Below are 115,343 nucleotides of genomic sequence, written 5' to 3'. Positions count from 1 at the left end.
CAGCAGTTGATAAAGAAAATAAAGTCGTCGGTGTTGTGCATCAAAGTCTAACCCGTGGGCAAAATATTGGTTACATGATTCCGGCGAATATTTTAAAACATTTTATTGAACAAGTTCGCACGAATAATATGGGATTTCCTTCGTTAAATTTAGATATTCAAAAAATGGAAAATCGATTCCTCAGAGAGAAATATGGCATGAAGGAACATCAAACTGGAATAGTTATTCGCAGCATCCCTCCTATGTCTTGTGTGAAAGATAAGTTGCAAGAAGATGACGTTATTTTAAAACTAAATGATCACTATGTTAACAATGATGGAACCGTCAATCTTGAATCGATTACACGCGTTGATTATCGCTATCTTATTAACAGTTCCAAGCTGGGTGATGAAATGGTGTTTACAGTATTACGGGAAGGCAAAAAATGCTGTGTTAAAGTTGATTTGACAGATACCTTTGATAGTACGCATACCATGATATCAAGAACACATGGTCAACCGCCTTCTTATTGCATCATTGCAGGCTCTGTGGTTGTGCAGCCAGTCTCAAAAAATTTACAAACAGACTGGGGCAGAAGTTATACCAATCAAGTCAAAAAACACAAAAATGAGCAAATATTGGTTATTAATACGCTATTAAAGAATCGATATTCACAAGGCTACGAAGGGCTTGCGGGTGAAATTATTGATTCCGTTAATGGTGTTGAAGTGCATACTATGCAGGAGCTGGTTAAGGCAGTAACAGAGAATACCCAAAAAAATCATCTTATTGAAACACGCTCAGGCAAACAATTGGTAATACCCAAACTCTCCATAGTAGAAGCTAATGAGTTGCTCAGAGCATATGATATTGAACATGATTGCTCTGCTGATTTAAAGACCACTTCGGAAGCTGACACGTTATTGGCAGAATTAACGCATCATTATATTCGGCCATTACAATTTTCAGAGTCAGGCGATTCTCAACTACCAATAGCCGCAAGCAGTACGGTCTCTATGCGAGAAAATAGTGGATATCGTTGTTTATGATTCGGTTTTTTTGGGGGGGAAGCATTTAGCAAGGAGTACCCCCCCTTCAAATAAACCAAGTAAAGGCACAGCAAGTAAAATTTGAGATACCACATCAGGTGGTGTTAATAACATGCCTATCACAAAGGCACCAACGATAATATAGGGCCGATGCTTTTTAAGCCCCTCAACAGAAGTGATGCCTGTTCTAATTAAGATAAAAGTCACAATAGGCACTTGGAATGAAGCACCAAAAGCAAAATACAATACCAGCACAAAATCCATATAGTGAGTCATATCGGTCATGACGGTAACGCCTTCGGGTGCGACCTGCATGAAGAACCCAAGGGCCATTGGTAAAACGAGAAAATGCGCAAATAGCATACCAATATAAAAAAGTGCCGCACTCATAAACACAATCGGAAATACCATGCGTTTTTCGTTAGGGTAAAGTCCAGGTGCAACAAAGCGCCATATTTGATAAAGAATAAAAGGAATGATCAACACCAGTGCCGTAAAAAAAGCTAATTTTAATGGCGCAGTGAAGGGAGTGATTACCTCGGTTGCAATGAGCATGCCGCCACTGGGTAATGATTTTAAAATAGGTTGAGCCAGCAGCGTGTATAAGTTGCTACAGTAGATTAACAAGGGGGTCAGAACCAAAGCATAGGCTAAGCAACAACGGATTAATCTTTGTCTTAATTCAATGAAGTGAGGTAAATATTTCTCCAGATTTTCCATATTTATCTCTACTGTTTGGTCGTTTTATTGAGTTCATCCTGAAACTCTTGCTTGATAGCCAGATAAGATTGCCTGGTCTTCCCCAGCCAACGTCCGCAAATTCTTGCAAGGGCTGGCAATCGTTCAGGACCAAAAACCCACAATGCCACGACTAAGACAACGACTAATTCACCAAATCCTACTTGAAACATTATTGTTCAATCGATTTTTTATCGGTATTGGTGTGGGGCACATTGGTTTCATCGGTAATGCCATGCAACCCTTTGCGAAAACCTTTAATCGCTTTGCCGAAATCTTCACCTAAGGTTTGCAATTTTTTGGTGCCAAATAAAAGAACGACAATCAGAAAAATTAAAATTAAAGAGCCTGGACTAATGCCGCCGATACCCATTGTTTTTCTCCACGTTAAAATTTAGGAATATTGCCACCACCAATGAGGTGTATGTGCAAATGAAAAATTTCTTGGCCCCCAGCTTTGCCGGTATTAATAATGGTTCTAAAACCACTTAAGCCTTGCTCTTTGGCAAAATTATTAAGAGAGGTCATCATATAACCCAGTAAAGGACTATGTTGCTCATTCACTTCAGCAAGACTATCAATATGGATTTTAGGGATCACCAGTAAATGAACTTTTGCTTTAGGGTGAATATCATGGATAACAAAAATATGATCATCTTCATAGATTTTATCCGTCGTGATTTTTCCTTGTACCATTTGACAGAAAATACAGTCAGACATATAACCTCCATGAAGAAAAAAGCAAACTCAATAAAGTATCCATGTAAACTGGAAAGAGTATACCTGTTTTACTTCAGCACACACCATAGTCCAATGACCGAACCTAGCCCTAATAACCACATTTTATAGGTTGTCATAAAGTGAGATATTTGTTCCAAAGAGGGATCGACATAAGCAATCGCTGCCATCATGGCAATCATCCCAACGCCAATAAGCTTTATCGTTTTGAGGGAGTGCCGTTTTTTCTTGAGTCCATGACGATGTAGGGGGGAATGGCGATAGCTAAGATAATGGGTTTCATTTTGCCAGAATCGCAAAATATCGTAGATAGCTTCGGGCAGCTCCGGCATTTTAGCGCTCCAAACCGGAAATTTATTCTTTAGCGTGTAATATAATGCTTTAGGACCAAAATGTTGAGTCATCCACTTTTCAAGATAAGGTTTAGCCGTGTGCCATAAATCAAGATCGGGATAGAGTTGGCGTCCTAAACCTTCAACGCTTAATAAGGTTTTTTGTAGTAGTACCAGTTGAGGTTGTACTTCCATTTCGAATTGTCTTGCTGTTTGGAATAAACGCAGCAGCGTTTGTCCAATTGAAATATCTTTTAATGGTCTTTCAAAAATAGGTTCACAAACCGTGCGAATCGCTGATTCAAAAGATTCAATGCGCGTATGGGGCGGGACCCAGCCAGATTGAACATGTAACTCTGCGACACGGCGATAATCTCGCTTAAAAAAAGCTAAGAAATTTTCACCCAGATAGCGCTGGTCTTCTGGACCTAACGTTCCCATAATCCCAAAATCAACAGCAATATAACGTGGATTATCGGGTTCTTCAGCGCCTACAAAAATATTACCCGGGTGCATATCCGCATGAAAAAAACAGTCGCGAAAAACTTGGGTGAAAAAGATCTCAACCCCGCGCTCTGCTAATCGTTTTAGATCGACTTGCTTAGCATTTAGAGATTTAATATCCGAAATAGGGATGCCATAAACTTGCTCGGTGACGAGAATATTTTTTCGGGAGTATTCCCAAAAAACTTGGGGTACATAAAGGCTTTGCGAATGAGCAAAGTTACGACGCAATTGTGAAGCATTGGCAGCTTCCCGTAAAAAATCTAATTCATCAAACAGGGTACATTTGATTTCTTCAACTACTTCAATGGGATGAAAACGTCTTAATCGAGGAATGGTTCGATGAATGATTTTTGCAAAAGATTGCAACAAAAGCACATCTTGATGAACTTGTTTGGTGACATTAGGGCGTAACACTTTGACAACCACTTTTGTGCCATCATGCAAAACAGCGGGATGGACCTGTGAAATGGAAGCGGAAGCAAGGGGTGTCATATTAAATTCAGCAAAAATAGCTTCAAGCGGTTGACCCAAGCTTTTTTCAATAATGTTTTTTGCTAATAAACCATCAAAGGGAGGAACGTTGTCTTGAAGTTTTGCAAGCTCATCTGCAATTTCGTCTGGGAGAAGATCTCGCCTTGTTGATAACAGTTGACCGAATTTAACGAAAATAGGTCCAAGCTCTTCCAGTGCTAAACGAATAGATTCTCCAGTGGGTTGTTGGCGAGCGCGAAACCAACGCCAAGGGAAAAAGATGATGAGCACTTTAAATGGACGAAACAGAGGGGTTGCCCAAACAATCCGGTCAAGCCCATGTTTGAGCAAAACAATGTTAATGTGAATGAGACGCAAGATCCGAGTGAAAAACATTTATTTTCCTTGAGTCGCTTTGGCGAGTAGATGGTCAATTCTTGCAGAGAGTCTTTCAACATCTAAACGCAGACTATCTACTTCGGAAAAGAAATCTTCAATTTCCATTCTCGTGGGGAGCCATTTTTTCTCATCTTGAAAATAAGCACCTAAATCTTGAGTTCTTGCATCAAATGTTTTTTTGAGCCAAGCATGACTTTGACTGAATCCTTCGCTTAACCCTCTGGCAATCTCACCACCCACCACATTGGCAATGGCGCCTTCAAAGTCCAAATCTAAATGTCGCCAGGTATCATAAAGTGCTTTGGCGCATTCTAAGTCGCCTCGAATATGTAGCCCATGCTGTACGCGATTTTTAGTAAAAATCATGCTGATAAACGCATTCAAAGGGCCGGAAAAAGTGGTATCACATTTCTCATCAGGTAAGGGTTCAATCACTTTTAAGCCATCGCGATGAATTTTGAAATACATGGCAGGAAATTGTTCGATCTGAAAACAGATCACTTTGCCTTCATGAGGCGCGAGAAATTGATAAGCTTCTTTATCCAGACGAGTGATAACGGCATTTAGCAAGGGCATAGTTCCTTGCGCAAAGCGGTTAAATAGATCCATTAGTATTTTATTCCTTGGTGAATTGCGACAATTCCGCCAGTTAAATTAAAATAGTGACAAGAATCAAAACCTGCCGCTAACATCATTGCCTTGAGTGATTCTTGGCAGGGATGCATGCGAATGGACTCTGCTAAATAGCGATAACTCTCGGAATCATTCGCAATGATTTTTCCTAAAAAAGGTAACATTTTAAAAGAATAAGCATCATACCAAGTCGATAGCAATGAAGAGGTAGGATGCGAGAATTCTAAAATAAGCGCACGCCCACCCGGTTTTAATACGCGTAAAATACTGGCTAAGGCTTTATCCTTATGGGTAACGTTGCGCAACCCAAATCCAATAATGATGCGATCGAAGCTATTATCTTGAAAGGGTAGACTCTCTGCATTAGCTAAAGCCAAATGGACATTACCAACCACACCACGGTCGATAAGACGGTTTTTGGCCACGGCTAACATATTGTCGTTAATATCAGAAAGCGTTAATTGTCCGCTTTTGAGTTTAGGTGCTATTAATAACGAGAGGTCCCCACTACCACAAGCCAAATCGAGCACATCGTGATGATCTCGAACTTGTAACAATGAAATGGCATGACGTTTCCAGAGGCGATGGATACCTAAAGACATCAGATCGTTCATAATGTCATAGCGGCTCGCAACGGAATCGAATACGCCAGCAACGAGCTTCTGTTTCTCGTCAACACGTACTTTTCTAAAACCAAAGTCGATGGTATCTTCTTTCATAATTATAAAATGAAACGGCTTAAATCTTGATCTTCAACTAAGGTAGTGAGTTGTTGTTCAACATATTGCTTATCGATCACAAATGTTTGATTGTTCATCTCACTGGCTTCAAATGAAATATTTTCCAATAAACGTTCTAAAACCGTATGTAACCTTCTCGCACCAATATTTTCAGTTCGTTCATTGACGTGCCATGCAAATTCAGCAATTCGTTCAATACCTTCTTGTTCAAATTGCACGTGAACCCCCTCTGTGCCTAATAATGCAATATATTGTTCCGTCAAAGAAGCATTGGGTTCCGTTAAAATACGGGTAAAATCTTTTGCATTTAATGCATCAAGTTCAACACGAATAGGTAAACGACCTTGTAATTCAGGAATTAAATCAGAAGGTTTCGCTAAATGAAAAGCGCCAGAAGCGATAAACAAAATATGATCCGTTTTAATGGTGCCATATTTTGTTGACACAGTGCAGCCTTCTACTAATGGCAATAAATCACGTTGAACACCTTCTCGTGATACATCCGGTCCGCCATGAGAGCTACGTTGAGTTACTTTATCGATTTCATCAATAAATACAATACCGTGTTGTTCTAAGCGTTCAACCGCCGTTGTTTTGATTTCTTCTTCGTTGATAAGTTTGGCTGCTTCTTCTTCTTGTAAGAGTTTGAGTGCTTCTTTAATTTTAAGCTTGCGAGCTTTGGCGCGATTCGGTGTTATATTTTGAAACATGCTTTGTAGCTGATTGGTCATTTCTTCCATACCAGGAGGCGCCATAATTTCTACGCCAACACTTGGCATTGCAACATCGATTTCAATCTCTTGCTCATCCAGTTTGCCAGCAAGTAGCTTTTCACGAAAAGACGCTCGGGCTGCACTGTCATCGCCAATCGTTTCAGAGGCGGGCGCTGATTTAAAACCGATTTTGGGTACTAATACATCTAAAACACGTTCATAAGCTGAGTCTTTAGCGCGTTCGGTTACTTGGGTTAGCGCTTGTTCACGCGTCATTTTATATGACATTTCTGCTAAATCTCGAATAATGGATTCAACATCGCGCCCGACATAACCGACTTCAGTAAATTTGGTTGCTTCTACCTTGATAAAAGGGGCCCTAGCCAATTTGGCAAGCCGTCTTGCAATCTCTGTTTTACCCACCCCTGTTGGGCCAATCATCAGGATATTTTTTGGGGTAATTTCATTACGTAAGCTAGGGGAAACCTGCATCCGTCGATAGCGATTGCGAAGTGCAATAGCAACCGCACGTTTGGCCGCCATTTGGCCAACAATGTGTTTATCAAGTTCATGAACAATTTCGCGGGGGGTCATAACAGAAGTACTCATAGATAACTGCTCGCAATTAAGTGTGAAGTGTTAGTGCTTCAATAGTGAGATGATTATTGGTATAGATACAAATATCGGCTGCAATCAGAAGTGATTTCTCTACAACCATTTTTGCATCTAAGGCGGTATTTTCTACGAGAGCGGTTGCTGCTGATTGAGCAAACGGACCACCAGAACCAATCGCAATAATGCCCTTCTCAGGCTCAATGACATCGCCGTTACCTGAAATAATCAATAAAGATTCTTTATTGGCAACCGCTAGCATTGCTTCTAATCGGCGTAACATCCGATCTGAGCGCCAGTCTTTAGCTAATTCAACCGCAGCACGTGTTAAGTGGCCTTGATACATTTCAAGTTTGCGTTCAAAACGTTCAAAGAGCGTAAAGGCGTCCGCGGTGCCACCAGCAAATCCAGCTAATACTTGGTTATTGTAAAGACGTCGTATTTTTTTGGCATTGGCTTTTAAAATTGTATTACCCAGGGAGACTTGACCGTCACCACCGAGTGCTACTTGGTTGTCTTTTCTAACGGCGACAATTGTTGTGCCTCTGAATTGTTCCAAGGTAGACTCCTAATATTCTATGAGTGGCCGGTAACTATCCAGCACCTTTTAAGAGCGTCCCTTTTTGGCCAATTTTGAACGAAAAAAGCTCTCAAATTGCTCACATGCTATGTATGCTGCGCATTTTCGACCCTCTTCTCATCCAAACTTGTCTCAAAAATGGAGGTTCCCCAAGGTTCATTTTTGGACTGAATAGATACGAATGGCCTTACATTATACGCGCATTTTTAAGACCAGGCCATTCAGAGCTTGAGTTTGTTGTAGGCGTTGTTGTAAGACGTGCGCTTCAGACTTGTTAGTAAATGGACCAACATATACTCGATGCCAGGTGTCACTAGGCGATCTCTCAAATGTTTGTATGCTAGCTTGCATTCCTGATAAGGTGAGTTGGGCTTTTAATTCTTCTGCTTGTTGTAAGGTTCGAAAAGCACCGACTTGCACAATAAATTTGGATTCAGTTTCAGCAGAGGGTGCAGGTGATGCTTGAGGAGTCGTTAATGCCGTGGTCTGCGGTTGCGTTTCTTGAGGCTGTGGTTTTGAAAGAGGCAAAGAGGGCTCTGCTTTCATTGCCAAATCAACAGTAGAAGTGGTGGAGTCGGGGGTATCCATCGTCATACTGGGTAATACGGTGTAAAAATCAAAGCGATGGCTCTTTTCTTCTTGTGATTGCGCACTCACACGCTGCTTTTGAGTTCCCTTTGAGCTGGTTTCTTCAATGGCAATAGTCGCTGTCTGTGGTAAGGCATGTTTGGCATTGAGCTTCCAATACAAGATTGCAGCGAGGGTGAGTCCCAATGTTAACCCCGTTATCATCCAAGCCCAAGTTGGCATGATGAGAGTCGAGCTGGCAGTATGCCCTCGTGATTTTACCGGAGCGTGCAGCCTGCGTTTTTTAGCGTAATCTTTTGTCATATTGGCTTGAGCTCATTAGCTATCTATATATTATATTATAGGTCGATATAGAAGAATTTTTCCTATTCTAAAACATTTCCAGCGGATCCACATCTAAAGACCATCTCACCCGTTTTGCTAATTTTGATTTTTCTAAGATAGATGTTGAATAACTTAAAACCTGATGGAGCGGTTTACGTTCTTTGGCCTGGATCAGCAGCTGATAACGATAATGACCTTGGCGCCGATGCATGGGAGCGGGTACGGGGCCCAAAATTTGGACGCCTTCTATCTTTAAGTGAACAAGAGATTGCTGTATTTGCGCTAATAATTGTTCTGGTAATTGCGGCGTCATGGCGTGTGCTCGAATTAAGGCAAGATGCGCAAAAGGGGGTAATTGGCAGTGCGAGCGTTCAGTTAATAAAGATTGTGCTAATTCTGGGTAGTTTTGACTACGGATTTGCTTTAAAAGTGGGTGATCGGGAAAGCAGGTTTGGATGACGACTTCGCCTGCTTGATGAACACGACCTGCGCGGCCTGCCACCTGAATCAGTAATTGTGCCATGCGTTCGACCGCACGAAAATCAACACTAAAGAGCCCGCCATCGGCATCTACAATCGCAACCAGGGATAGATGGGGGAAGTGATGGCCTTTAGCCAACATCTGTGTCCCAATCAGTAAAGGAACTTCTTTATGATGTGCTTTATGAAGTAATTCTTCTAGGCTGCCTTTTTTGCGCGTTGCATCACTATCGATTCTCGCTATGGCGATCTCTGGAAAACGTTTTGTTAAGACCGCTTCTAATTGTTCAGTACCTTGGCCGACCGGATGCAGATCTTCACTTTGGCAGTCGGGGCATTGTTGATTGACCGATGATTGATAGGTGCAATGATGGCAAATGAGCGCTGCCTTGCGTTGATGATAGGTAAGGCGTGCATCGCATCTTGGACACTGCGCCATCCAGTTGCAGCTGTAGCACAGGTAAGTGGGAGCAAAACCACGACGATTAATAAAGAGGAGCACTTGTCCTTCATTCTTGAGATGCTGCTCAATACGCTGAATTAATTGTGCCGATAATCCACCCTCTAATTTTTTATGACGGACATCCAAATGCGTCATGGTGGGTAATTGCACTTTGGTTGCACGAAGTGGCAAAGTGAGATGTTGATATTTACCACTTTGTGCATTATATAGCGTTTCAAAAGCTGGTGTTGCCGATCCTAATACAACGGGACACGATAATAATTTTGCGCGCAAAACGGCCATGTCGCGGGCAGAATAACGAAACCCTTCTTGTTGTTTGAAAGAAGAATCGTGCTCTTCATCCACCACGATTAAACCTAACTGGGTGAATGGTAAGAAAATACTGGATCGGGTGCCTATGACAATAACAGCATGCCCCTCTTTTACTTTAAGCCAAGCAATGAAACGTTCTTTGGGTGTCATGCGTGAATGATAGCAAATGACAGCTTGGCCAAATCTTTCAATAAAACGTTGTTGCGTTTGAGGTGTGAGTGAAATTTCGGGTACAAGAATTAATATTTGCTGGTTCTTTTGACTTGCAATTTGAGCAGCACGTAAATAGATTTCTGTTTTGCCGCTTCCTGTCACACCTTCGAGTAAAAAGGGCTGAAAGCTATGTTGGGCATCATGAATGGCTTGCAGGGCAAATTGTTGCTGTTCATTTAAAGCAATGTCAGACGCTTGTGTTGAGATTGCAATGTCATCAGGTAAAGAAGGGCAAGGTTTTCCTTCTCGCAATAAACTGGGGGTGCCACTAAAAGCCACCTCGCCCAGTGGATGATGGTAATAAGCGGCGGTTTTCTCAATAAAAGTACATAAAGATTCTGGGAATAATGGGGCAGGATCACAAACTTGACGAATCGCTTTTAATTGATCGTGAGAGAAGGCAGATTTTTCGGAATGGCCAAAAATGATCCCCACTAAGGTTTGCCGTCCAAAAGGAACCAATACTCGCGTACCACGTGCTAAAAGCGGGGTTTCATTTTCAGGCGGCAGATAATCAAACAAACGGCGAAGGGGTACATTCAATGCAACTTGATAGATGATTGTACCTGCTTTCATGAGTTAAATTTCCAACATTAGATCTACAGTAGATTATCGCCTATACGAGGCCGCTTTCCCATCTTTTGTTGAGGTTTGCGTTGTTCGGATTGTCGTTCTCTTTTTTTCAAAGGATATCGGATTGCCACGGGTGGGGGGGGCGCAGTAGGAGGGAGAAGGAGGGGGCCTGCCTTTGGGCACAAGGAGCGTTCTAATTCTTTAAGGCGCTGTCCAAGCTTGTGAAGTTGACGGCTATGTTTTTTATTTTGCTTGTCATTGATTTCAATTTGACCATCCAATTTAGCACGTAGTTCCAGCTCTTTAAATTTACTATAACCAGCATAAGCTGAAATACCCATCATAATAAAAAAGATCACAGTTGTATTAAATAGAAACTCAGGCAACAAGGCATTCAGCATCGGTGCTGCTGCAAGTATCGTCATCGCTGAGAGCACAATGGGTGTGATTTGCACGGATAATTGCAAGGTCGAAGTTGCGGTTGAAATAGCAAAGGATGTTTGGACTAAATTATCGAGTTTAGGTTGCAATTGTTTCCAGCGATTGTGAAGGAAATTAGTTGCAAACTGTAAAAAGGTTGAGATATTTCGTTGAACAAAAAGCCATTCAGTTTGCAAATTATGATAAGCAAACTCAATCATCTGATCTAAACGTTCTTGTTGAATTTTTCCCTGTATTTCAAAAAATTTCTGCAAATCTTGAGGGATATCGTGCATGAGAATATGTTGCACGGTATCCCATTGGCGAGCGAGCCGCTTCTTTACAATTGCTAAATCTTCTATTCGCTTGCTCACCATCTCCCAAAACTTATCCATTTTTTTGTTAGGGTTATTTGACTTTGTTGGGTTTGTTAAATGCCGCTTGTAGCGCAAGTCCTAAAGAACCTGTTTGTTCAACCGGCTTGGATTTGTGCTGGGTTTTAACTTTCGTGTTATGAGCAGGTTTTGCTTGAGTGCTACTGGGTTTATCTTCCATGCGCATTGTTAAACTAATACGTTGGCGTGGTTTATCAACTTCAAGTACTTTGACTTTAACAATTTGACCTGCTTTAACCACATCGCGCGGATCTTTGATAAATTCATTTGATAACGCTGAAATGTGCACTAAACCATCTTGATGGACACCGATATCAACAAATGCACCAAAATTGGCAACGTTGGTAATAATGCCTTCTAAAATCATCCCTGGTTTTAAATCATCTAAGGTTTCAACGCCTTCTTGGAACTGTGCGGTGCGAAAGCTTGCTCTGGGATCACGTCCTGGCTTTTCTAATTCTTTGAGAATATCGACAATCGTTGGCAGGCCGATTTGATCGTTAACAAATTCCTTAGGATTCACAGAGTGTAAGAAACTAGCGTTGCCAATAATATCTTTTAACTCACGTCCTGATTTATTCAGAATGCTCTGAACGATGGGATAAGATTCAGGATGTACGGCTGATGCATCCAATGGGTTATCACCATCCATAATGCGTAGGAAGCCTGCTGCTTGCTCGAAAGCTTTATCGCCAAGGCGAGGGACTTCTTTTAATTGGCTTCGATTTTTAAACGAGCCTTTTTGATCACGAAATTGAATAATGTTGCTAGCAATTTGCTGATTGAGCCCAGCAACGTGTGTCAACAAGGGTAATGAGGCGGTATTTAAATCAACGCCGACAGCATTCACCGCATCTTCAACCACGGTATCCAGTGTTCGTGCTAATTTGGTTTGATTGACATCATGTTGGTATTGTCCAACGCCAATCGCTTTAGGTTCAATTTTAACTAGCTCAGCTAAAGGATCTTGGATACGTCTTGCAATTGACACAGCACCACGTAACGAAACGTCTAAATCCGGAAATTCTTTAGCCGCTAATTCAGAAGCTGAGTAAACAGAAGCGCCCGCTTCAGAAGTAACCACCTTGGTTATTTTTTGATCAGGGAATAATTTGCAATAATCTTCAACCAGTTTTTCTGTTTCTCTTGATGCGGTTCCATTACCAATACTAACCAATTTGATTTGGTGTTCTGAAATCAATTTATGTAAGACCGCCAAAGATTGTTTCCACTCTTGGCGAGGAACATGAGGATAAATGGTTTCGGTTGCTAATAACTTACCATTGGCATCAACAACCGCAACTTTAACGCCAGTACGAATGCCTGGATCTAAACCTAACGTTGCTTGTGCGCCCGCAGGAGGAGCCATGAGCAGATCGTGTAAGTTGTGTTTAAAAACACCGATAGCTTCTTCTTCTGCTTTCTCTCGTAATGCAGTTAATAATTCTGTTTCTAAATGTGTTTGAATTTTGACACGCCAGGTGAATCTAACCACTTCTTGTAACCAAGCATCTGCAGCACGACCTTTCGCAGCGATTTGGAATTGATTCGCAACCATTTGTTGGGGTGCACAGATAGCTTGTGGATTTTCGATTTCTTCGGGTAGTATCAATGCAAGTTGAAGAAAGCCTTCTCGTTTTCCACGAAACATTGCTAGAGCACGATGTGAGGGTACTTTTTTCCACACTTCGCTGTGAGCGAAATAATCCAGGAATTTTTGTGCTTGCGTTTCTTTGCCTTCAATCACTTTACTTTGCAGTAACGCATGTTCTTCAATATAAGCCCGACATTTGCCGAGTAAGTCTGCATCATCAGCAAAACGTTCCATGAGAATATACCGAGCGCCTTCTAAAGCTTCTTTGGTATCTTTTACCCCTTTTTCCGCGTCAACATAGCTTAATGCGGTTTGTTCGGGCGATAAGCTAGGATCGTTAAACAGCCCATCAGCAAGTCCTTCAAGACCGGCTTCAATCGCAATTTGACCTTTGGTTCGGCGCTTGGGTTTATAAGGACGATAAAGATCTTCTAGACGAACTTTACTGTCGGCTTCTAGAATTTGTGCTTGTAGTTCGGGAGTCAGTTTATTCTGTTCGGTAATACTTTTTAAAATGGTTTCACGCCGTTCTTCTAATTCTCGTAAATAGAGCAAGCGTTCTTGCAAGTTACGTAATTGAGTATCATCCAAACCTTGGGTCACTTCCTTTCGATATCTTGCGATAAACGGGACGGTCGCGCCTTCATCTAAGAGTTGGATTGCTGCCTTTGTTTGTTCTGGGGCAACTGCTAATTCCACTGCAATGCGTTTTGCAATATCTTGCATTCTATATAATTCCTGATAACGGCTCATTTCGAACGCAAGAGTATACTACGCATGGTAAAAAAGGGTAGACCATGCGCGTACCTGCTTGGCAATGACCGCTGTGAGGCTTGATAAATCGGCGGGGTCAATGGTTAAGGATGGCGTGGTATAAACCACATCTTGTATGGGACGACACCAAATACCCTCATTGACGCATTGTTGCTTGAACCAAGACATTTCGGTTGATGTTAATGCGCGCTCTAATTGAATAACACCAATGGCACCCAATGTTCGTACATCTTTGACGCCTGGTATGTCGGCCAAGGGGGCAAATGCCTGTGAGAGAGCGGCATTAATCGTTGCCACTTGGGCTAATCGTGGTTCGCTTTCAAACAAATCTAAGGAGGCATTCGCGGCGGCACACCCTAAGGCATTGCCCATAAAAGTCGTGCCATGCATTAAGGCTTTATGAGAGTCATCTGATAAAAAGCCATCAAAAATGTGTTGACTTGCCACCGTCACAGCAAGTGGCAATGTGCCACCAGTCAGCGCTTTTGATAAACAAATAATATCAGGAACGATATTCGCTTGATCAATCGCAAATAAGGAACCGGTGCGACCAAATCCTGTGAAAATTTCATCGGCAATCACCAGCACATCATGTTGTTTACAAAGCGTTGCAATCGCATGCAAGGTTTCCGGGTGATGCATTTTCATGCCACCAGCACCTTGCACGAGCGGTTCGATTAATAAAGCAGCACATTCATGGGCATGTTTTTTCAGCCAATTTGCAAAGTTGTCTAATAAGGCGTCGGTGGTCGGTAAGGGTTGAAAGTGTTGGGTTGGTAGAACACGATGAAATAACCGATGCATCCCTTCATTGGGATCACACACTGACATCGTGAAGAAAGTATCACCATGATAACCATGTTCAAAATAGATAAAACGATGTTTTTGCTCTTGATGTTGATTCATCCAAAATTGCAGTGCCATTTTCATAGCAATTTCTACGGCAACTGAGCCTGATTCACTAAAGAAAACGGCATCCAATGTACCAGGTAATATTGCTGCTAAACGCTTTGCTAAGCGTGTCGCTTGTGGATGAATTAATCCTCCCATCATCACATGCGGCATAATAGCGGCTTGTTTTTGAATGGCGTTGATAATGTGTGGATGGTTGTAACCATGACAGGCTGTCCACCAGGAAGCAACGCCATCGATTAATTCTTTGCCATCAGCAAGGACCAGTCGTGATCCATGACTTGCTACCACTTCAAAAGGGGGCAATGTGGTTTGCATTTGCGCATAAGGGAGCCATACGGTAGCATTTGTCATATTTTTATCCATCCAAAGAAAAGCGCAAGAAGTATATGGCAGGCATCTTTATCGCTGCAACTGGTACAGAAATTGGTAAGACCTTTATCACCGCGCAGCTTTTACAATATGGTCAGCATCGAAGGCAGCCTTTTTGGGTAAGTAAGCCAGTTATTTCAGGTTGGCCACAAACAGCAGAAGCAATACCAGAAACAGACACAGCTATTTTATTAAAAGCGGCTGCTTTGCCGTTAGATGACGCGCATATACAAGCAATCTCACCGTGGCGTTTTACATTACCTTTGACACCAGATATGGCAGCAAAGGCCGAAGGCAGTCCCATTGATATTGATGAGCTGATTGCATTTTGCCAACATCGAAGCGAACTTGCTAAAGCGCAAGGTAAAATCCATCTGATTGAAGGGGTAGGAGGCTTAATGTCACCTATCAATGGACGTTTTACTAATTTAGAGTGGATTAAAGCTTTAAATAGCCGTTGTATTCTCGTCACCGGTTCTTATCTCGGGGCTTTAAGCCATACACTCACCGCTTTGCAGGTTTTATGGATGCAAAAAATAGAAGTGATTGCCGTTGTCGTTAATGCTTCATTTCAAAGTCGTGTTTCTTTGCAAGCAACGAGCGATTATCTAAAAGAGTATGTTGTGGATATTCCTGTCATCACCATTCCATGGCAACAAAATGCAGCATATGCCCATAATCTTCCCTTACTTTATGATGTTTTGTTGCAAGAAGCCGCAAACTAAAAATAAGTGGGACAAATCATTTTTTTTGGCTTAAAATGGGCCACTTTTGGTAACAATAGATATCTTATATGAATAACTTATATCGAAATTGTCCAAAAACCCGCGATTTTTTAACTATTTTGTTAAGTCTTTTCTTGATGGGCTGGTTTACGAGCGCGTATAGCCAAGGTTGTGGTTGTGCTAAGGCTGCGCTTTATTATCGCTTACAGCCTGCGATTGCAAATGATCTCAACGATGAGAAAACAGGCATTACTGATGTCGCATTGAATCAAGCAGCGCAATCAGTTTGGCAAGAAGTCATCGTGAATGGCTACGCAACTCGTGTTGGAAAAACCGATAAAGAAGTCCGCACTTTGTTTGCACCGATTCAATACCATATTGAAAGCCATATTGTTGAAGGCATGACGACTGCCGATCCCAAAGCGGTAATGCCGTTATGGGTTATCCATGCACCACAAATTGCAACGCCTTTAGTGACAGAGGGACGTTTAAATAATCAACTTGTTTCTGATGATGTTGCTAACGATAAAGATAAAACACGGCTGAATACTGCATTATTGCGTGCAAAAACGGTGCGCGATTATCTTGCCAAAGGGGGTATCTTGTTAGTGGTATATCAAGACACGCCTTCGAATGATGGTGGTCGAACCAAAGAACAAAAACGTATTTTTGATAAGCTTAAAAAACGTTATGCCTCACAAATCATTGATTTTCCTGTTGCGCAATTCCCGCAAGCCTTAACGGGGGCTACCTATTTGGTACCGCAAAAAAATGGTGTTTTCGAAATGACGAATCGTGGTGCACAAATTCAGCAAGATGGAAAAGAAATAACATGGGGACTGTGGTTACAAGAGCGTGAGCACCCCAAACCTGCAGTTAAAGAGCAGATCCACACATTATTTCAATTTTTGGAACAAGCTGGGTTGCAAGAAAAAATTGCAAGCCATGCTAAGCAACATGGAAGAGCACCTGAGACGTTTTTTGCATTGGGTAAACATTATCAATCCTGATGTCAATGTTTTATTTAACGTTTAACTAAAAAGGTGAACTTATGTTTAATTTTAGCTGGATGGCCCAGGCTACAACGAGTAAGCATCCCAGGCTTTATGGTTTGCTGCCCAATTTCAGTACGATGCTTGCATTGCTTGTCGCTTCGGCTGCGATTGCCGGTGGCTTGTGGGTATGGTCTTTTGGTTTAGCTTTCACTGCTGCCTTTTTACCGCTTTTTGCTAAAACGGTGGCAGCGGTTGTTGGGATGACTGCGCTCAATTTTTGGTTCAGCCGTGAAATAAACACGTTTATGTTCTCAACGCGAGAAGTCCGTGAAAATTTCAAATTTGATGAACATAATCCAACCGATCTGCGCAAACTAGTCAATCAAGTACGTTGTGAAGTGAACGCACATTTTAAAAAGGTTTATGGCGATAAGCATCAAGATATTCCGATGCCACGTTTGCTTACTTTCACCGATCATCACTTTAAGATGGTGACTGTTGAAGGGCGTAATCCAGGTAAAGCCGCGATTTTATTCTCCTCTGGTGCGTTAAATTCACATGATACTAATTTGAATCAACGTCACATGGCGGCGTTAGTGGCAATGCAATTAGTCAAAATTTACCATCGACGTAGTTTAGGCGGTACCCTGGTGGGTATGGGCCTTGATTTGGTTAATACCTTAGAAAATGCGCGTAGTGGTAATTTATTTTATCGTGTTATCGGCTTTTTAATTTGGCCATTACAGTTTTTCTTACTCCTGCAACGCGCTATCAAACGTTCTTATGAATACGATGCGGCTTTAACGGTTGTGGATATGGGACGCGGCATGGACTTGATTGATGCCATTGACTTTAAAGTCTGCCCCGTATTGTTTGAAAAGCCCACCTATCGCCGTCTTGCTGAAGATCAAGCGAGTAAAAAGCGCTCTGAATATAATGGCCCCTTTGCTTCTTGGGTGCGTTGGTTTACCAATTGGATAGATAAGCAAGAATACGCAGGCGATGATAAAACAGGCTGGAGAATTCTGAGTGCTATCGACGCAATTGTTCGAGAATTAGGATTTTTCATTAATGAATTGTTTGATCCCAATCCTCGCAGCACCAATTTAAAAACCCCAATGCGTCAAGCGATCCCTGGGTATGAGCAAGCCTCTAACCAAGCGGATTTGGATAGATTGTACGCGCGAGACAGAGAAATTAATCGTGATTTATACAAAGAAATTGCGAAAAAGGATCGTTATGAAGTCATTGGTCCTGATGGTAGCGGTGTGGTGAAATCTGCTCATGCACATGAGCATTCTCATAAACTAAAAGAGAAAATCACACGTTTAGAAAAAGCGATTGCACAATTATCAAAAGGACGAGTTGCTAGCAAACCGACTAAAGGTGGTGCACCGATTACGACCCAACATGCACGTGGTAAGGCTTCGACCAAAGTGCAACCGCATCAAGTGGCTGATTCAGCAAAGCGCGCGGCAAAACCCACCAGTAAACGTCATCACTAACATCCAGACAGGGAGCCTCTCTTAGCAGGGGCTCTTTCTTCCCCAAAGCATCCTCCTATGTTAATTTCTTGAGAACATGTGATTTTAATTAGCTCAAGGAGAGCGTCGATGATTTTTGCCCCTTATGGAACATGGGATTCGCCCATTAGTGCACAGATGGCTTCTAGTGCGATTGTTGCTTTCCAAGATGTGGTTATCGATGGTAACGATATTTATTGGTCAGAAATGCGTCCGAATGAAGGTGGGCGTTGTGTCATTGTGAAGCAATCCTCTTCGATTGCCCAAGATATTCTACCGAAAGAATTTAATGCTAGAACACGAGTACACGAATATGGAGGCGCTGCCTTTACGGTTGATAAAGGGATTATTTACTTCATTCATTTTGCCGATCAACGTTTATATCGCATGGCACCTGGGACAAAGCCACAACCGATAACGCAAACGGGAATTCGTTTTGCTGATCTGAAAGTAACCCCATTCGGTATTGTTGCTATCGCAGAGTCACACCTAGCGCAGACCCATGAGCCTGAAAATTTCTTAGCGTTGATTGATCCTGAAACGGGTCACATTCAACCTTTAGCAAAAGGTTATGATTTTTATTCCTCGCCAGCCTTAAGTAAAGATTTTAAACAAATCGCATGGATCTGCTGGAATCATCCCAATATGCCATGGGATAACACAGAGCTTTGGATCGCTGATTTTACGCAACAAGGCTTACAAAATCAGCAAAGAATTGATGAAAAAGAACCCGAACAAGCTTTTTTTCAACCACAATGGGGCCCTCATAATGAATTAGTGGTGGTCAGTGATAAAAATAATTGGTGGAATTTATATCAAGTCAAAGATAAACAATTAGAACTTTTATTTCAGGTAGATAGTGAGATAGGGCGACCTTTGTGGAATTTTGGTGCTTCAACCTGGGGATTCTATCGGGATGGCTTGTTATGCACTTATGCTGATCAAGGGAAAGGTCGTCTTTTCTTTGTCAAAAATAATAAGCCTGTGGCATTAGATTTGCCCTTTAACAATTTCTCACAATTACGTATCCAAAATGAAACCGTTGCTTTTATTGGTGGGCATCCACAAAAACCAACGGCGATGGTCGCATTGCTCGATTTAAAGACCCCCAGAATATTGCGCGAGAACTCACCCTTTGTTATCGATGAAGGTTATCTGAGTGCGCCATTACATATTACTTATGAAAGCACGAATAATCGTGTATCGCATGCCTATTTTTATGCGCCGCATAATCAAAATTTTGCCGCAAAAGAAGCATTACCTCCATTGATTGTCAAAAGTCATGGTGGTCCTACCGCTAATTGTGGTGCAGATTTTAATTTAGATATTCAATATTGGACAAGCCGTGGATTTGCGGTTGTTGATGTGAATTATGCAGGTAGTACAGGCTATGGTCGTACTTACCGCAAAAGCCTGGAGCAAAATTGGGGAATTTATGATGTGCAAGATTGTGAAAAGGCTGCACATTATTTAGTCTCACAAGGATTGGTGAATGCAAATCAATTGGCCATTACTGGAGGGAGTGCAGGTGGTTATACCACGCTTGCTGCTTTAGCTTTTACCAAATCATTTCAGGCGGGTGCCAGTCTTTATGGTGTGAGTGATTGCGAAGCTTTGGCAAAAGATACCCATAAATTTGAAGCCAGATATCTTGATCGCTTGATTGGACCTTATCCACAAATGAGAGAAACTTATTTAGAGCGTTCACCTTTATATCATGTTGATAAACTCTCTTCGCCAGTGATTTTTTTCCAAGGAGATGAAGATAAGGTGGTGCCTGTTGATCAAGCAGAGAAAATGTATTTTGCTTTGCAGGAAAAAGGAATTATGACAGAGCTTTATATTTTTAAAGGTGAACAGCACGGGTTTCGCAAAGCAGAGAATCGGATTACAGTACTAGAGAAAATGCGAGAATTTTTTCTAAAAGCTTGGAAATAGGACTGTTTGAAAATGACCGAGTTAGCCACATGGACTGATTATGCCTATCAGCTTGCAAAGCAAGCTGGTGAAAAGATTCTGACTTATTACCAAGATAGCGAATCAATTACCGCAGACTATAAAGCCGATCAATCGCCGATTACGGTAGCAGATCAAGCAGCACATGAGATTATTGCCAATGGGTTAGCAGAGTATGTCTTAGATCATCAAGGGGCTGCTCCCTTATTATCAGAGGAAGGTCGGCAAATCCCTTTTTTGGAGCGCCAACAATGGTCTCGCTATTGGTGTGTTGATCCATTAGATGGCACTAAAGAATTTCTCGCACGTAATGACGAATTTACCGTTAATATTGCACTGATTGTGAATCATCAACCTGTACTAGGTGTTGTTTATGTACCAGCACAAAGAGCTGGTTACTTAGCTTGGCGTGGGGGTGGGGCTTATGCTTGTGATCAACAAGGACAGCAAAAGCGTATTGTTTCCAAGATCCCGCCCGCGCAACCATTACGGGTATTGGTTAGTCGACATCATGGTCTTGACTATTTGCAGCCTTGGCTTGTACGTCTTGGCCCTACTGAACTTATCTCTCAAGGTAGTGCTCTCAAGTTTTGCACTATTGCCAGCGGCCAGGCAGATCTCTTGTTACGCCTTAGCCCGACTTCAGAATGGGATAATGCTGCAGGGCAATGCATTTTAGAAGAAGCTGGTGGAGAAGTCTTTTCATTCGAAGGGTTACCATTGACGTATAACCGAGCTGGGACCTTAGAGCAGCCACATTTTATTGCGGTTGGCGATAAAGATTCAGATTGGAAACGCTTTTTCCCCTCATCTTTTAGGTAGCACTGACTAAATTAATCTCTGGTTAAACCTGTGGATAACTGTGTGGATGAATTGTTGCATTAGAAATGTAATATACGGCTACGATTTTTTCTCAAGTTGGTCAAGCAGGTAATATCAAAATTAATTACTTAAAATTCAATAACATACAGAAGTCAAGAGGGTGGCAGTGACAAAAAAAAATTGCTTCCAAAATTTGGATTTTTAACTAAAAAACCTGTGTACAACTTTTTTTGTGATCCAAAAATTTTGCAAAAGTAAAGACTTGATTGTTAGTGAAAAGTTTGTCACAGCAGCTACCAGTGTATATTCTCAACTAGAACCCAGATGAATCATGGAGCCCTGCAATGACTATTGATTTAGCTATCATGTGTGCTTACTTTGCATTGATTTTAGGTGTTGGAATTTGGGTCAGTAAGTCGGTCAAAAGTTTAGATGACTTTTCGACAGGTAACCGAAGTTATGGGGCTGCAGTTATTTTTGCAACCTTGTCATCCTCTTTTATTGGAGGCGGGTTCACCACAGGATTAGCAGAAAAAGTTTTTACGATGGGGCTTGTTTATGTTGTTGCTCTATGGGGTTTTAGTGCCAAAGAAATTTTAGTCGCCACCTTTATTGCGCCACGAATGACGCCATTTAAAGATGCTATCTCTGTTGGGGACATCATGGGGCAGCTCTATGGCCGTAAAGCGAAGATTTTAACCGGGGTCGCTTCAGGCATTGTTTGTGCGGGAATTGCCGGTGCGCAATTTGCAGCTTTTGGCTATATTCTGAATGTCTTAACTGGTGCCGATGCCTCATTTGGTATCGTGCTGGGTACGGTGATTGTGGTGATCTATGCGGCATTAGGTGGCATGAAATCCGTTGTTGCAAATGATGTGATTCATTTTTGTGTCTTAATTGTTGCCTTACCCTTAGTATTATTATTTGGCGTAAAGCAGGCTGGAGGTTTTTCGCATATTATCAATACGGTTCCTGCCGATCACTTCTCCCTTTTGGGGTCGCTACCTCTATTAACGGTCATTGGTTTATTTTTAAATTTCTTTTTTGGTGAGACCTTGGTACCCCCTTATGTACAGCGCTTGTTAATTGGTAGAAACTTTAAAGAAACAGCGAAGGGCACTTTATGGAGTGGTTTGTTATCAATTCCTTTCTTCTTGCTCATCGGTGTTGTTGGCCTTACCGCATTAACGCTAAGCCCGCAATTAGATCCTAATTTGGCATTGCCTTATGTCATTAACCAAGTGATGCCAATAGGCCTTAAAGGCTTAGCCATCGCTGGTATGATGGCGGTTGTGATGTCATCAGCCGATTCTTTCTTGAATGCTGCTGCGATTTCAATCACCCATGATGTTTTAAAACCGATGAGCCGTGATGGTTTAGCGCCCAAAGTAGAATTATTTTGGTCAAGGATAGTGACATTAATTGTGGGCGCATTAGGGGCGATTTTTGCACTCTCAACCAAAAGTGCCTTAGATATTTTATTAGTCGCCTATAATTTCTGGACACCTTTTATTCTCGTGCCTTTGGTTGCGGGTATTTTTGGATTTCGTGCATCAAGTACGGCATTTTGGTGGGGCTGTGCCACAGGTATTGGAGCAACCTGTTGGTGGTTATTGGTAATGGGAGAGACAACGCTCAATGGTGCGATTATCGGCATTGCTTTGAATTTGGTGACTTTCTCGCTGGTATATTATGTTCAAGGAAGCAAAATGTCGTTAGCGAAGCAGCCCGTTTCTACCGATTAAAAATATCATTTTGCGTTGATCCTGCGTTGCAGGTTGTTTTGCGCTGCTCAAACAACCCGCGCCTTGGCTGAACGCAAAAATATTATTTTTAAAACAGAAGCAAAAGCCCGGTTAAACGACAGGGCTTAAGAACATTTGATAAAGATGTAGCAAAATCTCAATCCCAATCAGAATAATAATGTACCATTCTAGGCGATGACTTTGATGTTGCTGCAAGACTTCTAATGAGGTTTGTGCTGTGCGAGAAATCAGTTCTAATTTGCGTTCTAAAGTACTTTGACGTTCAATGATTTCTAAATCTTCAACCAATTGTGCATGTAATGGCTCTAATTCACCGTGTTCCCAGAGAATGAGCGGTTTTTCGGTGACTTCAATTTTACCAACCATTTCTTGTGCCATCACAAGACTGGCGCCAATATGTTTGAGCAAATCATTTGAACGATAACCGAGTTTGCCCCGTTCTTTTAAACTTTTAGCAATGGGCTCAATTTTGTCAAAAATGGAACCAATGCGATTCTCGTGATATTCAATGACAACGCTCTTTGCTAAAGCATCGGCAATAATTTCCAAATGTGCTTTGCTGATACGTTTAATCGATACTTTGTTTCGAACAATGCCTTCTGGTTGATCGGGTTGAATAATAACCGAAAATTGTTCTGTTTCTGGGGTAGAGATTAAATGGCTTGCAAAACGTTGGCAGCGGCTAATGAGTTCTACCGTTGCTGAGGTGGTTGCATTAAAGAAGACAATCGCACCAAAAGAGTAAATCAGTGCTGCACTTTGTTCTGCTAAACGAATTAATACCGATGATTCTTTGCGAGAAGATGCGCCTTTATTGGTTAAGGCTTTTAAATTGATCTCATTACCGATTAATACGGCATTGACTTCACAGCTTCCCAATTGGGCTAAGTTAGCAGATAGCTCTTCGGGGATGGAGGATAAAATATCTAAAGGGTGTATATCTTCTAGCTGCATATGTTCTTAAATGTGGAATAAATCGGTAATTATTCTATCTCTTCTTCTTAAGAGAAGGCAAATTCACCACTTTGTCATCCAATAAACTTGTATTGGTGATGTTGGAAGAACTTCCGCCTCTTCTTCCTAAATTGCCTATTTATCCCCGTTTTTTAGATATTCTATGCTTCGCATTTTAGAGTGTGAGCTATATTATTAGTAACTTAAATGAAGGATGCTTTAATGCTATGGAATGGATTAACCCGCTCATTGGGATATTGATTGGTGCGTTGCTTATCATCCCTGCTTTTTTTACAACCAAGAAATGGCTCAAAATATCCCTGGCATTAGTGGCAATTGTTGCAGCCCTTGGCACTGCTGAGCTTTCTAAACGATATTTTTATCCTCATGTATTAGGATGGCAATTTGAGCATGAGATTGTTAAGCATCCCCTTTTCAAGCTGATTGCCAAGCATCACCCCAACGAGTTTGCACTCTTTGTTAAACAAGTGAAACAAGGATTGGTTGATAAACAACCACAAGCCATATTGTCAGGGTATTCTAGCCAGCTATTAGGCAAAGTGTTTTATGAACATTTGCAGACGGCGCCCAATGAAGCGGTGATGCGTTATCTTGGCGCGGTTTTAGAGCTTTATCGTTATTTGTATAACCAAGATCCACAAGCCGTCTTGGCTATGGAATATGGGCAAGCTACCACGGGCAATTTTGGTGCTATTTGGAGTGATAATAATTTCCAAACCTTGTTGAATCATTTGCTGCAAGTGAAGACTAAAGTTATTGAAGCTTCTATCGATTCGCCAGTAGCGCCGCCATCGCAAACGCAAGCCGCGCTATTACTACAAGGCATCTTAAAAGAGATGTCAGAAAAATACGGTGAAGATTTAGTTAAGCAAATGTTTGCGAGAGGGCAAAGTGCTATCCCGGCCAATATTATTGCGCCCCTTATTATCGACTTTTACGCGAGGATTGGTATGCAAGGCCCGGAAAACGCGGGTGTGATGATGCGTTATATTGCGAGCTTGAAAGTGAAGGGAACAGCTGAAGAGCAAACGAAGGATAGTCAAAAAGATAAATAAATTTCCGTGGTGGCCAGAGCTGGAATCGAACCAGCGACACAAGGATTTTCAATCCTTTGCTCTACCGACTGAGCTATCTGGCCTCGGCGAGGGCTCATTAAACGTGAAGTACCCCCGAGGTGTCAAGGGTATATCGCAATTATCCTTTAGGACACCCAAAAACAGACATAGGACATCCAAGCTTTTAAAATTCCCCTTTCCAAAAAATTCAGAAAATTCAGGACATCTAAATTTAAAAAGTGTTTTCTCCATAAAATTAGTTGAATAACATTTTTTGCTGGAAAAATATTAGAGTGGCTTGTCTTTCGTTATTAATTTTTCACCTAACTAACTTCATAAATTGCTTGATGAATATAAATTTGGGTGTCCTGCGGGTTGACAGGAAGTGAATGTTTGTTCACAATGGATGCATATGTGAGTGATTGTTCACGTTTAAGAGGTAGTGACATGAGAGAATTAACACAAATTGAAATGAATACGATTCATGGCGGAGCAACCGATCTCGAAATTGGGTTACTCAGCGTTATCGGTGGGAGTGGTCTTGGTGCTATCGTCGGTGGCATTTTAATGACGGGGAATGCGGTTGGCGATTATGCCTTCATTGGAAATGCTATTGGTACCGGAATGGGGTTAATTAGTGGCGCAATGGTTGGCGCAGGCCTTGGTGTGGCTGTCGGTCTTACCTTGGTCGCGTATCACCGCTTTGCTTAATGATTGTTCAATTTAGGTTTTGATATGAGAGATTTAACACCTGTTGAAATCCATGCAATCAGTGGCAGTTTCGCGGATTCAGATATGAATTTTTTAAATAGCATTTTCGCTGGTGCTGGATTAGGAGGCGTGATAGGAACCATCTGGGTTACCTCCATTGCGACTGGCGGAGATTACATGATGCTAGGAAATGCTATCGTTATAGGAATAGGACTTTTTGGTGGGGCTATTGTTGGTGCAAGCATTGGTGCTTTTGTTGCTGGCGTAGGTACTTTAGCTGCCTATCATCACTACGCCTAATCATGCTTAATCTTTATTCAGAGGGAGGTTTAAACCCTGCAGGGGTTGCGCTTCCTTCTGCTTCAAAGAAATACTTTTGCATTTCACCCTCAATAAAAGTGCGTGCCTTAGGATCTAACACATTCAGTCGGTTCTCATTAATTAATAAGGTTTGATGTTTAAGCCAAGCTTGCCAAGCTTCTTGCGAAACTTCTTCAAAAATCCGTTTACCTAATGAGCCAGGATAGGGAATGCGCTCTAAACCTGGTAATTCTTTGTGTAATTTTGCACAAAATACGGTTCTTGACATGATTTTCTTACCTTATGGTCGCTATTAATTTTTGAATGGGGGCGGGTAAACCACGTTGGGCTAAAGCATCGTTGTTAAGCCAACTTAAATTGGACTGGCTTTTAATGGCTTTTTTTCTAATGGTAATTAAACGAGGTAAAATCGTTAAATGATAGTGGGTAAAAGTATGTAAAATGGGGGATAAAGCAGTTAGTTTTGCACCAGATGTTCCTAAAAATTCATTTAACCAAGGCACTATGGCACTTTCGTCTGTAAATTCGGGCAAGCTCCATAAACCAGCCCAGATCCCTTTTAAAGGACGTTGCTGTAATAAAAGCTCACCGTGCTGATTTTGAGCGCATAACATATAAAGCTGCTTGGTGGGTAACTTTTTCCGAGGCTTTTTCCCTGGGCATTGTGCTTGGCTTTGTTGCGAGAAGGCAGCACAATGTTTTTGTAATGGGCAAAGTTCACAACTAGGTTTAGTACGGGTGCAACAAGTCGCGCCTAAATCCATCGTTGCTTGGGTATAGTCAGCAGCTTGTTGTTTGGGAGTGTGATATTCAGCAAGTTCCCATAATTTATCATGAACTTTCTTTTCACCTGGCCAGCTTTTAATACCGTGAAAGCGACACAGCACACGTTTAACATTGCCATCAAGGATTGGGGCTCTAAGATTATAGGCTTGCGCTATAATAGCGCCCGCGGTTGATAATCCAATGCCTGGAAGGCTTGATAGCGTTGTGACATCTTTGGGAAAAATACCGGCAAAATCATTGACCAAACATTTCGCTGCTTTATGTAAATTCCGTGCCCTAGCATAGTACCCTAAGCCTGCCCAGTGCTGTAACACAGAATCTAGTGGCGCATTAGCAAGTGACTCTAAGGAAGGAAAGCTTGCCATAAAGCGTGCAAAATAAGGTATGACTGTTGAAACCTGAGTTTGTTGCAACATGATCTCTGATACCCACACACGATAAACGCTAAGTGGTTTTTTCCAAGGTAAGTCATGACGACCATGTTGGGCATACCATTTTAAAAGCGCTTTAGAAAACCAATCGCGCCTAATCGCAGAAATTGTCATACTGCACTCACATTATCTGAAGAGCTTTTTTAGCCCTTTCTCAATTTTATCTTCCAGTTTCTTTTTGGCTGCATCTTCAAGATTTTGCGATGATTCTTGGGAGCCTGCTGCCTCACCTTCTTTGGGAGCTCCTAACAATTTGCCTATTTGCTTGTTAAGCTCTCCTTTCATTTCTTGTTGCATAAGTTTTTTTAAATAAACATCATAATCGGGTTCGACTTTGGGGCTGCTTAATGAACCTTTGATTCGGATGGCTAGGGGGTAAGCATTTTTATGTTCTTTGCCATCTTGATAAGTTTTTAACGCTTGAATTTTATAAGCAATCGTTTGGCTGTTTAAGTTAATACTGCCTTCGCCTTTTGCCGTAAAATCATTTGATGTAACGATAAGGTCGTTATTATCCATCACATTATTATTGAACAATAAGGTGGCTTGTAATGAACCAAATGGGGTACGTTTATTATCGGTTTCTTTATTATCAACCTTTTTTAATAAAGATTGCGCAAGATTTAAGTAATACTTTACGTCAATCCCTTCAATCACTCCATCATTCATTTGTAATTTGAGCGTACCATTTAAGCCCGCATTTTCATGATGTGTCACATTAAAATCCACATTAGAAACACCACTAATACGAGTTTGTTGTTTCAGATCTTTTAATAAGGGTGCCAGTTGAATGTGGGACAATTTACCTTGCAAAGCAACGGGTGCTTGTGGATTTTGTAAATTTTTCGTTACATTCGTTTGCAGTTTTCCTTGATAAAGATTGGCTGTTAAATCACGCAAATGAAGCATAGAAGCATCTTTCTTAATTTTAGTATTGACGTTTTCTAAAACGATACCCTGTGCTAATACTTTGCCGATAGCAACTTCTCCAACCAAAGGCTGCGAGGATTGTTGTTTTGTCGTTTTAACTTCTTTGACAGGAACAATCGTTGGTGCTGTATTCGTGGTTGCTTGAGCTGGTGAGGTTGCTGCAAATCCTTGTAATGCTTGCAGATCAACTTGATTAATGTTGAGTTTAAATGTAATCGCCTGTTGTTTATCCATGGGAACAGTGAAACGTCCGTTCAAATCGATTGGACCTGATTTAATCAAAACATCGTTAAAAGTAATGCTTTTTGAAAAATCAGCTTTAATTTTACTGGATACCGTTGTTTGACGAAATTTCTCCGGGTTGTTTGGCATATCTAGAGAAAAATCGACTTTTAGATCAGCTAATAACCCTTGGGTTGCTTGTTGAACCAGCCCTTCGAATTTCCCTTGGCTTTTAAAAGAGAGCAACGGATCTTTATCTTTTACTTGTAAATGAATGGCACCTTCTATTGGAAACTGAGAAGGAGATGCACCCTGCTTCCCTTGAAGATCAAATTTTTCTAGGAGTAAAGTTTGTCCTGCTTGGCGGTCTTCATAAGAAATTTTCGCGTTTTTTAAAGTAAATTGTAATAAGGCAAAGTGTAACTGCTTTGTTTGGGTATCCGCTTTTGTTTTAACAGCGGTAGTGTTATGAGATTCAGCGGGTTTATCTTGTTTGCTTTTGACTTGTTTAGAATAATATTCCCAATTGGTACTACCATCTTTATTTTTAATGGCATAAATGGTTAAGCCATCAACCACAAGACTTTCGATATTAAATTTTTTATGCAGCAGATCCTCAAGCGACATTTTAAGGCCCATCTCATTCACTTCGATCATTTTGCCTTGACCAAATTGTGAGGGTTGCACTAAATCAACTTGATGAACATTTAACCCAACCCATGGAAATGCTTGCACTTTAATTTTGCCATGAATTTCAAGCGGTAAGCCGGTTTTGTTGCTGATAAAACTGGTAATTTCACTTTTGAAATGGTTGGGATCAAAGAAGAAATAAGCCGCAATAGGGACAACAATTGCAAGGCCGAGCAATAATAAGAAAAGCGAAAATAATGCACGAAAGAAACGGGAGATTGACATGGCAGTTACCCCTAGCAGGCTCATTCAATAATGGAGCGGGTGATGGGAATCGAACCCACGTCATTAGCTTGGGAAGCTAAGGTACTACCATTGTACTACACCCGCATAATCGGCTTGAATCAGCTGGGTATTATGACAAAATGCCTTGCTTGATACTAGTTAGGTGCAATAATATCGCTGTGCTTAATGCAGTAGATAAAAATGATTTAGATATATGACTATAGAGAATGTAATACAGCGACCTGTTCGCAGTTTTGTGGTGCGTCAAGGACGCATGACGCCTGCGCAGAAAGAAGCGCTTGAAGCCGCTTGGCCATATTTTGGTTTATCGCTCCCCCCGGATAGCCAATTTTATGACTGGCAGACCGTCTTTCAACGAGATGCGAAGCGAGTGTTAGAAATTGGTTTTGGCATGGGTGCAACATTACTCTCACTCGCAAAATCTCATCCTGATATTGATTTCATTGGTATTGAAGTGCATCCCCCCGGTATTGGTCGTTTGCTGTCATGTGCAAAAGTAATGCAATTGACCAATCTTAAAATATTTGCCATGGATGCTATTGAGGTCTTAAATCGAGCTATTCCAGATAAGAGCCTAGATAAAGTCTTGCTCCTTTTCCCCGATCCTTGGCCTAAACGTAAACATCATAAGCGCCGTATTGTGCAGCCCGAATTTGTTCAGTTGATCGCACGTAAGCTGAAATCCCAAGGGATCTTTCAGTTGGCAACCGACTGGCAGCCCTACGCAGAGCATATGATGAGTGTGATGCAGGCTAGCCCGGATTTTTGTAATGTCTTTGGTAAAGAGGGCTATGCGCCAGCAGGCTTTGAACGAGAAACGACCAAATTTGAAAGGCGTGGCGAAAAATTAGGACATGCCATCTGGGATCTTGTTTTTCAGTCAAAGTGCTAAATACTCCTTGAGTCTCGCCTTAAAGTGACCAAGCACAGCTCAAAGTGCTCTCCTATACTAATGTATAGAGGATCAATATGGGGTGAGTTGTGCTTGGTGTTCATGGTTTAACGCCAGATATTTTTTTAGTGGTGTCCATTATCGTGGTTACCATGATTTTATTTGTTACCGAAGTGGTACGAGTGGATGTGGTCGCATTTTTGGTATTAGTCCTTCTTGGATTAACCCGTCTTGTTCCCAGTGATGCCCTTTTTTCCGGTTTCTCAAGTGATGCAGTGATTGCCTTAATTGGTGTGATGATTATTAGCGCAGGACTTGAGCGTAGTGGTGTGGTTGCAAAAATGGCCTACTATATCATGCGCTTGGGTGGTTCTAGTGAAAATCGTATTCGTTTGTATTTAATGGGGGTCAGCGGTTTTTGTGCGGGTTTTTTACGCAGTGTCAGTACCGTTGCCTTGTTACTCCCCATAATCACCCGTATTCGACAAGTGACGGGCATTGCCAAATCTCGTTTATTGTTACCACTTAGCTTTTGCGCCATTTTGGGTAGCACTTTAACGATGCTAGGTACTGGCCCTCTCATTTTATTAAATAGTTTATTAATAAACAGTAATGGTTTAACTGATAAATCCGGCGTGAAAGCACCCGCACTTGGGCTATTTAGTGTGTTTCCTATTGGACTGGCGTTGTTAGTGATGGGCATTATTTATTTCATATTACTCGGTAAATGGGTGTTACCCAAAGCACCATTGCATGTGGGCACTTTAAATAATGGTGGATCACCTGGCTATTTTAAAAGAGTTTATGGTATCGGTGCAGATTTTTGCGAATGTCGTGTGCCCGCATCAAGTTCCTTAGTTGATAATACCTTGCGACAATGGGAATGGTTGTTGCCACCCACTATTGCAATTATTGGCATTAAAATTGGTAATAATTTACATATGCCACCGCTGCGCAAAACAGAAATTAAAGCCAACAGTGTCATCGCCATGTTTGGTCCTAAAGAAGAAGTCGAAGAGTTTGCCAAAAAATATGGTTTGCGTATGTCGCCATACTTGACGGCATTTCCAGAACATATTAGTCCACCCCATGCGGGCTTGTGTGAAGCCGTTGTGCCACCCAGTTCTCGATTGCTTGGAACCAACTTTGGTGATCTGCATATGCGTCGTGAATATGGTATTCAGGTATTAGCTGTCCATCGTGGTGATAAGGTGCGCCGAGGTAAAAAAGAAATCGGCGGACTCACGTTACGTGCGGGCGATACTTTAGGTATGTTTTGTCAATGGAATTCATTAGGTTTACTGCAAAAAAACCCGGATTTTGTGATTGTTACCACAGACTATCCGCGCAAAAAAATGCATACCGACAAAATGTGGTTTGCTGTATTTTTCTTTGTGTTATCCATTGCTTTAATTATTTTTAGTGACTTATCAGTTTCCATTGGTTTGTTAGTGGGTGCAGTCGGTATGATCTTCTCGGGTGTTATTAGTATTGATGATGCTTATGAAGCGGTGAGCTGGAAAACCGTCTTTTTATTAGCAGGACTCATTCCATTAGGCATTGCCGTGCAAACCAGTGGTACATCAGATTGGATGGGTGCTTATATTTTAAAAGCTTGTGCCGGTTATCCAGAATGGATTTTACTCCTTATTTTGGGCGTTATTGCTTCGATTGGTAGTATTATTTTATCGAATGTCGGCGCAACGATCGTTTTGGTTCCGCTTGCGGTGCATCTGGCGCAAATTTTAGGGGACGATCCACGTGCCTTTGCCTTAATGGTTGCGATTGCAACGTCGAATTCTTTTATCGTACCCACTCACCAAGCAAACGCCTTAATCAGTTTACCGGGTGAATATAAGATCATGGACTTTATCAAGGCCGGTGGGCTAATGTCCTTTTTATATTTAATTGTCGTGATGTTGATGATCAAATGGATGTTCTAAAGAAAATGCTTCCCGCTTCGCTTTTCAAGCTACGCCGGACAAGCGCAAATGTTTACCTGGCTTGTCAGGCATATCTCTAATAAGGTGAAGGATTGCTGCAGATTTAACATTCCCACTTCAAATATTTGCGAGGAATAATGTTCCTTTGTACAAAAGCTTCTCGTAAAGCAAGAATATCTTCTGCTGATTTAAAGCCACGAAAGGGAAGCCAGATGAATCGAGTGGTTGCATTCGGGATCAAAAAGCCATTTTTGGCTTCAAGAATGTAGCGAATATCGCCCCATGCCATGTTACCCGTTACCAAACCTTTACCAGACCAGGCAATACCATTTAAAGAGAAAACAATGTTGATAGGAACGTCTAAGATTTGGCTATCTTTGAGACGGTGCATCAGTAATTTTTCATTTAAGGGGCGTCGACCAAAAATCCAAGCAATACCCATAGCACCGGCCATCCACTCTTCGGGTATTAAACCATAATAATAGAGTTTTATGCCCATGAGGATCACAATAATGCCCGCAAAAACGTTCATAGCATTAATAATGAGGAGGAAAAAAGGTTTTTTCTCAACATATAACGAACTGGCCTTCATCAGTTCTTTGGCAGTTGGCTGATAAGAGACTTGTATTTCCATAGGCTTATTCTAATCGCTTGCTTCTATCGTTTCCGGTAGAAATAAGCTTACCACATCATTTAGAAAGCGATAACCCAAAGACGTTGTGCAAAGGGTTTGATTAAAAGGCAGTAACCATCCCTTTTTTTGGGCTGTTATTAATTGTGGCATGATGACATCCATATCGAGCCCAGTTCTTTGGGAAAATAACTTAGTGGGCACGCCGTTTTTTAGCCTGAGTGCATTTAGCATAAATTCAAAGGCTAATTGCGAAGACGGGATTGGGGTTTGTGCTTGGATGTAACCTTGTGCGCTGTCCATATATTGTTTGGGATGACGAAAGTGATGGTAGCGCATGATCTTTGCTTCTTGATGCTGGGTGACTTTACCATGACCCCCTGCACCGATGGCAAGATAATCACCAAATTCCCAATAATTCACATTATGTCGACAAGGTTGTTGGCGGCTGAAAGCGGAGATTTCATATTGTGCGAAGCCAGCTTCTTGCAATAAAGCTTGTCCTTGTTCTTGTAAAGAAATAATGAGGTCGTCATCAGGCAAACGAGGCGGATGATGCCAAAAATAGGTATTAGGCTCTAAGGTAAGCTCATACCAGGATAGATGAGTGGGGGAATGTGCAATCGCTTGTGCTAAATCAGCAAGTCCTTCTTCAATGGTTTGTGAAGGTAAACCAAACATTAGATCACAGTTGAAATTACTAAATCCTGCTTCTTTTACAGTATCAATGGCTTTTTTGGCTTCTGTCCCATTGTGAATACGTCCTAATAAGGTTAGGTGTTTCTCATTAAAGCTTTGAATACCAAGCGAGAGGCGATTAATCCCAATGGCACGATAATCATTAAAACGTTGTTGTTCAACAGTGCCGGGATTGGCTTCTAAGGTGATTTCAATGTCTTCACTAAAATTAAAAATCTTGCGAAGTTCTTGGAGTAGTCTATTCAGCGCTTCTGCCGAGAATAAACTCGGTGTTCCACCGCCCATAAAAATAGTTTGAATCGAACGATCCTGAACAAAATCTTGAGTTCTTTTGGCATTTTCCAGCAAGCACGTCACATAGTCATTTTCAGGTAAGTCTTGTTTTAAGGCATGACTATTAAAATCACAGTAAGGGCATTTTTTAACACACCAAGGAAAATGAATATAAAGACTCAGTGGAGATAATTGCCAAAGCGTATGCATATTAAACTAAACCTGCTTCTGAGAAAGCCGCAACAAACAAACGTAGCGCTTGTGCGCGATGGCTTAATTGATTTTTTTGTTCGGTATCAAGTTCTGCGGCAGTCGCGTTTAGGGTTGGGATCCAAAATAAAGGATCATAACCAAAACCTTTATCACCCTGAGACTCACGTAATAACATGCCATCCCATTTTGCGCAGGCAATAATCGGGATAGGATCGTTCTCATGTCGAACAAAAGCAATGGCGCAATAAAAATGAGCGGTGCGTTTGGCGTCTTCAATATGAGACGTGTCTTCAAGAAGCTTTTGAATATTGCGTGGCATACTCGCATCGAGGCCTGCATACCTTGCAGAATAAATGCCAGGTGCACCATTGAGTGCATCTACCACTAAGCCTGAATCATCGGCTAAAGCAGGTAATGAGCTATGTTTTGCCGCGTGGCGTGCTTTTAAAATAGCATTTTCGATAAAACTAAGGCCGGTTTCTTCAACCGATGGCACTAAGAATTCATTTTGTGCAATCACACGGATAGGCATTCCTTGAAAGAATGCTTGAATTTCCCGCAATTTTCCTTGATTTTCGCTAGCAATAACAATTTTCATGATGCCCCCCTAAGACGTAAAGATGCTATCACAAAGCTAGCTAATAGTCCCCAAGAAACGATTAAAACATTCTGCCACTTGCTGTGAGTCATCAAGATGGACATGGTGCTCGCCTGGAATGGTCATGATTTTCGCATGTGCTACGGCATTCACGCGACCTTGCATTAAATCATCTGGGAAAGGATAGCCATTAAAGGGACGCACTAAACAAAGTGGTGAACTGATTTTACTCAAAAAGGCGAGCACTTGTTCTTCAGTGAGTGAGGTAGGGAGTGGCATTAACAACCGAGGATCGGTTCGCCATGTCCATTGTTGGTTATCAAGTTGTTTCAAACCGCGTTCAACAATATGGGCACACGATTGCGCTTTCATCGCATTGACTTTTAAACGCGCATTTAATGCATCTTGTACCGATGAGTATTGTGGGGCAGATTTAAATGGAATAGTGACCATTTGTTCAAGATAAACACCGAGTTGAGATGGGGCGATTTGAGCCGCTCGAGAAAGAGGACCTAATGCATCAACGAGTAAGGAATATTGTATTCTGGAAGGAATAGCGCCCGCAATGAGGCTGGCTATGCAAGCGCCTAAAGAATGGCCAAGCAATGCAAAGCTATCCCAACCTAAATGATTGGCGACAGATACACTATCAATGACCATATCAATTAAATGAATAGGACAAGCCATAGGCTTATGAGATGAAAAACCATGTCCTGGAAAATCGATGGCAACAATATGAGAGGTTTTCAGTAATGGTGCTAATCTATCAAAAGTGCCCGCATTATCTAACCAACCATGCAATGCTAACGTTGGTGTACCGCGATTTTCATTCCATATTTTGGCAGCAATGATTTGGCCATTAATTTCAAAAGTGGTTTCTTTGACCGACATTATTTTGTTTCCTTAGGTAACCATTCTACCAACCAAGCAGGGAATTGTTTGGGGTTTTGTATCCGAACTAATTTATATCGATTATGCGCACCGCTCTCAATGGTGACGTGGCTTGTGGGTACCTTACAATGTTTTGCTAACCATGCCGTTAAATGATCATTTGCTTTATTATCAGTGGCAGGAGCGGTTATTTGGATTTTAATGGCGTTTTGAAATAAGCCAATGGCTTTGTCAGCTGCTGCTTTAGGTTGAATATAAGTATAAAGCAGCAGATCATTTTTATCCCAACGCGCAGTTTGGTGATGCTTCATTAGCGTGTTGCAAGTCGAATGCCTGCTTGCATGAGTGGATCGGCAAACAGAATAATCAGAAGCTCAAGCGCAATCATCACGGGAATTGGCGAAATATCGAAACCACCAATTTGTGGGATATATCGTCTTGCTGGTCGCATTAAAGGTTCAATGAGCCGTTGCAAAATAATGGTAACAGGGGAATAGGCAGTAGGCGCGATCCAACTTAACAACACATTGGCTAAAATAGCGTAGAAAAATAAATTAATGGTTAATACACTGATGTTGCCAACAGACCAAACCATTAATCCAACAGGGCCCGGAAGCTTATGCATGCTAACTAAGGTGATTAAGGTAATCTTGAGCAACGTTACCAGGATGATGGCAGTAATCGTTGCAAAATCGATACCCCACAAGCCTGGAATAAAACGGCGTAAAGGAACCACGATGGGGCTGGTTGCTTTAACGATGAATTGTGTCAATGGGTTGTAATAATCGACACGTAGATATTGCAAAATAAAACGCAGTAATAAGACAAAGAGATAAATATCAAATAAGGATTGGATTAAAAAGCTGCCGGCATTTTGTAAAGGGCTCATAAAATCTGTATCTCTTAATCAAATGTTCTACTGAGGGTTTTGCCGCGTTCAAAGGCGGCAGATAGCATCTGCTTTAAAAGCTCGGCTATTTTACCATCTTTTAGGACTTTGATCCCCTGCTCGGTTGTCCCCCCTTTGGAAGTGACTTTCTGGCGTAAGACAGAAGGAGATTCGGTGCTATTTTGTACCATCATTGCAGCCCCTAGGGCTGTTTGAAAAGTAAGTTTTCTAGCATCTTCTTCTGATAGACCTAATGATACCCCTGCTTCAATTAAGCACTCTATAAAATAGAAAAAGTAGGCAGGGCCTGAGCCTGAAAGGGCCGTGACAACATCCATGAGAGATTCATCCGACAGCCAAATAATTTGTCCCACCGCTTCAAATAGCTGTGAAACCATTGCTTGCTGAGAAGCATTAACGAGGTCGCTTGCGTAGAGGCCCGTGATACCTTGTCCTAATAGTGCAGGCGTATTTGGCATTGCGCGCACAATCGGGCAAGGTGTTTGTTTTAACCACGTTGCAATTTGTTGCGTTGTGATCCCAGCGGCAATACTAATCATCAAAGGGCGATGAGATTGTAAATGAGCACTTAATGCTTCGATAATCGATTTCATTGAATTAGGTTTAACGGCTAACACGAGGATATCCACATTGGTGGCAATGGTCGCATTTTCCTCTGCAGTGTTAAGACCCAGTGCTGCCAGGGGCTGTAAATGCTCAAGATGATGATCGCTCACCCATAATGTGTTCGGTAGCAATCCCTGTTTGAGCAACCCATGAATGAGACAGCTTCCCATATTGCCCGCGCCAATAAAGCCAATTCGTTGTTGTGATGTCATCGTTTTAAATCTCGCGTGGTCCAAAGATCCCGGTGCCAATACGAACCATGGTAGCACCTTCTAAAATGGCTGCATCGATATCGTGCGTCATACCCATTGATAATGTGTCCAAGTTAGCACCTTGTTGATTACAGTGTACCAATAAAGAATGCAATGCTTGGAAATAAGCACGTTGTTCTGTTAATGCCTCAACTAGCGGGGGTAAGACCATTAAACCGCGTAATCGCAGATGGGGTAAATCTTGAATAGGCTTGAGCAAATTCATAAGCTCACTGGCATAAATGCCGTTACGTTTGGGATCATCTTCCATTTTAACTTGTAAACAAATATTTAATGGGGGCATTCCTTGGCGATGTTGTGATAATAGTTGTGCTTCTTTAAGACGACAAACGGTATGTACCCAGCTGAAATTTTGTGCAATCTCAAGGGTCTTTTTTGATTGAATAGTGCCGATAAAATGCCAAAGGATGTCTGTTGGTAGCAAGGTTATTTTGCTGAGTGCTTCATTGAGATAGTTTTCACCAAAGTGATGCTGCCCTGCAGCATAAAGCTTGGCAATTTGATCAGCGGAATGGGATTTACTCACTGCAATAAGCGTAACACTCTCTTTGTTTCGCTCGCACTGCTGACAAGTCGTTTCAATCCGATGTTGGATGTGATGAAGATTAGCTACAATATCAATCATGGCAGTACTTTGAATTGAATAGCACACAGAGTCAAGAGAGGCTTAAAGGAGAATAAAAATGGATATGAATGAATTGCTGACGTTCAGTATACAAAATAAAGCCTCAGATTTGCATCTTTCTGCTGGATTGCCTCCGATGATTCGGGTGGATGGTGACATCAGACGTTTAAATGTTCCCGCACTTGATCATAAATCAGTCCATACCTTAATTTACGATATCATGAGTGATAAGCATCGTCGTGATTACGAAGAGTTCTTCGAGACAGATTTTTCATTTGAAGTGCCCGGGCTTGCGCGATTTCGTGTGAATGCATTTAACCAAAACCGCGGGGCTGCTGCTGTATTTCGTAGCATCCCTTCAAAAATATTAACTCTCGAAGATCTTGGGTTACCCAAGATATTTTCCGAGATTGCACAGTATCCACGTGGGCTTGTACTTGTGACTGGACCAACGGGTTCAGGTAAAACAACGACGCTGGCCGCCATGATTGATTATATCAATGCGAATCGCTATGGTCATATTTTGACCATTGAAGATCCGATTGAATTTGTTCATCAAAGCAAAAAGAGTGTGATTAATCAGCGAGAAATTCACACGGATACCAAGGGCTTTAGTGAAGCGTTACGCTCAGCCTTACGCGAAGATCCTGATGTTATCTTGGTAGGTGAAATGCGAGATTTAGAAACCATTCGTTTAGCCTTGACAGCGGCAGAAACGGGCCACTTGGTTTTTGGCACATTGCATACCACCTCTGCAGCCAAAACTATCGATCGTATTGTTGACGTTTTTCCTGGGCAGGAAAAAGACATGGTTCGCTCAATGTTATCAGAATCTTTACGGGCCGTGATATCTCAAACCTTGCTAAAGAAAGTTGGGGGAGGTCGATTAGCTGCGCATGAGATCATGATTTGTAATCCCGCTATTCGAAATTTAATTCGTGAAAATAAAGTCGCGCAAATGTATTCGGCGATTCAAACTGGACAAGCACAAGGCATGCAAACATTAGATCAAGCGCTTAAAGTATTAGTGGATAGTGGTAAAGTTGCGCGATTAGATGCTAAAGAAAAAGCGGTTAATAAAGAATCATTCTAAGCTACTGTAGGGCCGGTCACCGTTATATGCACTGCCGGCCATTTAATTAAGAACCTATATTCCTGAAACGAAATTACGCGGTAAATTATTAATAACATCAACAAAATGTGCTTCTACATAATCTGCAATTACACAAGTCGCTCCCCATTCTTGTAATTTATTCTTCGGATAATTGCTCGCGATACCAACAAAATCCCATTTTAGCGCATTCACCGCGTTGATATCCCAAGGGCCATCGCCGACATAAATGATGCGATTGAATTGTTCTTTTCGGTAAAATTGTTTTGCTTTATTGAGCGCTGATTCCATAATAAGCGTTCTGATTTCACTATCATCACTGGTGCTTAAGGGAATGTCACACCAAGCCGGTGCAACATGAGATAGTTTTAACAAGGCTGCCCGATGATAAGAGCCAGTTGCTACTGCAAGCGCTGTATTGGGAAGCGCTTGCAGTGTTTCTAATAAGGTATGAGCACCAGGAATTAATTGAATAGGTTCATGAGTAATAACCGCAGAAAAATTGGTAAAATATTGGTCTTGAATAGCATCACATTCTTCTTTGGTGGGGTGACGATTTAACGTTCGAGAAACGCACTCAATCAGAATGCCTTTGTCAGTCACATGTTGGTAGGTATGTAGATCACGATCGATTTCATTGATCCCCAAAACGGTGGTCACCGCTTCAATAAAACAATCCACTTCTTTAATATGGGATTGAATTAAAGTTCCGTCTATATCAAATATAATAAGATCCATCTGATACTCTTCCCACTTTAAATTTATGCTGTGTTGGCTGCGTTCGTTCATCCCAGTCATGCACTTATGTGTGCACTCCTGGGTTTCTCTCACTTGCCGCCTTGCCTAAATTCAAATTGGTGTGAGTATACCTCCTGTTGACAAAAAGTTTCATTGGAGCCTATTATACACCAACTCTCGGGGGGCGATAAATGATCGCTGAGATAATCCACGTTTTTGGATTGACCCGCTGAACCTGCACTGATTCATATCTGCGAAGGGAAGAGATTATGTCAACACATGCTATTCAATTTTTATTGATTTCCAACATCTTTTTCACTCCGTTACACGAAAATTCGAGCTAACAAGCACCTTGTTGAGCTAGTTTTACTATTGATTTCACCTTGAGGAGCGAAAGATGCTTGGCGATGAACTATTGTCTACAATTTTTTCCGATGATACCCATGGTAATGCAGAGAAAATATATCAATCGGGTGTTTTATTTAAAGAATTGCAAATTCCACAACAAAAAATGACTTTAAGTGATCAAAGCACATTCTTGAAATATGATGTCACGGGTGCTTATACTCAAAGTGAGTTTAATGTGCAAAATGGGTTACCTAAAGTACGAGCGTTAAATCAAAAAGATTATCGAAAAACCCAGCGCTATTATGCAAAACAAGGTGAAATTACCCCGGAAATAGAATATGCGGCTATTCGCGAGAATGTGCCACTTCAGCAAGTCATTGATAAAGTAACCTTGGGTCATGCGATTATTCCAGCCAATAAACATCATCAAGAGTTAGAGCCGATGATTATTGGTAGAGATTTTTTAGTGAAGGTGAATGCCAATATTGGTAACTCTCCTACAAGTTCTTCATTACAAGAAGAACTTGAAAAGTTATGGTGGGCACTTCGTTATGGTGCTGATACCGTCATGGATTTATCTACGGGTAAACACATTTCTGCTATTCGTGAACAAATACTACGTCACTCACCAGTACCCATTGGTACGGTGCCGGTATATCAAGCATTAGAAAAAGTGGATGGCAATCTGGGAGAACTTAATTGGCAAATCATGCGTGATGTATTAATAGAACAAGCAGAACAGGGAGTGGATTATTTTACCATTCACGCCGGTGTTTTGCGGGAGTTTATCTCATCCGCAAGTGAACGCTTAACCGGCATTGTCTCACGCGGTGGTGCGATTATGGCAAACTGGTGTTTGCAACATAAGCAGCAAAATTTTCTTTATACCCATTTTCAAGAGATCTGCGATATTCTGCAATATTATGATGTGACCATTTCGTTGGGCGATGGCCTTCGTCCTGGTTCCATTAAAGATGCTAATGATGAAGCGCAATTTGCAGAATTAAAGGTCTTGGGTGAATTAACACAAATTGCATGGAAAAAAGATGTGCAGGTAATGATAGAGGGACCTGGTCATATCCCCTTACATAAATTGGCTGAGAATATAGAGCGTCAACAAACCTATTGTCATGGCGCGCCATTTTATACCTTAGGCCCATTAGTAACTGATATTGCGCCAGGTTATGATCATATTACTTCCTGTATAGGTGCTGCGATTATGGGACAGTTAGGAACGTCTGTGCTTTGTTATGTGACACCGAAAGAGCATTTAGGATTGCCAAACAAAGAAGATGTGAAGCAAGGATTAATTGCTTATAAAATTGCTGCGCATGCTGCCGATGTTGCCAAAGGTCATCCGGGTGCACAAGCTTGGGATGATGCATTGTCTAGCGCCCGGTTTGATTTTCGTTGGGAAGATCAATTCAATTTAAGTCTTGATCCTGCCACGGCAAGAAGTTATCACGATGAAACCTTACCTCAACCGAATGCCAAGCATGCGCCATTTTGTGCGATGTGTGGCCCCAAATTTTGTTCCATGCGTGCTTCACATGCGATTAAATCATCATTAGCCTTGAGTAATGATGAGTGCACATAGAGTGTAGGGGAGTCATGTAGAGGGGGGAGAATCTCGTGAAGATTGCTATTGTTGGGGCAGGCATTGTCGGGCGCCTAATGGCTTGGCATTTATGTCAATATCATCAAATTCATTTATTTGATTCAGCAAAAACCCAAGAGCGAGAAACATGCTCAATGGCAGCGGGAGCAATGATAAGTCCCTATACGGAAATATCTGTGCTAGGAAAAGAATGGCTAGATAAAGCATTAGCTGCTTTAGATTGGTGGCCTCGTATTCTAAGTAGCTTACCCGCATCGGTTTATTATCAGTGTTCTGGTACCAAAGTGCTGGCCAACAAAGAACATCAATCTTTGCTTGAGCATTTTGTGATGAATATTCGGCATCAATTACCTCATGTTAGGTTTGAGCCTATTGAGCCAATAGATCAGCAAGTAGGTTGTATTTTTTCATCAGAGGCGCATTTAAATCCCAGGCAAGTGATGAAAGGCATTGCGCTTTACTTACATCAATATGGTGTACATTGGCATGAAGCGCGAGTAGAAGCAATCAATCCTTATGTCATTACCGTGCATAATCAAGAAAAATCGTTTGATTGCGTCATAGATTGTCGAGGGATAGGTGCCAAGCAACAAGTTGAAGCATTACGCGGTGTCAGAGGAGAAATGATTCTCTGTGAAGCGCCGCAAATCCATTTAACACATTCCATTCGTTATTTACATCCGATTTATAGCTGCTACATCGTACCCCAAGGTAACCATCAGTATATGATTGGCGCAACTCAAATGGAAAGTGAAAGTTTGCAATCGATTTATGCTAAAAGTGTGATGCAATTGTTAACCGGTGCAACATTAGTTGATCCTCGATTTAAAGATGCACACATTATTGGAACCAATGTCGGCTTACGTCCCGCAACGCCTCTGCAAGTGCCCTTTGTGTTAGATAGGCCAGGATTAAAGAGTTTAAATGGCTTTTTTCGACATGGCTTTTTATTAGCTCCTGCTGTAGTCGCTGAGGTAGCAAAGCAGTTACATTGAGGAAATATAGTGAATAAAATAAGTGTAAAAATCAATCAGCAAGTGCTTGACATTGCAGCAAATGAAACGCTACAGAAGCTATTGCAAGGCATGATACTCCCTTCAATTTATGCCATTGCCATCAATGGAAAATTTTTACCGAAAGAACAATATCTGCAATATCAGCTTAAACAAGGTGATGAAATTGCGGTGTTGACGCCGATGCAAGGAGGGTAAATGTGGAACTTGGCAGGGCATGAATGTCATTCACGATTACTAGTAGGAACCGCACAATATCCAACACTTGCTATTTTAGAGCAGGCTATTATGGCAAGTGGAACACAAGTGATTACCGTTGGGTTAAAACATGAAGATTTGAATCAATCCCAAGGACAATCTTTCTGGAAACGAATACAAGCACTTAATTGCAAGATTTTACCCAATACGGCAGGTTGCATGAGTCATGTTGAGGCGATAGAAGTGGCTAAGATATCGCAAGAGCTCTTTGAGACGAATTGGGTTAAATTAGAAGTCGTTAGCCCTCAATTGCATTTACAACCCAATCCATTTGAATTGGTCAAAGCCGCAGAAACGTTAAACAAACTTGGATTTCACGTCTTTCCTTTTTGTACCGATGATTTAGTGCTATGTAAGGCACTGTATGACAGCGGGTGTCAGATTGTAATGCCCTGGGGATCACCGATTGGTTCGGGAAAAGGGTTACTGAATATTTTTCAACTTAAGGCGCTTCGTCAACTATTACCTAAAGCCACGTTAATTATTGATGCCGGTATTGGAAGTCCGCAACATGCATTAAGTGCCATGCAATTAGGATACGATGGTGTTCTGATTAATAGCGCGATTGCAAAAGCTTTAGATCCGGTGATGATGGCGCGTGCATTTGCTTTAGCGATAGAAAGTGGACGTTTAAGCTATCAAGCCGGTGTCATGCCAGAAAGTGATTATGCGATTGCGAGTACCTCCTTAACACAAACCCTATTTGGGGCCTGACAATATGTTTGAATCTGAAAAATCTGCTAATAAAAGCATTGATGTTTGGACTATTGCCGGTTTTGATCCTTGCGGTGGTGCCGGCCTTTTAGCCGACAGGCAAGTCTTTACCGCTAATGGTTTAAAAAGTTATGCACTGATGAGTGCGCAAACCGCACAAAATGAGCACTGTGTTACCAAAGTGGATGCGATAGAGGTTTCGTTTATAACGGAGCAATTTAATTTATTGCGACAACATGGCTGGCCTAGGGTGATTAAAGTCGGTCTGTTACTCAATGTTGCGATGGTGCGTTGCTTGAGCGAATTATTGAAAAATTTTCCTGGTATTTTAGTTTATGATCCAGTGATGGTTGCAAGTAGCGGCAAGCCGCTGATGCAAAAAGAGGTTATTGCTGAACTGAAGTCATATTGGCTTTCACAAGTCAATATAATGACCCCCAATATTGACGAAGCTACATGCTTATCTGGTATTGCAATTTATTCTACCGATGATATGCAAAAGGCGGCTTATCAACTTTGTCATTTAGGTGTGCCTGAAGTGATTATCAAGGGGGGGCACCTAGGCGGTGAATGGGCACAAGATATTTGGTGTGATGGACAAAATCATTGTTGGCTCACCTTACCTCGACTGAGAGTGCCATCACTACATGGTAGTGGTTGTCAGTTTAGTGCAGCACTTGCCAGTGGTTTAGCGCTTGGTTTAGAGAGTCAGGATGCTTTTGTCTTTGCTAAGATGCAGATCCAACAAGCATTCACCATGCAATCTATTATCACTCACGTTCAGGAGTCGGCGGTTTATTTTCCTTGGTTAACGCAGAGTGCATTATTTGGACAACACCGCCCAACATGTAAACCATTACAACAATCACTCGGTTTTTATACCATTATCAATGATATTCGTTGGTTAACGAAACTGGAAGCTTGGGGAGTAAAAACAATCCAGTTACGTTTAAAAGAAGAGGATGCTCATCAGCGCGCTGGTAAAGTTGCCCAAGCCGTTAAACTGATTGATCCAGCAACGACGCAATTATTCATCAATGATGATTGGCAAGCAGCAATTAAATATAAAGCCTATGGCGTGCATTTAGGCCAAGAAGATATTAAGCAATGCGATATGAATGCCATTAAGGAAGCAGGGCTCCGACTTGGTATCAGTACCCATTCATTAAGTGAGCTCGCAAGAGCAAAAGCATATCAACCCTCCTATATTGCTTTTGGACCTATTTTTACAACTACATCAAAAGTGATGGCTTTCCCGGCGCAAGGGTTAACAAAATTGAAGCAATGGCGAAAATGGGTTAATGAGCCCTTAGTTGCTATTGGTGGGATTACGACAGCGAATCTTGAAACAATTTTAGCTTGCAAGGTAGATAGTGTTGCTGTCATTTCTGCTGTCACCAAAGCCGTTAATCCACAAAAAGCTTGTCAACAATTTTTGTCTTCTTTCTCAGCGAGGACATAAATGCGTTATCAGCGACAAATCGCCTTACCTGAAATGGGTCAAGAAGGTCAACTGCGCTTACAGCAAGCTCGTATTCTTTGTGTGGGAGCTGGCGGTTTAGGAAGCCCTGTGCTCTTGTATCTTGCTGGTGCGGGTGTGGGACGAATAGGCGTGATGGATGCAGATAAGGTTGCATTACATAATTTACAAAGGCAGGTGCTTTATACCGAAGCCGATGTTGGTAAAATAAAAAGTACGACAGCGATTTCACATCTTTTAGCATTAAATCATGATATTCGTTATGATGATTTTCCAGAATTTATTCATCATGATAATGCTTTGGAAAGACTGAGTGTTTATGATTTTATTCTAGATTGTACCGACAGTATCCAAGCTAAGCTATTATTGAATGATGCCTGCCATCAACTGCAAAAGCCGCTTATCAGTGCTTCGGTGGAGGCTTTTCGCGGGCAGTTAATCACCATTTTGCCGCCCAATAATGGCTGTTTGCGTTGCCTTTTCCCAGAATTGACGCAAGCTTCGATGTTGACACGTTGTGAAACATCCGGCGTATTAGGTGTGGTGCCGGGTATTTTAGGTATGCATCAAGCGCTGGTTGTATTGAAATGGATTCTGCAATTAGAAGAAAAAGGCTTAGGTCAGGTTTATCATTTCGATGCATTGAGTCAAAGATCTGCAAACTATCAATTAGAGCCCAACCCATCCTGCATTTTATGTACAAAAAAGCAGAATTTTGCTACGCTATGGGGCAAAGATTTAGCTGCGAAGGGTCAATTGGAGAAACACATGCAGTCACACCAGATCACGGTCCAAGAATTAGCACAAAAATTAAATAATCAAGAATCCTTTTTTTTACTTGATGTGCGCAATCCTGATGAACATGCTCAATTTAATATTGGTGGGCACCTGGTTCCGCTAACACTTCTACCTGAATCTTTAGCGCAAATTCCAGATGATATGCCGATTGTGATCTATTGTCGCTCAGGTCATCGTAGTCAATTGGCCTTAGAATTTCTGCAACAGCAGGGTTTTAGTGATGTCAAAAATCTTATCGGTGGCGTGCTAGCTTGGCAGCAGGCAGGGTGAAGGCGTAATCAAAAGCTCTTTAACCGGCATGGTATGAGTCGTTACATTGAGCCAAATATTCGCAAGTTCAGAAACACTGCCTTCAAAACAACCAGGCTGAGCATTTTGGCTTGCCAGACGATGAGGGATCCCCCAATCTTCAAATAAAGGTAAAGCGGCAATCACATTGGCTGGCATGCCTTGAATCAATATTCGTGAGGGACAAGGTTTAAAGGGAAATTGTTCTGCTTCAATCAAAATAAGCCCATGAAAAGCACGTCGGTATTTTTTTAGATAAAAAATAAGCGCATTCAATCCATCTTCTTGTGCTTGAAGAAGATAAAAAGCATCTTGTGTTGGAGCAGCTAATGGCTCTCCAAGAAGAGGGGATAAATGTATTTCTTTCATACCCAGTATATCAGCCTGTTGGGTCATCAAGCTGATAGCGTCTGTTTGAGTGGCTAAAAGATAACAAGGATGTTTTTCTTCCAAGATAACATAGTGACCAGGAAGTGCCATTGAAGCAATCGATGGTGCATGAATGGTTATTTCGTTAAAACCATTCACAAGGGGTGTCACTTGTGAAATAGGGTAAAGATCACATTTCATGCACAATAGCGCCATCAATGAGCGTCATCACTGCTTGACCAGCAAGTTCCCATCCTTTGAAAGGTGTATTTTTGCCACCGCTTTGTAATGAGGCATCATTGATTTGATGGATGCGACTGGGATCGATAATGCAGATATCGGCTTTCGCACCAATAGATAGCGTTCCCACCGGCAAATGGAAAATATGAGCGGGTTGATAGGTAATAGCACGTAAGAGCTTATGTAGATCTAAACCCTGTTCATTGACCAAACGCAGACCTAATCCTATAAAGGTATCAATGCTAGACATGCCAGGTTCTGATTCTGCAAAAGGAGCAAGCTTAGCAACGCCGTCTAGTGGACGATGATCTGAACAGATGGCATCGAGTGTACCATCTTGCAATCCTGCTAGTAATCCTTCTTTATCTTTAATACTTCGAAGTGGTGGGTAGACATGACAATTCGCATCGAAGGTAGCAAGATCCATTTCCGTTAAATGTAAGGAATGCATCGCGCAATCTGCGGTAATCGCAAGGCCTTTTGCTTTGGCTTGTTTAATGAGAGCAACAGCCTCTTGACTGGAAAGACAAGTAAAATGCGCTCTCACACCACAATCTTGGATTAATTGACAATGTTGTTCAATTGCAATGGTTTCAGCAATGGTTGGGATCCCTCGAAGGCCTAAACGACTTGACATTATACCTTCATGAACCACCCCTCCTTTTGCCAATGAGGGTTCTTGTGGTTGGATGACAATTAATAAGTCAAAGCTTGCCGCGTATTCATAACAATGGCGTAGGATGCTGAGATCTTTAATGGGTTGCATCGCTTGACTGAGTGCGATACAGCCACCTTTTGCTAATGCACTCATATCGGTCATTGATTCACCCGCTAATTGTTTAGTAAGTGCGCCTATAGGATATAAATGAGGCAAATGCTTATCAGATTGTTGTTTTAAGCGTGAGACGTTAGCTTGTGTGTCAATAATTAAATCGCCATCGGGCGGAATGCATAAGGTCGTAAATCCGCAAGATAATGCGGCTTTTGCTTCTTCTTGTAGCGTGCTGCCATGAGGATGCTGTAAATGAGGCCTGCAAGTACTATCGACTAATCCAGGAATAACCCACTTTCCTTTTGCATCAATTATTGTATCAGTAGGCGCGATTTGCGTTGAACCTATTTGCGTAATGATGCCATTATCGATAGTCATATCCGTGATTTTATCAAGTTGATTTGCCGGATCGATAACGCGCCCGTTTTGTATGATTATTTTCATCATTAAGCTCTTTTATTATTTTCCATTAAAAGAGACATCACAGCCATTCGGACTGCAATGCCATTGGTAACTTGATCCAAGATAACGGCATTCGGGCTATCTGCTATATCAGATTGAATTTCAACGCCACGGTTGATTGGCCCCGGATGAATAATAAGTGCATTTGGATTAGCAAGTTGTAAACTCTCGGAAGTTAATCCATATTGGCGATAGTAGGCATTGCCTGCAGGGATTAAACCATTTTGCATGCGTTCTGTTTGTAGTCTTAACATCATAATAATATCGACATTTTTTAAGCCTTCTGCCAAATTATGGAAGACTTCAACACCAAATGACTTGATTTCTTTGGGTAGTAATGTTTTAGGACCGATCACTCGGATTTCGCCAGCTTGCAGAGCTTTGAGTGCGTGGATTTGTGAGCGAGCTACTCTAGAATGTAAAATATCACCAATGATTGCAATGGATAATTTTTTAAAATCTCCTCGATGTTTGCGAATCGTATACATATCTAGCAAAGCTTGGGTTGGATGTGCATGACATCCATCTCCGGCATTAATGACAACACCGCGAGGGTTAATATGCTCTGCCACAAAGTGTGAGGCGCCGCTTGCACTATGGCGTACCACAAATAACTGGCATTGCATGGCTTGCAAATTCCGTACGGTATCGCGTAATGATTCACCTTTAGCGGTAGAAGAGTGCGAAATATTCAGATTTAACACGCTAGCAGACAGTCTTTTAGCGGCTAATTCGAATGTTGAACGGGTTCGAGTACTCGCTTCAAAAAACAAATTCGCTAAGGTTTTTCCATGGAGATCGGTTGTTTGAATAATATCACCCGCAGGGGTGAAAAATTGTTCTGCTTTATCTAAAATGGCAAAGATATGATTAGCGCTTAAACCTTCAATACTCAATAAATGACGCAGTTGGCCGTGATTATCAAACTGTAGACTGTGGGGTTGCATGTAAAGAAAATTCCTTTGTGCGATTGAGAAACGATTCTAAAATGATGGCTGCAGCCATGGCGTCAGAATCGGTATCTTTTGAATAGTGGTGTTGCTGTTTGAGAATGTGACTCGCAGCAACACTGGTTAATCGTTCTTCAACAAAATGCACTGGCAATTTAAAGCGCTTACGCAATGAATCACCAAATTGCCGAGCTTTGAGACTGGTTGCAGAATCGCTGCCATCAGGCTGTAACGCTAAACCAACAACAAGGCCATGTGGCTCCCATTCTGTGATAATTTTTTGTACTTGATCCCATTGCGGAATACCTTGTCGTGCTTTAAGGGTTATCAAAGGCGTTGCTGTTTGTGTGATAGCTTGCCCTACCGCAATTCCAATATATTTGGTGCCGAAATCGAAAGCCAAAAATGTTTCAGGCATGACCAACTTCATGTGAAACACAGTCCATATCAACTCCCAGCAAAGCACCTGCCGCTCGCCAGCGGTTTTCAGGTAGAACATCAAAAAGTACTTGAGGATCTGCAGGACCACATAACCAAGTATTTTGCGCAATCTCTCGTTCTAATTGGCCACCTTCCCAGCCGGCATAACCCAGCGCAATAATGGCGTCTTTAGGACCTTGATGGTTTGCAATTGCAAAGAGGATATCTTTTGAAGTGGTAATACTGATAGCTTTGGTTAATGCTAAAGAAGATTCCCAAGCTTGCAGTGAAGAGCGATGAATCACAAAACCTCGTTCTTGTTGTAAAGGCCCCCCTGCTAACACAGGAGTTTGTGAAATATTATCATCGTCTGTGGCAATATTCATATTTTGTAAAACATCACCTAGATGGATACTCAGGGGTAAATTGATCACGATACCCATGGCACCTTCGGGTGAATGTTCACAAATGTAAATCACCGAATGGGTAAAATGAGGATCTGCCATATTTGGCATGGCAATTAGAAAATGGTCTCTTAAAGAAGTATATACACTCATTTCAACATCCTTTAGGGACAAAATATCACGCCCCTATTTATGTCATCTTACTATGTTCTTAAGTCCGAGGGTAGCCCATTAAGAATGGGAACTAAAACTATTGCCTCTAAACTGCCAAGTGCGAATGATTTCGAGAACATCGATATCATTTGCAATATTTGCTGGAAGGGGGTCAAAAGGCGCTGCCATTTTAACAATGTTAATGGCGCTTTGATCAAGTAATTCAGAGCCAGAAGATTGCCGTAAGTGGATTTCATGGATCGTACCATCCCGATTAATCGCAACAAGGAGGCGAAGATTACCACAAATATTATTCTTTAATGCATCGGCAGGATAATGATCATTGCCAAATTGCTCTACATAATTTTGCCAGTGGCTTAGGTAGTCTGCATCTTGGGGTAGATGGGCTGCGGCAGAAATAGTGCGTTTTCGTAGGATTGGCTGTTTTGTTAGGCTCTCAGCAGTAGAATAATTTTTTTCACTAACTTCCAAACGGGGATTGTGCGAAGCAATATTTATAATGACGCTATTACTGGTATTAGAGCTAGCTAAGTCTGACAGTTCTTGTAATGCCTGCATGGCTTCATTTAATGGCAAGGCAGGATTCAAATGAAAGCTCATCACCAGAAAAAGTACATGCAGAATTCCAGCTAACCAGAATATTCTGACAAAACGACGACGATCATGAAGGTTGAAATGGTTTGCCACAATCTCTTAGCCAAGTAGCGATGTCTGTTATTTAGTCTACCTTAAGATAGCTTTTGACAAAACTGCTTGGCTAATAACGACTATTATTATGTTAGATAGAAAAGATAGGAATGTACTATGTCGCAGGAAGTGACGCCAACACCTTTTGCTGTGCTTGTCGAAACAGAAAAAGCGATTCGTTCATTATTGAAAAAAAGTCCACCCGAAACAGAGCCTCATGATGATTGGTTAGGGTTGGCCTTTTTATCAGGTGATCAGGTGTTATTAACGCCCTTAGACGAAATTCATAGTATTTTATCGATTTCAACTTTTGCTTATATACCTGGTGTTAAACCATGGTTGTTGGGAATGGCAACATATCGGGATGATATTTTTCCAGTAACCGACTTAGCCGGTTTCATGGGGCAAAAAAAATCATCTTTAACGAAACATACTCGTTTACTGGTCATTGACTATCAAGGCGAAAAAGCCGGTTTAATGGTCAATCGGGTGATGGGTTTGCATCGTTTACCTAAAGAGCAAAGATTCAATAAATACCAGATGACGCAAGATTCCTTATATGAACCTTTTCTTATTGGGCACTCAGTTGATATTAATACGACCCTACCCATTATTAGTTGTAATGCAATAGTGAATCATCCTCGGTTTCGTGATGTCTTAGTCAAAGTAGAGGTACTCAATGACCTTCATTGAAAAAGATCCAAATGTTCGCCCTGGGTTCAAGCGCGATTATGTGTTAGCGGGGATTTTGTTGGTTGTTAGCATTTTATCGATGTTTATTAACTTTTGGTATGTGAGTGTACAAGACGAGAATGATAAGAATTTTATGGCGGTTGCGGGAGAGCTGCGCATCTTGTCACAAAGTATTGCTAAATATGCGAGTAACGCAGCAGATGGTATCCAAGATGCTTTTGAATTATTAAGACATCGACGTGATGAATTTGATAGTGATTTAGAAATTTTGACTAACGGTGATCCCAAAACGGGCGCACCAGCAACGCCACTAAAAATTCGTCAACGCGAATTATTGCGCTTGGAAGAAACATGGAAACCGTTACGTGAGAAAGTAGATGCTATTTTAACAAGACAAACATCATTGTTAGAGCTTCATCAGATTTCCTCGAATTTGAGTAAAACGATTCCTCAGTTGCAAGTAGAATATGACAAGGTTATTGATATTTTACTAAAAAATAATGCACCAGCCGATCAGGTTTCAGTTGCCGCACGGCAAAAATGGATTGCTGAACGTATTATGCGCCATCTTGATAAAGTATTAGAAGGTGGACAAGATGCAGTTGAAGCTGCAGATGCCTTCTCAAGGCAGGCTAATCTATTCGGCAATTATTTAAACGGCATGAGAGAAGGGAATTCGGCTTTAGGAACCACTAAAGTAACCGATATCGAAGCACGAAAAATCCTCGACTCAATTAATGAAAATTTTAGTTATGTTGAAGAGAACGTAAAGCAAATTATTCAAATTTCAGAGCAATTGCTCATTGTACGTAATGCTTCATATGATATATTCTTGGGCAGCCAGAATTTGCTAGAACAGTCGACAGAGCTGTTAAAAGCCTATGGCAAAGCTTCCGAGAAACGCATTATTGGTCCCGTTTCTGGTTACGTACTAGGTGCTATTTGTATCTTGCTATTTATATGGATGTCATATCAAATTTATGCAGATACCAAGATAAGCTTAGCAAAAACTGCAGCACAGCATCGAGCCAATCGAGCAGCGGTATGGCGTTTGCTGGATGAGCTGGCAAATTTAGCAGATGGTGATTTAACCGTTCATGCGACCGTTGGAGAAGACATTACTGGAGCTATTGCGGAATCAGTAAATTATGCCATTAATGCACTTAGAAAGTTAGTTTTTACTATTAATGCAACAGCCGTTCAGGTTTCTTCGTCAGCGCAAGAAGTACAATCAACCGCACGGCATTTAGCCGAAGCCAGTGAAAATCAAGCAAAAGAAATTGTGGGAACTACTGCTGCAATTAATGCGATGGCAGCTTCGGTTGAGCACGTTTCGTCAAACGCAACAGAAAGTGCAGAAGTTGCTGGAAAGTCAGTAAACATTGCCAAAAATGGGGTAACCATTGTGCAAAATACGATAAGTGGGATGGAGCGCATTAAAGGACAAATTCAAGAGACTGCAAAACAAGTAAAACGCTTGGGTGAAAGTTCGCAAGAAATTGGGGATATTGTTTCTTTGATTGATGATATTACCGATCAAACCAATATTTTGGCGTTGAATGCAGCAATTCAAGCCGCAATGGCAGGAGAGGAAGGGCGTGGATTTGCGGTTGTGGCAGAGGAAGTGCAGCGTTTAGCAGAACGCTCAAGCCATGCAACCAAACAAATTGAAACGCTGGTACATGCTATTCAGAACGATACCAATGAAACAGTTAAATCAATGGAACAAACTACAACCGAAGTGGTACAAGGTGCAAGATTAGCGCAAGATGCCGGTGTTGCATTAGAAAAAATAGAAAGCGTTTCATTTCATCTTGCAGAATTGATTCAAAATATTTCTAATGAAGCACAACAACAAACAGTTAATGCAAGTAAGATCTCAAGAACGATGGGCGTGATTCAAGAAATTACCACGCAGACTGCATCAGGAACTTTAGCAACAGCGACTTCGATTGGACAGTTAGCGGAGCTAGCAATTGAATTAAGAGATTCAGTCGCAGGATTTAAACTGCCTGTTATTGAGGAAGAACAAGAGATGAACATTGGCTCTGAATCTCAACAAGCAGTAAATTAAGAGACTTATTGGGTTTATATGATGGAACAAGATGATGAACTAATCCAAATCTTCATCGAAGAAGCCCATGATCTATTAGAGGCAATCAATCATTTTTTACATGACTGGTTTCAAGACGTTAATAACAAAGAATATCTTACCTCCATTTTGCGGGAATTACATACTTTCAAGGGTAGCTCTCGAATGGTTGGCCTCAAAGGGATTAGCGAATATACACACTCACTTGAGCAATTCATTCAAAAAATATCTCAGGGTGATATTGATGTTGATGATTCACGGTTAAAAGAAATTCGTAAATTTTTTGATTATCTGCATTGGTACATTGATAGTTATTCGCAACACAAATGTTTCCCTGAAAATGAAGTGCCAACAGATTTAATTAAGAAATCATTGAATGAAGCGCCCGCTGTCTCTATTGAAAAAATAATGGGCTTAACGAATGAGGTCGAAGCAGAAGAATCAACACATACTAAAAAAGTAAAGAAGCAAGAAAATCCCATAGAGACCATTCGCATAAGAGCCGATCTGTTAGAAAAATTTAGCAATTTGGCAGGGCGCATTAATGTTGCTAGATCGCATCTTGAGCAGCAAGTGAAGGGAGCAAATGAATATCTTATCGAATTAACCAAAGAAATAAGACTTGTGCAAGAAAACATGAAAAATATTGAAGTAAGAGCAGATGCAAATTTGCGATTATATCAAGAATCTGTTGTTGCCAAGAATGAAGATGAATTTGATATTCTAGAAATGGATAGATATTCCTCTTTACAACAATCGATAAGAATTCTTGAAGATAAACTGATTCAACTTGAAGACTTAAGTGAAATGGTCATTCAAGTGTTACGTAATGCCGAAAGTATATTAAACGAACAAAAACAGGCTGCCAAAACCTTGGAAGAAGGCATTATTCATACTCGATTAATTTCAATCGATTATGTTGTGCCAAGATTAGAAAGGATTGTACGTCAGGTTTCAGATGAATTAGGTAAAGAAGTTCATTTGAAATTTGCAAGGCTTGAAGGTGAAATTGATAGAAAAATTCTTGAACGCCTCATCTCGTCGTTAGAGCATATGGTTAGAAATGCAATCGATCATGGTATTGAATCACCAACGGTGCGAAAAAGAATTGGTAAGCCTGAGTTTGGTATCATTACCTTGTCGTTATTTCGTCAAGGTAATGAATTTATTATCCAGCTTGCTGATGATGGACATGGTATTGATACTGAAAAGGTAAGACAAAAAGCGATCGATAAATATTATTGGTCGCCTAAAATGCCGATGAGCAAAGATGATGCAATTAAAATGATCTTTTTATCTGGCTTTAGTACTAAAGATGAAGCGTCACAAATCTCAGGTCATGGTGTGGGAATGGATGTCGTCAATACCGAAATGAATAAGTTGGGTGGGGCTTTATGGATTGATACGGAGCTGAATAAAGGTACTCGATTTACGATTAGATTGCCATTCACTATTTCATTAAATCAAGCGTTAGTTTTTAAATTCTATAACCAATTTTATGCATTTCAATTGTCTCAATTATCAGGTGTCGCAAGAATCTCAAATGCTGAAGCTAAAAATCGGGTTCGTAATAAACAGCGCGCCATTCGCTATGCTGATAAAATTTATCAATTATATTTCTTGCCTGAACTATTAAGCGAAAATTTTAATGAAGACTATCGTAATAATAGTTATGCACTCTCTATTATTTTGCTAGAATCAGAAGCATGTAATATTGCTGTTGCAGTTGAAAAAATCGTCAGCAGCAGTGAAATCGTCATCAAACCAGCTGGTTCACAATTACAATTTGTCCGTGAAATTTCTGGGGTTTCCTTGCTAGGAGATGGGCAGATTGTTATCGTTTTAGATCCGCAATATTTAATGCAGCACGCATCGCAAATGGAGCAATATCATCTAACACCGGCTGATATAGCAATCGAGTCAAGTCCAAGACATGGATATGAGAAACCTAAAATTTTAGTGGTAGATGATTCTTATACGGTGCGGCAAGTGACGAGCAGACTTTTAAAGCGGCATCAGTATGAACCTTATCAAGCATCCGATGGTGAAGATGCGCTGACCATGATGGAAGATATCGTGCCAGATGTGGTATTGCTTGATATTGAAATGCCTAAAATGGATGGTTTTGAAGTGTTAAAAATGATGAGAGCATCTCCTAAACTGCAGTTAATTCCGGTGGTCATGATTACCTCACGCTCAGGGGAAAAGCATCGACTGCGAGCAGTGCAAGCAGGAGCAAATGCTTATTTGACAAAACCTTATTTGGAAGAAGATCTATTAATGTTATTAAAACGTTTTCATCATGGTGATGAGCATGATTGATTGTAATATCTTAGCATTTAAGGGAAATTATTATCTGTTGCCGACACTTGCGATTGCGCAGGCGATTATTTTGCCAGGCGAATATAACGTCAATATACATTCTCCCTTTTTGGGATTCTATGATTGGCAAAATCTTAAAGTACCTATCGTGACGTTTGATTTATTGCCTGTTCAAGGTAAGTTAAGACAACCCAAAATTGCTATTTTGCATGGCTTACCGCAAAACGGAAACCTGTCGATTTTGGCCACCTTATTTGATGGCAGAGCAAGGCGCATACAGCTAAACGAAGAAAATTTAATATGGGCCGATGAAAGTCAAATGCTTGCAACCGTAACGATTCAAAAAGAGAATATTGATGTTGTCATCGTTGATTTACAGAAATTAAGCATGCAAGCGAATCAATTAGCCATGATGAGTGTGACCCAAATCACCAAATAAACCTTGTAAAATACCCAGCGCAACAATGCCTGCAGTTTCGGTACGCAGTATTCGTGGCCCCAATGTGAATGGCGTAAATCCATCGGCACGTAACTGTTCTGTTTCTCGGCTCTCCCAACCACTTTCAGGCCCAATCGCTAATCGATATGCACCTTGAGTGGGTATACTACTCAAGGCTTTACCTTGTACAGTGTCGCCATATAATGAAGTTCCTGCAAATGCTTGTTTTGACCAAGTTGCTAAAGTCATGGGAGCCAAAATGGTAGGTAATATCGTGCGCCCGGATTGTTCACAAGCACTTTGTGCAATCTTTTCCCAATGTAATATGCGCTTATCGGTACGATCAGTTGGCAATTTTACCCCACAATTTGCACTGATTAAGGGGGTAATGCTTTTGACGCCAAGTTCAGTTGCTTTTTGAATAACCCAATCCATTCTGTCAGGGCGCGCAAGTCCTTGCCCTAAATGAAGCTCTAAAGGTGATTCGCGAGAGAGTTCATGAAAAGTTAATATATTCGCTTGGCTACGTTTTTTATCGGCTAATAAGGTTGCTTCATATTCGCCGCCTCTGCCGTTGAAAAAAATAACTTTATCACCATCACTTAAGCGTAAAACCGTGCATAAATAATGGCTGGTTTCTTTATCAAGCGATAAGCAAACGCCTTCATTCATCTCATGCGGGTAATAAACTCTGGGAATAAACATCTTTGAGATCTCAAGTCGATTTTAAATGGTAAGCGAATACAAGTTGATTAACTTATATTAGTTCACGCTTTGCGTTTCAATCAATATGGTGATCATCGCGCATTTTCGTTAAAAATCAAAGCATAAACGAATAAATGTGATTTTTTTAAATTATATTGAAAACTAACTTTTATTGATGTATAAAGCAATTCATGTCAGGAAGTTCGAATGATATTGATAAGTGATTATCAACAGAGTGAATGTTTGTCACAAAGGGGCCCAATAGGGTTGATATAGATAAGTAAGGTAACGCCATGCCAAGAAAACCATATGAAAAGAATTTAACACCCGAACAAATGTTAAAAAAGATTCGTAAATTAGCGCAAACAGATGCAGTGAAAGGTCGTGATTTTATTGGCAAAGAAATGCTCAAAGCAAACAAAGGTTACACCGATAAGCAAGCAGATATGTATATTTTGTCATTTAATGAAAAAGCAGGAACACCACAGGAACAGGACATCAGAAAGGCTCAAGAGGCAGCTAGAGCTGCAGTTTCACACGGACGAGAATGCCCCACTGAAGAATATCTCAAACGTAGAATGAAGTATAAGGATGCACAAGTAAAAGCGTATTTAGAGAAATATAATGCACTTGCGGGGACCATAGAAGACCAAAGATTAAGAAAAGCACGTAAAGCTGGGCAAGGAGCAGCATCGAATGGAAGTCCTTGTTTGACAGAAGACGCATTAAGCAATAAAGGATACACAGCAAAAGAAATTGAGTTTTATTTAGAGGGTTATCAAACCTCAAAAGGAACGGAAGAAGAACAAGCGCTAAGAAAAGCTCGAGTATTTGGTCATATAGAAGCTAATCTTGGTTATGATTGCTTAACAGAAAAATTTTTGCAAGACAAAGGATATACAACTAATCAAATAAAGACCTACTACGAAGCCTACAATGCATCAGTTAGCACGAAAGAAGGGCAAGCACTAAGAAAAGCTCGATTTTATGGTCAAACATTAGCGAGAGATGGGGCTGATTGTCCAACAGAAGAAGCATTGAAAAATAAAGGTTATAACGATGACGAAATTATGGCATATCAAAAAGGATATAAAGCGGTTGTAGATAATAAAGTTGAGAGGTCACTCGAAAAGGAAAAAGCACTTGATGCTAAACGGTTACAGCAATTTTTAGATGAGAATGGTGATGTAAGCGCTGGTTTCGATATTCCCGAATTATGGGGATATAAAGAAATATTGAACTCTTCCACTGCAGATAAAAAAGCATTGACTGCGTCGGAAGAAATTTTAAATGATAATGGATTATTATTTGCGTTCAACTCGCAAACTTCGACTCCATCGCTAACCGATTCCAATTTTCTTGCTCTATTTCCAGAATCTGAAAAAAATAGTAACCAAGAAACCTATTCACCCTTTTGAGATTAATTTGTAGAGATAACCACTATGCCAAGAGAAAACATACCCCAAAATTTAACACTTAAACAAAAGAAAATTCGCCAACAGCACAAGTAGCAGCTGCGCATGGTCGCACTTGTCCTAGTAAAGAAACGCTTATAGCAACTAGAAACTATACCGAGGTAGAGGTTGAGATATATCAAGAGGCTTATCGTACCTCCGCGGGTACCCAAAAAGAGCAAGCACTTAAAAAAGCTCGACGGTCTGGATGGGGCGCTGCTAACCATAAGCTCCCTCCCGCTCCAGAAGCAGAATTAATAGCGAGAGGTTATGACGATGACCAGATCACGGCCTATCGGGAAGGATATGAGACAATCATTTTTAACCAATAAATTCGAGCATTGGGAAAGAAAGAGCCGTCGTTAGCTGCTACACCATTAAAACAGTTTGTAGATAAAAATAATGATGTCTCATTTATGGCGCATGAAAAGGATGTGTCAATAGATTGTGTTTCAGATAATCAAGATCTCGTGAAGCAGAGTCAAATTTTCTTGCATTATTTCAAGAGCCTGAAGAGAAGAATAATTATGAAAAATATTCAATGTTTTAATGTTAAGCGGCCACTGCCATGCCAAGAAAGCTATATACAAATAAATTAACTTATGAGAAAGAGTGCTCATTCACTGATTCAGAAACGGATATAGAGGACATAGAGGATACGGATGGCGAAATGGTAGCACCTATTTTATTTTCGTCCTCTTATGCAAGTACTTCGATTTTGCATGTAAGTACGGCGTCGAATAGTCGCCCCTCTACAAAGAGAAACAATTTAAGTTAATTATTGCGAGTCATTTATGCCGAAACGTCAACTTGAGAGCACATCTTCCGCTGAGCCAGAACTAAAGCGGCGTCTGATAGAATCACAACAAACGCGTTATCAAACCATCAAGGATAATTGTGTTAAACCTGTAGTTAGGATAGGGGCCTGGTTGTTGAATAAAATAGCACAACCCTTTGTTGGGCAAGCCATTTATTGGGGAATGGACCTTCATTCATTGCCCGTAATGCTAGATAAAAAAGCGATCATTAATGATCTTTTTAAAGATAGCGTAGAACATTTAATTTTTAAAACCACACCGGAAAAAATCGAATACTTAAGAAAACTACTGGCACTTGGAGCTGATGCCAATTTAAAAATGGTTATAAAAACGCTTCCAGATGGAACTCAGCCCTATATCACCCCACTTAGCCAGGCCATTCTTAACAAAGATGAAAAGTTTTTAAAGCTGTTAGATGAATTTCACGTGGATTTATTCTCTCCAATAATGGGAAATTTAAATTATTCTGAGCAGCATTTTGATTTAAGTACTTCTTTAGCATTACTGGCCGAGGAAAAAATATTGCCTTTGCAGCATATGACCGGCAAAAAAAATCTTGATATTAGAAAACGTATTTCCCGTGAAACCAAATTGAAATTCCCTTGGATATATCAAAAAGGGACTGATGCATTGAAAGCTTACTATAAAACACTGCTGCAAAAGATACTTGAACAGGTGAAAATTTCTAAAGATCACAACAAAAAATTACTCATCCTGATCGGTGAGTATCATAATAATGCTCATGGTTTTCTTATGGAATTATTAGTTATTTTAATTGTTAACCGACATTGTAATGTGAAAAATGTTCATTTTGAATTAGATGAAACGCGTTTAAATTTGCTTAATAAAGCTGATGCAAAAGCTACCTACTTCCTAATACCCCAAGTCACATTCGGAACATGGAAATACTTAATTAAATTGACGAGAGAACAGCTAAAAGGAGAGGCCATTCCTATTGATACCCTCGTTTCATGCCTCATTACTGAGGATGAACTTAATGAAGAAAGAATGAAAAATCGAAATCAAAACATGATGTCTCATTTGAATAAGAGTGATGATCCCGTAACGGTAGGTATCGTTGGAGCTGCGCATTTATTTGGATTGCAAACAGAATGTGATTTGAGTCAGTTTCATGTTTTCTCTATTTCAACAGTACCCGATTCATTTTTCAAACACGAGCTTCCTCCTTATATTGAAAAATGTAGAGATTTTTTGACAACAAAGGAAGTGTTCTCTGCTGCTAATTATCCTGATAATAATGTAGAGGCCAAAGTTTTTGAGAGCTTTTTGACGTATTCAAAACTCGTAAAAGTAGCAAACAAAATACATGACAATGAAGACTATGGAGCACCGTCAGCTGATGAACAGCTTAAATGTGACAGTGATCTCGCAGACGTTAGAAGTTTCAAAAAAGCGATTTAGCATGGATTTTGCGTTGCAGGAATATCTTTGCTGTTGAAATTCCTGCGCGCATACTGAGATCGTCACACTTCAAAGTGCAACGTATGACTTGAAGTATATGGGCTTTCTATCAATCAATATCGATAATAATCAGGCTTATAAGGTCCATCGATAGCAACCCCTAAATAGGCGGCTTGCTTTTTGGTTAAGGGGGTGAGTTTAGCACCGATTTTATCAAGATGTAATCTAGCGACTTGCTCATCGAGTTTTTTTGGTAGCGTATGCACACCAAGCGGATAATGTGAACTATGTTGCCATAATTCCATTTGGGCTAACACTTGGTTGGTGAAAGAGGTAGACATCACAAAACTCGGATGACCTGTTGCACAACCTAAGTTCACTAAACGACCTTCGGCTAACAAGATAATACGCTTATCATCGGGAAAAATAACATGATCGACTTGAGGTTTGATATTTTCCCACGGATATTGTTTTAATGAGGCCACATCAATTTCTGAATCAAAATGGCCAATATTGGCGACAATTGCTTGATGTTTCATCTGTCGTAAATGATCATGCGTGATAACATCAATATTGCCTGTTGCTGTGACAAAAATATCTGCCTGACTTGCAGCTTCTTCCATGGTTACCACACGGTAACCTTCCATTGCCGCTTGTAATGCACAGATAGGGTCAATTTCGGTTATCCATACCGTTGCCCCTAGGCTGCGTAATGATTGGGCACAACCTTTGCCAACATCGCCATACCCCAAAATTACCGCAATTTTACCGGCAATCATCACATCGGTTGCTCGCTTTAAGCCATCAACTAGTGATTCGCGGCAGCCATAGAGGTTGTCAAATTTGGATTTGGTCACAGAGTCGTTAACGTTTATAGCCGGAACTTTTAAGGTTCCTTGCTCAGCCATTTCAATTAATCGCCTAACCCCCGTGGTGGTTTCTTCTGAGATCCCTTTAATATCATTTAATAAATCAGGATATTGTTCATGCAGCACTTTAGTCAGATCGCCACCGTCATCTAAAATTAAATTAGGACGCCAGCCGTCATCTCCTAGTAATGTTTGCTCAATACAGCGCCAAAATTCGGCTTCGGTTTCGCCTTTTTTAGCAAAAACAGGGATACCCAGCGCGGCAATGGCACTGGCAGCATGATCCTGAGTTGAAAAAATATTGCACGAAGACCAACGAACGCTAGCACCTAAGGCAATTAGGGTTTCAATCAAAATGGCGGTTTGAATCGTCATGTGCAAGCAACCGGCAATGCGCGCGCCTTGTAGCGGTTTGCTTTGTTCATATTGTTGACGCAATGCCTGCAATCCTGGCATTTCTGTGCGTGCAATGGCCATTTCTTTAAAGCCCCATGAGGCTAAACTGATATCTGCTACCCAATAATCTTGTGATGCCATATTGAATGTTCCAATGAAAAAGGTTTATGAAAAACTTCACTACGACTAAATCAAAATAGGCCCAAAAAGGACGTTCCTTAAAAAGCTTCTTGCTTTAAGAGGTCAGCTTTGTCAGTGCGTTCCCAAGCAAATTGTGCTTGCCCAAAATGCCCATAAGTCGCGGTTGGTCGATATTGGGGTTTTTGTAAATCAAGCATGGTAATAATCCCTTTAGGGCGCAGGTCAAAATGCTTTTCAATTAAAGCAACGATCTTATCTGGCGCAATTTTATGGGTACCAAAGGTTTCTAATCCAATGCCAATCGGTTTAGCAATCCCAATCGCATAAGATATTTGTAGTTCTAGTTTATCGGCGAGTCCTGCTGCAACCACATTTTTGGCGACGTATCGAGCAGCATAAGCAGCCGATCGGTCGACTTTGGAAGGATCTTTGCCCGACATTGCACCACCACCATGTCGTGCCATGCCGCCATAAGTATCGACAATAATTTTGCGTCCGGTTAAACCGCAATCCCCTTGTGGCCCGCCGATCACAAAGCGTCCTGTGGGATTGATATGGTAGATGGTGTTCGCCGTTAACCATTTTTCAGGAATAACCGGTTTAATAATTTCTTCCATTATCGCTTCTTTTAGCGCAGCTTGACTAATCTCTGGGTCATGCTGGGTTGAAAGCACAATGGTATGAATGCTAATCGGTTTATCATTTTCATAGAGAAACGTTATTTGACTTTTGGCATCAGGACGCAACCATGGCAAAATTTTGTGCTTGCGCACATGAGCTTGTCGCATCATTAATTGATGTGCATAAGAGATAGGTGCGGGCATTAATTGTTCGGTTTCCATGCAAGCATAGCCAAACATCAAACCTTGATCGCCTGCGCCAAGTTCATGATTTTCTGTTTCATCAACGCCCATTGCAATATCTGCAGATTGTTTGCCTATGGCATTGAGTACCGCACAAGATTCATAATCAAACCCTAAGTCAGAATGATTATAACCAACATCTTTAATGACTTGACGTGCAATATTTTCAATGTCGACCCACGCATTGGTTCTCACTTCACCGCCAACCAACACCATACCGGTTTTGACTAAGGTTTCGCAGGCAACACGAGCATGACGGTCTTGTTTTAAAATTTCATCTAGCACGGCATCTGAGATCTGATCAGCTATTTTGTCGGGGTGACCCTCAGAAACGGATTCTGAAGTAAATAATGTGTAACTTGACATGGAAATCCTTTTTTCGGCAATGACATCCCTATCCAGAGGTTAGCAGATCGATTGTTTTGAGTATACTCTGTGCTCTTTTGAACGGAGTAAGGGAGATCATCGAGATGGCATTAGTTCAAACACCGGGTGTCGAGCTTGGCCGAAAAGCACCCGATTTCAAGCTGTTAGGCGTTGATGGACTGCATTATAGTTTGGCAAATTGCTCTAAGAAGAACGGTTTGCTGGTCATGTTTATTTGTAATCACTGCCCCTATGTGAAGGCCATTTTGCCAAGATTGATTCAGGATGTGCAGGCATTAGAGGCTCAAAGTATTGGCTGTGTTGCCATTTCCTCTAATGATCCAACAGATTACCCCGAAGATAGTTATGAAAATATGCAAAAAATAGCAAAAACCATGGGTTTTTCGTTTCCTTATCTTTTTGATGAATCTCAAGCGGTCGCAAAAGCTTATGGAGCCGTATGTACCCCTGATTTTTTTGGATATAATACCAACTTAGAGCTGCAATATCGTGGACGTTTAGATGAAAGTGGCATAAAGCCTGCCCCTGCTGATGCTAAACGTGAGCTGGTAGAAGCAATGCTCATGATTGCCAAAACGGGTAAGGGCCCGCAAAACCAATTGGCTAGCCAAGGATGTTCTATCAAATGGCGATTTTAATAGGGACTTTTCAAGTCAGGTGATATAATTTGCGCGTCGATTTGTTCGTATTGTGTAATCTTGATAACATACATGGGTGGTGAATATGGTAGCGCTTTCTCGTCGGCAATTAGCGAATGCAATTCGTGCGTTAAGCATGGATGCAGTGCAAAAGGCCAATTCAGGTCATCCTGGTGCCCCCATGGGGATGGCGGATATTGCAGAAGTGCTATGGAATGATTATTTACGACACAATCCTCAAGACCCCAATTGGCTAAATCGAGATCGCTTTGTATTATCCAACGGCCATGGGTCCATGCTGCTTTACTCGCTCTTACACCTATCCGGTTATGATGTCACCATGAGTGATCTCCAAGCTTTTCGTCAATTACATTCGAAAACCCCAGGCCACCCTGAATATGGCTATACCCCAGGTGTTGAAACAACGACAGGTCCTTTAGGCCAAGGATTTGCTAATGCAGTCGGTATGGCATTAGCTGAGCGTGCTTTAGCGACACAATATAACCGCGATGGTTTTCCTATTATCGATCATTGGACCTATGTATTTTTAGGCGATGGCTGCCTTATGGAAGGTGTTTCCCATGAAGCCGCTTCTTTTGCAGGCTCGCAAGGATTAGGAAAATTAATTGCGATTTGGGATGATAATGGGATCTCCATTGATGGCCCTGTTAAACCCTGGTTTGGCGATGATACGCCGATGCGCTTTGAATCTTATGGTTGGCAAGTTATTCGTGATATCGACGGCCATAATCCACAAGCAATTAAAGCCGCAATGGATGAAGCGCGGGCTAATACGGCGCAACCGACGTTGATTTGTTGCCGTACGATTATTGGTTTTGGTGCGCCCAATCTACAAGGTAAAGAAAAATGTCATGGTGCTGCACTCGGTGAAAATGAAGTTGCCGCGGTACGGGAAACCTTAGGCTGGTCATATCCACCGTTTGTTATTCCAAGCGATATTAAAAATGCTTGGGATGCAACCCAAAGAGGCACGCAGCAACAAGCCACATGGCAAATATTATTTAATCAATACCAAGAACAACATCCCCACTTAGCGCAAGAATTAATGCGCCGCTTGCATAAAACCTTACCTCAAAATTGGCAAGAGCATGTGAATGCATTATTAAACCAAATATCAGAGCAAGCTAAAACGATCGCAACGCGCAAAGCATCACAATTGGTATTAGAAAGCATTGGTGAATTGTTGCCAGAACTGATGGGTGGTTCAGCTGATTTAACCGATTCAAATTTAACCGCATGGGGTGGTTCTAAGGCGATTAGCCCATCACAACCCGGTGGAAATTACCTACATTACGGTGTGCGCGAATTTGGTATGGCGGCCATGATGAACGGAATGGCGTTATATGGCGGATTCATTCCTTACGGCGGAACGTTCTTAACCTTTGTTGATTATGCTCGAAATGCTGTACGTATGGCGGCTTTAATGAAGCAGCGTAGTATTTTTGTCTTTACGCATGATTCGATTGGCTTGGGTGAAGATGGTCCAACCCATCAACCGATTGAACATATCACCATGTTGCGAGCTACGCCACAATTGCACAATTGGCGCCCATGTGATGCAACCGAAACGGTAGCAGCATGGCAAGCCGCCATTGAACGTGTTGATGGCCCAACGACTTTAATTCTGACAAGACAAGCGGTTAAAGCTCAACCACGAACCGAGCAACAATTAAAAGATATTGCTAAGGGTGGTTATGTTTTACAAGCAACAGCAAGCAAGCCTGATGTATTGCTGTTAAGCACGGGTTCAGAAGTCGATTTATGTATGGAAGCTGCAAAACGCTGCTTGGAGCACAATATTCAGGTACAAGTCGTTTCCTTGCCTTGCTTTGAAATGTTTAGAGCACAAGATGCCGCTTATCAAGAACAAGTATTGCCCAAAGCAGTCACCAAACGGGTTGCGGTAGAAGCGGGTGCAACGCTTAGCTGGCATCAATATGTTGGACCCAACGGACGTATTATGGGTATCGATCGTTTTGGCGAATCAGCACCCAGTGACAAGATCTATGAAGCATTAGGATTAACAGTAGAAAATATTACCGATACCGTCATGGCATTGGTAAAAAATGAGGGGTAAACATGACTATTAGAATCGCTATTAATGGATATGGCAGAATTGGTCGTAATATTCTCAGAGCGCTCTATGAGCAAAATCGGCAAAATGATATTAAAATTGTTGCGATTAATGATTTGGGTGATACCAACATTAATGCACATTTAACCCAATATGACACAACCCATGGTCGTTTTAAATTTGATGTGACCGTTGGGCAAGATGGCAGTCTTATTGTTGATGGCAATGAAATTCAAGTTTTTTCAGAACGCGATCCTGCTAAATTACCTTGGAAAGCATTAGATATTGATGTTGTTTTAGAATGCACTGGCTTTTTTGCTTCAAGAGATAAAGCACAATTGCATTTACAAGCAGGCGCTAAAAAAGTATTAATTTCTGCTCCTGCAGGTGACGATGTTGATGCAACCATTGTTTATGGTATTAATCATCAAACCTTAAAAGCAAGCGATACGATTGTTTCCAATGCTTCTTGCACAACCAATTGCTTAGTACCGTTGGTGAAACCATTACATGAGCAATTAAAAGTAGTGAGTGGTTTGATGACAACGGTTCATGCTTATACCAACGATCAAGTTTTAACCGATGTGTATCATACCGACTTACGCCGTGCGCGTGCTGCGGGTCATTCGATGATCCCAACCAAAACCGGTGCGGCTAGTGCCATTGGTCTTGTGATGCCTGAACTAAAAGGCAAACTTGATGGTTTTGCTATTCGCGTTCCAACCATTAACGTTTCGGTTGTTGATTTGTCTATTGTGGTTGAAAAATCAACCACTGTTGATGAAGTTAATCAAATTTTGAAGAAAGCTTCGGAAACGGAACTCAAAGGTATTTTGGCGCATAACAGTGCACCATTAGTTTCGGTTGATTTTAATCATAATCCAGCGTCTTCTATTTTTGATTCTACCCAAACCAAAGTCATTGGCAACCTGGTGAAAGTATTATCTTGGTATGACAATGAATGGGGCTTCTCAAATCGTATGTTAGATACAGCTACGGCAATGGCTAAGGCAAAATAACATGCAAAAAATGGCAGAGATTGCCCTTGCTGGCAAAACGGTATTGATCCGTGAAGATTTTAATGTGCCAATGCAAGATGGAAAAATTACGCATAGCGCAAGGATAGAAGCCGCTTTGCCAACCTTACGTATGGCATTAGCGCAAGGCGCCAAGGTGATAGTGATGTCTCACCTTGGGCGTCCTGTTGAAGGTCAATTTGATGCGCAATATTCATTGAAACCCGTTGCCGATTATTTAGAAAAAGCGCTAGAACAACCGGTTCCTTTATTTGATATCGACCATGTGCCGAATCTGCAACCTTCGCAAATCGCATTGCTAGAAAATGTGAGATTTTTAGAAGGTGAAGAAAAAAATGCGCCATTACTGGCGAAGCGCTTGGCAGCGCTTTGTGATATTTTTGTGATGGATGCCTTCGCGGTTGCACATCGAGCGCAAGCATCAACGGTGGGTGTTGCTGAATATGCGCGAGCCGTTTGTGCAGGGCCTTTACTACAGAAAGAGTTACAAGCACTAAACAAGATTTTTGATCATCCGCAAAAACCGGTTCTCGCTATTGTGGGTGGCAGTAAAGTATCCACTAAATTGCAAGTGTTAACCAATATGTTGGATAAAGTAGATATTTTGGTGCTTGGTGGTGGGATTGCCAATACTTTCTTGAAAGCAAAAGGATTGCCCGTCGGTGATTCATTGTATGAACCCGATTTAGTGCCAACGGCGCAAGAACTGCTTTTAAAAGCGCAACGTTTGGGCAAAATCATTTGGCTACCAGAAGATGTTGTCGTCAGCGATACGATGGATAAGCAAGCGAAAACAACCACTAAGCTTGTGAATGAAGTGAGTGCAGGCGATAAAATATTTGATATAGGCACCCTTGCAAGAGAGAGTTTGCTTAACACTATCCAATCCGCGAAGACCATTTTATGGAATGGTCCAGTAGGGGTCTTTGAACTTGAGCCATTTGCAATGGGCACTCAAACCTTAGCAGAAGCAATTGCTATGAGCCCTGCTTTCTCGGTTGCCGGAGGTGGTGATACCTTAGCGGCGATTGAGCAATTTCAAGTCAGTGAGAAAATCTCCTATCTCTCAACCGGCGGTGGAGCCTTTTTAGAAGCACTAGAAGGGATCACCCTACCTGCAGTCGCTATTTTAGAAGAACGTTCTAAAGAATTAATGGTATAGGGAATAATATGCCACGGCGCACAAAAATAATAACAACCTTAGGCCCTGCAACCGATCAATACGATAAAATGTATGCTTTAATTGAGGCTGGTGCGAATATCATGCGCATTAATCTCTCGCATGGCAGTCATGATGAGCATCGCAAACGCATTGAATTGGCGATGAGCTGTGCAAAAGAACTCAATAAAACTATTGGCATTTTGCTTGACTTGCAAGGTCCTAAAATTCGTATTGCGAAATTCCAAAATCCCGAAGGTATTTTGTTAAAAGATGGCGACACTTTTTTCTTAGATGCCAATTGTGACAAACACGCAGGAAACCAAACCGAAGTAGGGCTTGATTACCCTGAATTACCGCAAGAAGTTTCAGCGGGTGACCAACTGTTACTTGATGATGGGCGTATTGTCATGTCAGTTGTTGGCGTGAAAGGATCACGGATTGAATGTCGCGTTGATAATGGTGGCAGGCTTACCAATAATAAAGGATTAAATCGCAAAGGAGGCGGGTTATCAGCACCCAGCTTAACTGAAAAAGATATCAATGATATTGATTTCATTGCGACACAACCGGTTGATTATGTGGCTTTGTCTTTCCCACGAGAAGCGGCGGATATTCACGAAGCGCGTCGGTTATTACGACAAGCAGGAAGCCAGGCACAAATCGTGGCAAAAATTGAAAGAGCAGAAGCCATTACCAATATCGATGAGCTCATTGATGCTGCTGATGCGTTGATGGTTGCACGAGGTGATTTAGGCGTTGAGATAGGCTTTGCTGAGTTACCAGGCGTGCAAAAACATATTATTAATCGCGCCAGAGAGCGTGATAAGCCCGTCATTACTGCGACGCAGATGATGGAGTCGATGATTCATAATTCGATTCCAACGCGCGCCGAAGTCTCAGATGCTGCCAATGCGATTTTAGACGGAACAGATGCGGTCATGTTATCGGCTGAAACCGCAACGGGAGATTATCCGGTAAAAGTGGTTTCTACCTTAAATGAAATTTGTTTGGCGGCAGAGCGTCATCGCGCACCGCGATTGATGGTGCCAGAAACAAATGAAAAATATGATAGACATGATAAAGCAATAGCAATGGCAGCGATGACCATTGCCAGTCACGTGCCTATCAAGGCAATTGTGGCGTTAACCGAATCAGGTTCAACGCCTTTATGGATGTCGCGTATACGTTCTGGGATCCCGATTTATGCCTTAAGTCGTGATCCAAGCACTTGTCGACGAGTCACTTTATATCGTGGTGTTTATCCGGTTGAATTTGATTTAACGCTCCATAAAATATGGGAAATTTCAAGACAAGCCTTAGCCTTACTCGTCAAACAAGGGATTTTACAAGAAGGTGACAAGGTTATTGTGACCAAAGGTGACGTTTTAGGTGTCGTGGGCCATACTAACGCCTTAAAAATACTAACAGCACAAGCAAAATTAGATTAATTGACTACTAATACGAGGGGAAGACTATGCCTTTAATTACTATGCGACAATTACTCGATCATGCGGCAGAAAATGATTATGGTGTGCCTGCATTTAACGTTAACAATTTAGAACAAATGCGTGCAATCATGGAAGCGGCTGATAAAACCGATAGCCCGGTGATTGTACAAGCATCAGCAGGCGCGAGAAAATATGCAGGTTCCCGTTTCTTAAAACATTTAATTGAAGCGGCAATTGAAGAGTTTCCTCATATTCCTGTTTGCATGCATCAAGATCATGGTGCTTCCCCTGCGGTATGCCAACAATCCATTCAATTAGGGTTCTCCTCTGTCATGATGGATGGCTCTTTGATGGAAGATATGAAAACTCCTTCCAGCTTTGAATATAACGTGGATACGACCTCGTTAGCGGTTGCAATGGCGCATGCGTGCGGCGTTTCCGTTGAAGGTGAATTAGGATGCTTGGGTTCATTAGAAACCGGTATTGCCGGTAAAGAAGATGGCTCAGGCGCAGAAGGTAAGTTAACCCATGATATGATGTTAACCGATCCAGAAGAAGCTGCTCGTTTTGTAAAAGCAACCAAGGTTGATGCACTGGCGATAGCCATTGGTACGAGCCACGGTGCTTATAAATTCACCCGTCCACCTACCGGTGATATTTTAGCAATTGAACGCATTAAAGCGATTCACAAACGTATTCCTGATACCCATTTGGTTATGCATGGTTCCTCTAGCGTGCCACAAGAATGGTTGCATGTGATCAATGAATTCGGCGGTGATATGGGCGAAACCTATGGCGTTCCTGTTGAAGAAATTCAAGAAGGTATTCGTCATGGTGTGCGTAAAGTGAATATCGATACCGATCTTCGCTTGGCAGCAACCGGCGCATTACGTCGATTCTTTGCAATGAATAAACGTGAATTTGATCCTCGTAAATATTTAATTGAAGCGACCAAAGCGATGCGCGATATCTGTATTGCGCGTTATGAAGCTTTTGGTACCGCAGGTCAAGCGCACAAAATCAATGCAATTAGCTTGGAAAAAATGGCGCTACGCTATAAGGCCGGCGAACTCGACCCACGCGTCAACCTATAATTAGTCTTCGCAGATGACTTTTCGGGGGTGTTGGCGCGCGCTCACCCCAGTCATGCACTTTTCGTGCACTCCTGGGGATTTGCTTACTTGCTGCCTACCCGACGAGGTACCCCTTGAGGGTAAAAGTCATCTGCTTTGACTAAATTGTCCTATTAAAATGAAGAAAAAATACATTCTCAAATTCATTTACCTTTAGACAAGGCGCCAAGTTCTCGAGTAACAGGAGTGTATAATTAATACACGACTGTTATAAGAGAACGCCGGCAACACCGTATAAAGGTAAATGAAGAAGAGAATTAGGTGGAGGGGCGTTGGTTGATTAACACAAACGGCGCACTATAACGCATATTACCCGCTTCAATTTGTACCACCGCATGCCAGACCATATTGTCCTGAATACAGGTAGGCAGAATGGTTTGCGCGCTATAACTTCCCTCTTTATGAGGCAGTAAGGCTGAGCGAAACTCGCCCATATTCATTTCCGCGCCTTTAAAGTTAATATACATTTTTTTAACAGGTATTCCTGTTTTGACTTCAAGTTGCACGGAGGTCAGAACCGGCATATGGGTGGGTCTAATATGTAATTCGATTTTTTCACCGGAGGGTAAGCGAGAGACGCAAGGGCCCCGCCGCAGATCACAATCAGGAACAGGTAATGTCACGGTCCTAGAAGTTTTCCAACTAGCATAAAATTGATATGCGCAGAATAGTGAGCCCAACAGTACAAAGAGTCCGCCCGCTAAAAGCCACTTATCTTGTCGCAGAGAAATAGCCATGCATTCTCCTAGGTTATTTGCGGGTAGTTTACCAACTGGTGATAAGTTCGTATAGAGAAAGGCAAAAAAAAAGCCTAGTTCAAAAGGGAGCTAGGCCAACAAAAGACAGTCAAGAGACTGTCCTGAAAGGGGTCCATCCATGGACAGGGGGAAATACTTAGTGGAACTCAGTATGTTGTTGGATCTGTTGGCTATGATCTTCATTAACCGGGGCCACAAGCGTTTGGGTATGGTCATGGCCAGTATCAACAGCATGATGGGTTGTGGTTTGTAAACGTTCAACTTCAGATTGCGCGCTTGCAAATGAACTTCGTGCACTTTCCACTTCACCTTCAGCAACATTATAACGTTGTAAGCAAGTGTTATATTGTTGTTCAGCTTGGGCATGATTGTTGAATGCATCAGTCAATTGATCCCACGCATTTGCTGCCTTTTCCAGTGCTTCGATTTCAGCTTGTGCGGTTTTATATTTGGCGAGCTTAGCTTCATCTCGCTCAATGCATCGTTTAGTGGCAAGATAACCATCAGGATAAGAAGCTCTCATCTCGCCCCACCAGAGGGTTTTTTTGTTTTCTTCATATTTTGCTTCTAAAGGCGTAAATTCTTTATGAAGCTTGATTAATCCTTGCTCAAGAACAGGAATACTTGAAGCGAGCTTATCTTTAACATCATCAACGGTATGCAATTTTTTATGATCTTCAGCTAAAAAGAGAGGCTTACTAATTGCGACGGCTCTGGTATCCAATGCTTTATGAGCAGCGATTGCATTTTGATTTGCCCATGCGTGGCCTTGAGCTGAATCATCTTGTGCATTAGCAGGTACCGTAAAATCAAAGTATTTAGCAATATCTTTGAGTTCGGTTGCACCATTAAAGGTTTGCGCGTAAGTTTTGGTTTCCTCTAATGTTTCTTGTGCAGCTTCTTTACGTATATCTGCACGGTGCAATTGCTCTTCCACTAACAGTTTAGTTGCATTTGCCAATTCAAATCGCTCAGTTGCGGCACGTAAAGTGCTTTGTGCGACTTTCATTTCGCCAGAAACTAAAGGAGCACCTTGAGTCATCAGCGCTTCAACAGGCGAAAGTGTACTTGGGATCCTCGGTGTTTCAGCTAAATTGAAATCTGCGAGTAACTCATCCACGAGGTCGTCTTGCATGCCTGTTACCACATCACTCGTTTGAAGAGGGGCAGATGAGGTTAATTTCGCTGCGGTTACTTCGGTTGTTGGTTCAAGGTTAAGGTCAAACCCATCTAATAAATCATCAACAGTGTCATCATCAACTTGGAACTGTATTTCTTCGCTTTGGTGCAGGTTATCGAACGTTATACCTTCTAATAACCCGTCAACAGCCTTACGATCAACGGAGTCGCTAGATTGATCTAAAGAGAAATCATCTAGCAAATTGTCAACTTGTTGAGTGTCAAAAGCGGCTGCATTGGTCAGATCAAGAACCGACACGTTCTTCGGTGCAGTTGATGTTTCGACGACAGGCTCACCAAACATCGCTAACAGGTCGTCAACTTGGTCTTGATGAACGACATTGCTCGTAGTCTGTGCACTGTCAGTTTCAGATATCACAGGCTGCACATCAACGGTTGTCGTCACGGTTTCTGCTTGAATGGGTGTTTTAACCTCAGTTTCTTTTGTCGATGTTTCTATAACGGTAGCGATTGCTTTAGGTTCTGTTACCGTTTCTTCTTCAGCAAACATGCTTAACAGATCATCAACTTCCTCTTCATCAACCTGTGTTTGGGTTGTTGTGGTCGTGATGACAGGTTCTATAACGAGTTTATCTTCTGTTAATGTAACAGGAGCTTTCTCATCGGTGTCAGTCGCAAACAAAGTAGTGACATCAAGATCTTCACTTGAAGAGGATGATGCGGTGCTTTTAGGCACAGAAATTGGCTCAGGTTGTTGTTGCGTTTGTGTTGAGATAACAGGTTCAAGAACCTCAACGTTATCCGTGGTTTTTACCACTCCCTTTGGTTCTGTTTCAAACAAGGACAGATCGAGATCATCGCTTGATTCTGATGATGAACTTGTCAGTGAATCCAAATCCATCTCTAATAAAAGTTCGTCTATCAGTTGGTGGTCGACACTCGACGTGGTACCAAGAACCTCGGCTGGGATTTTGGGAGCACCGGTTAGGGTTTCTTCACCAAGCACGGTTGCTTTTGTAGGTTCAGAAGCGGTTGTGTCGAACATGGATAATAAATCATCCACTTGTTCTTCATTGACATGATTTGTATCTTCATTTGTGAATAAAACATCATTCTCTAAATCAGAGAAGAAGGTATCAGCTTCCTCTTCGCTGGAGTCGCTACCTTGGCTAGCCGTGAGTAAGTCTTCATCATCTTCACTTTCGGTTGTGAGAGCGTTTAACAATTCATCGACCGTCTCATCGGTAACGGAATCGCTACTATCACGTAAAGTGGAAGGTTTTCCTTGTGCGATGTTTAGCACGGATTCTGTTAAGGCGTTCATCGATGGGGTAGCTTTTACTTCACGTAAAGGTTCTTCAACCGTAGTATCTACAGCTGTAGTCCCTAATGCAAGTTTTGCGGCATTTTCTGGTGAAGATACTGCATTTTGCAATGGTGTTGACGTGAGTCCAAGCCATGGTAAAGGATTACTCATGTCAGCAACTTGTGTCACAGAGATTGTGGGCTTTGTCAATTCTGTTATTTCAGGTGTTGTTGTGGCTTCATCGAATGTTGATTTAACCGGTGTTGAAATCGTGGGTTCAACGGTATCGTGACTCGCTTCAAAGTCTGCTAATAAATCATCAACTTGCTTCTCATCAACTTTTGCATTATTTACTAAGCTTAGCAAGTTTAATGGGTTGACTGCATCCGCTAGATTTTGCACAGTCAATTCGGTTTCTGTGGTCTGTGCAACCGTTGTGTCAACAACAGGTGTCTCTTTCACCGGTGTTGATTGTGTTGGCGTTGTTAACCAGTTCCAAAAGCCGGTCGCAGCTTGTTTCAAGAAGCCGGGTTGTGCTACTTCTACATCAGTCGGTTTGGTTTGAGTCTGTGGTTCAACCGCTGGTTTTTCAGGAGCAATATCAAATTCAGCTAATAAATCGTCAACTTGTAATTCGTCGACGGTATTATCTTTTTTATCCGTGAGTGTCGCGTCTGCAATGATTTCAGGTGTTTGCACTTTAGGTGTTTCAATCGTTGTTGAAGTTTCAACCTTGTTTTGATCCGTTTTTTCAGCAACTGTTAGCGTGGGGGTATCAAATTCAGCCAGCAAGTCATCGACGGCAAGATTATCAACCTTATCGCCTTGAGTAACCGTTGGGGTTTGTTCAGCAGGTTTTTTAGCGCCGCCGCCAAATCCCAATAAGGTATTCAACAGGTTAGACGGGTTGATTGCATCTGCAACTTGTGTAAAGGTTGATGTTGGATTGGTTTTTTCATCTTGTACTTTAGGTGGTTCAACCGTTGTTGTGGTAACCACTGGTGTGTCCATATCCGCTAATAAAGTATCAACCGCTTCATCGTCCACTTTCTCTTCAGTCATTTTTCCTTCAGTGGTGTTATCAGACAAGTTGAAATCATCCAGTAAAGCATCAACGGCTGCGTTATCAACGGAGTCATCTTGGGTAACTGTTGGTTCAGCAGGCTTTTTAGCGCCGTCACCAAATCCAAATATAGTATTCAACAGGTTAGAAGGATTGATTGCATCTGCAACTTGTGTAAAGGTTGATGTTGGATTAGTTTTTTCATCTTGTACTTTAGGTGGTTCAACCGTTGTTGTGATAACCACTGGTGTGTCCATATCCGCTAATAAAGTATCAACCGCTTCTTCTTCTACTTTCTCATCCGTGATGTTATCGGATAAGTCGAAATCATCCAGTAAAGCATCAACGGCTGCGTTATCAACGGAGTCATCTTGGGTAACTGTTGGTTCAGCAGGCTTTTTAGCGCCGCCACCAAATCCAAATATAGTATTCAACAGGTTAGAAGGATTGATTGCATCTGCAACTTGTGTAAAGGTTGATGTTGGATTGGTTTTTTCATCTTGTACTTTAGGTGGTTCAACCGTTGTTGTGGTAACCACTGGTGTGTCCATATCCGCTAATAAAGTATCAACCGCTTCATCGTCCACTTTCTCTTCAGTCATTTTTCCTTCAGTGGTGTTATCAGACAAGTCGAAATCATCCAGTAAAGCATCAACGGCTGCGTTATCAACGGAGTCATCTTGGGTAACTGTTGGTTCAGCAGGCTTTTTAGCGCCGTCACCAAATCCAAATATAGTATTCAACAGGTTAGAAGGATTGATTGCATCTGCAACTTGTGTAAAGGTTGATGTTGGATTAGTTTTTTCATCTTGTACTTTAGGTGGTTCAACCGTTGTTGTGATAACCACTGGTGTGTCCATATCCGCTAATAAAGTATCAACCGCTTCTTCTTCTACTTTCTCATCCGTGATGTTATCGGATAAGTCGAAATCATCCAGTAAAGCATCAACGGCTGCGTTATCAACGGAGTCATCTTGGGTAACTGTTGGTTCAGCAGGTTTTTTAGCGCCGCCGCCAAATAAATTACTGAAGAAATTTAAGGGATTAATGGTATCAGCAACCTGTGTAAAGGTTGATGTTGGATTGGTTTTTTCATCTTGTACTTTAGGTGATTCAACGGTTGTTGTGGTTTCATCCGTGGTGTTATCGGACAAGTTGAAATCATTCAGTAAGGCATCAACGGCAAGATCATCAACCTCGACCGTATCATCTTTGGTAACGGTGGTGTCAGCAGGTTTTTTAGTGCTGCCGCCAAATAAATTACTGAAGAAATTTAAGGGATTAATGGTATCAGCAACCTGTGTAAAGGTTGATGTTGGATTGGTTTTTTCATCTTGTACTTTAGGTGATTCAACGGTTGTTGTGGTTTCATCCGTGGTGTTATCGGATAAGTCGAAATCATCCAGTAAAGCATCAACGGCTGCGTTATCAACCTTAGCCGTATCATCTATGGTGGTGTCAGCAGGTTTTTTAGCATCGCCACCCAATAAATTATTGAATACATTGAAAGGATTAACCGCGTCAGCGATTTGTTGCATGGTACCTGGTTGGGTTGGATTAGGATTATTGTTACCTGCAACGTTGTTACCTGCAACGTTGTTACCTGCAACGTTGTTACCTGCAACGTTGTTACCTGCAACGTTGTTACCTGCAACGTTGTTACCTGCAACGTTGTTACCTGCAACGTTGTTACCTGCAACGTTGTTACCTGCAACGTTGTTACCTGCAACGTTGTTACCTGCAACGTTGTTACCTGCAACGTTGTTACCTGCAACGTTGTTACCTGCAACGTTGTTACCTGCAACGTTGTTACCTGCAACGTTGTTACCTGCAACCTGGTTGCCGGCATTATTTTGAAGACCACCACCTAGGTTACCTGGAGCAACAGCGCCGCCAGGGATGCGTGCGGGTATGGCAGGAGGTGCCATGATAGCAACGGAGGCGTCAGTGCTTATAGGTGCTTTGACAAAACCGCTATCTTTAGCGATATGCATATTGTCACTAACATCAATTGAGCTTAAATTAATTTTGTGTGAATGAACACTATTTACTTTATTTGCTAAGGTTTGTATGGAAGCTAAAAGAGCACGTTGTTCACTGATGGTAATCGGGCTTGCTGAGAGCTCGCCTTTTAGTTGTAATTGAACACGATGTAATGCATGAGCAAACCCATTTGATAAAAGGCCTTCATCGTCCATCACTTCTTTCAGTTCTTCAAGCATTTGCTCTTCATAACTTAAGAGAGGATTGTTTTCTGATAAATCGAGTTCTTCAAACAAAGCCTCACCTTCCTGCGCATGCGCAGGTTTAACAAGCGATTCTGCAGCTTGAATTATTTTCTCAATAAATAAATCGAACTGAATAGATTCAGCCGGCGCTAGCTCTAACTTGTTATCAGGAGGTAATGTGCTCATTTTTCGATCCTCAGCAATCAAAATATAAATAGTATGGGAAATAACTAACATCGCATATTACTGAAGGGTGGAAGTTTTTTACAGGAAAAGCAGATTAAGTGAATTAACTAAGGGATGGGCAGTCAGCGGCAGCAAAGCGGTTAAATAAGTCCTTTTAATGAAAATCCGATAAAAGGGGTTTTAAAGCAGGCCAAAGGTTATCGAGCAAAATAGGCTGCGCACTCGCTGTGGGATGAATTCTGTCTTGCAACATCAATTCGGGTTTCAAGGCAACATTTTCTAAAAAGAAAGGCACTAAGGGGAGCGAATAGTCTTGGCTGAGTTCAACATAATTTTTGGCAAACTGCGTTGTATAGCTAGCACCATAATTGGGAGGCAAACGCATACCCACCAATAGTACTTTCGCTTTATGTGCTATACACAGCTCGATCATTTTTTTTAGATTGGATCGAATGGATAAAATTGGCAACCCTCTTAAGCCATCATTGCCACCTAACTCGATAATGACAATATCGGGGGAATGTTTGGTTAATTGTGTTGGTAAGCGTTGTAAGCCGCCTGCGGTGGTATCACCAACGATACTGCTATTAATGACCATCACTTGAGGGAAATCTTGTTTAAGTTTGTTCTCTAATAAAGCAACCCATCCCGCATGCGGCGCCATTTGGTAAGCAGCACTTAAACTGTCACCCATGACTAAAATGGTGGGTTTGGCCAATGCATTTGTGATGCAAAGAAACAAGCCACATAGGAAGGTCAGCAAAGTTAGACTAAAGTTACCTCTAAGGGAACATATTTTAATCATAGGTTATATGGCCATTATTTCTGCACAAGCGGTTGAAAAACGAGTGTTTGCTTTAACGCAACCCATTGATATCTTAAAAGGGGTTGATCTTGACGTCAATGAAGGAGAAACCTTAGCCATCTTAGGCGCATCTGGCTCGGGTAAGACCACACTGCTTAGTTTACTAGCAGGATTGGATACACCGACGCAAGGCGAGATCATCCTGCAAGGTATTAAATTGGCTCGTTTGACAGAAGATGAACGTGCGACCGTACGCTTAGGTCGAGTTGGCTTTGTCTTTCAAAATTTTGATTTATTGCCTCAATTAACGGCCATTGAAAATGTCATGTTGCCATTAGAGTTGCAAGCCAAACCCGATGCGCGACAAATGGCGACAGATATCCTCCATGAATTGGGTTTAAAAGAGAGATTAAAACATTATCCAAGACAGTTATCGGGTGGTGAACAACAGCGGGTAGCTATTGCCCGTGCCTTCGTGACACAACCCAAGGTACTTTTTGCCGATGAGCCAACCGGTTGCTTAGATACCAAAACCGGAGAAAAAATAATGGCATTACTGTTCGATCTGAATGCCAAACACCAGACGACTTTAATTTTTGTGACGCATGATTCAGGGCTTGCACAGCGTTGTCAGCGCAGGGTCATGCTGGTTGATGGAAAATTAACAACATGATTATGCGTCTCGCTCTTTTGCAGTTATGGCGAAGCAGAGCACGTGCAGAGTTTCGTGTACTAAGTGTTGCCATGATTTTAGCGGTCTTTTCGGTAACATTGCTTTCTTGCTTGACTCAAAGTCTGGGGCATTTGTTTTTAAAAGATGCAACATCTTTACTCGGCGCTGATCTTATTATCGAATCTGCTCATCCTATACCGGAAAAGATTAAACAGACTATCGAGCAAGAACACATTCAATATTCCCAGAATGTTGAATTTTTTAGCATGCTCGTTGTCAATGATAAATTGCAATTAACCAATGTGAATGCCATCTCAACCCCTTTTCCTTTACAAGGCGAGCTTCGGATATCGCAAGCTGATAATAAGGCAAGCGTGCTTAAAGAAGCGCCACCGCCCGGTGAAATTTGGCTGGATCGAAGCCTTGCTAACAAATTAGAAGTGAAATTAAATGACGCTATCCAACTGGGCAATATGATATTAAAGTTCACCGGTATCATTGAGCAGCGCCCGTTAGCCATGTCGGGCAGCAATGTATTAGCGCCACTTTGTTATGTCAATATGAAAGACCTAGCTGCAATGGCGGTACTACAACCGGGTTCACGTGCAACCTATCGATTATTGCTAGCAGGGCAAGAAAATAGACTAAAAAATTTACAAGCCACTTTAGAAAGCGAACCGCTCAATGAGATCAATTGGATAACGCCGCAATCAGGTAGGCGAGGGCTGGGGCAAACCTTAGCAACGGTAGAACGTTATGTTTCTCTTATTATGCTAATTCAAGTTTTTTTAGCAGGCATTGCGATTGCGCTATCAGCACATCAATTTAGCAGTGGCCAAAAAAGACAAGTTGCTTTAATGCGTTGTTTAGGAGCAAGTAGTCGCACGATATTTGCTGTTCATTTGTTAGAATTATGCTGGCTTGCCTTGATTGTGGTTTTAATTGGCATTGCGCTTGGATATGCTGGGGCGCTATTGCTGTTGAAATACGCGCAAACAGCAGGATTTTATGCCGCGACGCTTAATTGGCAAGGTGGGTTATTAGGCGCTTTAACAGGTTTCATTTTATTATTGGGATTTGCTTTCCCACCCATCTACGAATTAAAAAAAATCTCGCCAGCGAAAATATTCCAAGACAACTTTGTTCCCGATGCAGGTATTCATTTTCTCAGTTATGCGTTAGCCATTGTAGCTTTGGCCATGCTCTTTTTTGTGTTTGTGAGTGAGCCAGAGGTTGCCTTCCAATTAATGATAAAATCCAGCATTTTAGGTGCATTTATTTATGTTGCTGCCTGGGGTGTGTGGTTTTTATTTGAACCTTTAAGTCGTATTGGGGGGCTGTCTTGGCGCTTTGGTGTTTCTTATCTCATTCGCCATCGCAGCCAAACCATTAGTCAGTGGTTGGTTTTTGCGTTTGTTATCATGTTGTTGATGTTGGTACAAATCATCAAGCAGGATTTTATCGAGCAATGGCGTGCACAGTTGCCGACTCAAACCCCAAATTATTTTTTAGTGAATGTACAAAATGAACAACTATCATCATTGCAGCAATGGCTTGATAAACATGACATTCACGATGTCACATTTTATCCGGTTGTTCGTGCCAGAATGAGTCATATTAATGGTCAAGAGGTTGGGCAAAATAGAGGATTATCAAGACCCATCAATTTAACCTGGATGGAGCATATTCCTAACAATAATCACGTTGTTGCAGGGAATGAGTGGGGACCCTCATTAAATGGTCAGGCAGTTGTCTCTGTTGAAAATGGCTTTGCCAAGCGACAACAGTTAAAAATGGGTGATACCGTCAGTTTTCAAATTGAAGAAGACCTCGTGACGGCAAAAATTGTGCAACTTCGCACATTGGAGTGGACCTCTTTTACACCTAACTTTTTTGTGATTTTTCCAGATAATGTGCTAGAAAAATATGCTCATTCTTACATAACCAGTATTTATGTTCCCAAGAACCAAAAACCGACATTATTTGCTTTAGCCAAAGACTATGTGGAAATTTCTATCATCGATATCGATGATATTTTGCATAGCATTCGAAATATGATTAACCAGTTGTCAAATGCGTTAGAAGGGTTATTGCTCATTGTTTTTGCCCTAGGCATTTTAATTATGTACGCAAGTTTGCTATCTTCTTTGCGAGAACGCTTGCAAGAAAGCGCCATGCTACAAATTTTAGGGGCGAAAAAAGTGTTTATCGGTAAGCTATTAATGGTTGAGTTTGGTTTGTTAGGATTATTTTCAGGTTTGGTGGGGAGTGCCATGGCTATGATTTTAGCCAAAGATCTCGCCACACGTTATTTTGCAATGACCTTCACCTTGAATATAAAATGGCTTTTTTATGGCACGCTATTGAGTACAGCAGTGATTATTGTTTTTGGTTTAGTCGGGGCCAGAAAAGTGTTTCGGGTGTCGCCATTATGGTTATTACGCCAGAGTAGTTAAGGAATAATATGTTTAAAAAGACTTTTTGGAATGGTTTGAAGATTTTTGTGCCGGTTGTCTTGACGGTGGCCATTGTATTTTGGGCGTTTAGCACGCTGGAGACATTTTTTGGTCAACTCATACAGTTTATTATTCCCGAACAATATTATTTTAAAGGTTTGGGTATTATCGTTGGTGTGGCCGTTATTTTTATAATTGGTTTGCTCCTCAATGCCTGGGTGGTGCGAAAACTATATAGTTTTGCAGAAAGGCTGGTGCAACGGATCCCCCTGATTAAAACCGTTTACAATGCCATCCAAGATCTGATGAGCTATTTCGATAAAAACTCTCAATCGACTGAACAGCAAGCGGTCATGATTGAAACCAGTTTAGGAAAAATCATGGGGCTTATCACGTGTGATACCTTAGCCAATCTTCCTTTGTACTCAAGCGATCAAGAAGTGTTGGTTTACATACCACTTAGCTATCAAATTGGGGGCTTATCGGTTGTGGTTCCTAAGAGCGCAATCAAACCTATCAATTGGTCTGCTAATCAAGCAATGAGTTTTATCTTAACCGCAGGGATGACAGGTAAGAAATAGGATGAGATCTGGTCATTGTTGATGGATTAAGATAAGAATCCCCCGCTCGCTTAAAAGCTCGCTGCCCCCTTTTATTCAAAGGGGGCGCCGCTATCAAATCTGTTACCTATGCGTTCGGTTTGGGCCTAGAACGCTAGAGGATGTAACATGCACAGAAGGGAGTTTCTGTGTTTTTGGCTTCATCAGGCATGACAGGTTCATCTTTTCTTGTGTTTTTGATTCTTGAGGGAATAAAGGGTTGAGCCTCATGATGGGTTGCTTGTAAAGCATCTTGAACATCATCATCGGCAGGAAAATCTGTTAGGCAATTGAAAAGGCGAAGACAAAGTGGTTCTGTAGAACAATTTGACCATGCTATCGTGATGGCATTATCAAATTGCTGCTCGATGATTTGTATGATCTGGAATTGTCTCTTTTCAGAGCAACCACGCATTATTTTAAATACCTCTTTTGGACAATGGCATACGGCATCCCAATTTTCGTTCAGAATATCTTTAAAAGCTTTTTTTAAGCATTCCAATCGACCAAGGCTATGTATTTTATTTAAGATAGTCTCTAACAATGATAAAATTTCAGGATCAAATATTCTGCTTCGAGAAAAAATATCTTCTAGAAATTTCTTGCCTCTACACTTAGCAATATCAATCTTGGCATGGTTATTTAATAACAACTGAATTATTTGCATCGAATATTCTGAATAATGCCCTAGGCACCAGCTGAGGGGCACCATACCGTGATTATCTGGGATATTAGGATCAGCGTGGTGGCTCAATAGCAGTTGCAGTTTTTCGATAGAAGGTTGGTAGTGCATGCAGGCATTTAATGGGGTGCTACCGTGTTTATTTTGAATATTAACATTGGCTCCTTTTTCTATTAATAACAGCATAATTTCAAGATCGTGGCAATATTCTGCGACTAAGAGTAGCGGTGTGCTATCATAGCTATCAAAATCTCGGTGAGCATCAAGTTCAATCCCATTTTCAATTAATGGGATGGCAGCCGCTTTTTTTTCTGGTGACCATCTCCAATTATTATAGCCTTGTCCCCAAATTGATGCCCCTTTGAATATTTCAAAAAAAGCGTCTGTATTTTTTGATTTAGTATCGGTGCCTAAAATCATACTGTTACCCCTCATCGAGGACGGAAAGTTTTTGGCATTTTAAGCGATGTGGGCTGTAGGGATAAATAAGAAAAAGTCTCAAATCTATGAGGGGAATTGCAAAGGTTTTTTTCTAAATATCTTTAAAACCCAACGCAACTAAAATGCAAGAACCATCGGCAATCACATTGATATGCGCATCCTGACATTTTTTAACTGCCACGGCGCTTTCAGCGCCGGGTTGCATCCAGATATTTAAAATCCCTTTATTAATAGCATCATCAACAATTTTTTCCGTAATCGCAGGTGGCGTGATGACGGAAATACTTTTGACTTCGGCGGGTAAGCTATTAATATCTTCGTAACAAGTAATGCCTTCAATTACCTTGGCACGAGGATTAACCGGATAAGCAGTTAATTGATGTTGCAGATAACAACGCAATACTTTATTACCATATTTCTCACGGTTAGTAGAGGCACCAATCACCGCAAATGCCTTGGGTAAAAAAAACTGCTGAATGCTATCTGGGAAATTTTTCATAACAATCCTTAACGAGGGGTTAAGGTTTCAATGCCATATTGAGTTGCTATTAATACTTTATCAGCACCTCGCAAAGCAAATAGACCATTCGTGACAACACCAGTAATTTGATTAATCGCTTGTTCTAAAGCAATCGGTTGTAAGATTTGCAGATTATGAACATCGAGAATTTGATTACCATAATCGGTGATCACTCCTTCTCGGTAAACGGGATCGCCGCCTAATTTGACCAGCTCTCTGGCAACATAGCTTCTTGCCATGGGGATCACCTCAACGGGCAATGGAAATTCGCCAAGTTGTTTTACCCGTTTCTTTTCATCAATAATACAAATAAATTTTTTGGCAATCGCAGCAATAATTTTTTCGCCGGTTAAAGCCGCGCCGCCACCTTTGACCAGTTGGCAATGATTATTGCATTCATCAGCACCATCCACATAGACCGCAATCGGGCCTTCATTGGTGCCTACAACGGGGATCCCATGATCTCTTAAACGCTTTTCCGTTTCTTTAGAGCTTGAAACGGCACCTAAGATGTCATTTTTCATGGTGGCTAAGTAGTCGATGAAATAATTAACGGTACTACCGGTGCCAACACCGACAATGGTACCAGGCTGTATTTCTTTTAAGGCAGCTTCAGCGACTTTTTGCTTCAATTCATTTTGCGATGCCATATTTTTTATTCCTATTTAAAGCATATTGAGGATAGTTCGCCATTCAGTTTGACTGACAGGGAGGATAGATAAGCGGTTACCCCTTTGTAAAAGTCGCATTTTACTCAGCTTAGGATTCATTTTTAAAGCTGATAAGGTAATCGGCGTGTTGAACTTTTCTTTGAGCTTGAGCTCGACAAGATACCAGCGAGGCGCTGCCATGCTGGATTTCGGGTCATAATAAGGTGATTTGGGATCGCAGGCTGTAAGATCAGGGAGCCCAGTACGAATCACTTCCATAATCCCAACAATGGCGGGTACCTTACAGCTTGAGTGATAAAAAAAGGCAAGATCGCCTACTTGGAATTGGTCGCGTAAAAAATTTCTGGCTTGGAAGTTTCTAACGCCTTCCCAAGCGGTGACCTGTTTAGGTGATTTTTTTAAGTCATCGATACTGAACGTATCGGGTTCTGACTTCATGAGCCAGTAATTGAGTCCCATATTATCATGTTCTCCTTCTTGGCTTTATTTTCTTCTTGGGGGGCAGTTTATGAAAATCCTTAAAAAAAGAAAAGAAAAAACTTGATATCTCATAATCTAGACTACACTATTAGTAGCTTTGCTTAGGGGGGATTATGATTCGTCGAAATATGGATGCCATGTTATTGTTGGCTATTGTGGTGAGCCTGGGTTTGGTGATTAGTAGTTATTGGATATTATCCGGTGGCTTTTAAAATCCTTTGTTGTAGCAGCGTTTTTCAGTAATAACCATGTCAAGTAATATATCTAAATCAGAGTGCGGTAACCGGTTAATTCTTTGCAAGTCATAAGCGAGCCCTAGCATATAAGGCATGTGCTTCTTCATATTCTCAGCTGCGAATGTCCGATCATAATAACCACCTCCCATCCCTAAACGATGCAAAGTGCTGTCAAAGGCCACTAGCGGGGTTAGCACCAAATCAAGTTGCCAGGGATAAATAAGTTTTGTTCTGCTGATTGGCTCAAGAATGCCAAAACGATTTTTCTCAAGACGAGACTCGCTGTCTACCTTCACAAATTCTAATGAAGAGGCTGGGGTAATAACGGGTAGGTAGCAAGATTTTCGCTGCTTGAGCGCTAAACGCAGAATCAAGTTGGTGGAGATTTCGCCATGATGGCTCATGTACAGCGCGATATGCTGCGCTTTTTGATACTCAGGTTGTTGCAGTAATCGCATGCATACTCGCCTCGCGGCGAGTTGCTTTTCGGTAAAAGTAAGTTGAGATCTTTTTTCACGAATTTGACGTCTGAGTTGTTGTTTTAACCAACGCACCACATTTCCTCGTGATACATGACTATAAGGATGGCTTCCCCAGCATTGCCGCTATACTGATTTGCCTCGAACCCAGTTGGTTCAAGTGGGATCCTCAGGAACATTTCAGGCTTCCCACTCAAGGTGGGCTTGCACAACCATGTTCACATTCTGGCTCCCAAGGCATATTAACATCGGCTCAGAAGACAGTGAGTATTGGCAAACAAGCCAGGTAAAGCCAAATCTATTCTTTACGCTTCTTCTAGCGCTTCCTCTTCTACCTTTTCCATCGTGGTGGTAGCGTAGGATTCTTTCAGCGCAGGGTTTTGCGCTAATACGGTATCAATCTTTTCTTGCAACACACGTAACCGTTCAGAAAAAATTTCGCTGGGTTCGTGCTGCGTACTTTTCAGCGTTATCAATTCATTTGCAATGTTCAACGCTGCCATGACGGCAATTCGTTCCACGCCTATTACGCGACCTGTGCTGCGAATTTGGCGCATTTGCTTATCTAAGTAAAGCGCAGCTTCACGTAAAGCCTGTTCTTGTTCCTTTGAACAGCTTACTAGAAATTCCTTTTCTAGTATTCTAACACAGAAACCTTTTTCCCCAATACTCATTTAGCCAATGCTCCCAATGATTCCTAAATTGCAGTTATGATAGGCAGAGCCGATGCACGGGGTCAATACATACACCCCCGTAGAGCTGAATGACGGGGTTACAATCAAATCATTTACGTTAAGTGATATGTTAAGCTACGCAAGACTTAAAATGAACTGCATAAGAGTGAAGTAATGAACGAAACAACAAAAGAATGGCCAGATTATGAAGAATTAACAGCCATGTTGTCTGCCGCAAATACACCCTTTTCAGCGGGCTATGTTCATGGAATGATGAGTGGCATGCTGTGTACCGACAGACGATTACCCGAAAAAATATGGGACGATTTTTTAAATGAGATGTCGGCATTGAAAGCCTTGGTAACAGAAAATGAGTTATTGAATAAACTTTTTATGTTGACCGCAAATCATCTGGAAGAGGCATCGGGTGCCATGATGTTAATTCTGCCAGAAGATGAAACCTTATTATCAGTGCGCTTAAGTGCCTTATCCGATTGGTGCGGCGGATTTTTAGATGGCATTGTTTTAGATAATGCAGGACTCTCATTACCGATCGTTCAAGAAGCTTTAGCCGATTTGGTTAATATTAAAGAGGTTGCAACACAAGCCAAATCTTCAAAAACGAATGAATCGTTATATGTGGAAGTTGTTGAGTTTGTTAAAGTTGCGGTTTTATTGATTCATGCAGAATGCCAACCACCCATCCCAGGAAATGGGGATTCATTTCCTATCCATTAATTAAACAGGAGTTGCCATGCTATCACAATCTAGTTTTAAAGCACGACGTCAAAAAGTGTTTGCGCAAATGCATGATAATAGCATTGCTGTCTTATCAGCAGCTCCTTTGCAACATCGTAACAGTGATACCGAACAACCCTTCCGCCAGGATAGTTATTTTTATTATTTAACAGGATTCGATGAGACGTTTGCGATTGCGGTTTTGCTTAAACAAGCGGGCAAAGAAAAATTTATTTTATTTTGCCAAGAACGAGATCCTTCGGCTGAACAATGGACAGGAAGCCGAGCAGGTATCCATGGCGCAATGGAGCATTATGGGGCGGATGAAGCCTATTCCATTAGCGAAGCATCATTAAGATTTAATGCCCTCTTTGCAGATATACAGACTATTTATTTCTTAATAAACAATAATCCTGCTTTTGATAAAAAATTGCTTTCATGGGTGGAAACACAGCGGCAAAAAGCCCGTAAGGGTGTTGATGCGCCTTCCAAGTTTATCGATTTGCGTCTTATTCTAGATGAGATGCGTTTATTCAAAACCAAAGAAGAGATTGCCATTTTATCTCAAACCTGTGAATTATCAGCGCATGCGCATGTGCAAGCGATGAAAAATTGTAAAGTGGGTATGTATGAATATGAAGTAGAAGCAATCTTGTTATATGAGTTTTATCGTAAAGGCAGCCGTCATGTTGCCTATCCTTGTATTGTTGCAGCAGGAAATAATGCCTGTGTTTTGCATTACACTCGAAATAATTCGTTGATTAACGATAATGAATTAGTGTTGGTTGATGCCGGCGCCGAATTACAAGGCTATGCCGCGGATATTACCCGAACATTTCCCGCCAATGGTCGCTTTACCAAAGAACAACAAGCGATATATGAACTCGTACTTGCATCACAAATGGCAGCGATTGAAGCGATTACCCCGCAAGCAACTTGGGATCAAATGCAAAATACGATTTTGCAAGTGTTAGTGCAGGGCTTAGTGGATTTAGGACTGTTAAGAGGTGATGTCGCAACCTTAATTGAAGAAAAAGCTTACTTGCCTTTTTATATGCACAATAGCGGTCATTGGTTAGGACTTGATGTGCATGATGTAGGGCATTACAAAGTGAATGCAGGATGGCGAAAATTAGAAAAAGGCATGGTCTTTACGGTTGAGCCTGGTCTTTATATTGCCCATGATAATCAGCAAGTCGCTGAAAAATGGCGAGGCATTGGGGTGCGAATCGAAGATGATATTTTCATCGATGATGAGGTTGTGGTCTTAACCAAAGATGTGCCAAAAACGGTGGAAGAAATAACCAAAATCATGCAAACCAAGGCGTAATGATCGATGTTGTATGATGTTGTCATAATTGGTGGCGGTGCGGTGGGTGCAAGCCTTGCTTTAATGTTTGCGCAAGAAAATTTCCAAGTATTGCTTATCGAGAAAAAAGCGGCGAGCACAAAGCTTATCCCTGATAAAGAGGCGCGTACTATCGCGCTGTCATTTGCGAGTACGCATATTTTAGAAGCATTGGGGATCTGGCAATCGTTACAACATCGTAGCGTACCCATACAAGAGGTCAGAGTTTCGGTTGCGGGTCGTTTGGGAACAACTCGTTTAGATGCTAAAGAGCAAAAGGTACCTTTTTTAGGCCAAGTTGTCTCCTTTGATGAACTTGAAAGAACGGTATTTGAGGCATTAGCGCATTTGCCTAATGTTAAAATAATGCGACCGGCTACCTTGCAGCATTATCAATTATCTTCGCAAGGATGGGATCTGAGCATTGCCGAAGAAGAAAAGATCTTGCCAATAAAAACGCGCTTGCTAGTTGCCGCAGATGGCATTGATTCCATGTTACGCAAAGCATTAGCCATTGCAGTGAATAAAACGGAATATGGGCACTTTGCAGTGATGAGTAATATTGAACGCAGTGAGGTTGATTCTTTTACAGCATTTGAACGCTTTATGGCACAAGGTGCCATGGCCTTACTGCCATGGCGAAACCAAATGGCAACGTGTGTGATGACAGCGCCGATGGAGCAAGCTCAATCATGGATGGCAATGTCGGATCAAGAATATTTAACAACCTGTCAAGATCTACTGGGTCGACGACAGGGTAGACTGATTGGCTTGGGTAAACGCATTTGTTTGCCCTTGACGATGCAAATCGCAACACAGCAGATGAGTCATCGTTTTCTCTTAATGGGCAATGCAGCGCACAGTTTACATCCGATCGCGGCTCAAGGATTAAATTTAAGTTTGCGAGATATTTGGCAGCTACGACATCAAATAAGAATGAGCAAAATGCCAATCGATGTTGGAAGCCCCCATTTTTTAGAGACTTACATCAAGGCTCGGGCAAACGATCAATCACGAATTATTTTTGCAACAGATAAAATCGCAAAATATATGTCAGGGGGGCCTTTGCCCATGAAATTGCGTGCTTTAGGCATTACGCTATTCGATAGCTTTATGCCGGCAAAAAAAATGTTTACTCGTATCAGTATGGGGCTTATGTAACATGCGATATGACATCATTGTTGTGGGTGCGGGTATGGTGGGACTTAGCTGCGTACTTGCCTTAGCAGAGCAAGGCTTTAAAGTTGCATTGATAGAAGCGCAAACAACGCCGCCTAAACCCTTGCCACAAACACAGCAAGCATTCGACAATAGAGTGGTTGCTATTTCACGAGCCTCACAACAACTCTTTGAACGCTTAGGGATTTGGTCAATTATCAAAAATTCGCGAAGTTGCGCTTACCAATCGATGAAAGTGTGGGATAGCACCATGGATGGTAAAATCGAATTTTGCGCGACTGATTATTTTGAAACGGATCTGGGGCATATCATTGAGCAGCAAGTGATTCTAGGTGCTCTATGGCAGAAAGTAGCAGGGCATCACAGCGTTACCTATTACTGGGGAACCACTGTAAAATCGCAAACCACCGATGAAAAAATCATTGAATTAACGCTTGCCAACGACGAGAAATTGCAAGCGACATTGGTGGTAGCCGCAGATGGGGCAAATTCGATTTTACGTCAATTATGTCAACTGTCTTCTCGAGGTTGGGATTATCAGCAAAAGGCCGTTGTTGCAACGGTGAGGGGTGAATTGTCACATCATGACACCGCTTATCAACGGTTTGCAAGTGACGGTTCGCTTGCGCTATTACCACTGGCTGATCCCTATCATAGCTCTATTGTGTGGGCAACCTCTCCTACCTTTGCAGCCAATTTATGCAAACAAGATGAAACAAGCTTTAATCAAACCCTAACGCAAGAAATAGATGGTGTGATGGGCAATTTACAGTTGATAGGGCAGCGTTTTACCTTTGAACTGCGTACCCATCATATCAAAAAATATGCAGCTGCGCGCTGTGTTTTTGTGGGTGATGCAGCGCATACGTTACATCCTTTGGCAGGACAAGGGGTAAATTTAGGATTTCTCGATGTTGCAGAGCTTGTGAAGGCGGTGAGCCAGGCAAAAGGTAAGGCAAAAGATTTTGGCTTACCATCAGTGCTGTTACGCTATGAGCGACGTCGTAAATGGCATAATCAAATCATGATTTTCTCGATGGAATTATTCAAACGTGGTTTCATGTCACAAAACAATTTCATTCAGCGAATACGTAATAGTGGTTTGAATTTTGTTGATAGGCAAAAGCCCTTAAAACAACTTTTTGCAAGGCTTGCGATGGGAACATTTTAACAAGGAAAAAAAAGAGACATGGAAAAGTCGACTCCTCTTTACCACAAACATCTTGAATTAGGCGCGATGATGGTGCCTTTTGCTGGTTGGCTCATGCCATTACATTATGGTTCACAGCTTGAAGAACATCATGCCGTTAGAAATGATGTGGGTGTTTTTGATGTATCACATATGCGCGCGATTGATATTCAAGGTATGGATGCCATGCGTTTTTTGCGCCAACTACTTGCGAATGACATACGAAAAATACCCATAGGAAAGGCACTTTATACCTGCATGCTAAATGAACAAGCAGGCATAATTGATGATTTGATTGTGTATCATTTAGGTGATAATGCCTATCGCTGTGTGGTCAATGCAGGTACCACAGATAAAGATTGGGAGTGGTTCCTTAAGCAAGCAGCTTCTTTTGAGGTAACGCTTACTTCCCGTGATGATTTAAGTTTGCTCGCACTGCAAGGGCCGAATTCATTTGATAAATTGGCCCAGGTATTGCCGAGTATTAAAGATACGCTGCAAGCATTATCTTCATTTCAATTATTATCAGAGAAAGATCTTGTTATTGCTAAAACTGGATATACCGGCGAAATGGGGGTTGAGTTGATGATTCCCAATAAAGAAGTGGCTGCAATATGGGATAATCTGATTGCACAAGGAGTCAGGCCAATTGGCTTAGCGGCACGTGATAGTTTGCGTTTAGAGGCGGGTTTAAATTTATATGGTGTTGATATGGATGAAAATGTGACACCGGATGAATCCAATTTAAGCTGGACAATTGATTTGAGAGATCTCGAACGTCACTTTATTGGCAAAGAAGCATTATTAGCTAAAAGACAGCAAGGTGTTCTCTGGCAATTAACGGGGATTATGCTATTGGAAAAAGGCGTTTGCCGTCCCGATATGACAGTGCATGTTAAAGATGAAAATAATGATTGGCAACAAGGAAAATTAACGAGCGGTAGTTTTTCACCAACCCTCGCTTGTGGCATTGGCCTTGCACGGCTCCCAATAGGATCTTTTACTCAAGTCAATGTTGAAATTCGTGGCAAGCAAGTGCCTGCCAAATTAATCAAACCTCCATTTGTAAGGAAACAACATGGATAATATTCCACAAACGCTAAAATATACGCAGACGCATGAATGGGTTGCCCGTGAATCAAATGATGTTTGGACGGTTGGCATTACCGATCATGCTCAAAAACTGCTGGGAGATGTGGTCTTTATAGAACTTCCTGCCGTTGGAGATAAAGTCATTATTAATAAAGAGTTTGGTGTGGTGGAGTCGGTTAAAGCCGCTTCTGATTTATATGCGCCAATCTCCGGTGAGATTGTTGCCATCAATGAATCATTAGTCGACCATCCTGAATTGATTAATCAAGACGCTTATCAACAAGGGTGGATAATTAAAATAAAACCACAAGCACCAGAACAATGGGAACAATTGCTTGAGGCACAAGCGTATTCACAAAAAATATCGTAAGTGAGAGCAGGTAATCCGGCTTCGCTAAAAGCTACGCCGGACAAGCAGCATCAATTCAAAATGGGAAGCGTATAAAATGCCATTTATTCCGCATACAGAAAGTGATATTCAATTAATGCTGCAAGAAATTGGTGTTGAATCAATCAACTCGTTATTTGATGAAATCCCATCTGCGTTAATGATCAATGATATGCCAGAGATCCCGATGGGACTTAATGAAATGGCAATGATGCAATTGATGCAATCACGCGCAAAACAAACAATGGAGTTGCAATGCTTTATTGGGGCAGGTGCTTATGAACATCATATTCCTGCGGCGGTTTGGGATTTGACGCAGCGAGGCGAATTTTTAACAGCTTATACGCCCTATCAAGCGGAAGCAAGCCAAGGTAGCCTACAGTTGATGTGGGAATATCAAACGATGATGGCATCGTTAATGGGAATGGAGATATCTAATGCTTCATTGTATGACGGTGCTTCAGCTTTAGCAGAAGCGGTATTAATGGGTATTCGTTCTAAGTCAAAAGAAGTGAAGCCTTGCGTTTGGATTGCTAGTAACATTCATCCATTTTATCGCCAAGTGTTGCATACGATTTTAAAACCTCATGCAATACCAGTGAAAGAAATTGCTTATGATCCAACTCATGGCGTTGTGACATTAGAGGCTTTGGAAACACAATGGCAACAAGAAAAATCACTCACAGTTTTGGTGATGGGACAACCCAATTTTTTTGGACGTTTAGAAAATGTGGATACGATAACGGATTGGGCACATGAGAAAGATGCCGTGGTTGTGGGAGTAGTTAATCCCATTGCGATGTCATGGTTAAAACCACCGGGACAATGGGGAAAAAGTGGAGCAGATATTGCTTGTGGTGAAGGACAACCCTTAGGTGTGCCATTGGCAGGTGGGGGGCCCTATTTCGGATTTTTATGTTCAAGAATGAGTTTGGTGCGACAAATGCCAGGTCGCTTAGTGGGTTTAACGCAAGATCAGAATAATCAACCTGGTTTTACCTTGACCTTGCAAGCCAGAGAGCAACATATTCGTCGTAGCAAGGCAACCTCGAATATTTGTACCAATCAAGGATTATTAGTGACAGCGGCAACAATATACATGAGTTTGCTGGGGCCCCAAGGTTTAAAACAGATAGCACAGCAATGCTATCTTAATCATCAAGTTCTCGTACAGCAGTTGTTGGCGATTGATGTCAAGCCTTGTTTTGTAGGCGAGCATTTTCATGAATCGGTATGGCAGTTGCCTGCTGATGTGAATAAGGTATTAGAAACACTCTGTGAACAAGGTATTGCTGGTGGATTTAATGTCAGTCCTTACTATCCATCATTAGAAAATGCTTTGCTTATTTGTGCGACAGAAACCAAAAGTTCTGAAGATATTGAGCATTTTGTTAAGATGCTTAATGCTGCAATACAAAGGAGTCACATATGACTATTTTTGATAAGAGTCAGCCTGGACGACAAGCGTCAGCCCAATTTCCAACATTAACCAAGACACCGGATTTGCCGCAAAAATGGCTTCGTCAAGATATACCGTTATTACCGGAATTATCAGAATTAGAAGTTGTTCGTCATTTTACTCGGCTTGCACAACAAAATTATTGTATTGATACGCACTTTTATCCCTTAGGCTCCTGTACGATGAAATATAACCCAAGAGGTGTGCAACATGCTGCAATGTTACCTGGGTTTTTGCATCATCATCCCTTAGCGCCTTTGATGAGTAGTCAAGGATTTATGCATTGTCTTTATGAATTACAAGAATACTTAAAAGCCATTACAGGTATGGTTGGTATTTCATTAACGCCAATGGCGGGTGCTCAAGGTGAGTGGGCGGGTGTTGCAATGATGAGAGCTTACCATCATGAACGCCAAGATTTTACGCGTACCGAAATATTGGTACCCGACACGGCACATGGTACCAATCCAGCATCCGCTGCGATGTGTGGTTTTACGGTACGCGAAATACCGACAACGGATGATGGCGATATTGATATTGTGGCGTTAAAAGCGATGGTGGGGCCGCAAACCGCTGGCATTATGCTAACCAATCCTTCAACACTTGGGGTATTTGAGCGTTCTATCACGACGGTTGCCAAATTGATTCATGAAGCAGGTGGATTACTTTACTATGATGGTGCAAATCTCAATGCCATTTTAGGCAAAGTTCGCCCAGGCGATATGGGGTTTGATGTGATGCATATGAACTTGCACAAAACCTTTGCAACGCCGCATGGAGGGGGTGGCCCCGGTAGTGGTCCGGTTGCCGTGAGTAAACGATTACTGCCTTACTTGCCCGTTCCTATTGTTGCAAAAGAGGCACAAGCTTACCGATGGTTAGCTGAGAAGGAATGTCCTCAAACGATTGGGCGCTTATCTACCTTTATGGGCAATGCCGGTATTCTCTTGCGGGCTTATGCATACTTACGCTTGCTAGGGAAGGAAGGATTATATCGCGTTGCAGAATATGCAACCTTGAATGCTAACTATTTGATGGTGGCCTTACAAAAACTAGGTTATCAAGTAGCCTTTCATCGACGTGCGACACATGAATTTATTATTACCTTAGCAAAAGAAGCAAAGCAGTATGAAATGAGCGCAATGGATGTTGCTAAGCGGATATTAGATGCAGGATTTTATGCGCCAACAACCTATTTCCCATTATTAATTCCAGAATGTTTTTTGATTGAACCAACCGAAACAGAATCTAAGCAAACGCTAGATGCCTTTGTTGCAGCGATGCAGCAAATAAGGCAAGAAATGGCATCTGAACCTGAAAAAATTCGCAGTTCTCCAAGTCGTTTGGCTTGCAAACGCTTAGATGAAGTAAAAGCCGCTCGTGAATTAAATTTAGTGTGGAAGCCAAAAAGTATTGACTCGTCACCATAGCGCCGTGTAATTTGGCAGAGAGTTTATTTTCGGTTAATATGGCTCTGAAGCCCTGATAAGGGCGATGGAATACTTTACAGATAAACTTGATAACTTAAATAAAAAAGTTTCATGGTTATTAAGGATGATTTCCCATGCGTATGAAATCCGTTTTGGCATTTACTGTTTTATCCGCCTCCGTGTTCGCAAGCACACTAGGCCAAGCAAGTTCATCTAGTAATTTCTTACTAGGTGGCGAGTTGGGTTGGGCAAGACAAAAAGAGGGTTTTACCACTCAATTTGTTACAACTTCTCCGCTTGTTATTCCCGCTATCACCGTTTACAACAATCCTGCACAAAGCATCATGATCACCGATCAAGGGATGATCTTTGGCTTACTTGCTGGATGGCAAATGCGTTGTAATCGATGGCTTGCTGGTATTGAAGCGAATGTAGATTTTCAAGAATTTGATGAAACTCGCCAATTTGCATTCACTGATAGCGTCACTGGTTTGCACGGTGTATTAGGCAGCGTACGTTATGAACGCGGTCCTATTTACGCTTTGACTTTACGTGGTGGTTATTTTGTAACCCCAGGCTTCTTACCTTACGTTCGTGTTGGCGCACAATACAGTCGTGATGAAGCAACGTATCAAGCAAACATTGGCAGCAATCTTGGCGCTCCTTTTGGATTTGTTTCGCTTCCTGATTTTAGCTCCAAGAAAGATGATATTTGGGGCGTCGTTGCGGGTATTGGTGTAGAATTCCCTGCATTCATTGGTCCATCAACGATTCGCTTTGAATACACGTATTCTGCGACTGAAAATATTGTTATTGATGATAGCACTGCTCCTATTATCGGCACACATAATTTCCGTCATCCGCAGCCAGAAACTAGCGCTATTAAAGCGTCATGGGTGTGGAATTTCGTATAATACTTTTTTAAAAGAAAGTCCTAGACGCCAAGTTGAGCAATCAGCTTGGCGTTTTTTTATTTTAAAATTACATTGCCTGAGATTGCTGTTATCAAGCAAGACGCTATAAGATGAAGCATGCAAAGCTGCTATAAGAAGGTTACTGTCGTGAATAAATGTCGGTTAGTGTTGTCTTTATTAACGCTGCTATTAACAGTTAATGTGCAAGCTTATTGGCAGGGTGAGCCTTTGGTTGGGGTATCTGTCGATTACGCAAGATACGATGGACGTTACGACATAGGCCTTTTCTATACCGGATTTCCGATAGTGCCCAAAACCGATTACCAAGATAGACAAAGAAATACCGGTTTTGGTGGTGGCGCATTATTAGGGTACCAATTCATTTGCAATGATTGGGTTTTGGGCGCCGAGTTATCTGCTGATTGGTTTGATACCAACAAAGAGCGCGTTTTTGTTTTTACCGATCAAATCAATGCGCTGGCTTGGGATACGGCTTTACAAGCACGTAACAAAGGCTTTTATGGTTTAAGCGCGCGTGTAGGTTACTACATGGCTCCGTTCTTTATGTCCTATGTTAGAGTCGGTGTTGAGACAGTTCATCAAGAAATAACCGCTCGATTTAATGGAGCGCCAGGCGTTTATCCTTTTGGTCTGACCTTGAAAGATAATTCATGGCAAAATCATGTTTTTGTTGGTGTCGGCGCAGAATTCCCCTTACCACTTTTTTGCCAACTCAGTTTGCGCATGGAATACAACTATCACTTCCCTAGCGCAACTTTACAGGGGCGTGGTCGAATTTTAGATGGTGTTGTTAATCCAGCCTTCTCTGTCGAAGCAAGGCCTTCCATCGACACCGGTAAAGTTTCCTTGATTTGGAATTTTTAAAAGCACAGCTAAGGGATAAAGGGATGAAAAGAAATAAATTAGCAATATTCGGGATCTTCTTTATTTCTTTAACGGCACAAGCCTTTGAAAGTGATTGGCTGGGCAATTGGTTAGTGGGTGCTTCAGCAGGCTATGGCAGCAGAACGGGTAGCAATCAAACTCAACTTAGTTATAATGGCAGCCTTTTTCCTAGCACCTATCCACAATCACTCATTATCAGTGATTATAGTGCACCCGGTATGATCTTTGGTCTCTTTATGGGATACCAAGCCGTCAAAGGAAGTTGGTTAGTGGGTGGGGAGCTCAATGTTGATCATCATGATATGAATGATGATTTACCTTTTGCTTTCACGGATGCGGGGAATGCGATTGGCTGGAGTGCGCTTACCCATTATAAAAGAGATTTAGTCGCGGCATTCACAGCAAGAGTGGGTTATGCCTTAGCGCCTTACTTTATGCCCTATGTGCGTTTAGGCGTTGAGTTTGGACGAGATACTTTAACGACGCGTTACGACGCGAATCCTTCGGTTTATCCTAATAGCATAGAAGTCTCAACAGCGACCTATGTTCACCGTGCATTGAGTGGCTTTGGTTTTGAAATCCCTTTGCCAATGACATGCGGCGCCACTTTTAGGATGGAATATAATTGGCATTCTAAGAGTAAGACAGTTAAAGCGAGTGGCTTTTTACCGGATGGATTGGTCACGCCTGCATTTGAAAGTGCATTACAGCCACAAACGCATTCAGGCAGAGTTGCTTTAGTGTGGAATTTCTTTTAAATGTTTTTTGAGGCGCAGTACTCAATTTTGCTCACTTTTCTATTAAAAAAACCGTCCCTTGAGATGCTTGCAGTGTATTACTATTATTATCAATGAGATAAAGCATAATAAAGCGTCATTATTTTGACGTTTCGTCAGCTCTAGCAAATGATTTTTTAAAGTTCAAATGCAAAAAGCATCATATTATGCAAATTGTTAACTGTGAGTTTCCTAGCATTTGACAAAATTATTCTCAAGGCTTATACCTAAAATGTGTTTAATTAACTAACATTAGTTTGGGGTGAAAATCATGAAAAGAATTGGAATCTTATTATGTCTTTCTTCAAGCTTATTTGCAGCTTCAGCTGCACAAGCTGGCTGGGAAGGTAACTGGTTATTAGGTGTGTCTGGTGGTTGGGCATGGCACAGCGATCGTGACGTAGACGTAACAATTATTCATCCAGCTCCTGGTAACCAAATTACTTCATTTCGTGCTGGTGACGTTGGCGACAGTAACAGCAAATTTATCTGGGGTTTATTAGCAGGCTATCAAGCACGTTGCAATAGCTGGTTGCTTGGTGGTGAAATCAACGTTGATTGGCGTGATCATGGTGATGATGGTGCTACTTTCTCATTCATCGATCCCGTTGATGGTGCAGTGAGTGGTTCAGTAAGTGGTAATTCCCACCATAATGCTGTTGTTGGCCTCACCGCTCGAGTAGGTTATGAAGTTTCCCGTTATTTCTTACCTTACATCCGTTTAGGTGCAGAAGTAACACGTGTTGATGATGTCGATTTCGTTGCAATTGCGCCAGCAGTACCTTATTCAGTGGCTTATGCTAACGATCGCAATCATCGTTGGGGCTTTGTCGGTGGCGTAGGTGCTGAATTCCCAGTGCCATTATGCAATGCATTGTCACTACGTGCTGAATATAACTACCATTCACACAGCAGACATGACGACGTTGTTGCTTTAGCTAGCAACCTTGGCACACTCTACACAATCAGTGGTGATGGCAGCCGTCATGAAAACACGGGTAAAGCTTCTTTAGTGTGGAACTTCCTTTAATACACACTAGAAGTATCTTAACTTAGGCTAGGCGGCAAGCTGAAAAGTGAACCGCCTTAGCAGTTTGTCAGACACCCCAAGTTTAGCAAAGCGCCCTTATTAGTGCGCTTTGCTTTTTCCTTAGTCTTCGCAAATTCCCCAGCGTTGTTGGCTCGCCATCTCACAATCGTCATGTATTTTGTATACACTGCGACCCGTCTTCGCAAAGGATCCCCCGAATCCATCAAGCTTTGCAGATTTGTTTGCTGAGTTGCCCGCCTTTGTGAAAAAATAATCACAAATAACCAAGTCAAAAAGAGTACCCAGTGATTGATGAAAACGGCTTTCGCCTCAATGTAGGGATTATCTTAACTAACTCTCATGGTCAGCTTTTTTGGGGGCGTCGCGTTAACCAAGATGCGTGGCAATTCCCACAGGGGGGCATCCACGATAATGAGCAGCTCGAAGAAGCACTTTTTCGTGAGTTATATGAAGAAATTGGATTATCTCAAAAAGAAGTATCGATTGTTGCCGAATCTGAGCAATGGTTAAGCTATCGCTTGCCTAGACGCTTAATTCGTAGCGATACCCGTCCCCCTTGTATTGGGCAAAAACAAAAATGGTTTTTGCTACGTTTGGAAGGCGAAGATAGCTGTATCAAGTTAGATGTTTCAATCAAGCCAGAATTTGATCATTGGCGTTGGGTAAGTTATTGGTTCCCACTTTATCAAGTTGTTGCTTTCAAACGAGAAGTTTATCGTCAAGCGTTGCTGGAATTTTCACCCAAAATAATGAATATCAAAAAAGAATTGATGACATTAGATCCACTTGACCATTAAAATTCAGTGACGAAAACCGCGACGGAAAAGGAAGATACAGTTGCTTAGCGTTCTCAGGCAAATTGTTCAAGAAGTGAATGAAGCACAAGATCTGCAAGAGGTGTTGCGCATCATTGTCGAACGTGTTTCCTGTGCGATGGGAGTAGAAGCTTGCTCTGCCTATTTAGTCGAACGCCGAAAGCATCATTATTTGCTAGTCGCATCGGTAGGTTTCTTAGACGGAGTTGATGGTAAGGTGACCATTCCCCTTTCTGAGGGGTTAGTCGGTTTAGTGGGTGAGCGTGAAGAGCCTATTAACTTAAGCGATGCTCCAAGCCATCCTCGTTATCGGTATTTTCCTGAAACAGGGGAAGAGCGCTATTCTGCCTTTTTAGGCGTACCCATGATTCACCAACGAAGAGTGGTTGGTATTTTGGTTATTCAACAACGTCAACCTCGCCGTTTCGATGAAGGAGAAGTTGCTTTTTTAGTGACCGTTTCTGCTCAATTGGCAAGTTATATTGCCCATGCGAATGCAGGCGGCGTCATGACGCATTTTACTGTCACTCAATCTAATCTACCTTCGACGTTACATGGTATTCCATCAGCCCCAGGGATTGCGATAGGAACAGCGGTATTGGTTTTGCCTGCTGACCTTGATGCGGTCACTGATAAAGAAATTACCGATATTGATAGGGAAATTGAATATTTTGAGCAAGCATTGGAAACAACGCGTGCAGATATTCGACGTTTAAAAGGTCATTTAGCGAAAACACTATTACCTGAAGAGCAAAATTTATTTGATGCCTATTTGAGTATGCTGGATAGTCGCAGCATTAAAGAAGATATCATTGCACTCATTGAAGAAGGGCATTGGGCTCCTTATGCATTACGTAAAATTATTAAACGCCAAGTGCATAAATTTGAAACGATGGAAGATCCCTATTTGCGAGAACGCTCAGCAGATTTACTGGATCTGGGGCGGCGCGTTTTAGCAAATTTACAAAGTGAAAGCCCATTGCCTCATACCTATCCCCACGACACCATTTTGGTGGGAGATGAAATATCAGCCTCCGATCTGGCAGAAGTGCCACAAGATCATTTATTAGGGATTGTTTCTTTAAAAGGTTCAGCTAATTCGCACGTCGCTATTTTAGCGAGAGCAATTGGGATCCCGGCTGTCATGGGCGTTGCAGGTTTTCCTGCGCATAAGTGTGATCGAAAACAAATTATTGTTGATGGATACCATGGGGAAGTATTTACTTCACCAACGCAAGCAATGATTTCTGATTTTGCCAGATTGGCAGCAGAGGAAAAAGAATTATATGCAGGCCTAGATGAGCTGCGAGAGCTGCGTTGCGAGACGCCAGATGGTACCAGAGTTGCACTTTGCGTGAATGCGGGTTTAGTCGCAGATATTCGTCCTGCATTACAAGTTGGCGCAGAGGGAGTCGGTCTATATCGTACTGAAGTCCCTTTTATGATACGTGATAGATTTCCAAGTGAGGAAGAACAGTATTTAATTTATCGACAATTATTGGAAAGTTTTGCGCCAAAGCCGGTTACCATTCGTACATTAGATGTTGGGGGCGATAAATTTTTATCTTATTTCCCAGTGACTGAAGACAATCCATTTTTAGGATGGCGTGGTATTCGTATTACGCTGGATCATCCTGAAATTTTCCTGGTACAGCTTCGCGCCATGCTTCGTGCAAGTAATGGATTACAAAATTTGCGAGTTCTCTTTCCGATGATTTCCTGTATCAGTGAAATCGAGGAGGCTTTGAGATTACTACGCCAAGCTCATCGTGAAGTGATTGATGAGGGGGGTAATGCTCGCTTTCCTGAAACGGGCGTTATGATTGAAGTGCCATCGGCAGTCTATCAAGCACATGAACTCATTAAACGAGTTGATTTTTTATCAGTAGGTAGTAACGATTTAACTCAGTATCTACTTGCGGTAGATCGCAACAATCCCTATGTTGCCAACCTATATGATTCACTCCACCCAGCAGTGCTGCATGCATTAGCAATCATTGCCAATGCTGCACATTCACAGAATAAACCTGTTGCAATTTGCGGTGAAATGGCCTCCGAGCCCACAGCAGTTATTGCATTGCTAGGGTTAGGATACAACCAGCTGAGTATGAATGCACTGAGTTTGCCACGAGTTAAATGGATTATTCGTAACTTTACCGTGGTCAAAGCACAGCAATTAGTGAAAGAAGTGATGAATTTTCATCACGCTCAAGACATCAGACAATTTCTTGAAAGTGCGCTAGAAGATGCGGGGTTGGGTGGTTTAGTTCGTGGTGGCAAATAATACTCTTCCCATTTTGAATTGATGCTGTGTTGGCTGCGCTCTCACCCCTGTTATGCACTATGCGTGCACTCCTGGGGCTTTACTCACTTGCCGCCTTAGGCCTACGAGGTCCCCCTTGAGGGGAAATTCAGAATAAAACGTGCCATTCTTTGTATAATACTCTCTATTCTGGATCTGACTAGAGCTATGGGACGACTAAGGCTTTCTTTCAGTCAAAAAGTGCAGCTATATGCTTGTACAGTTGGTTTGATTTCCTTAATATTCGCCGGCATTGCATTTGTTGTTTTAGAGGCTAAGCATTCACATGTCGAGCTGGAAAATGCCCTCCAATTTAAAGTCGATTTAATTAATCATTCTATTGGGCAAGCATTAGCGACTAATCAAATCGAGAAGACAAAAGAAATTTTAGAATATTTCAAAAAAAATCCTGAAATTGTAAGTGCTGGTATTTATTCGGTTAATGGGGTGCCTATCGCAGTTTATAACCCTAAAGCATTACCGCAAGCTGAATTATCTTTATCGACCAATAATCAAAGCATTCTTTTCGGGAAAGACGATGTCAAAATCGTTGGAGATATCACTTATAATAATCAGATCGTAGGCAAAGTCGTTTTGCTGCATTCTTTAGATCAAATCAAATACCATATTAATTATTTAATTATGATGATAACAATTGTTTTAATTCTATCATTACTGGGCGCGGTATTAGTGACTTTCTTCTTGCAAGATGTGTTAACGAAATCCTTGAACAATTTGTCGAAAACAGTGAAAGAAATCACAAAGACAAAAGATTATTCTTTGCGCGCTGAAGTATTAACGCAAGATGATCTGGGTGATTTAACCCAGGGAATTAATTCCATGCTTGATGAAGTAGAAGGTAGAGATAAAGCCTTGACTAAAAGCGAAGAACGCTTAAATCTTGCGTTATGGGCCAGTAATGAAGTCATGTTTGACTTAGATTTTGAAAACAATAATTGGTATATCGATGAAAGTTTTACCAATCTGACAGGGTATCGACGTGATCAAATGCCAAAGGATAGGGAGCAGTATTTTAAATTAGTGCATCCAGAGGATATTCATCAGATTAAAAGTGAATTACGAAGTCATTTAGCAGATGAAAAACCTTTTTTTGTGACTGAACATCGGCTGCGACATAAATCAGGAAATTGGCGTTGGATGCTAGCTCGAGGGAAAGTGGTAGAGCGTAATAAACATGGCCATGCTTTGCGAATGGTCGGAACCTTACTAGATATTACAGCCAAACGCGAAACACAAAAGCGTTTGGAATTATTTAATAAGGTTTTTGAAAGCACAACCGAAGGGGTTATTGTTACCGATCCTGAATTTCGAATTATTGAAATTAACCCTTCATTTACGCATATCACAGGCTATTTAAGACAAGATATTATCGGTCAATCCATTAATATATTACATAGTGATAAGCAGAATGAAGATTTTTATCGACGGATGCATCTTTCGTTAGATACCCAAAGAAAGTGGCAGGGTGAACTGTGGGAGAAACGCAAAAATGGCGAGATTTATCCGCAACGTTTAACGATTAATGCCATGTTAGATGATAAAGAACAGCTGATCCATTATGTTGCAGTATTCTCAGATATTACTCAATTTAAGCAAACAGAAGATGAGTTGCAATACTTAACGCATCATGATGCGCTAACATCATTGCCCAATCGTACCTTGTTGATGATACAACTTGAAACTGAAATTCAATCTGCCAAAGCAAATCATCAACGCTTGGCATTGATTATGTTAGGTATTGATAAATTCAAGGTGCTGAATGATTCATATGGTCACGAGGTAGGAGATACTATCTTACAATTGGTTGCAACGAGATTACTTCGTTGCGTTAAAAGAAAAGAGTTGGTTTCACGCGTAACTGGAGATGAGTTTGTGTTGATTATCGATAATGTAGAGGATTATGAGCAGCTTAAACAAACCACACAAGAGATTTTGCTAACCATTACTGCTCATTATTTCAATATTGAATATCATGACATCTTATTAGGTGCATCGGTGGGAGTGAGCATCTACCCCGATGATGCCCAAGACTCACAAACACTCTTTACCAATGCTGATACAGCACTTTATCATGCAAAACTTGCGGAACGGAATTCATTTCAACTTTATATGCCAGGCATGAATAATCAAGTCTTGATAAAGCAGCGAATGGCATTTTTACTGCGTAGCGCTTTAGCGAATAATGAATTTTTTGTTGAATACCAACCTAAAATTGATGCAAGAACGGGTTTAACTTGCGGTGCTGAAGCTTTGCTGCGCTGGCAAAATGCTGAGCTTGGCTTAGTGCCACCAGGGGTCTTTATTCCTTTGGCAGAAGAATTAGGCGTCATTGTGCCTGTCGGTCGTTGGGCTTTGAAAACAGCATGTCAGCAAGCCAGAAAATGGCATGATATGGGATATTCTCATTTAAAGGTCTCTGTGAATCTTTCAGCTTATCAATTTCGTACGGGTGATCTAGTTAAAGAAACCGCTCGTATTTTACAAGAAACACAATTACCAACCCATGCGCTTGATTTAGAATTAACAGAAGGCGTGCTGATTGATAATGTTGATCGCTGTGTTTTGCGCTTAAAAGTATTAAAATCCATGGGGGTTAATATTTCAATCGATGATTTTGGCACAGGCTATTCATCATTGAGTTATTTGCGTCGTTTCCCGATTGACGCATTGAAGATTGATCAATCGTTTATCACCCATGTTTGCCAGAATCAGGAAGATGCAAGTATTGTTGATGCTATTGTTGCGATGGCAAAAGGATTAAATATTCGAACCATTGCAGAGGGGGTGGAAACAAAAGAACAAGTTGATTATTTAATTGCTAAACAAGTCGATGAGTTACAAGGATATTACTATAGTAAGCCCTTACTGGCTGAGCAGTTTATTGAAAGACTGCATGATGAATCTGCCAACATTTCCATAATTGGTCATTCTACTAAATAAAAAAGCGATTTTTGATGGATTAAAATGACATTTGCTGTTTTAATTCATCCCAGTTTCATTTCCCTAATAAAGATGGCAAGTCATGAAAAAACTCGTTAAAGGTTTGGTAGAATTTCGCAAAAATGTGCGACCCCATTATCTTGAGACCTTTGCTAAATTAGCGTTGGGTCAATCACCCGATACACTCTTTATTGCCTGTTCTGATAGTCGTGTTGTTCCTAATCTCTTTGCATCAACGGATCCTGGCGATCTATTTGTCGTACGAAATGTTGGCAATATCGTGCCGCCATGCCATCGCACCGGATTATCTGCAGGCGATAAATCAGAAGCCGCTGCAATTGAATTTGCGGTGCATGAGTTGAAGGTGAGCAACCTGATTGTCTGTGGTCATTCCGAGTGTGGTGCCATGCGAGCATTACTCGATAAAACAATCGTTGAACAAATGCCAAACTTGGGTGAGTGGTTAATGGATGGTGAAATTATTATGGAAAGATTGCAGCATGACCATGATTGTCCGCCACAGTTAGCAAAACATAATCGTCTTTCACAACTCAATGTGTTACAACAAATTGAAAATCTAAAAACCTATCCACTGGTAAAACAAAAATTACAAGAAGGTAGTTTAAAGTTACATGGATGGTGGTTTGAACTAAGTCAAGCAGAAGTTTATGCCTATGAAGAAGAAGAAGGTAAATTTATTTTAATCGATGAAGTTGAAGCAGAAAAAATTTTACAACGCATTGAAAATTCAAAATGAGTTTACTTTTTTTAGGTTACATTTTGACCGGTCTTTGTGCTGGGTTACTTTCTGGACTACTTGGATTGGGTGGCGGCATTGTGATTGTGCCTGCTTTAATTGCGCTTTTTTCAATGCAATCTTTTCCTCATGAGCATCTGATGCATATTGCAACAGGGACTTCTTTAGCAACGATTTTGATTACCTCTTTTATGACTACCTGGGTGCAAAGTAAACGTAAAGCCGTACAATGGAGTGTATTAAAGTGGCTGATCCCTGGCACGGTATTGGGTGCTTTATGTGGTACCGTTATTGGTAATTATTTGCCTGGCCATTTACTCAAAACAACATTTGCCTTTTTTTGTTTATTGCTCGGTGGGAAAATGCTGTTAGGGCGTGCGCAGTTGATAGCAAAGCCCGAGCGCAAGCTGCCCCTTGCACTCGCTGTTTTATTTGCATGGTTGATTGGTACTTGTGCAGGCTTATTAGGAATTGGTGGTGGTGTTTTAGTGATTCCTTTTTTGTTGTGGTATGGCCTTGAGATGCCGGCCGTTAGTGCAACCTCTGCTGCTTCAACGTTACCAACCGCTACTTCAGGTGCGCTAACTGCCATGGTGGTTGGCTGGCATATATCTGGTTTGCCCTCAGGGTCGCTAGGCTATGTCTATTGGCCTGCCGCCTTGTGTATTGGACTAGCGAGCCTCATTGCTGCACCAATGGGGGTTTTATTAGTGCATCGGTTACCGGTATTGCTGGTGAAACGTATTTTTGGTGGTATTCTGTTAATCGTTGCTTGGACAATGATGCCTTCGTTTTAATGCCCTGGTAGACTAAAACTTATGATCGAATATCCCAATATAAATCCAGTTGCCTTACATATCACTGATGCCTTCCAGATCCGCTGGTACGGCATTATGTATTTAGTCGGTTTTGTCGCCTGTTGGCTTGCCGCTAGAATTCGTACCAAGTCTTTGCCTGGGTGGGAATCCCCAGAAAGATTAAATGATTTGCTATTTTATACCGCAATGGGCGTGGTGCTTGGGGGGCGTATTGGCTATATGCTTTTCTACGCAATGCCAGATTGGTTAGAGGATCCTTTGCAGCTATTTAAAATCTGGCAAGGGGGCATGTCATTTCATGGTGGCTTGTTAGGCGTCATCATTTCTACCGCCTTATTTGCTAGGCACCAACAATACCCGTTCTGGGTCATTGGAGACATTATTGCGCCTACCGTGCCATTGGCTATCGCAACCGGTCGACTGGGTAATTTTATTAATGGTGAATTGTGGGGCAAAGTAACCGATGTGCCTTGGGCGATGGTTTTTCCACAAGCCGGCTTTTTACCTCGTCATCCTTTTCCTTTGTATGCCATTGCCTTAGAAGGCGGATTATTATTTATGCTGGTATGGTTATATTCCAGCAAGCAACGCCATGTGGGCGCTGTTTCAGGGATCTTTTTACTGGGTTATGGTGTCATTCGGATTTTTGAAGAATTCTTTCGCCAACCGGATCCGCAATATGGTTATTTTGCCTTTGGCTGGCTAACAATGGGGCAAATATTATGTTTGCCAATGATTTTATTTGGGCTGTATTTATTACTTAAGCCTCGTCAGCAACCCTATGAATTTTGCAAAGTGTAAGGGGTTTTCATGCAACAGTATTTAACGCTATTAAATTGGGTGTTAGAAAAAGGGACGCCAAAAGATGATCGTACTGGTACAGGTACCTTAAGCTACTTTGGTTATCAAATGCGTTTTGATTTAAATGCCGGTTTCCCTTTAGTGACAACTAAAAAATGTCACTTAAGATCGATTATTCATGAATTATTGTGGTTTATTAAAGGTGATACCAATATCCGCTATTTAAATGATAACGGGGTCACGATTTGGGATGAATGGGCTGATCAAGACGGAAATTTAGGGCCCGTTTATGGTAAACAATGGCGCTCTTGGCCAACGCATCGCGGTGATACGGTTGATCAGCTTGCTAAACTGATTGATGATATTCGTAGCAATCCAGATTCACGTCGTTTGATTGTTAGCGCTTGGAATGTCGCCGAATTACCAGAAATGGCATTAGCACCTTGTCATTGCTTTTTTCAATTTTATGTTGCAAATGGTCGCTTATCTTGTCAACTCTATCAGCGAAGTGCTGATATCTTTTTGGGTGTTCCCTTTAATATTGCTTCCTATGCCTTATTAACCATGATGATTGCCCAAGTGACAGGATTAAAATTAGGCGAGTTTGTTCATACTTTAGGTGATGCGCATTTATATTCTAATCATATTGAGCAGACAAAAACGCAATTAGCAAGAACGCCTTATGCTTTACCTAAGATGTTGTTAAATCCGGATGTAAAAAATATCGAAGATTTTCGTTTTGAAGACTTTGTTTTATCCGATTACGAGTGTCATCCTGCAATCAAAGCGCCGATTGCCGTATAGAGAATAGTATTGTGAAAAAAATTAGCTTCGTCGTTGCAATGGCTGAAAATAAGGTGATTGGTCACAATAATCAATTACTGTGGCATTTACCCAATGATTTAAAGCATTTTAAAGAACTGACGATAGGCAAACCTATCATTATGGGGCGCAAAACCTACGAATCCATTGGAAAACCGTTACCAGAACGACAAAACATTATTCTCACTCAACAGGCTTTAACATTGCCAGGTTGTGATGTGGTGCATTCTGTCGAGGAAGCCTTAGCAAAAGCCGGGACAGCAGAAGAGGTGATGGTCATTGGTGGTGGCGAAATTTATCGTTTATTTTTTCCGCAAGCTCACACCCTTTATATCACCCTGGTTCATACCACTTTAAATGGCGAAACCACGTTTGTTGAGTTTGATCAAGATGCATGGGAAGAAACAGCCCATGAAGAATATTTTCAAGATGCAAAACATGCTTATGATTATAGTTTTATAACGATGGAACGTCGGGGGTAGCAATGCTATTGATTCAAGCATTAGAATTTTTAATTCATCGTGTCGAAGAAAGGATTCGTAAACACCTAGAAGAATTAAGTATTGCGGTGCCTGAATCTGCCGAAAAAGCACTAGCCCTACAATTGAAATTACAAAGCGCACAGGTGGCACAGCCGAGTTTTGATCCCAGAATGGTGCAAGGTATCCAACAATTACAAATTGCAGAGCCTTCATTAGACGAGCTGAAATTGCATTTTGGTGTGACTTGGAAAGAATTAATGGGTAAAACCCGCGATGAATTTGAGGTGATGCTTAAAAATGCACTCAAAGAAAAATCCATCACTATCAATAAGCTTTTAATTTTGACAAGGTTTAAACGTCAATTAAAGGCATTAAGTGAGGGAGCATATTCGGAGTTATCACGGCGAGAAAAACTTTGGTATGAGGTTGCTGTAGAGGCGCCTAAAGGGGACGTTCCCGTAGAAGAACTTAAGCCGGATGTTCCCGTAGAAAAACCCAAACCTGTTTTTGACTTTATCGTTGATGAAAATATGATTGCAAATTTAGCGGTGAGTGCAAAAGAAGCGCAAGAACTAGCCAAAATTGCGACCGAAGCAGGTACCTTTGAAGTCACTATCCCGTTGATCTCTAAAAAAATGTCCATGCATTATGCGGGGCCTGGTCGAACAGAAGTCACTGTGAAGGCCTGTGAAGAGGCAATGAAACGTTTATTCGAATTTTGTGTCAGCCAGGATAAACTTCGCCAAAAGGCGCCACATGATCCTGCCGCAATGGTCGATGTGTTTCCTTGCACATTAAAAGATAGCCATGTCTTAACAGGGCTCAATCAAATTTTGTGCGAAGAATTAATTGAGCGCTTATATCTTGAAGAAGAAGTGAAAGCCTATCAGCATTTTTCAATGCCCTTACCAAGCCGTTTAAAAGGCTATAATGAACAATCAAGTGAGCAATCGCGCAAATTGATTTGTGAAAAACTTCGTCAATTTGATGACAAAACAGCAAAACTTCCGGAAAGTAATAAAACATATTGGCTAAATTTATTTGGTGAAATCCATGATTTAGATAGCCGTTTGGAGCCCTATAAATCCTTTATGCCACAGATGTTACTCAAGATTACGCCTTTATCGAGTGCCAGCGGCAGTAGTGGGCAAAGAGAGATCAGCCGGCGTCTTCATGATTTAGTCGAAGTGAAAGCGCGAGCACAGGCGATCGACGCTTCGCAAGAGCATCGTTCGACGTGTCGTTTTTAGATTAAGCTTTAAAAGTGGGTCAGAACCACGTATAATTTTATCTTGTGTAAGTTGATTTTCTTTCTTTAAAAAATGTCAGTTATAACGCCAACATTTATCGGAAATTTTGCCCATTGCGCGAGCCAGCTCTTGCTGAAATCGCTTCGCGTCCAGGTTTGTATGCATCCGAATGTCGACCCAACACGACAATATGTGTATGGCTTCTGGCATGGCAAGCAATTTGCCCCCATTATGTTTTTGCCCAAATGGGGCCCTGCAAAACATGTGGGATTAGTAAGTGCTTCACGTGATGGTGAAATGCTTTCCGTTTGGTTACAACAATTGGGATATCATGTGGTGCGAGGTTCATCAAGCCGCAAAGCCATTAGTAGCCTTGTGAAGTTAATCAATGCAGCTAAAGAAGGTTATTCCATGGGCATTGCTGCGGATGGCCCTAGAGGTCCTGCCTTAAAAGCAAAAGCCGGTATTTCATTTCTGGCTCATAAAGCGAATTTACAAGTCGTTCCTATTGGTGTAGCTTATTCAAAACCATGGCAATTCAAATCATGGGATAAATATCAACTACCCTTACCGTTTACCAAAGCGGTACTCTATTTCGATGCGCCAATCAGTGTGAGTGAAGTGTCAGAAAGCGTCAATGAACAAATGGCAAAAGCGATTGATGTTGCTGAATTAACCGCTTTTGAATTATTGAAAGGCACTTCCAAACAACCTGTGGTCGATTGCAAACCTTATATCGCGACGACTTAATTCCCTATCGAACTTTGATCGACTGTAATCGGTGCTTTGACGCGCATACGCCAGCCTGCACCAACGATAATCGACGCAAGCACAAGCAACATTCCTACAGAATCATACCAATGCAGATTTTCACCTAAAAACAAAATAGCAAATAGGGTGGTTGCAACCGGCATTACGCCACCAAAAATAGCTGCTGTACTGGCAGGAATGAAACTAAGCCCCCAGGCCCACGCCCAAAAGAAGATAAGGCTGCTCATCGCGGCAACACCAATCAACGCAAATTCAAATGAGCTATAAATAGAAAAGTCCATAGCGCCTGCCATGAGTGCACAAGGTAAGAGTGTGACAAAGCCAACCACATTCGCAATGAAGGCCCCACCTAATGGCGTGACCCGATTGGCTAATTTACGACTAATAATCGAATACCATGCCTCAGGAAACATCGCGATAAAAATGAGGAAGTCTCCAAAATAGGTGTGATTAACAGAAGTAGCTTCAAAATGATCGACATTGATAACCAGAATACCCAGCATGGCTAAAGCTAATGCAATTATTTTAGCCGAATTTAAACGTTCCTTAAGTAACCAGACTGAAAATAAAGCAATTAAGGCAGGTAAAGTGCTACCAATAATACCGGCAGCTGTTGCCGTCGTATGCTGTAATCCCCACACAAAAAATATATTAAATAAGAAAGCAGCAAAAACGCCCAATAAGATGGCTAATGTCCAGTCATTGGTTGTTAATTTACCTTGGGGATGACGGGGATCCATAATAGACGTGCCAGTTAAACGTAAGACTAGCCATAATACGAGTGTGCTGAGCCCAAAGCGACTGGCTAATAACATGAACATCGGCATGCTAGAAAGAAGAAATTTTGAGGTGACAACATTAAGACTGATGCCAACTTGAGCAAAAGTAAGAGCAAAATAGCCAGACGTGAGCGCGCGGCGCATGATTAACACTCGCTGAAAGTAAAATTGGGGGAACGGCTAAAATGTTAACAGAAAAAAGTTTACTTGAGTAATCTTTTTCCGATAAAAGGAGAGTTTTTAGGGATATTTTTGACAGGTAGGGCAAAAATAGGTTGCTCGTTGTCCTAGTTGAATATGTTCGATCGGGGTTTTGCATTGTACACAAGGTAATCCTTGGCGATCATAAACGGTCAGTTGTTGACTAAAATAGCCTGGCTTACCATCGCTTTGGACAAAGTCTTTTAATGTGGTACCGCCCTTTTTAATCGCTGCCCGTAAGACTTGGCGGATAGTTTCACACAGCACTTTGGCTTGCGTTTTATTCAGAAGCTTTGCGCTCATTAAAGGGTGGATCTTGGCAAGAAACAAACTTTCACTGGCGTAAATATTACCCACACCGACAACGATTTTCCCGTCCATAATCAATTGTTTGATGGAGGTTTGTCGTTTGTGAGCTTTGCTTAATAAATAATCGGCATGAAAGGCTTTGCTAAGGGGTTCGGGTCCCAAATGATTTAATACCGCTAAAGAATCTAAGTCGTGACCTGCCCATAAAATAGCACCAAAACGCCGAGGATCGTTATAACGCAAGATTAAATCATCCGTTAAATGACAATCGAAATGATCATGTTTTTTCACCGGCGTCTTTGCATCAACCAAACAAAGCGTGCCAGACATGCCCAAATGAATCACCAATGTTCCTGCAGACGTTTCAATTAAAATATATTTGGCTCTACGGCTTACATTGAGAATAGTTTGTGTCGGTAATAACCTTTGCAACGTTAACGCAGGGATCGGCCAACGCAATTGTTTATGTCTGACAACAACGTGTTTAACCGTATTATCGACAAGATGAGGGCGGATCCCTCTGACTGTGGTCTCTACTTCAGGTAACTCAGGCATATTCTTTCCCGTTTACTTTTATGCGTGCTTGTCCGCTGTAGCCCCAACTGCATTAGCGCTACTTGCCGCGGCTTGTCCGCGGCATCCATCCATTTAATTATCTTCACGCTCCGCTTTTACCGCACGGTGCCCAATATCGTTGCGATAAAATGCGCCATCCCAGCCTACTTTTTTCACCAGACGATAGGCCTTTTCTTGTGCATCTCGATAATTATCACCCAGTGCCGTTACGCACAAAACGCGTCCACCGTTGGTGACGATGTTACCATCTTGAAGCTGAGTTCCTGCATGAAAAATTTTATAGGCATCGTTGGCAGGAATGTCATTTAAGGTAGGGATCACGTCGCCTTTATGATAATGATCAGGATAACCATTGGCTGCAATCACAACGCCTAAGGCTGGGCGTGGATCCCAGGCAGGAACGAATTGTGAGAGCGTGCCTTCAAGGGTGCTTAAACACATTTGCGCAAAATCCGCCTGCAAGCGCAAAAGTACAGGTTGAGTTTCTGGATCGCCAAAACGACAGTTATATTCAAGTACCCGAATATCATCGTGAGGGGTAATCATTAAACCCGCATATAAGAAACCAACAAAAGGATGTCCTTCTTCGGCCATTCCTTTTAAAGTGGGTTCGATCACCTCGCTCATGATTTGCTGATGTAAACTATGCGTGACAATAGGTGCTGGTGAATAAGCGCCCATCCCACCGGTATTAGGGCCTTTATCATCATCATCGCGCGTTTTATGATCTTGAGAGGTTGCGAGCGGGATGCAATGTTTACCATCACTTAAGACAATAAAGCTAACTTCTTCACCTTCAATAAATTCTTCAATCACGACCTGGGAGCCTGCATCACCAAAATGATATTCACTGAGCATGGCATCAATCGCGCGAGTCGCTTCTCCGAGATTTTGCGCAATCACAACGCCTTTGCCTGCTGCCAAACCATCTGCTTTAATCACTTGAGGAAATTGGCAGGTTGCCAAATAAGCATGCGCATCAGCGGCATCGGTAAACGTTTTTGCTTTTGCCGTCGGAATATGATGGCGCTGCATAAATTCTTTGGCAAAAGCTTTAGAGCCTTCTAGCTGGGCACAAGCTTGACTTGGCCCTAGGCACAATAAATTACGTTCTTTAAAGTAGTCGACAATACCTGCAACTAACGGTAATTCAGGACCGACTACCGTAAAATGGATGTGTTGATTCTTTACAAAATCGGTCAGTGCTGCAAAATCGAGCGTATCGATAGCAACATTTTCAACTTTAGGTTCGCGGTGAGTGCCGGCATTACCGGGTGCAACAAAAACTTTTTGTACCTCGGGTGATTGCGCAAGTTTCCAAGCTAAGGCGTGTTCTCTGCCACCATTACCAATTACGAGTATTTTATTCATTTATTCTTTCCTAAAACTCACCCAAATATATCTAATGCACTTTGTTCTTTGCGATGGGGGTTATCAGGGGGAGAATCGTCATTCTCCCCCTGATTGCAAGCGCAGAGTTCCCCTGCGCGTAGCATTTAAACAAGATACCGCTCGCTAGGAATTTTGAAATATCTCATTTTCAAATTCGAGCGGTTAATGTCGGAAATGTCGCTTACCGGTGAATAGCATAACCATGCCAAGTTTATCGGCCATCGCAATCACTTCAGGATCTTTCTTTGAACCGCCGGGTTGAATAACCGCGCGAATACCGTATTCGTAAGCTTTTTCAATATTATCCGTAAACGGGAAGAATGCATCCGAAGCCATTACCGCATTTTCCAGAGCAAGCTTTTGTTCTCTGGCTCTAATCGCCGCAATTTCTGTACTCATAATGCGTGACATTTGCCCTGCACCAATACCAAGGGTTTGTGCATTTTTGGCAAATACAATCGCATTGGATTTAACAAATCTAACCACTTGCCAACTAAAGATTAAATCTTGCAGTTGTTCTGGAGAGGGTTTTTGTATGGTAACCACTTCATAAGGGAGTGGACTATCAAGCGCATCTGCTGTTTGCACGAGTAAACCGCCATTGACGCTATGAATATCCCATTGAATTGCTTGCGAAGGTGTCTCAGTTGCTTGGAAAGAAAGCACACGACAATCGGGTTTTTGCTTAGCAACTTCTAGTGCTTTTTCAGTAAACGAAGGCGCAATTAACACCTCAACAAATTGTTTGCTGAAAATGTGCGCCAGCAATTGCTCATCAACTTCACGATTAAAGGCGATAATACCACCGAACGCAGATTGCGGATCGCAGATATAAGCTTGATCATAAGCGTGTCGCGTATTGTCACTTTTAGCGACTCCACAAGGATTGGCATGTTTGACAATAACACAAGCAGGTTTATCAAAGGTTTTGACGCATTCCAATGCGGTATTCGCATCAGCAATATTATTAAAAGACAATGCTTTGCCTTGGTGTACGTTCGCTCTGCTAATGCTATCTTTAGGAGCATCAATCGATTGATAAAAAGCAGCTGATTGATGCGGGTTTTCACCGTAACGGAGCGTTTCTTTGAGTTTATATGGCAAAATAAAAGTAGATCCAAAAGCAGGAACGGTGCTTTGGTTCAATTGTTTGCTAAAATAATCTGCAATATGGGCATCATAAGCGGCGGTGTGAGCAAACGCTTTTGCAGCAAAGCGAAAACGTTCTTTGGCACTGACAGCACCTTCATTGGCTTTTAAATTCTCAATAAATTCATCATAGTCGTTAGGGTCGACTAATACGGTGCACCATTCATGATTCTTTGCCGCACCGCGCACGAGGGTGGGACCGCCAATATCAATATTTTCGATAGCATCACTGAGGTTGACATTGTCTTTTTGAATCACTTTTTCAAACGGATATAAATTGACTACCACTAAATCGATATCAGGAATACCATGCGTTATCATGGTATCGGCATCAATATCACGTCGTCCTAAAATGCCACCATGAATTTTGGGGTGTAATGTTTTAACGCGTCCATCCATCATTTCTGGAAAACCAGTGTAATCACCAATCGCCGTAACAGGAATGCCATGTTGTTTTAAAAGAGCGGCGGTATTCCCTGTAGAGATTAACTCAACGCCTCGTAAATGGAGTGCTTCAGCTAATTCAATAATATGCGTCTTATCATAGACGGTTAGTAAAGCGCGCTGAATAATTGTCGATTCGTGCATGTCTTTTTTACCTCTTAATTTATTCTAAGCCATATTCAGCCAAGCGTTTGCGCAATGTTCCCCTGGCAAGGCCTAACCATTCTGCTGCTTTACTTTGATTCCCCCCGGCATACTGCAATACGGTTTT

The 115,343-nt window shown here is 41.6% G+C and carries 106 protein-coding genes, 2 tRNA genes, 1 other RNA gene and 1 riboswitch (2 of these 110 cut by a window edge); of the genes, 56 read left to right on the top strand and 53 right to left on the bottom strand.

Going from position 1 to position 115,343, the window contains the following annotated elements; translation table 11 throughout:
• A protein-coding gene (locus HT99x_RS14515) for a trypsin-like peptidase domain-containing protein (protein ID WP_075065211.1) crosses the window boundary here: on the top strand, window positions 1-1,028 show its 3' portion. It extends 502 nt beyond the left edge of the window; 1,028 of the gene's 1,530 nt are visible here — the last part of the coding sequence; its start codon lies beyond the left edge, outside the window; it ends in the stop codon at window positions 1,026-1,028.
• Here the strand turns inward: HT99x_RS14515 and tatC are convergent.
• From tatC to HT99x_RS14445, 14 genes are all read right to left on the bottom strand, one after another.
• On the bottom strand, window positions 1,023-1,748 hold the full coding sequence (gene tatC / locus HT99x_RS14510) for a twin-arginine translocase subunit TatC (protein WP_083482782.1): 726 nt from the start codon (window positions 1,746-1,748) through the stop codon (window positions 1,023-1,025). The genes HT99x_RS14515 and tatC overlap by 6 nt on opposite strands.
• A gap of 8 nt (window positions 1,749-1,756) precedes the next feature.
• On the bottom strand, window positions 1,757-1,939 hold the full coding sequence (gene tatB / locus HT99x_RS14505) for a Sec-independent protein translocase protein TatB (protein WP_075065213.1): 183 nt from the start codon (window positions 1,937-1,939) through the stop codon (window positions 1,757-1,759).
• Complete coding sequence (gene tatA / locus HT99x_RS14500; protein ID WP_075065214.1) at window positions 1,939-2,139, bottom strand: twin-arginine translocase TatA/TatE family subunit; 201 nt, start codon at window positions 2,137-2,139, stop codon at window positions 1,939-1,941. Before tatA ends, tatB begins: the two co-directional genes overlap by 1 nt.
• A 14-nt stretch (window positions 2,140-2,153) precedes the next feature.
• A complete protein-coding gene (locus HT99x_RS14495; protein ID WP_075065215.1) occupies window positions 2,154-2,486 on the bottom strand; it encodes an HIT domain-containing protein in 333 nt (110 codons plus the stop codon).
• A 68-nt stretch (window positions 2,487-2,554) separates the two neighbouring features.
• Window positions 2,555-4,210 carry a ubiquinone biosynthesis regulatory protein kinase UbiB gene (gene ubiB, locus HT99x_RS14490; protein ID WP_075065216.1) on the bottom strand — a complete coding sequence of 552 codons (1,656 nt, stop codon included), beginning with the start codon at window positions 4,208-4,210 and terminating at the stop codon, window positions 2,555-2,557.
• Window positions 4,211-4,822 (bottom strand): ubiquinone biosynthesis accessory factor UbiJ, encoded by a 612-nt coding sequence (locus HT99x_RS14485; protein ID WP_075065217.1) that lies wholly within the window; start codon window positions 4,820-4,822, stop codon window positions 4,211-4,213.
• The gene (ubiE, locus tag HT99x_RS14480) at window positions 4,822-5,568 is read right to left on the bottom strand and encodes a bifunctional demethylmenaquinone methyltransferase/2-methoxy-6-polyprenyl-1,4-benzoquinol methylase UbiE (protein ID WP_102134622.1); all 747 of its coding nucleotides are present in this window, start codon (window positions 5,566-5,568) and stop codon (window positions 4,822-4,824) included. Before ubiE ends, HT99x_RS14485 begins: the two co-directional genes overlap by 1 nt.
• The gene (hslU, locus tag HT99x_RS14475; RefSeq protein ID WP_075065219.1) at window positions 5,568-6,908 is read right to left on the bottom strand and encodes an ATP-dependent protease ATPase subunit HslU; all 1,341 of its coding nucleotides are present in this window, start codon (window positions 6,906-6,908) and stop codon (window positions 5,568-5,570) included. Before hslU ends, ubiE begins: the two co-directional genes overlap by 1 nt.
• Window positions 6,909-6,924: 16 nt before the next feature.
• The gene (hslV, locus tag HT99x_RS14470; RefSeq protein ID WP_075065220.1) at window positions 6,925-7,470 is read right to left on the bottom strand and encodes an ATP-dependent protease subunit HslV; all 546 of its coding nucleotides are present in this window, start codon (window positions 7,468-7,470) and stop codon (window positions 6,925-6,927) included.
• Window positions 7,471-7,683: 213 nt separating this feature from the next.
• Window positions 7,684-8,382 carry an SPOR domain-containing protein gene (locus HT99x_RS14465; protein ID WP_075065221.1) on the bottom strand — a complete coding sequence of 233 codons (699 nt, stop codon included), beginning with the start codon at window positions 8,380-8,382 and terminating at the stop codon, window positions 7,684-7,686.
• 67 nt (window positions 8,383-8,449) lie between these two features.
• A complete protein-coding gene (locus HT99x_RS14460; protein ID WP_075065222.1) occupies window positions 8,450-10,447 on the bottom strand; it encodes a primosomal protein N' in 1,998 nt (665 codons plus the stop codon).
• Window positions 10,448-10,470: 23 nt separating this feature from the next.
• Window positions 10,471-11,259 carry a hypothetical protein gene (locus tag HT99x_RS14455; protein WP_139016558.1) on the bottom strand — a complete coding sequence of 263 codons (789 nt, stop codon included), beginning with the start codon at window positions 11,257-11,259 and terminating at the stop codon, window positions 10,471-10,473.
• Window positions 11,260-11,272: 13 nt separating this feature from the next.
• Entirely contained in the window at window positions 11,273-13,579 is a 2,307-nt protein-coding gene (locus HT99x_RS14450; RefSeq protein WP_075065224.1) for a Tex family protein, read from the bottom strand.
• A 45-nt stretch (window positions 13,580-13,624) separates the two neighbouring features.
• Entirely contained in the window at window positions 13,625-14,893 is a 1,269-nt protein-coding gene (locus tag HT99x_RS14445; RefSeq protein ID WP_200957088.1) for an adenosylmethionine--8-amino-7-oxononanoate transaminase, read from the bottom strand.
• Between the two features lie 35 nt (window positions 14,894-14,928).
• On the opposite strand from HT99x_RS14445, the gene bioD reads away from it, so the two are divergent.
• From bioD to HT99x_RS14415, 6 genes are all read left to right on the top strand, one after another.
• Window positions 14,929-15,636, top strand: coding sequence for a dethiobiotin synthase (gene bioD / locus HT99x_RS14440; protein WP_075065226.1), 708 nt, complete (start codon window positions 14,929-14,931; stop codon window positions 15,634-15,636).
• A gap of 68 nt (window positions 15,637-15,704) precedes the next feature.
• Window positions 15,705-16,646: a hypothetical protein gene (locus tag HT99x_RS14435; protein WP_075065227.1), complete on the top strand. Its 942-nt coding sequence runs from the start codon at window positions 15,705-15,707 to the stop codon at window positions 16,644-16,646.
• A gap of 41 nt (window positions 16,647-16,687) precedes the next feature.
• Window positions 16,688-18,136 carry a M48 family metallopeptidase gene (locus HT99x_RS14430; protein WP_075065228.1) on the top strand — a complete coding sequence of 483 codons (1,449 nt, stop codon included), beginning with the start codon at window positions 16,688-16,690 and terminating at the stop codon, window positions 18,134-18,136.
• A gap of 108 nt (window positions 18,137-18,244) precedes the next feature.
• A complete protein-coding gene (locus HT99x_RS14425) occupies window positions 18,245-20,092 on the top strand; it encodes a prolyl oligopeptidase family serine peptidase (RefSeq protein ID WP_075065229.1) in 1,848 nt (615 codons plus the stop codon).
• 12 nt (window positions 20,093-20,104) lie between these two features.
• Window positions 20,105-20,932, top strand: a complete 828-nt coding sequence (gene cysQ / locus HT99x_RS14420; RefSeq protein ID WP_075065230.1) for a 3'(2'),5'-bisphosphate nucleotidase CysQ — start codon at window positions 20,105-20,107, stop codon at window positions 20,930-20,932.
• A gap of 344 nt (window positions 20,933-21,276) precedes the next feature.
• Complete coding sequence (locus HT99x_RS14415) at window positions 21,277-22,677, top strand: sodium:solute symporter family transporter (RefSeq protein ID WP_075065231.1); 1,401 nt, start codon at window positions 21,277-21,279, stop codon at window positions 22,675-22,677.
• 111 nt (window positions 22,678-22,788) lie between these two features.
• Here the strand turns inward: HT99x_RS14415 and HT99x_RS14410 are convergent, their stop codons facing one another.
• Window positions 22,789-23,652, bottom strand: coding sequence for an RMD1 family protein (locus HT99x_RS14410; RefSeq protein ID WP_075065232.1), 864 nt, complete (start codon window positions 23,650-23,652; stop codon window positions 22,789-22,791).
• 227 nt (window positions 23,653-23,879) lie between these two features.
• Here HT99x_RS14410 and HT99x_RS14405 point away from each other — a divergent pair, with 227 nt between their 5' ends.
• Window positions 23,880-24,728, top strand: a complete 849-nt coding sequence (locus tag HT99x_RS14405; RefSeq protein WP_075065233.1) for a hypothetical protein — start codon at window positions 23,880-23,882, stop codon at window positions 24,726-24,728.
• 7 nt (window positions 24,729-24,735) lie between these two features.
• On the opposite strand, the gene HT99x_RS14400 is transcribed toward HT99x_RS14405, so the two are convergent.
• Window positions 24,736-24,811: transfer RNA gene (locus HT99x_RS14400), tRNA-Phe, on the bottom strand.
• Window positions 24,812-25,175: 364 nt separating this feature from the next.
• Here HT99x_RS14400 and HT99x_RS14395 point away from each other — a divergent pair.
• The gene (locus HT99x_RS14395; protein ID WP_139016559.1) at window positions 25,176-25,439 is read left to right on the top strand and encodes a hypothetical protein; all 264 of its coding nucleotides are present in this window, start codon (window positions 25,176-25,178) and stop codon (window positions 25,437-25,439) included.
• Window positions 25,440-25,463: 24 nt separating this feature from the next.
• The gene (locus tag HT99x_RS14390; protein WP_075065236.1) at window positions 25,464-25,739 is read left to right on the top strand and encodes a hypothetical protein; all 276 of its coding nucleotides are present in this window, start codon (window positions 25,464-25,466) and stop codon (window positions 25,737-25,739) included.
• Window positions 25,740-25,752: 13 nt separating this feature from the next.
• Here the strand turns inward: HT99x_RS14390 and HT99x_RS14385 are convergent, their stop codons facing one another.
• The 4 genes from HT99x_RS14385 to HT99x_RS14370 all read right to left on the bottom strand — a co-directional run bounded on the left by HT99x_RS14385 (window position 25,753) and on the right by HT99x_RS14370 (window position 29,149).
• Window positions 25,753-26,028, bottom strand: coding sequence for an oxidative damage protection protein (locus tag HT99x_RS14385; protein ID WP_075065237.1), 276 nt, complete (start codon window positions 26,026-26,028; stop codon window positions 25,753-25,755).
• Window positions 26,029-26,035: 7 nt separating this feature from the next.
• Window positions 26,036-27,091, bottom strand: coding sequence for an A/G-specific adenine glycosylase (gene mutY, locus HT99x_RS14380; RefSeq protein WP_075065238.1), 1,056 nt, complete (start codon window positions 27,089-27,091; stop codon window positions 26,036-26,038).
• A 12-nt stretch (window positions 27,092-27,103) separates the two neighbouring features.
• The gene (locus HT99x_RS14375; protein WP_075065239.1) at window positions 27,104-29,044 is read right to left on the bottom strand and encodes an AsmA family protein; all 1,941 of its coding nucleotides are present in this window, start codon (window positions 29,042-29,044) and stop codon (window positions 27,104-27,106) included.
• Between the two features lie 31 nt (window positions 29,045-29,075).
• Window positions 29,076-29,149 (bottom strand) — tRNA-Gly (locus HT99x_RS14370).
• A 109-nt stretch (window positions 29,150-29,258) separates the two neighbouring features.
• On the opposite strand from HT99x_RS14370, the gene trmB reads away from it, so the two are divergent.
• On the top strand, window positions 29,259-29,957 hold the full coding sequence (gene trmB / locus HT99x_RS14365) for a tRNA (guanosine(46)-N7)-methyltransferase TrmB (RefSeq protein WP_075065240.1): 699 nt from the start codon (window positions 29,259-29,261) through the stop codon (window positions 29,955-29,957).
• An 89-nt stretch (window positions 29,958-30,046) separates the two neighbouring features.
• Window positions 30,047-31,900, top strand: a complete 1,854-nt coding sequence (locus HT99x_RS14360) for an SLC13 family permease (protein ID WP_075065241.1) — start codon at window positions 30,047-30,049, stop codon at window positions 31,898-31,900.
• Between the two features lie 103 nt (window positions 31,901-32,003).
• On the opposite strand, the gene HT99x_RS14355 is transcribed toward HT99x_RS14360, so the two are convergent.
• Genes HT99x_RS14355 through HT99x_RS14320 form a run of 8 tightly spaced genes read right to left on the bottom strand, consistent with a single transcriptional unit; the run spans window position 32,004 to window position 37,618 of the window.
• Window positions 32,004-32,534 (bottom strand): YcxB family protein, encoded by a 531-nt coding sequence (locus HT99x_RS14355; RefSeq protein WP_075065242.1) that lies wholly within the window; start codon window positions 32,532-32,534, stop codon window positions 32,004-32,006.
• 9 nt (window positions 32,535-32,543) lie between these two features.
• Window positions 32,544-33,713, bottom strand: a complete 1,170-nt coding sequence (hemW, locus tag HT99x_RS14350; RefSeq protein WP_075065243.1) for a radical SAM family heme chaperone HemW — start codon at window positions 33,711-33,713, stop codon at window positions 32,544-32,546.
• Between the two features lies 1 nt (window position 33,714).
• A complete protein-coding gene (rdgB, locus tag HT99x_RS14345) occupies window positions 33,715-34,317 on the bottom strand; it encodes an RdgB/HAM1 family non-canonical purine NTP pyrophosphatase (protein WP_075065244.1) in 603 nt (200 codons plus the stop codon).
• A 33-nt stretch (window positions 34,318-34,350) separates the two neighbouring features.
• Window positions 34,351-35,205 carry an alpha/beta fold hydrolase gene (locus HT99x_RS14340; protein WP_075065245.1) on the bottom strand — a complete coding sequence of 285 codons (855 nt, stop codon included), beginning with the start codon at window positions 35,203-35,205 and terminating at the stop codon, window positions 34,351-34,353.
• On the bottom strand, window positions 35,205-35,516 hold the full coding sequence (locus HT99x_RS14335) for a DUF167 family protein (protein WP_075065246.1): 312 nt from the start codon (window positions 35,514-35,516) through the stop codon (window positions 35,205-35,207). The genes HT99x_RS14340 and HT99x_RS14335 overlap by 1 nt, the downstream gene beginning before the upstream one ends.
• Window positions 35,516-36,094: a YggT family protein gene (locus tag HT99x_RS14330; protein ID WP_075065247.1), complete on the bottom strand. Its 579-nt coding sequence runs from the start codon at window positions 36,092-36,094 to the stop codon at window positions 35,516-35,518. Before HT99x_RS14330 ends, HT99x_RS14335 begins: the two co-directional genes overlap by 1 nt.
• A gap of 14 nt (window positions 36,095-36,108) precedes the next feature.
• Entirely contained in the window at window positions 36,109-36,933 is an 825-nt protein-coding gene (proC, locus tag HT99x_RS14325; RefSeq protein WP_075065248.1) for a pyrroline-5-carboxylate reductase, read from the bottom strand.
• A 4-nt stretch (window positions 36,934-36,937) separates the two neighbouring features.
• The gene (locus HT99x_RS14320) at window positions 36,938-37,618 is read right to left on the bottom strand and encodes a YggS family pyridoxal phosphate-dependent enzyme (protein ID WP_075065249.1); all 681 of its coding nucleotides are present in this window, start codon (window positions 37,616-37,618) and stop codon (window positions 36,938-36,940) included.
• A gap of 58 nt (window positions 37,619-37,676) precedes the next feature.
• Here HT99x_RS14320 and HT99x_RS14315 point away from each other — a divergent pair, with 58 nt between their 5' ends.
• The gene (locus HT99x_RS14315) at window positions 37,677-38,711 is read left to right on the top strand and encodes a PilT/PilU family type 4a pilus ATPase (protein ID WP_075065250.1); all 1,035 of its coding nucleotides are present in this window, start codon (window positions 37,677-37,679) and stop codon (window positions 38,709-38,711) included.
• A gap of 54 nt (window positions 38,712-38,765) precedes the next feature.
• Here HT99x_RS14315 and HT99x_RS14310 read toward each other — a convergent pair whose 3' ends face one another.
• Entirely contained in the window at window positions 38,766-39,467 is a 702-nt protein-coding gene (locus HT99x_RS14310) for an HAD family hydrolase (RefSeq protein WP_075065251.1), read from the bottom strand.
• Between the two features lie 168 nt (window positions 39,468-39,635).
• A riboswitch (TPP riboswitch) is annotated at window positions 39,636-39,746 on the top strand.
• 118 nt (window positions 39,747-39,864) lie between these two features.
• Here HT99x_RS14310 and thiC point away from each other — a divergent pair.
• From thiC to HT99x_RS14280, 6 genes are read left to right on the top strand one after another with little or no spacing between them, the layout of a single operon-like run.
• On the top strand, window positions 39,865-41,412 hold the full coding sequence (thiC, locus tag HT99x_RS14305) for a phosphomethylpyrimidine synthase ThiC (protein WP_075065252.1): 1,548 nt from the start codon (window positions 39,865-39,867) through the stop codon (window positions 41,410-41,412).
• 35 nt (window positions 41,413-41,447) lie between these two features.
• Window positions 41,448-42,428 carry an FAD-dependent oxidoreductase gene (locus tag HT99x_RS14300; protein WP_075065253.1) on the top strand — a complete coding sequence of 327 codons (981 nt, stop codon included), beginning with the start codon at window positions 41,448-41,450 and terminating at the stop codon, window positions 42,426-42,428.
• Window positions 42,429-42,437: 9 nt separating this feature from the next.
• Entirely contained in the window at window positions 42,438-42,644 is a 207-nt protein-coding gene (gene thiS / locus HT99x_RS14295; protein ID WP_083482786.1) for a sulfur carrier protein ThiS, read from the top strand.
• Window positions 42,645-43,418: a thiazole synthase gene (locus HT99x_RS14290; RefSeq protein ID WP_075065254.1), complete on the top strand. Its 774-nt coding sequence runs from the start codon at window positions 42,645-42,647 to the stop codon at window positions 43,416-43,418. It abuts the gene before it with no gap.
• Window positions 43,419-43,422: 4 nt separating this feature from the next.
• Window positions 43,423-44,880: a bifunctional hydroxymethylpyrimidine kinase/phosphomethylpyrimidine kinase gene (gene thiD / locus HT99x_RS14285; protein WP_075065255.1), complete on the top strand. Its 1,458-nt coding sequence runs from the start codon at window positions 43,423-43,425 to the stop codon at window positions 44,878-44,880.
• Window positions 44,881-45,966, top strand: a complete 1,086-nt coding sequence (locus tag HT99x_RS14280; protein ID WP_075065256.1) for a ThiF family adenylyltransferase — start codon at window positions 44,881-44,883, stop codon at window positions 45,964-45,966.
• On the opposite strand, the gene HT99x_RS14275 is transcribed toward HT99x_RS14280, so the two are convergent.
• From HT99x_RS14275 to HT99x_RS14250, 6 genes are all read right to left on the bottom strand, one after another.
• Entirely contained in the window at window positions 45,943-46,554 is a 612-nt protein-coding gene (locus tag HT99x_RS14275) for a hypothetical protein (protein WP_075065257.1), read from the bottom strand. The two genes, HT99x_RS14280 and HT99x_RS14275, sit on opposite strands and share 24 nt — an antisense overlap.
• On the bottom strand, window positions 46,544-47,812 hold the full coding sequence (locus HT99x_RS14270) for an amidohydrolase family protein (protein WP_083482787.1): 1,269 nt from the start codon (window positions 47,810-47,812) through the stop codon (window positions 46,544-46,546). Before HT99x_RS14270 ends, HT99x_RS14275 begins: the two co-directional genes overlap by 11 nt.
• Window positions 47,812-48,774, bottom strand: coding sequence for an aspartate carbamoyltransferase catalytic subunit (locus HT99x_RS14265; protein ID WP_075065259.1), 963 nt, complete (start codon window positions 48,772-48,774; stop codon window positions 47,812-47,814). The genes HT99x_RS14270 and HT99x_RS14265 overlap by 1 nt, the downstream gene beginning before the upstream one ends.
• Window positions 48,749-49,195 (bottom strand): Holliday junction resolvase RuvX, encoded by a 447-nt coding sequence (ruvX, locus tag HT99x_RS14260; protein WP_075065260.1) that lies wholly within the window; start codon window positions 49,193-49,195, stop codon window positions 48,749-48,751. Before ruvX ends, HT99x_RS14265 begins: the two co-directional genes overlap by 26 nt.
• Window positions 49,188-49,754 carry a YqgE/AlgH family protein gene (locus HT99x_RS14255; RefSeq protein WP_075065261.1) on the bottom strand — a complete coding sequence of 189 codons (567 nt, stop codon included), beginning with the start codon at window positions 49,752-49,754 and terminating at the stop codon, window positions 49,188-49,190. Before HT99x_RS14255 ends, ruvX begins: the two co-directional genes overlap by 8 nt.
• 78 nt (window positions 49,755-49,832) lie before the next feature.
• The gene (locus HT99x_RS14250; protein ID WP_075065262.1) at window positions 49,833-50,462 is read right to left on the bottom strand and encodes a TonB family protein; all 630 of its coding nucleotides are present in this window, start codon (window positions 50,460-50,462) and stop codon (window positions 49,833-49,835) included.
• Window positions 50,463-50,579: 117 nt separating this feature from the next.
• Here HT99x_RS14250 and HT99x_RS14245 point away from each other — a divergent pair, with 117 nt between their 5' ends.
• The 4 genes from HT99x_RS14245 to HT99x_RS14230 are packed head-to-tail and all read left to right on the top strand — an operon-like array spanning window position 50,580 to window position 56,008.
• The gene (locus HT99x_RS14245) at window positions 50,580-51,155 is read left to right on the top strand and encodes a chemotaxis protein CheW (protein WP_075065263.1); all 576 of its coding nucleotides are present in this window, start codon (window positions 50,580-50,582) and stop codon (window positions 51,153-51,155) included.
• Complete coding sequence (locus HT99x_RS14240; protein ID WP_075065264.1) at window positions 51,142-53,229, top strand: methyl-accepting chemotaxis protein; 2,088 nt, start codon at window positions 51,142-51,144, stop codon at window positions 53,227-53,229. Before HT99x_RS14245 ends, HT99x_RS14240 begins: the two co-directional genes overlap by 14 nt.
• Window positions 53,230-53,247: 18 nt before the next feature.
• The gene (locus tag HT99x_RS14235; RefSeq protein WP_083482788.1) at window positions 53,248-55,569 is read left to right on the top strand and encodes a response regulator; all 2,322 of its coding nucleotides are present in this window, start codon (window positions 53,248-53,250) and stop codon (window positions 55,567-55,569) included.
• The gene (locus tag HT99x_RS14230; RefSeq protein WP_075065266.1) at window positions 55,562-56,008 is read left to right on the top strand and encodes a P-loop NTPase family protein; all 447 of its coding nucleotides are present in this window, start codon (window positions 55,562-55,564) and stop codon (window positions 56,006-56,008) included. Before HT99x_RS14235 ends, HT99x_RS14230 begins: the two co-directional genes overlap by 8 nt.
• On the opposite strand, the gene HT99x_RS14225 is transcribed toward HT99x_RS14230, so the two are convergent.
• The gene (locus HT99x_RS14225; protein ID WP_075065267.1) at window positions 55,973-56,713 is read right to left on the bottom strand and encodes a 16S rRNA (uracil(1498)-N(3))-methyltransferase; all 741 of its coding nucleotides are present in this window, start codon (window positions 56,711-56,713) and stop codon (window positions 55,973-55,975) included. The genes HT99x_RS14230 and HT99x_RS14225 overlap by 36 nt on opposite strands.
• A gap of 293 nt (window positions 56,714-57,006) precedes the next feature.
• Between HT99x_RS14225 and HT99x_RS14220 the strand changes: the two genes are divergently transcribed.
• Both HT99x_RS14220 and HT99x_RS14215 read left to right on the top strand, forming a co-directional pair.
• A complete protein-coding gene (locus HT99x_RS14220) occupies window positions 57,007-58,131 on the top strand; it encodes a BAR domain-containing protein (protein ID WP_075065268.1) in 1,125 nt (374 codons plus the stop codon).
• 830 nt (window positions 58,132-58,961) lie between these two features.
• Window positions 58,962-60,407 carry a hypothetical protein gene (locus HT99x_RS14215; protein WP_075065270.1) on the top strand — a complete coding sequence of 482 codons (1,446 nt, stop codon included), beginning with the start codon at window positions 58,962-58,964 and terminating at the stop codon, window positions 60,405-60,407.
• 113 nt (window positions 60,408-60,520) lie between these two features.
• On the opposite strand, the gene ahcY is transcribed toward HT99x_RS14215, so the two are convergent.
• Entirely contained in the window at window positions 60,521-61,813 is a 1,293-nt protein-coding gene (ahcY, locus tag HT99x_RS14210) for an adenosylhomocysteinase (protein WP_259566861.1), read from the bottom strand.
• Window positions 61,814-61,890: 77 nt separating this feature from the next.
• Window positions 61,891-63,042: a methionine adenosyltransferase gene (gene metK / locus HT99x_RS14205; protein ID WP_075065272.1), complete on the bottom strand. Its 1,152-nt coding sequence runs from the start codon at window positions 63,040-63,042 to the stop codon at window positions 61,891-61,893.
• A gap of 104 nt (window positions 63,043-63,146) precedes the next feature.
• On the opposite strand from metK, the gene HT99x_RS14200 reads away from it, so the two are divergent.
• The 6 genes from HT99x_RS14200 (at window position 63,147) to fba (ending at window position 70,537) form a co-directional block, all read left to right on the top strand.
• Window positions 63,147-63,701, top strand: coding sequence for a redoxin domain-containing protein (locus tag HT99x_RS14200; protein ID WP_075065273.1), 555 nt, complete (start codon window positions 63,147-63,149; stop codon window positions 63,699-63,701).
• An 85-nt stretch (window positions 63,702-63,786) separates the two neighbouring features.
• Window positions 63,787-65,799, top strand: coding sequence for a transketolase (gene tkt, locus HT99x_RS14195; RefSeq protein WP_259566852.1), 2,013 nt, complete (start codon window positions 63,787-63,789; stop codon window positions 65,797-65,799).
• A gap of 2 nt (window positions 65,800-65,801) precedes the next feature.
• Window positions 65,802-66,815 (top strand): type I glyceraldehyde-3-phosphate dehydrogenase, encoded by a 1,014-nt coding sequence (gene gap, locus HT99x_RS14190; RefSeq protein WP_075065275.1) that lies wholly within the window; start codon window positions 65,802-65,804, stop codon window positions 66,813-66,815.
• Window position 66,816: 1 nt separating this feature from the next.
• Window positions 66,817-67,995, top strand: a complete 1,179-nt coding sequence (locus HT99x_RS14185; protein WP_075065276.1) for a phosphoglycerate kinase — start codon at window positions 66,817-66,819, stop codon at window positions 67,993-67,995.
• 8 nt (window positions 67,996-68,003) lie between these two features.
• Window positions 68,004-69,443, top strand: a complete 1,440-nt coding sequence (pyk, locus tag HT99x_RS14180) for a pyruvate kinase (protein WP_075065277.1) — start codon at window positions 68,004-68,006, stop codon at window positions 69,441-69,443.
• Window positions 69,444-69,469: 26 nt separating this feature from the next.
• Window positions 69,470-70,537: a class II fructose-bisphosphate aldolase gene (gene fba / locus HT99x_RS14175; protein WP_075065278.1), complete on the top strand. Its 1,068-nt coding sequence runs from the start codon at window positions 69,470-69,472 to the stop codon at window positions 70,535-70,537.
• Between the two features lie 296 nt (window positions 70,538-70,833).
• On the opposite strand, the gene HT99x_RS14170 is transcribed toward fba, so the two are convergent.
• The 3 genes from HT99x_RS14170 to HT99x_RS14160 all read right to left on the bottom strand — a co-directional run bounded on the left by HT99x_RS14170 (window position 70,834) and on the right by HT99x_RS14160 (window position 77,951).
• The gene (locus HT99x_RS14170) at window positions 70,834-71,313 is read right to left on the bottom strand and encodes a hypothetical protein (protein WP_075065279.1); all 480 of its coding nucleotides are present in this window, start codon (window positions 71,311-71,313) and stop codon (window positions 70,834-70,836) included.
• A gap of 157 nt (window positions 71,314-71,470) precedes the next feature.
• Complete coding sequence (locus HT99x_RS14165) at window positions 71,471-77,257, bottom strand: hypothetical protein (RefSeq protein WP_259566848.1); 5,787 nt, start codon at window positions 77,255-77,257, stop codon at window positions 71,471-71,473.
• 154 nt (window positions 77,258-77,411) lie between these two features.
• Window positions 77,412-77,951 (bottom strand): arylesterase, encoded by a 540-nt coding sequence (locus tag HT99x_RS14160; RefSeq protein ID WP_445971450.1) that lies wholly within the window; start codon window positions 77,949-77,951, stop codon window positions 77,412-77,414.
• 118 nt (window positions 77,952-78,069) lie between these two features.
• Between HT99x_RS14160 and HT99x_RS14155 the strand changes: the two genes are divergently transcribed.
• The 3 genes from HT99x_RS14155 to HT99x_RS14145 are packed head-to-tail and all read left to right on the top strand — an operon-like array spanning window position 78,070 to window position 81,772.
• A complete protein-coding gene (locus HT99x_RS14155; protein WP_075065282.1) occupies window positions 78,070-78,735 on the top strand; it encodes an ABC transporter ATP-binding protein in 666 nt (221 codons plus the stop codon).
• On the top strand, window positions 78,732-81,191 hold the full coding sequence (locus HT99x_RS14150) for an ABC transporter permease (protein ID WP_259566845.1): 2,460 nt from the start codon (window positions 78,732-78,734) through the stop codon (window positions 81,189-81,191). Before HT99x_RS14155 ends, HT99x_RS14150 begins: the two co-directional genes overlap by 4 nt.
• Window positions 81,192-81,199: 8 nt before the next feature.
• Window positions 81,200-81,772 (top strand): DUF502 domain-containing protein, encoded by a 573-nt coding sequence (locus HT99x_RS14145; RefSeq protein ID WP_075065284.1) that lies wholly within the window; start codon window positions 81,200-81,202, stop codon window positions 81,770-81,772.
• A gap of 133 nt (window positions 81,773-81,905) precedes the next feature.
• Here HT99x_RS14145 and HT99x_RS14140 read toward each other — a convergent pair whose 3' ends face one another.
• The 7 genes from HT99x_RS14140 to HT99x_RS14110 all read right to left on the bottom strand — a co-directional run bounded on the left by HT99x_RS14140 (window position 81,906) and on the right by HT99x_RS14110 (window position 85,973).
• Entirely contained in the window at window positions 81,906-82,892 is a 987-nt protein-coding gene (locus tag HT99x_RS14140) for an ankyrin repeat domain-containing protein (protein WP_075065285.1), read from the bottom strand.
• Window positions 82,893-83,004: 112 nt separating this feature from the next.
• Window positions 83,005-83,412, bottom strand: a complete 408-nt coding sequence (locus HT99x_RS14135) for a CoA-binding protein (protein ID WP_075065286.1) — start codon at window positions 83,410-83,412, stop codon at window positions 83,005-83,007.
• A gap of 8 nt (window positions 83,413-83,420) precedes the next feature.
• The gene (gene rpiA, locus HT99x_RS14130) at window positions 83,421-84,083 is read right to left on the bottom strand and encodes a ribose-5-phosphate isomerase RpiA (RefSeq protein WP_075065287.1); all 663 of its coding nucleotides are present in this window, start codon (window positions 84,081-84,083) and stop codon (window positions 83,421-83,423) included.
• A gap of 15 nt (window positions 84,084-84,098) precedes the next feature.
• A complete protein-coding gene (locus HT99x_RS14125; RefSeq protein ID WP_075065288.1) occupies window positions 84,099-84,563 on the bottom strand; it encodes an EVE domain-containing protein in 465 nt (154 codons plus the stop codon).
• A 229-nt stretch (window positions 84,564-84,792) separates the two neighbouring features.
• Window positions 84,793-85,374, bottom strand: a complete 582-nt coding sequence (locus HT99x_RS14120) for a 5-formyltetrahydrofolate cyclo-ligase (protein ID WP_158003351.1) — start codon at window positions 85,372-85,374, stop codon at window positions 84,793-84,795.
• A 32-nt stretch (window positions 85,375-85,406) separates the two neighbouring features.
• Window positions 85,407-85,591, bottom strand: a non-coding RNA gene (gene ssrS / locus HT99x_RS14115) — 6S RNA.
• A 13-nt stretch (window positions 85,592-85,604) separates the two neighbouring features.
• Window positions 85,605-85,973 carry a cell division protein ZapA gene (locus HT99x_RS14110; protein WP_075065289.1) on the bottom strand — a complete coding sequence of 123 codons (369 nt, stop codon included), beginning with the start codon at window positions 85,971-85,973 and terminating at the stop codon, window positions 85,605-85,607.
• 174 nt (window positions 85,974-86,147) lie between these two features.
• On the opposite strand from HT99x_RS14110, the gene HT99x_RS14105 reads away from it, so the two are divergent.
• The 22 genes from HT99x_RS14105 to HT99x_RS14000 all read left to right on the top strand — a co-directional run bounded on the left by HT99x_RS14105 (window position 86,148) and on the right by HT99x_RS14000 (window position 110,201).
• Window positions 86,148-86,711, top strand: a complete 564-nt coding sequence (locus HT99x_RS14105) for a UPF0149 family protein (RefSeq protein WP_075065290.1) — start codon at window positions 86,148-86,150, stop codon at window positions 86,709-86,711.
• A gap of 16 nt (window positions 86,712-86,727) precedes the next feature.
• Complete coding sequence (locus tag HT99x_RS14100) at window positions 86,728-88,041, top strand: aminopeptidase P N-terminal domain-containing protein (RefSeq protein ID WP_075065291.1); 1,314 nt, start codon at window positions 86,728-86,730, stop codon at window positions 88,039-88,041.
• Window positions 88,042-88,047: 6 nt separating this feature from the next.
• On the top strand, window positions 88,048-89,220 hold the full coding sequence (locus tag HT99x_RS14095) for an FAD-dependent oxidoreductase (RefSeq protein WP_075065292.1): 1,173 nt from the start codon (window positions 88,048-88,050) through the stop codon (window positions 89,218-89,220).
• A gap of 1 nt (window position 89,221) precedes the next feature.
• Window positions 89,222-90,409, top strand: a complete 1,188-nt coding sequence (locus HT99x_RS14090) for an FAD-dependent oxidoreductase (protein ID WP_075065293.1) — start codon at window positions 89,222-89,224, stop codon at window positions 90,407-90,409.
• 18 nt (window positions 90,410-90,427) lie between these two features.
• Entirely contained in the window at window positions 90,428-91,513 is a 1,086-nt protein-coding gene (gene gcvT / locus HT99x_RS14085; protein WP_075065294.1) for a glycine cleavage system aminomethyltransferase GcvT, read from the top strand.
• On the top strand, window positions 91,506-91,889 hold the full coding sequence (gcvH, locus tag HT99x_RS14080; protein WP_075065295.1) for a glycine cleavage system protein GcvH: 384 nt from the start codon (window positions 91,506-91,508) through the stop codon (window positions 91,887-91,889). Before gcvT ends, gcvH begins: the two co-directional genes overlap by 8 nt.
• A 76-nt stretch (window positions 91,890-91,965) precedes the next feature.
• Window positions 91,966-93,339 (top strand): aminomethyl-transferring glycine dehydrogenase subunit GcvPA, encoded by a 1,374-nt coding sequence (gcvPA, locus tag HT99x_RS14075; RefSeq protein WP_075065296.1) that lies wholly within the window; start codon window positions 91,966-91,968, stop codon window positions 93,337-93,339.
• Complete coding sequence (gene gcvPB, locus HT99x_RS14070; RefSeq protein WP_075065297.1) at window positions 93,336-94,796, top strand: aminomethyl-transferring glycine dehydrogenase subunit GcvPB; 1,461 nt, start codon at window positions 93,336-93,338, stop codon at window positions 94,794-94,796. Before gcvPA ends, gcvPB begins: the two co-directional genes overlap by 4 nt.
• Before the next feature lie 134 nt (window positions 94,797-94,930).
• Window positions 94,931-95,710, top strand: coding sequence for an outer membrane protein (locus tag HT99x_RS14065; protein ID WP_075065298.1), 780 nt, complete (start codon window positions 94,931-94,933; stop codon window positions 95,708-95,710).
• Window positions 95,711-95,857: 147 nt separating this feature from the next.
• Window positions 95,858-96,595, top strand: coding sequence for an outer membrane beta-barrel protein (locus HT99x_RS14060; RefSeq protein ID WP_158003352.1), 738 nt, complete (start codon window positions 95,858-95,860; stop codon window positions 96,593-96,595).
• Window positions 96,596-96,618: 23 nt separating this feature from the next.
• Window positions 96,619-97,374, top strand: coding sequence for a hypothetical protein (locus HT99x_RS14055; RefSeq protein ID WP_075065300.1), 756 nt, complete (start codon window positions 96,619-96,621; stop codon window positions 97,372-97,374).
• Between the two features lie 289 nt (window positions 97,375-97,663).
• On the top strand, window positions 97,664-98,422 hold the full coding sequence (locus HT99x_RS14050; protein ID WP_075065301.1) for an outer membrane protein: 759 nt from the start codon (window positions 97,664-97,666) through the stop codon (window positions 98,420-98,422).
• Window positions 98,423-98,727: 305 nt separating this feature from the next.
• Complete coding sequence (gene rppH / locus HT99x_RS14045; protein WP_075065302.1) at window positions 98,728-99,240, top strand: RNA pyrophosphohydrolase; 513 nt, start codon at window positions 98,728-98,730, stop codon at window positions 99,238-99,240.
• Window positions 99,241-99,280: 40 nt separating this feature from the next.
• On the top strand, window positions 99,281-101,542 hold the full coding sequence (gene ptsP / locus HT99x_RS14040; protein ID WP_075065303.1) for a phosphoenolpyruvate--protein phosphotransferase: 2,262 nt from the start codon (window positions 99,281-99,283) through the stop codon (window positions 101,540-101,542).
• A gap of 186 nt (window positions 101,543-101,728) precedes the next feature.
• Entirely contained in the window at window positions 101,729-104,521 is a 2,793-nt protein-coding gene (locus HT99x_RS14035; RefSeq protein ID WP_075065304.1) for an EAL domain-containing protein, read from the top strand.
• A gap of 82 nt (window positions 104,522-104,603) precedes the next feature.
• Window positions 104,604-105,278, top strand: coding sequence for a carbonic anhydrase (locus tag HT99x_RS14030; protein WP_075065305.1), 675 nt, complete (start codon window positions 104,604-104,606; stop codon window positions 105,276-105,278).
• Window positions 105,275-106,075, top strand: a complete 801-nt coding sequence (locus tag HT99x_RS14025) for a TSUP family transporter (RefSeq protein ID WP_075065306.1) — start codon at window positions 105,275-105,277, stop codon at window positions 106,073-106,075. The genes HT99x_RS14030 and HT99x_RS14025 overlap by 4 nt, the downstream gene beginning before the upstream one ends.
• A 21-nt stretch (window positions 106,076-106,096) precedes the next feature.
• Entirely contained in the window at window positions 106,097-106,897 is an 801-nt protein-coding gene (gene lgt / locus HT99x_RS14020) for a prolipoprotein diacylglyceryl transferase (protein WP_075065307.1), read from the top strand.
• A gap of 9 nt (window positions 106,898-106,906) precedes the next feature.
• Window positions 106,907-107,701, top strand: a complete 795-nt coding sequence (locus HT99x_RS14015; protein WP_075065308.1) for a thymidylate synthase — start codon at window positions 106,907-106,909, stop codon at window positions 107,699-107,701.
• 11 nt (window positions 107,702-107,712) lie between these two features.
• Window positions 107,713-108,201, top strand: a complete 489-nt coding sequence (locus tag HT99x_RS14010; RefSeq protein ID WP_200957089.1) for a dihydrofolate reductase — start codon at window positions 107,713-107,715, stop codon at window positions 108,199-108,201.
• Between the two features lie 2 nt (window positions 108,202-108,203).
• Complete coding sequence (locus tag HT99x_RS14005) at window positions 108,204-109,451, top strand: hypothetical protein (RefSeq protein ID WP_075065310.1); 1,248 nt, start codon at window positions 108,204-108,206, stop codon at window positions 109,449-109,451.
• Window positions 109,452-109,610: 159 nt separating this feature from the next.
• The gene (locus tag HT99x_RS14000) at window positions 109,611-110,201 is read left to right on the top strand and encodes a DUF374 domain-containing protein (protein ID WP_075065311.1); all 591 of its coding nucleotides are present in this window, start codon (window positions 109,611-109,613) and stop codon (window positions 110,199-110,201) included.
• On the opposite strand, the gene HT99x_RS13995 is transcribed toward HT99x_RS14000, so the two are convergent.
• From HT99x_RS13995 to HT99x_RS13975, 5 genes are all read right to left on the bottom strand, one after another.
• A complete protein-coding gene (locus tag HT99x_RS13995) occupies window positions 110,198-111,145 on the bottom strand; it encodes an EamA family transporter (RefSeq protein WP_075065312.1) in 948 nt (315 codons plus the stop codon). The genes HT99x_RS14000 and HT99x_RS13995 overlap by 4 nt on opposite strands.
• 96 nt (window positions 111,146-111,241) lie before the next feature.
• A complete protein-coding gene (gene mutM, locus HT99x_RS13990) occupies window positions 111,242-112,066 on the bottom strand; it encodes a bifunctional DNA-formamidopyrimidine glycosylase/DNA-(apurinic or apyrimidinic site) lyase (RefSeq protein WP_075065313.1) in 825 nt (274 codons plus the stop codon).
• Between the two features lie 93 nt (window positions 112,067-112,159).
• Entirely contained in the window at window positions 112,160-113,458 is a 1,299-nt protein-coding gene (gene purD / locus HT99x_RS13985) for a phosphoribosylamine--glycine ligase (RefSeq protein ID WP_075065314.1), read from the bottom strand.
• A gap of 183 nt (window positions 113,459-113,641) precedes the next feature.
• Window positions 113,642-115,216, bottom strand: coding sequence for a bifunctional phosphoribosylaminoimidazolecarboxamide formyltransferase/IMP cyclohydrolase (gene purH, locus HT99x_RS13980; protein ID WP_075065315.1), 1,575 nt, complete (start codon window positions 115,214-115,216; stop codon window positions 113,642-113,644).
• A 19-nt stretch (window positions 115,217-115,235) separates the two neighbouring features.
• Window positions 115,236-115,343: the end of a helix-turn-helix domain-containing protein gene (locus HT99x_RS13975; RefSeq protein ID WP_075065316.1), read on the bottom strand. 129 nt of this gene lie beyond the right edge of the window; only the last 108 of its 237 coding nucleotides appear in the window; its start codon lies beyond the right edge, outside the window — the gene reads right to left on this strand; the stop codon is at window positions 115,236-115,238.

Source organism: Candidatus Berkiella aquae, assembly GCF_001431295.2.
Taxonomy (GTDB): domain Bacteria; phylum Pseudomonadota; class Gammaproteobacteria; order Berkiellales; family Berkiellaceae; genus Berkiella; species Berkiella aquae.
This window is presented reverse-complemented; position numbering and strand designations above follow the sequence as displayed.

Bases quoted from the DNA above. Each gene is read 5' to 3' on its own strand.
- HT99x_RS13995 (WP_075065312.1), bottom strand. From the start codon at position 111,145: ATGCGCCGCGCGCTCACGTCTGGCTATTTTGCTCTTACTTTTGCTCAA.
- HT99x_RS14215 (WP_075065270.1), top strand. From the start codon at position 58,962: ATGCCGAAACGTCAACTTGAGAGCACATCTTCCGCTGAGCCAGAACTA.
- HT99x_RS14240 (WP_075065264.1), top strand. From the start codon at position 51,142: ATGACCTTCATTGAAAAAGATCCAAATGTTCGCCCTGGGTTCAAGCGC.
- HT99x_RS14485 (WP_075065217.1), bottom strand. From the start codon at position 4,822: ATGGATCTATTTAACCGCTTTGCGCAAGGAACTATGCCCTTGCTAAAT.
- tatC (WP_083482782.1), bottom strand. From the start codon at position 1,748: ATGGAAAATCTGGAGAAATATTTACCTCACTTCATTGAATTAAGACAA.
- bioD (WP_075065226.1), top strand. From the start codon at position 14,929: ATGGCAGGCATCTTTATCGCTGCAACTGGTACAGAAATTGGTAAGACC.
- HT99x_RS14160 (WP_445971450.1), bottom strand. From the start codon at position 77,951: ATGGGTGACAGTTTAAGTGCTGCTTACCAAATGGCGCCGCATGCGGGA.
- proC (WP_075065248.1), bottom strand. From the start codon at position 36,933: ATGACATCACAACAACGAATTGGCTTTATTGGCGCGGGCAATATGGGA.
- gcvH (WP_075065295.1), top strand. From the start codon at position 91,506: ATGGATAATATTCCACAAACGCTAAAATATACGCAGACGCATGAATGG.
- HT99x_RS14140 (WP_075065285.1), bottom strand. From the start codon at position 82,892: ATGATTTTAGGCACCGATACTAAATCAAAAAATACAGACGCTTTTTTT.
- tatA (WP_075065214.1), bottom strand. From the start codon at position 2,139: ATGGGTATCGGCGGCATTAGTCCAGGCTCTTTAATTTTAATTTTTCTG.
- HT99x_RS14425 (WP_075065229.1), top strand. From the start codon at position 18,245: ATGATTTTTGCCCCTTATGGAACATGGGATTCGCCCATTAGTGCACAG.
- HT99x_RS14255 (WP_075065261.1), bottom strand. From the start codon at position 49,754: ATGAGTGTATATACTTCTTTAAGAGACCATTTTCTAATTGCCATGCCA.
- rpiA (WP_075065287.1), bottom strand. From the start codon at position 84,083: ATGGCATCGCAAAATGAATTGAAGCAAAAAGTCGCTGAAGCTGCCTTA.
- ruvX (WP_075065260.1), bottom strand. From the start codon at position 49,195: ATGCCTGAAACATTTTTGGCTTTCGATTTCGGCACCAAATATATTGGA.
- HT99x_RS14320 (WP_075065249.1), bottom strand. From the start codon at position 37,618: ATGATTGATATTGTAGCTAATCTTCATCACATCCAACATCGGATTGAA.
- HT99x_RS14275 (WP_075065257.1), bottom strand. From the start codon at position 46,554: ATGAAATGTGATCTTTACCCTATTTCACAAGTGACACCCCTTGTGAAT.
- HT99x_RS14015 (WP_075065308.1), top strand. From the start codon at position 106,907: ATGCAACAGTATTTAACGCTATTAAATTGGGTGTTAGAAAAAGGGACG.
- HT99x_RS14055 (WP_075065300.1), top strand. From the start codon at position 96,619: ATGAAAAGAAATAAATTAGCAATATTCGGGATCTTCTTTATTTCTTTA.
- HT99x_RS14455 (WP_139016558.1), bottom strand. From the start codon at position 11,259: ATGGATAAGTTTTGGGAGATGGTGAGCAAGCGAATAGAAGATTTAGCA.
- fba (WP_075065278.1), top strand. From the start codon at position 69,470: ATGCCTTTAATTACTATGCGACAATTACTCGATCATGCGGCAGAAAAT.
- HT99x_RS14430 (WP_075065228.1), top strand. From the start codon at position 16,688: ATGTTTAATTTTAGCTGGATGGCCCAGGCTACAACGAGTAAGCATCCC.
- hslU (WP_075065219.1), bottom strand. From the start codon at position 6,908: ATGAGTACTTCTGTTATGACCCCCCGCGAAATTGTTCATGAACTTGAT.
- HT99x_RS14025 (WP_075065306.1), top strand. From the start codon at position 105,275: ATGAGTTTACTTTTTTTAGGTTACATTTTGACCGGTCTTTGTGCTGGG.
- trmB (WP_075065240.1), top strand. From the start codon at position 29,259: ATGACTATAGAGAATGTAATACAGCGACCTGTTCGCAGTTTTGTGGTG.
- HT99x_RS14450 (WP_075065224.1), bottom strand. From the start codon at position 13,579: ATGCAAGATATTGCAAAACGCATTGCAGTGGAATTAGCAGTTGCCCCA.
- gcvT (WP_075065294.1), top strand. From the start codon at position 90,428: ATGGAAAAGTCGACTCCTCTTTACCACAAACATCTTGAATTAGGCGCG.
- gcvPB (WP_075065297.1), top strand. From the start codon at position 93,336: ATGACTATTTTTGATAAGAGTCAGCCTGGACGACAAGCGTCAGCCCAA.
- HT99x_RS14145 (WP_075065284.1), top strand. From the start codon at position 81,200: ATGTTTAAAAAGACTTTTTGGAATGGTTTGAAGATTTTTGTGCCGGTT.
- HT99x_RS14495 (WP_075065215.1), bottom strand. From the start codon at position 2,486: ATGTCTGACTGTATTTTCTGTCAAATGGTACAAGGAAAAATCACGACG.
- HT99x_RS14105 (WP_075065290.1), top strand. From the start codon at position 86,148: ATGAACGAAACAACAAAAGAATGGCCAGATTATGAAGAATTAACAGCC.
- HT99x_RS14390 (WP_075065236.1), top strand. From the start codon at position 25,464: ATGAGAGATTTAACACCTGTTGAAATCCATGCAATCAGTGGCAGTTTC.
- HT99x_RS14270 (WP_083482787.1), bottom strand. From the start codon at position 47,812: ATGATGAAAATAATCATACAAAACGGGCGCGTTATCGATCCGGCAAAT.
- HT99x_RS14405 (WP_075065233.1), top strand. From the start codon at position 23,880: ATGGAATGGATTAACCCGCTCATTGGGATATTGATTGGTGCGTTGCTT.
- HT99x_RS14460 (WP_075065222.1), bottom strand. From the start codon at position 10,447: ATGAAAGCAGGTACAATCATCTATCAAGTTGCATTGAATGTACCCCTT.
- HT99x_RS14125 (WP_075065288.1), bottom strand. From the start codon at position 84,563: ATGGGACTCAATTACTGGCTCATGAAGTCAGAACCCGATACGTTCAGT.
- gap (WP_075065275.1), top strand. From the start codon at position 65,802: ATGACTATTAGAATCGCTATTAATGGATATGGCAGAATTGGTCGTAAT.
- thiD (WP_075065255.1), top strand. From the start codon at position 43,423: ATGTTTGAATCTGAAAAATCTGCTAATAAAAGCATTGATGTTTGGACT.
- HT99x_RS14280 (WP_075065256.1), top strand. From the start codon at position 44,881: ATGCGTTATCAGCGACAAATCGCCTTACCTGAAATGGGTCAAGAAGGT.
- tatB (WP_075065213.1), bottom strand. From the start codon at position 1,939: ATGTTTCAAGTAGGATTTGGTGAATTAGTCGTTGTCTTAGTCGTGGCA.
- HT99x_RS14265 (WP_075065259.1), bottom strand. From the start codon at position 48,774: ATGCAACCCCACAGTCTACAGTTTGATAATCACGGCCAACTGCGTCAT.
- mutM (WP_075065313.1), bottom strand. From the start codon at position 112,066: ATGCCTGAGTTACCTGAAGTAGAGACCACAGTCAGAGGGATCCGCCCT.
- HT99x_RS14000 (WP_075065311.1), top strand. From the start codon at position 109,611: ATGCATCCGAATGTCGACCCAACACGACAATATGTGTATGGCTTCTGG.
- ubiB (WP_075065216.1), bottom strand. From the start codon at position 4,210: ATGTTTTTCACTCGGATCTTGCGTCTCATTCACATTAACATTGTTTTG.
- HT99x_RS14290 (WP_075065254.1), top strand. From the start codon at position 42,645: ATGTGGAACTTGGCAGGGCATGAATGTCATTCACGATTACTAGTAGGA.
- HT99x_RS14340 (WP_075065245.1), bottom strand. From the start codon at position 35,205: ATGTCGGTCAAAGAAACCACTTTTGAAATTAATGGCCAAATCATTGCT.
- HT99x_RS14410 (WP_075065232.1), bottom strand. From the start codon at position 23,652: ATGCAGCTAGAAGATATACACCCTTTAGATATTTTATCCTCCATCCCC.
- HT99x_RS14445 (WP_200957088.1), bottom strand. From the start codon at position 14,893: ATGACAAATGCTACCGTATGGCTCCCTTATGCGCAAATGCAAACCACA.
- HT99x_RS14155 (WP_075065282.1), top strand. From the start codon at position 78,070: ATGGCCATTATTTCTGCACAAGCGGTTGAAAAACGAGTGTTTGCTTTA.
- HT99x_RS14415 (WP_075065231.1), top strand. From the start codon at position 21,277: ATGACTATTGATTTAGCTATCATGTGTGCTTACTTTGCATTGATTTTA.
- HT99x_RS14165 (WP_259566848.1), bottom strand. From the start codon at position 77,257: ATGAGCACATTACCTCCTGATAACAAGTTAGAGCTAGCGCCGGCTGAA.
- HT99x_RS14220 (WP_075065268.1), top strand. From the start codon at position 57,007: ATGCCAAGAAAACCATATGAAAAGAATTTAACACCCGAACAAATGTTA.
- lgt (WP_075065307.1), top strand. From the start codon at position 106,097: ATGATCGAATATCCCAATATAAATCCAGTTGCCTTACATATCACTGAT.
- ahcY (WP_259566861.1), bottom strand. From the start codon at position 61,813: ATGGCATCACAAGATTATTGGGTAGCAGATATCAGTTTAGCCTCATGG.
- HT99x_RS14095 (WP_075065292.1), top strand. From the start codon at position 88,048: ATGTTGTATGATGTTGTCATAATTGGTGGCGGTGCGGTGGGTGCAAGC.
- HT99x_RS14310 (WP_075065251.1), bottom strand. From the start codon at position 39,467: ATGGATCTTATTATATTTGATATAGACGGAACTTTAATTCAATCCCAT.
- hemW (WP_075065243.1), bottom strand. From the start codon at position 33,713: ATGCATACGCTTTGGCAATTATCTCCACTGAGTCTTTATATTCATTTT.
- gcvPA (WP_075065296.1), top strand. From the start codon at position 91,966: ATGCCATTTATTCCGCATACAGAAAGTGATATTCAATTAATGCTGCAA.
- pyk (WP_075065277.1), top strand. From the start codon at position 68,004: ATGCCACGGCGCACAAAAATAATAACAACCTTAGGCCCTGCAACCGAT.
- HT99x_RS14200 (WP_075065273.1), top strand. From the start codon at position 63,147: ATGGCATTAGTTCAAACACCGGGTGTCGAGCTTGGCCGAAAAGCACCC.
- HT99x_RS14050 (WP_075065301.1), top strand. From the start codon at position 97,664: ATGAAAAGAATTGGAATCTTATTATGTCTTTCTTCAAGCTTATTTGCA.
- HT99x_RS14330 (WP_075065247.1), bottom strand. From the start codon at position 36,094: ATGAGCCCTTTACAAAATGCCGGCAGCTTTTTAATCCAATCCTTATTT.
- purH (WP_075065315.1), bottom strand. From the start codon at position 115,216: ATGCACGAATCGACAATTATTCAGCGCGCTTTACTAACCGTCTATGAT.
- HT99x_RS14225 (WP_075065267.1), bottom strand. From the start codon at position 56,713: ATGTTTATTCCCAGAGTTTATTACCCGCATGAGATGAATGAAGGCGTT.
- HT99x_RS14185 (WP_075065276.1), top strand. From the start codon at position 66,817: ATGCAAAAAATGGCAGAGATTGCCCTTGCTGGCAAAACGGTATTGATC.
- HT99x_RS14100 (WP_075065291.1), top strand. From the start codon at position 86,728: ATGCTATCACAATCTAGTTTTAAAGCACGACGTCAAAAAGTGTTTGCG.
- HT99x_RS14385 (WP_075065237.1), bottom strand. From the start codon at position 26,028: ATGTCAAGAACCGTATTTTGTGCAAAATTACACAAAGAATTACCAGGT.
- HT99x_RS14065 (WP_075065298.1), top strand. From the start codon at position 94,931: ATGCGTATGAAATCCGTTTTGGCATTTACTGTTTTATCCGCCTCCGTG.
- HT99x_RS14435 (WP_075065227.1), top strand. From the start codon at position 15,705: ATGAATAACTTATATCGAAATTGTCCAAAAACCCGCGATTTTTTAACT.
- HT99x_RS14110 (WP_075065289.1), bottom strand. From the start codon at position 85,973: ATGAGTATTGGGGAAAAAGGTTTCTGTGTTAGAATACTAGAAAAGGAA.
- HT99x_RS14465 (WP_075065221.1), bottom strand. From the start codon at position 8,382: ATGACAAAAGATTACGCTAAAAAACGCAGGCTGCACGCTCCGGTAAAA.
- cysQ (WP_075065230.1), top strand. From the start codon at position 20,105: ATGACCGAGTTAGCCACATGGACTGATTATGCCTATCAGCTTGCAAAG.
- HT99x_RS14355 (WP_075065242.1), bottom strand. From the start codon at position 32,534: ATGGAAATACAAGTCTCTTATCAGCCAACTGCCAAAGAACTGATGAAG.
- tkt (WP_259566852.1), top strand. From the start codon at position 63,787: ATGGTAGCGCTTTCTCGTCGGCAATTAGCGAATGCAATTCGTGCGTTA.
- HT99x_RS14315 (WP_075065250.1), top strand. From the start codon at position 37,677: ATGGATATGAATGAATTGCTGACGTTCAGTATACAAAATAAAGCCTCA.
- mutY (WP_075065238.1), bottom strand. From the start codon at position 27,091: ATGACAATTTCTGCGATTAGGCGCGATTGGTTTTCTAAAGCGCTTTTA.
- HT99x_RS14170 (WP_075065279.1), bottom strand. From the start codon at position 71,313: ATGGCTATTTCTCTGCGACAAGATAAGTGGCTTTTAGCGGGCGGACTC.
- HT99x_RS14375 (WP_075065239.1), bottom strand. From the start codon at position 29,044: ATGTCAATCTCCCGTTTCTTTCGTGCATTATTTTCGCTTTTCTTATTA.
- HT99x_RS14135 (WP_075065286.1), bottom strand. From the start codon at position 83,412: ATGAAAAATTTCCCAGATAGCATTCAGCAGTTTTTTTTACCCAAGGCA.
- HT99x_RS14035 (WP_075065304.1), top strand. From the start codon at position 101,729: ATGGGACGACTAAGGCTTTCTTTCAGTCAAAAAGTGCAGCTATATGCT.
- purD (WP_075065314.1), bottom strand. From the start codon at position 113,458: ATGAATAAAATACTCGTAATTGGTAATGGTGGCAGAGAACACGCCTTA.
- HT99x_RS14090 (WP_075065293.1), top strand. From the start codon at position 89,222: ATGCGATATGACATCATTGTTGTGGGTGCGGGTATGGTGGGACTTAGC.
- HT99x_RS14030 (WP_075065305.1), top strand. From the start codon at position 104,604: ATGAAAAAACTCGTTAAAGGTTTGGTAGAATTTCGCAAAAATGTGCGA.
- HT99x_RS14245 (WP_075065263.1), top strand. From the start codon at position 50,580: ATGTCGCAGGAAGTGACGCCAACACCTTTTGCTGTGCTTGTCGAAACA.
- HT99x_RS14005 (WP_075065310.1), top strand. From the start codon at position 108,204: ATGCTATTGATTCAAGCATTAGAATTTTTAATTCATCGTGTCGAAGAA.
- thiC (WP_075065252.1), top strand. From the start codon at position 39,865: ATGCTTGGCGATGAACTATTGTCTACAATTTTTTCCGATGATACCCAT.
- HT99x_RS14335 (WP_075065246.1), bottom strand. From the start codon at position 35,516: ATGAAGCATCACCAAACTGCGCGTTGGGATAAAAATGATCTGCTGCTT.
- metK (WP_075065272.1), bottom strand. From the start codon at position 63,042: ATGTCAAGTTACACATTATTTACTTCAGAATCCGTTTCTGAGGGTCAC.
- HT99x_RS14230 (WP_075065266.1), top strand. From the start codon at position 55,562: ATGATTGATTGTAATATCTTAGCATTTAAGGGAAATTATTATCTGTTG.
- HT99x_RS14150 (WP_259566845.1), top strand. From the start codon at position 78,732: ATGATTATGCGTCTCGCTCTTTTGCAGTTATGGCGAAGCAGAGCACGT.
- HT99x_RS14395 (WP_139016559.1), top strand. From the start codon at position 25,176: ATGAGAGAATTAACACAAATTGAAATGAATACGATTCATGGCGGAGCA.
- HT99x_RS14235 (WP_083482788.1), top strand. From the start codon at position 53,248: ATGATGGAACAAGATGATGAACTAATCCAAATCTTCATCGAAGAAGCC.